This window comes from Pseudomonas salmasensis (assembly GCF_014268375.2).
Lineage (GTDB): Bacteria > Pseudomonadota > Gammaproteobacteria > Pseudomonadales > Pseudomonadaceae > Aquipseudomonas > Aquipseudomonas salmasensis.
In genome coordinates, this window is record NZ_CP077083.1 from 5,447,729 (window position 1) to 5,562,437 (window position 114,709).

At 59.9% G+C, this 114,709-nt stretch carries 101 protein-coding genes and 3 pseudogenes (2 of these 104 cut by a window edge); 55 read left to right on the forward strand and 49 right to left on the reverse strand.

The window, feature by feature from the left end:
- Positions 1-850, reverse strand: the 5' portion of a protein-coding gene (locus HU731_RS24550; protein ID WP_186606174.1) for a LysR family transcriptional regulator. It extends 32 nt beyond the left edge of the window; the window shows 850 of its 882 coding nt (coding positions 1-850); it begins with the start codon at positions 848-850; its stop codon lies off the left edge, out of view.
- Between the two features lie 70 nt (positions 851-920).
- On the opposite strand from HU731_RS24550, the gene HU731_RS28860 reads away from it, so the two are divergent.
- Together HU731_RS28860 and HU731_RS24560 are read left to right on the forward strand one after the other, a co-directional pair.
- The gene (locus HU731_RS28860; RefSeq protein ID WP_044274555.1) at positions 921-1,127 is read left to right on the forward strand and encodes a DUF1127 domain-containing protein; all 207 of its coding nucleotides are present in this window, start codon (positions 921-923) and stop codon (positions 1,125-1,127) included.
- Between the two features lie 44 nt (positions 1,128-1,171).
- Positions 1,172-2,392 (forward strand): winged helix-turn-helix domain-containing protein, encoded by a 1,221-nt coding sequence (locus HU731_RS24560; RefSeq protein WP_186606175.1) that lies wholly within the window; start codon positions 1,172-1,174, stop codon positions 2,390-2,392.
- A 119-nt stretch (positions 2,393-2,511) separates the two neighbouring features.
- On the opposite strand, the gene HU731_RS24565 is transcribed toward HU731_RS24560, so the two are convergent.
- Positions 2,512-3,858 (reverse strand): class II 3-deoxy-7-phosphoheptulonate synthase, encoded by a 1,347-nt coding sequence (locus tag HU731_RS24565; protein ID WP_186606176.1) that lies wholly within the window; start codon positions 3,856-3,858, stop codon positions 2,512-2,514.
- A 123-nt stretch (positions 3,859-3,981) separates the two neighbouring features.
- Between HU731_RS24565 and HU731_RS24570 the strand changes: the two genes are divergently transcribed.
- Complete coding sequence (locus HU731_RS24570; RefSeq protein WP_186606177.1) at positions 3,982-4,737, forward strand: spermidine synthase; 756 nt, start codon at positions 3,982-3,984, stop codon at positions 4,735-4,737.
- Between the two features lie 133 nt (positions 4,738-4,870).
- On the opposite strand, the gene HU731_RS24575 is transcribed toward HU731_RS24570, so the two are convergent.
- Positions 4,871-5,662, reverse strand: coding sequence for a crotonase/enoyl-CoA hydratase family protein (locus HU731_RS24575; RefSeq protein ID WP_186606178.1), 792 nt, complete (start codon positions 5,660-5,662; stop codon positions 4,871-4,873).
- 423 nt (positions 5,663-6,085) lie between these two features.
- Here HU731_RS24575 and HU731_RS24580 point away from each other — a divergent pair, with 423 nt between their 5' ends.
- A complete protein-coding gene (locus HU731_RS24580) occupies positions 6,086-7,759 on the forward strand; it encodes a DEAD/DEAH box helicase (protein WP_003189900.1) in 1,674 nt (557 codons plus the stop codon).
- 542 nt (positions 7,760-8,301) lie between these two features.
- Here the strand turns inward: HU731_RS24580 and HU731_RS24585 are convergent.
- Complete coding sequence (locus tag HU731_RS24585; protein WP_186608101.1) at positions 8,302-9,069, reverse strand: DODA-type extradiol aromatic ring-opening family dioxygenase; 768 nt, start codon at positions 9,067-9,069, stop codon at positions 8,302-8,304.
- Positions 9,070-9,172: 103 nt separating this feature from the next.
- Here HU731_RS24585 and HU731_RS24590 point away from each other — a divergent pair, with 103 nt between their 5' ends.
- The gene (locus HU731_RS24590; protein WP_186608100.1) at positions 9,173-9,829 is read left to right on the forward strand and encodes a thiopurine S-methyltransferase; all 657 of its coding nucleotides are present in this window, start codon (positions 9,173-9,175) and stop codon (positions 9,827-9,829) included.
- Between the two features lie 171 nt (positions 9,830-10,000).
- On the opposite strand, the gene htpX is transcribed toward HU731_RS24590, so the two are convergent.
- On the reverse strand, positions 10,001-10,888 hold the full coding sequence (gene htpX / locus HU731_RS24595; RefSeq protein ID WP_003189904.1) for a protease HtpX: 888 nt from the start codon (positions 10,886-10,888) through the stop codon (positions 10,001-10,003).
- 304 nt (positions 10,889-11,192) lie between these two features.
- Positions 11,193-12,404, reverse strand: coding sequence for a pyridoxal phosphate-dependent aminotransferase (locus tag HU731_RS24600; protein ID WP_003189906.1), 1,212 nt, complete (start codon positions 12,402-12,404; stop codon positions 11,193-11,195).
- A 202-nt stretch (positions 12,405-12,606) separates the two neighbouring features.
- Between HU731_RS24600 and msrB the strand changes: the two genes are divergently transcribed.
- Together msrB and HU731_RS24610 are read left to right on the forward strand one after the other, a co-directional pair.
- Positions 12,607-12,999: a peptide-methionine (R)-S-oxide reductase MsrB gene (gene msrB / locus HU731_RS24605; protein WP_186608099.1), complete on the forward strand. Its 393-nt coding sequence runs from the start codon at positions 12,607-12,609 to the stop codon at positions 12,997-12,999.
- 152 nt (positions 13,000-13,151) lie between these two features.
- Positions 13,152-13,637 (forward strand): glutathione peroxidase, encoded by a 486-nt coding sequence (locus HU731_RS24610; RefSeq protein WP_186608098.1) that lies wholly within the window; start codon positions 13,152-13,154, stop codon positions 13,635-13,637.
- A gap of 21 nt (positions 13,638-13,658) precedes the next feature.
- Here HU731_RS24610 and HU731_RS24615 read toward each other — a convergent pair whose 3' ends face one another.
- Positions 13,659-15,968, reverse strand: coding sequence for a hybrid sensor histidine kinase/response regulator (locus tag HU731_RS24615; RefSeq protein WP_186608103.1), 2,310 nt, complete (start codon positions 15,966-15,968; stop codon positions 13,659-13,661).
- 164 nt (positions 15,969-16,132) lie between these two features.
- Here HU731_RS24615 and HU731_RS24620 point away from each other — a divergent pair, with 164 nt between their 5' ends.
- Together HU731_RS24620 and HU731_RS24625 are read left to right on the forward strand one after the other, a co-directional pair.
- Complete coding sequence (locus tag HU731_RS24620) at positions 16,133-17,023, forward strand: ATP-binding protein (RefSeq protein WP_186608097.1); 891 nt, start codon at positions 16,133-16,135, stop codon at positions 17,021-17,023.
- Complete coding sequence (locus HU731_RS24625; protein ID WP_186608096.1) at positions 17,020-17,502, forward strand: free L-methionine (R)-S-oxide reductase MsrC; 483 nt, start codon at positions 17,020-17,022, stop codon at positions 17,500-17,502. The genes HU731_RS24620 and HU731_RS24625 overlap by 4 nt, the downstream gene beginning before the upstream one ends.
- A gap of 70 nt (positions 17,503-17,572) precedes the next feature.
- Here the strand turns inward: HU731_RS24625 and HU731_RS24630 are convergent, their stop codons facing one another.
- From HU731_RS24630 to HU731_RS24660, 7 genes are all read right to left on the reverse strand, one after another.
- Positions 17,573-21,208 (reverse strand): transporter substrate-binding domain-containing protein, encoded by a 3,636-nt coding sequence (locus HU731_RS24630; RefSeq protein WP_186608095.1) that lies wholly within the window; start codon positions 21,206-21,208, stop codon positions 17,573-17,575.
- 8 nt (positions 21,209-21,216) lie between these two features.
- Positions 21,217-21,843 (reverse strand): response regulator transcription factor, encoded by a 627-nt coding sequence (locus HU731_RS24635; RefSeq protein ID WP_003189917.1) that lies wholly within the window; start codon positions 21,841-21,843, stop codon positions 21,217-21,219.
- A 249-nt stretch (positions 21,844-22,092) separates the two neighbouring features.
- The gene (locus HU731_RS24640) at positions 22,093-22,494 is read right to left on the reverse strand and encodes a response regulator (RefSeq protein WP_186608094.1); all 402 of its coding nucleotides are present in this window, start codon (positions 22,492-22,494) and stop codon (positions 22,093-22,095) included.
- 167 nt (positions 22,495-22,661) lie between these two features.
- Entirely contained in the window at positions 22,662-23,993 is a 1,332-nt protein-coding gene (locus tag HU731_RS24645; protein ID WP_032892699.1) for a deoxyguanosinetriphosphate triphosphohydrolase, read from the reverse strand.
- A gap of 165 nt (positions 23,994-24,158) precedes the next feature.
- Positions 24,159-24,500 carry a hypothetical protein gene (locus tag HU731_RS24650; protein WP_032892697.1) on the reverse strand — a complete coding sequence of 114 codons (342 nt, stop codon included), beginning with the start codon at positions 24,498-24,500 and terminating at the stop codon, positions 24,159-24,161.
- Positions 24,497-24,901: a phage holin family protein gene (locus HU731_RS24655; RefSeq protein ID WP_032892696.1), complete on the reverse strand. Its 405-nt coding sequence runs from the start codon at positions 24,899-24,901 to the stop codon at positions 24,497-24,499. Before HU731_RS24655 ends, HU731_RS24650 begins: the two co-directional genes overlap by 4 nt.
- A 2-nt stretch (positions 24,902-24,903) precedes the next feature.
- Entirely contained in the window at positions 24,904-25,218 is a 315-nt protein-coding gene (locus HU731_RS24660) for an ElaB/YgaM/YqjD family protein (protein ID WP_003189926.1), read from the reverse strand.
- A 345-nt stretch (positions 25,219-25,563) separates the two neighbouring features.
- Here HU731_RS24660 and HU731_RS24665 point away from each other — a divergent pair, with 345 nt between their 5' ends.
- On the forward strand, positions 25,564-26,772 hold the full coding sequence (locus tag HU731_RS24665) for an ammonium transporter (RefSeq protein WP_186608093.1): 1,209 nt from the start codon (positions 25,564-25,566) through the stop codon (positions 26,770-26,772).
- Here HU731_RS24665 and HU731_RS24670 read toward each other — a convergent pair.
- Positions 26,759-28,495 carry a cation:proton antiporter gene (locus HU731_RS24670; RefSeq protein ID WP_186608092.1) on the reverse strand — a complete coding sequence of 579 codons (1,737 nt, stop codon included), beginning with the start codon at positions 28,493-28,495 and terminating at the stop codon, positions 26,759-26,761. The genes HU731_RS24665 and HU731_RS24670 overlap by 14 nt on opposite strands.
- Positions 28,496-28,735: 240 nt before the next feature.
- Here HU731_RS24670 and HU731_RS24675 point away from each other — a divergent pair, with 240 nt between their 5' ends.
- From HU731_RS24675 to HU731_RS24685, 3 genes are all read left to right on the forward strand, one after another.
- Positions 28,736-28,972: a glutaredoxin family protein gene (locus tag HU731_RS24675; RefSeq protein WP_186608091.1), complete on the forward strand. Its 237-nt coding sequence runs from the start codon at positions 28,736-28,738 to the stop codon at positions 28,970-28,972.
- Positions 28,973-29,046: 74 nt separating this feature from the next.
- Positions 29,047-29,382, forward strand: coding sequence for a hypothetical protein (locus tag HU731_RS24680; protein WP_003189932.1), 336 nt, complete (start codon positions 29,047-29,049; stop codon positions 29,380-29,382).
- Between the two features lie 69 nt (positions 29,383-29,451).
- The gene (locus HU731_RS24685) at positions 29,452-30,342 is read left to right on the forward strand and encodes a pseudouridine synthase (RefSeq protein WP_186608090.1); all 891 of its coding nucleotides are present in this window, start codon (positions 29,452-29,454) and stop codon (positions 30,340-30,342) included.
- Between the two features lie 55 nt (positions 30,343-30,397).
- On the opposite strand, the gene HU731_RS24690 is transcribed toward HU731_RS24685, so the two are convergent.
- Positions 30,398-30,619 (reverse strand): YgdI/YgdR family lipoprotein, encoded by a 222-nt coding sequence (locus HU731_RS24690; protein ID WP_003189935.1) that lies wholly within the window; start codon positions 30,617-30,619, stop codon positions 30,398-30,400.
- 79 nt (positions 30,620-30,698) lie between these two features.
- Entirely contained in the window at positions 30,699-31,301 is a 603-nt protein-coding gene (gene mobA, locus HU731_RS24695; RefSeq protein ID WP_186608089.1) for a molybdenum cofactor guanylyltransferase MobA, read from the reverse strand.
- Between the two features lie 76 nt (positions 31,302-31,377).
- Between mobA and moaB the strand changes: the two genes are divergently transcribed.
- Complete coding sequence (gene moaB, locus HU731_RS24700) at positions 31,378-31,917, forward strand: molybdenum cofactor biosynthesis protein B (protein WP_014717696.1); 540 nt, start codon at positions 31,378-31,380, stop codon at positions 31,915-31,917.
- Positions 31,901-33,127 carry a molybdopterin molybdotransferase MoeA gene (locus tag HU731_RS24705; protein WP_186608088.1) on the forward strand — a complete coding sequence of 409 codons (1,227 nt, stop codon included), beginning with the start codon at positions 31,901-31,903 and terminating at the stop codon, positions 33,125-33,127. The genes moaB and HU731_RS24705 overlap by 17 nt, the downstream gene beginning before the upstream one ends.
- A gap of 545 nt (positions 33,128-33,672) precedes the next feature.
- Here the strand turns inward: HU731_RS24705 and HU731_RS24710 are convergent.
- Positions 33,673-34,002 (reverse strand): EscU/YscU/HrcU family type III secretion system export apparatus switch protein, encoded by a 330-nt coding sequence (locus HU731_RS24710; protein ID WP_003189945.1) that lies wholly within the window; start codon positions 34,000-34,002, stop codon positions 33,673-33,675.
- Positions 33,999-35,576, reverse strand: a complete 1,578-nt coding sequence (gene fliK, locus HU731_RS24715) for a flagellar hook-length control protein FliK (RefSeq protein WP_186608087.1) — start codon at positions 35,574-35,576, stop codon at positions 33,999-34,001. The genes HU731_RS24710 and fliK overlap by 4 nt, the downstream gene beginning before the upstream one ends.
- Before the next feature lie 200 nt (positions 35,577-35,776).
- On the opposite strand from fliK, the gene ccmA reads away from it, so the two are divergent.
- The 10 genes from ccmA to HU731_RS24765 all read left to right on the forward strand — a co-directional run bounded on the left by ccmA (position 35,777) and on the right by HU731_RS24765 (position 43,135).
- The gene (gene ccmA / locus HU731_RS24720; protein WP_186608086.1) at positions 35,777-36,412 is read left to right on the forward strand and encodes a cytochrome c biogenesis heme-transporting ATPase CcmA; all 636 of its coding nucleotides are present in this window, start codon (positions 35,777-35,779) and stop codon (positions 36,410-36,412) included.
- Positions 36,409-37,077, forward strand: coding sequence for a heme exporter protein CcmB (gene ccmB, locus HU731_RS24725; RefSeq protein WP_003189951.1), 669 nt, complete (start codon positions 36,409-36,411; stop codon positions 37,075-37,077). The genes ccmA and ccmB overlap by 4 nt, the downstream gene beginning before the upstream one ends.
- Before the next feature lie 87 nt (positions 37,078-37,164).
- The gene (locus tag HU731_RS24730) at positions 37,165-37,920 is read left to right on the forward strand and encodes a heme ABC transporter permease (protein WP_186608085.1); all 756 of its coding nucleotides are present in this window, start codon (positions 37,165-37,167) and stop codon (positions 37,918-37,920) included.
- The gene (gene ccmD, locus HU731_RS24735; RefSeq protein ID WP_003172771.1) at positions 37,917-38,093 is read left to right on the forward strand and encodes a heme exporter protein CcmD; all 177 of its coding nucleotides are present in this window, start codon (positions 37,917-37,919) and stop codon (positions 38,091-38,093) included. The genes HU731_RS24730 and ccmD overlap by 4 nt, the downstream gene beginning before the upstream one ends.
- Positions 38,090-38,548 (forward strand): cytochrome c maturation protein CcmE, encoded by a 459-nt coding sequence (gene ccmE, locus HU731_RS24740; RefSeq protein ID WP_186608084.1) that lies wholly within the window; start codon positions 38,090-38,092, stop codon positions 38,546-38,548. The genes ccmD and ccmE overlap by 4 nt, the downstream gene beginning before the upstream one ends.
- Before the next feature lie 3 nt (positions 38,549-38,551).
- Positions 38,552-40,540 (forward strand): heme lyase CcmF/NrfE family subunit, encoded by a 1,989-nt coding sequence (locus HU731_RS24745; protein WP_186608083.1) that lies wholly within the window; start codon positions 38,552-38,554, stop codon positions 40,538-40,540.
- The gene (locus HU731_RS24750) at positions 40,537-41,073 is read left to right on the forward strand and encodes a DsbE family thiol:disulfide interchange protein (protein ID WP_186608082.1); all 537 of its coding nucleotides are present in this window, start codon (positions 40,537-40,539) and stop codon (positions 41,071-41,073) included. The genes HU731_RS24745 and HU731_RS24750 overlap by 4 nt, the downstream gene beginning before the upstream one ends.
- A complete protein-coding gene (locus tag HU731_RS24755; RefSeq protein WP_069558935.1) occupies positions 41,070-41,543 on the forward strand; it encodes a cytochrome c-type biogenesis protein in 474 nt (157 codons plus the stop codon). The genes HU731_RS24750 and HU731_RS24755 overlap by 4 nt, the downstream gene beginning before the upstream one ends.
- Positions 41,536-42,726, forward strand: a complete 1,191-nt coding sequence (gene ccmI / locus HU731_RS24760; protein ID WP_186608081.1) for a c-type cytochrome biogenesis protein CcmI — start codon at positions 41,536-41,538, stop codon at positions 42,724-42,726. Before HU731_RS24755 ends, ccmI begins: the two co-directional genes overlap by 8 nt.
- Before the next feature lie 16 nt (positions 42,727-42,742).
- Positions 42,743-43,135, forward strand: coding sequence for a hypothetical protein (locus HU731_RS24765; RefSeq protein WP_186608080.1), 393 nt, complete (start codon positions 42,743-42,745; stop codon positions 43,133-43,135).
- Positions 43,136-43,707: 572 nt separating this feature from the next.
- Here the strand turns inward: HU731_RS24765 and HU731_RS24770 are convergent.
- The 7 genes from HU731_RS24770 to HU731_RS24800 form a co-directional block, all read right to left on the reverse strand.
- Positions 43,708-45,159, reverse strand: coding sequence for an MFS transporter (locus HU731_RS24770; RefSeq protein WP_225931524.1), 1,452 nt, complete (start codon positions 45,157-45,159; stop codon positions 43,708-43,710).
- Positions 45,160-45,298: 139 nt separating this feature from the next.
- Complete coding sequence (locus HU731_RS24775; RefSeq protein WP_047710412.1) at positions 45,299-46,171, reverse strand: prephenate dehydrogenase dimerization domain-containing protein; 873 nt, start codon at positions 46,169-46,171, stop codon at positions 45,299-45,301.
- Positions 46,168-48,237: an aminodeoxychorismate synthase component I gene (gene pabB, locus HU731_RS24780; RefSeq protein ID WP_186608078.1), complete on the reverse strand. Its 2,070-nt coding sequence runs from the start codon at positions 48,235-48,237 to the stop codon at positions 46,168-46,170. The genes HU731_RS24775 and pabB overlap by 4 nt, the downstream gene beginning before the upstream one ends.
- Positions 48,234-48,569 carry a chorismate mutase gene (locus tag HU731_RS24785; RefSeq protein ID WP_225931526.1) on the reverse strand — a complete coding sequence of 112 codons (336 nt, stop codon included), beginning with the start codon at positions 48,567-48,569 and terminating at the stop codon, positions 48,234-48,236. Before HU731_RS24785 ends, pabB begins: the two co-directional genes overlap by 4 nt.
- Positions 48,570-48,614: 45 nt before the next feature.
- The gene (locus HU731_RS24790) at positions 48,615-49,886 is read right to left on the reverse strand and encodes an aminotransferase class I/II-fold pyridoxal phosphate-dependent enzyme (RefSeq protein ID WP_047710413.1); all 1,272 of its coding nucleotides are present in this window, start codon (positions 49,884-49,886) and stop codon (positions 48,615-48,617) included.
- Between the two features lie 13 nt (positions 49,887-49,899).
- Positions 49,900-50,760, reverse strand: a complete 861-nt coding sequence (locus HU731_RS24795) for a HemK/PrmC family methyltransferase (RefSeq protein WP_044273103.1) — start codon at positions 50,758-50,760, stop codon at positions 49,900-49,902.
- The gene (locus tag HU731_RS24800) at positions 50,757-52,190 is read right to left on the reverse strand and encodes an NAD(P)/FAD-dependent oxidoreductase (RefSeq protein WP_044273104.1); all 1,434 of its coding nucleotides are present in this window, start codon (positions 52,188-52,190) and stop codon (positions 50,757-50,759) included. The genes HU731_RS24795 and HU731_RS24800 overlap by 4 nt, the downstream gene beginning before the upstream one ends.
- Positions 52,191-52,533: 343 nt before the next feature.
- Between HU731_RS24800 and phnN the strand changes: the two genes are divergently transcribed.
- The 5 genes and pseudogenes from phnN to HU731_RS24820 all read left to right on the forward strand — a co-directional run bounded on the left by phnN (position 52,534) and on the right by HU731_RS24820 (position 59,534).
- A complete protein-coding gene (gene phnN / locus HU731_RS24805) occupies positions 52,534-53,106 on the forward strand; it encodes a phosphonate metabolism protein/1,5-bisphosphokinase (PRPP-forming) PhnN (protein WP_047710414.1) in 573 nt (190 codons plus the stop codon).
- 396 nt (positions 53,107-53,502) lie between these two features.
- Positions 53,503-55,038 carry a M57 family metalloprotease gene (locus HU731_RS24810; protein WP_186608076.1) on the forward strand — a complete coding sequence of 512 codons (1,536 nt, stop codon included), beginning with the start codon at positions 53,503-53,505 and terminating at the stop codon, positions 55,036-55,038.
- A gap of 711 nt (positions 55,039-55,749) precedes the next feature.
- Positions 55,750-56,652: pseudogene (locus tag HU731_RS28760) on the forward strand (M10 family metallopeptidase C-terminal domain-containing protein); the annotation flags it as partial.
- 110 nt (positions 56,653-56,762) lie between these two features.
- Entirely contained in the window at positions 56,763-57,920 is a 1,158-nt protein-coding gene (locus HU731_RS28765; RefSeq protein ID WP_437180739.1) for a M10 family metallopeptidase C-terminal domain-containing protein, read from the forward strand.
- A gap of 213 nt (positions 57,921-58,133) precedes the next feature.
- Positions 58,134-59,534 carry a M10 family metallopeptidase C-terminal domain-containing protein gene (locus HU731_RS24820; RefSeq protein ID WP_186608075.1) on the forward strand — a complete coding sequence of 467 codons (1,401 nt, stop codon included), beginning with the start codon at positions 58,134-58,136 and terminating at the stop codon, positions 59,532-59,534.
- Between the two features lie 126 nt (positions 59,535-59,660).
- Here HU731_RS24820 and HU731_RS24825 read toward each other — a convergent pair whose 3' ends face one another.
- The 9 genes from HU731_RS24825 to gcl all read right to left on the reverse strand — a co-directional run bounded on the left by HU731_RS24825 (position 59,661) and on the right by gcl (position 70,930).
- Positions 59,661-60,866 carry an MFS transporter gene (locus HU731_RS24825; protein ID WP_186608074.1) on the reverse strand — a complete coding sequence of 402 codons (1,206 nt, stop codon included), beginning with the start codon at positions 60,864-60,866 and terminating at the stop codon, positions 59,661-59,663.
- 787 nt (positions 60,867-61,653) lie between these two features.
- Positions 61,654-62,655 carry a sulfate ABC transporter substrate-binding protein gene (locus tag HU731_RS24830; RefSeq protein ID WP_186608073.1) on the reverse strand — a complete coding sequence of 334 codons (1,002 nt, stop codon included), beginning with the start codon at positions 62,653-62,655 and terminating at the stop codon, positions 61,654-61,656.
- A gap of 94 nt (positions 62,656-62,749) precedes the next feature.
- The gene (locus tag HU731_RS24835) at positions 62,750-63,574 is read right to left on the reverse strand and encodes an ion transporter (protein ID WP_003189978.1); all 825 of its coding nucleotides are present in this window, start codon (positions 63,572-63,574) and stop codon (positions 62,750-62,752) included.
- Positions 63,575-63,605: 31 nt separating this feature from the next.
- Positions 63,606-64,481 carry an urea transporter gene (locus HU731_RS24840; RefSeq protein ID WP_186608072.1) on the reverse strand — a complete coding sequence of 292 codons (876 nt, stop codon included), beginning with the start codon at positions 64,479-64,481 and terminating at the stop codon, positions 63,606-63,608.
- 91 nt (positions 64,482-64,572) lie between these two features.
- Positions 64,573-65,988, reverse strand: coding sequence for a pyruvate kinase (gene pyk / locus HU731_RS24845; protein WP_186608071.1), 1,416 nt, complete (start codon positions 65,986-65,988; stop codon positions 64,573-64,575).
- On the reverse strand, positions 65,978-67,258 hold the full coding sequence (locus tag HU731_RS24850) for a glycerate kinase type-2 family protein (RefSeq protein ID WP_186608070.1): 1,281 nt from the start codon (positions 67,256-67,258) through the stop codon (positions 65,978-65,980). Before HU731_RS24850 ends, pyk begins: the two co-directional genes overlap by 11 nt.
- Positions 67,259-67,408: 150 nt before the next feature.
- A complete protein-coding gene (locus HU731_RS24855; protein ID WP_032892651.1) occupies positions 67,409-68,299 on the reverse strand; it encodes a 2-hydroxy-3-oxopropionate reductase in 891 nt (296 codons plus the stop codon).
- Positions 68,300-68,361: 62 nt separating this feature from the next.
- The gene (hyi, locus tag HU731_RS24860; RefSeq protein ID WP_014717718.1) at positions 68,362-69,144 is read right to left on the reverse strand and encodes a hydroxypyruvate isomerase; all 783 of its coding nucleotides are present in this window, start codon (positions 69,142-69,144) and stop codon (positions 68,362-68,364) included.
- Positions 69,145-69,154: 10 nt separating this feature from the next.
- Positions 69,155-70,930 (reverse strand): glyoxylate carboligase, encoded by a 1,776-nt coding sequence (gene gcl / locus HU731_RS24865; protein WP_186608069.1) that lies wholly within the window; start codon positions 70,928-70,930, stop codon positions 69,155-69,157.
- 256 nt (positions 70,931-71,186) lie between these two features.
- Here gcl and HU731_RS24870 point away from each other — a divergent pair, with 256 nt between their 5' ends.
- The gene (locus HU731_RS24870; protein WP_073521695.1) at positions 71,187-71,627 is read left to right on the forward strand and encodes a GlcG/HbpS family heme-binding protein; all 441 of its coding nucleotides are present in this window, start codon (positions 71,187-71,189) and stop codon (positions 71,625-71,627) included.
- 131 nt (positions 71,628-71,758) lie between these two features.
- Here the strand turns inward: HU731_RS24870 and HU731_RS24875 are convergent, their stop codons facing one another.
- A complete protein-coding gene (locus HU731_RS24875; RefSeq protein ID WP_186608068.1) occupies positions 71,759-72,217 on the reverse strand; it encodes an REP-associated tyrosine transposase in 459 nt (152 codons plus the stop codon).
- 203 nt (positions 72,218-72,420) lie between these two features.
- Positions 72,421-73,026 carry a TetR/AcrR family transcriptional regulator gene (locus HU731_RS24880; RefSeq protein ID WP_032881048.1) on the reverse strand — a complete coding sequence of 202 codons (606 nt, stop codon included), beginning with the start codon at positions 73,024-73,026 and terminating at the stop codon, positions 72,421-72,423.
- A 134-nt stretch (positions 73,027-73,160) separates the two neighbouring features.
- On the opposite strand from HU731_RS24880, the gene HU731_RS24885 reads away from it, so the two are divergent.
- Positions 73,161-74,075 (forward strand): DUF808 domain-containing protein, encoded by a 915-nt coding sequence (locus tag HU731_RS24885; RefSeq protein WP_186608067.1) that lies wholly within the window; start codon positions 73,161-73,163, stop codon positions 74,073-74,075.
- A 56-nt stretch (positions 74,076-74,131) separates the two neighbouring features.
- Here HU731_RS24885 and HU731_RS24890 read toward each other — a convergent pair whose 3' ends face one another.
- Both HU731_RS24890 and HU731_RS24895 read right to left on the reverse strand, forming a co-directional pair.
- Positions 74,132-74,920: an MlaA family lipoprotein gene (locus tag HU731_RS24890; RefSeq protein WP_186608066.1), complete on the reverse strand. Its 789-nt coding sequence runs from the start codon at positions 74,918-74,920 to the stop codon at positions 74,132-74,134.
- A complete protein-coding gene (locus HU731_RS24895) occupies positions 74,913-76,211 on the reverse strand; it encodes a lipid asymmetry maintenance lipase MlaY (protein WP_003189995.1) in 1,299 nt (432 codons plus the stop codon). The genes HU731_RS24890 and HU731_RS24895 overlap by 8 nt, the downstream gene beginning before the upstream one ends.
- Before the next feature lie 233 nt (positions 76,212-76,444).
- Between HU731_RS24895 and HU731_RS24900 the strand changes: the two genes are divergently transcribed.
- Positions 76,445-76,816, forward strand: coding sequence for a hypothetical protein (locus HU731_RS24900; RefSeq protein WP_138763474.1), 372 nt, complete (start codon positions 76,445-76,447; stop codon positions 76,814-76,816).
- Between the two features lie 105 nt (positions 76,817-76,921).
- Here HU731_RS24900 and HU731_RS24905 read toward each other — a convergent pair whose 3' ends face one another.
- Positions 76,922-78,475, reverse strand: coding sequence for a glycoside hydrolase family 17 protein (locus HU731_RS24905; protein ID WP_186608065.1), 1,554 nt, complete (start codon positions 78,473-78,475; stop codon positions 76,922-76,924).
- 332 nt (positions 78,476-78,807) lie between these two features.
- Between HU731_RS24905 and HU731_RS24910 the strand changes: the two genes are divergently transcribed.
- From HU731_RS24910 to HU731_RS24920, 3 genes are all read left to right on the forward strand, one after another.
- Complete coding sequence (locus HU731_RS24910; protein WP_186608064.1) at positions 78,808-79,659, forward strand: glycine betaine ABC transporter substrate-binding protein; 852 nt, start codon at positions 78,808-78,810, stop codon at positions 79,657-79,659.
- Positions 79,660-79,948: 289 nt separating this feature from the next.
- Positions 79,949-80,260, forward strand: coding sequence for a DUF485 domain-containing protein (locus HU731_RS24915; RefSeq protein ID WP_003190001.1), 312 nt, complete (start codon positions 79,949-79,951; stop codon positions 80,258-80,260).
- The gene (locus HU731_RS24920; RefSeq protein ID WP_186608063.1) at positions 80,257-81,915 is read left to right on the forward strand and encodes a cation acetate symporter; all 1,659 of its coding nucleotides are present in this window, start codon (positions 80,257-80,259) and stop codon (positions 81,913-81,915) included. Before HU731_RS24915 ends, HU731_RS24920 begins: the two co-directional genes overlap by 4 nt.
- A 758-nt stretch (positions 81,916-82,673) precedes the next feature.
- Here HU731_RS24920 and gltA read toward each other — a convergent pair.
- Complete coding sequence (gene gltA, locus HU731_RS24925) at positions 82,674-83,963, reverse strand: citrate synthase (RefSeq protein WP_014717728.1); 1,290 nt, start codon at positions 83,961-83,963, stop codon at positions 82,674-82,676.
- Positions 83,964-84,328: 365 nt separating this feature from the next.
- On the opposite strand from gltA, the gene sdhC reads away from it, so the two are divergent.
- The 11 genes from sdhC (at position 84,329) to HU731_RS24980 (ending at position 98,442) form a co-directional block, all read left to right on the forward strand.
- Entirely contained in the window at positions 84,329-84,703 is a 375-nt protein-coding gene (gene sdhC, locus HU731_RS24930; protein ID WP_003190005.1) for a succinate dehydrogenase, cytochrome b556 subunit, read from the forward strand.
- Positions 84,697-85,065 (forward strand): succinate dehydrogenase, hydrophobic membrane anchor protein, encoded by a 369-nt coding sequence (gene sdhD, locus HU731_RS24935; RefSeq protein WP_003172805.1) that lies wholly within the window; start codon positions 84,697-84,699, stop codon positions 85,063-85,065. The genes sdhC and sdhD overlap by 7 nt, the downstream gene beginning before the upstream one ends.
- Before the next feature lie 3 nt (positions 85,066-85,068).
- Positions 85,069-86,841, forward strand: a complete 1,773-nt coding sequence (gene sdhA / locus HU731_RS24940; RefSeq protein ID WP_186608062.1) for a succinate dehydrogenase flavoprotein subunit — start codon at positions 85,069-85,071, stop codon at positions 86,839-86,841.
- An 11-nt stretch (positions 86,842-86,852) separates the two neighbouring features.
- Entirely contained in the window at positions 86,853-87,557 is a 705-nt protein-coding gene (locus tag HU731_RS24945) for a succinate dehydrogenase iron-sulfur subunit (protein WP_005786573.1), read from the forward strand.
- A gap of 262 nt (positions 87,558-87,819) precedes the next feature.
- Positions 87,820-90,651 carry a 2-oxoglutarate dehydrogenase E1 component gene (locus tag HU731_RS24950; RefSeq protein ID WP_034127191.1) on the forward strand — a complete coding sequence of 944 codons (2,832 nt, stop codon included), beginning with the start codon at positions 87,820-87,822 and terminating at the stop codon, positions 90,649-90,651.
- A gap of 44 nt (positions 90,652-90,695) precedes the next feature.
- Positions 90,696-91,916, forward strand: a complete 1,221-nt coding sequence (odhB, locus tag HU731_RS24955; RefSeq protein ID WP_003190009.1) for a 2-oxoglutarate dehydrogenase complex dihydrolipoyllysine-residue succinyltransferase — start codon at positions 90,696-90,698, stop codon at positions 91,914-91,916.
- A gap of 99 nt (positions 91,917-92,015) precedes the next feature.
- Positions 92,016-93,452: a dihydrolipoyl dehydrogenase gene (gene lpdA / locus HU731_RS24960; RefSeq protein ID WP_003190010.1), complete on the forward strand. Its 1,437-nt coding sequence runs from the start codon at positions 92,016-92,018 to the stop codon at positions 93,450-93,452.
- A gap of 204 nt (positions 93,453-93,656) precedes the next feature.
- Complete coding sequence (gene sucC / locus HU731_RS24965; RefSeq protein ID WP_003190011.1) at positions 93,657-94,823, forward strand: ADP-forming succinate--CoA ligase subunit beta; 1,167 nt, start codon at positions 93,657-93,659, stop codon at positions 94,821-94,823.
- Positions 94,823-95,704 (forward strand): succinate--CoA ligase subunit alpha, encoded by an 882-nt coding sequence (gene sucD, locus HU731_RS24970; protein WP_003190013.1) that lies wholly within the window; start codon positions 94,823-94,825, stop codon positions 95,702-95,704. Before sucC ends, sucD begins: the two co-directional genes overlap by 1 nt.
- Positions 95,705-96,132: 428 nt before the next feature.
- Positions 96,133-97,446: a branched-chain amino acid transport system II carrier protein gene (gene brnQ, locus HU731_RS24975; RefSeq protein ID WP_186608061.1), complete on the forward strand. Its 1,314-nt coding sequence runs from the start codon at positions 96,133-96,135 to the stop codon at positions 97,444-97,446.
- 255 nt (positions 97,447-97,701) lie between these two features.
- A complete protein-coding gene (locus HU731_RS24980) occupies positions 97,702-98,442 on the forward strand; it encodes a DUF599 domain-containing protein (RefSeq protein WP_032892632.1) in 741 nt (246 codons plus the stop codon).
- A gap of 84 nt (positions 98,443-98,526) precedes the next feature.
- Here HU731_RS24980 and HU731_RS24985 read toward each other — a convergent pair whose 3' ends face one another.
- Positions 98,527-98,784, reverse strand: coding sequence for a hypothetical protein (locus HU731_RS24985; protein ID WP_003190018.1), 258 nt, complete (start codon positions 98,782-98,784; stop codon positions 98,527-98,529).
- 157 nt (positions 98,785-98,941) lie between these two features.
- Here HU731_RS24985 and HU731_RS24990 point away from each other — a divergent pair, with 157 nt between their 5' ends.
- The 4 genes from HU731_RS24990 (at position 98,942) to HU731_RS25005 (ending at position 102,772) form a co-directional block, all read left to right on the forward strand.
- Entirely contained in the window at positions 98,942-99,418 is a 477-nt protein-coding gene (locus HU731_RS24990) for a PaaI family thioesterase (RefSeq protein ID WP_032892630.1), read from the forward strand.
- The gene (locus tag HU731_RS24995; protein ID WP_186608060.1) at positions 99,415-99,867 is read left to right on the forward strand and encodes a PaaI family thioesterase; all 453 of its coding nucleotides are present in this window, start codon (positions 99,415-99,417) and stop codon (positions 99,865-99,867) included. The genes HU731_RS24990 and HU731_RS24995 overlap by 4 nt, the downstream gene beginning before the upstream one ends.
- 89 nt (positions 99,868-99,956) lie before the next feature.
- Positions 99,957-101,861 (forward strand): molecular chaperone HtpG, encoded by a 1,905-nt coding sequence (htpG, locus tag HU731_RS25000; protein ID WP_032897536.1) that lies wholly within the window; start codon positions 99,957-99,959, stop codon positions 101,859-101,861.
- A 182-nt stretch (positions 101,862-102,043) separates the two neighbouring features.
- Positions 102,044-102,772 (forward strand): dienelactone hydrolase family protein, encoded by a 729-nt coding sequence (locus HU731_RS25005; RefSeq protein WP_186608059.1) that lies wholly within the window; start codon positions 102,044-102,046, stop codon positions 102,770-102,772.
- A 98-nt stretch (positions 102,773-102,870) separates the two neighbouring features.
- Here HU731_RS25005 and HU731_RS25010 read toward each other — a convergent pair whose 3' ends face one another.
- Both HU731_RS25010 and HU731_RS25015 read right to left on the reverse strand, forming a co-directional pair.
- Positions 102,871-103,737: a pirin family protein gene (locus HU731_RS25010; protein ID WP_186608058.1), complete on the reverse strand. Its 867-nt coding sequence runs from the start codon at positions 103,735-103,737 to the stop codon at positions 102,871-102,873.
- A 63-nt stretch (positions 103,738-103,800) separates the two neighbouring features.
- Entirely contained in the window at positions 103,801-104,217 is a 417-nt protein-coding gene (locus HU731_RS25015; RefSeq protein ID WP_186608057.1) for an OsmC family protein, read from the reverse strand.
- A 139-nt stretch (positions 104,218-104,356) separates the two neighbouring features.
- On the opposite strand from HU731_RS25015, the gene HU731_RS25020 reads away from it, so the two are divergent.
- The 3 genes and pseudogenes from HU731_RS25020 to HU731_RS29015 all read left to right on the forward strand — a co-directional run.
- Complete coding sequence (locus HU731_RS25020; RefSeq protein WP_186608056.1) at positions 104,357-105,379, forward strand: amidohydrolase family protein; 1,023 nt, start codon at positions 104,357-104,359, stop codon at positions 105,377-105,379.
- A gap of 159 nt (positions 105,380-105,538) precedes the next feature.
- Positions 105,539-106,198, forward strand: a pseudogene (locus HU731_RS29010) (MCP four helix bundle domain-containing protein); the annotation flags it as partial.
- Positions 106,199-106,504: 306 nt separating this feature from the next.
- Positions 106,505-107,101 (forward strand): annotated as a pseudogene (locus tag HU731_RS29015) (methyl-accepting chemotaxis protein); the annotation flags it as partial.
- 186 nt (positions 107,102-107,287) lie between these two features.
- Here HU731_RS29015 and fabB read toward each other — a convergent pair.
- The 5 genes from fabB to HU731_RS25050 form a co-directional block, all read right to left on the reverse strand.
- Entirely contained in the window at positions 107,288-108,508 is a 1,221-nt protein-coding gene (gene fabB, locus HU731_RS25030) for a beta-ketoacyl-ACP synthase I (RefSeq protein WP_003190033.1), read from the reverse strand.
- An 11-nt stretch (positions 108,509-108,519) separates the two neighbouring features.
- Positions 108,520-109,035 (reverse strand): 3-hydroxyacyl-[acyl-carrier-protein] dehydratase FabA, encoded by a 516-nt coding sequence (fabA, locus tag HU731_RS25035; protein ID WP_003190035.1) that lies wholly within the window; start codon positions 109,033-109,035, stop codon positions 108,520-108,522.
- A 249-nt stretch (positions 109,036-109,284) separates the two neighbouring features.
- Positions 109,285-111,186, reverse strand: coding sequence for an ATP-binding protein (locus HU731_RS25040; protein WP_186608054.1), 1,902 nt, complete (start codon positions 111,184-111,186; stop codon positions 109,285-109,287).
- Positions 111,183-112,112: an ABC transporter substrate binding protein gene (locus tag HU731_RS25045; RefSeq protein WP_186608053.1), complete on the reverse strand. Its 930-nt coding sequence runs from the start codon at positions 112,110-112,112 to the stop codon at positions 111,183-111,185. The genes HU731_RS25040 and HU731_RS25045 overlap by 4 nt, the downstream gene beginning before the upstream one ends.
- 1 nt (position 112,113) lies before the next feature.
- Positions 112,114-114,234, reverse strand: coding sequence for a TonB-dependent receptor plug domain-containing protein (locus tag HU731_RS25050; protein ID WP_367616860.1), 2,121 nt, complete (start codon positions 114,232-114,234; stop codon positions 112,114-112,116).
- A 195-nt stretch (positions 114,235-114,429) separates the two neighbouring features.
- Between HU731_RS25050 and HU731_RS25055 the strand changes: the two genes are divergently transcribed.
- Positions 114,430-114,709 carry the beginning of an NAD(P)H-dependent glycerol-3-phosphate dehydrogenase gene (locus HU731_RS25055; protein WP_044273025.1) on the forward strand. Its footprint extends 746 nt past the window's final position, so only the first 280 of its 1,026 coding nucleotides appear in the window; the start codon lies at positions 114,430-114,432; the stop codon falls past the right edge of the window.

Genomic DNA, 114,709 nt, shown 5'->3' on the forward strand with positions numbered 1-114,709 from the left:
CCAGGCATTCGGTGATCGGTGATGTCATCTGTGGGTTACGCAGCAAGCGCAGGTTCATCGACGGCAAAGGCGGGAAGCCTTCGTCGCTGCCGAGCACGCGCAGGTCGTCGGTGACCAGGCTTTCCATGCTGACCATCGCCGCCAGGCCCGCACTGACCACCGCCAGGATCGCTGCTCCGTTAGAGCTGTGATAGGCCAAGCGATAATCTCGCCCAGCCGCGTCCAGTGCGGCCCGTGCCCAATGGGTGTACAGGCACTCGTCGCCGGACACCGCCAGGGGTAGGGCATCGTGCTCGTCCACACAAAAGCACGGCGATGCTGCCCACACCATGCGTTCGGTACGCAATAACTCACCCAGATCGTTTCCAGGTTCGCGGCTGATCACGGTCAGCGCCAGGTCCCGCCGCTGCATCAATACGGTCGATGCTTCGCAGTGCATTTCGATCTGAATCAGTGGGTAGGCTTTGGAAAACTGCTTAAGGATGCCGGGCAGAAAGCGCATCACGTAGTCATCCGGCGTGCCGATGCGCACCAAGCCCACCATGTGGGGCTCGCGCAAGGTATTGAACACCTCGCTGTGCAATTTCAGGATGCGCCGCGCATAACCCAACAGCACCTGGCCTTCGGGCGTGAGCCGTACCTGCCGGCCATCGCGCTCGAACAGTTTGCGCTGCAACACGTCCTCTTCCAGGCGCTTCATCTGCATGCTCACTGCCGACTGCGTGCGGTTGACCTGCTCGCCGGCGCGGGTGAAACCGCCCTGGTCGGCAATGGCGACGAAGGTGCGCAGCACGTCTGTGTCGATGCTGGGATAGGCGGACAATTGATCAATCTCCGAGATGTATTGCATAAGAAACATTCGTTTGATTGATCATAATGCCAGGCACACACTGTCGTCATCCCCACGGGAGGGCGAGAAGATGAAAGGTCAGAAAGGTTTCATATCGACAGGCAAATGGCCGCTTTCCGGGCTGTTTCACACGTTCGCGCGTTGGCAGCTGTTGCATCAGGAGCGCCAGATGCTGGCGACCCTGAGCGATGACGCGCTCAAGGACATCGGGCTCAATCGCGCCGATGTAGAACAGGAAAGCCATCGGCATTTCTGGGAAGACCCGCTGCGCAAATAAACCAGGATGCAGTAGGGTAGGGGCGAGCCTCTATGGAGATTGCCATGCCCGCCGACCTGTGTTTTTCACTCAAGCAAGCTCGACGCATGGCACTGGCAGCCCAGGGATTTTCCGGGCGCCAGGCGCCTGCACAGATAAAGGCTGCGCACCTCAACCGCCTGATCGAACGCCTGGGCGTTTTACAGATCGACTCGGTCAATGCGCTGGTGCGTTCCCATTACCTGCCCGTTTTTTCCCGCCTCGGCCATTATTCCCCGTCAATTCTTGAGCAAGCCGCCTGGAGCCAGGGGCGGCGGCGCTCGTTGTTCGAATACTGGGGGCACGAGGCGTCGCTGCTGCCCATGGCGCTGTACCCGCTGATGGGTTGGCGCATGGATCGCGCCCGGCAAGGGCAGGGGATCTATGCGCAGATGGCGCGTTTTGGCCGTGAACAGCAGGCGACGATCCAGCGCGTGTTGCGCACCGTCGAACAGCAGGGCGCCTTGGGCGCTGGCAGCTTGTCGACCCGCGAGGAGCGTGCCGGGCCCTGGTGGGACTGGAGTGATGAAAAGCACGCGCTGGAATGGCTGTTCGCCGCAGGCTTGGTCACGGTTGCTGGTCGTCGGGGGTTTGAGCGACTTTATGATTTGCCCGAACGCGTTATCCCCGCCGAGGTGCTCAATGTCTCCATGGGTGAGGCTCAAGCGCAGCGCGGCTTGCTATTGCACAGTGCGACGGCATTGGGTGTCGCCACCGAAAAAGACCTGCGCGATTATTTTCGCCTCGAGCCCGCCGACAGCCGCAACCGCTTGGCCGAGCTGGTCGAGGACGGGCAACTGCTGGCGTGCCAGGTGCGGGGTTGGAAGCAACCCGCGTATTGCCTGGCGCAGCCGAAACTGCCGCGCAACGTACCGGCCAGTGCATTGTTGTCACCGTTCGATTCGCTGATATGGGAGCGCAGCCGCACCGAGCGCCTGTTCGACTTTCGCTATCGGCTGGAGATCTACACCCCGCAAGAAAAGCGCGTGTATGGCTATTACGTGTTGCCGTTTCTACACAATGAGCGCATTGCCGCGCGCGTCGACCTGCGGGCCGAGCGTGCCCATGCTCGCCTGGCCGTGCATGCCGTGCACGAGGAAGAACCTGGGCTGGATGAGGAAGGCATGCTGGCGCTGGCATTGAACCTGCGAAAGATGGCCGACTGGCTAGGGCTGGAACAGGTCCAGCTCAATTGCCAGCGGCCCAGTGCTGCCCGGTTAAGGGCAGCGATGCTGAACCAGGAATAATGTAGGAGCGAGCTTGCTCGCGAAAAACGTCAACGATACCGCGTGCTTCCTGAATAAACGCGGTGCCTTTGAGTTTTTCGCGAGCAAGCTCGCTCCTACAAAAAACCTTGGATAAAGCGTCAGCGTTTAACCTGTTTCAAGGTCTCGGCAATCAGAAACGCCAACTCCAGCGACTGATCGGCATTCATCCGTGGGTCGCAATGGGTGTGATAGCGGTCCGACAGGCCATCTTCGGTAATTGGCCGTGCGCCGCCGATGCATTCGGTGACGTTCTGCCCGGTCATCTCGATATGGATCCCGCCGGCATAGCTGCCTTCTGCCTGGTGCACCTGGAAGAAGTCCTTCACTTCGCCAAGGATCTGCGCAAAGTCGCGGGTCTTGTAACCACTGCTGGCCTTGATGGTGTTGCCGTGCATCGGGTCGCTGCTCCACAGCACTTGCTTGCCCTCGCGCTGTACGGCGCGGATCAGGTTGGGCAGATGGTCGCCGACCTTGCCTGCGCCCATACGGGCGATGAGGTTGAGGCGGCCAGGGTCGTTATCCGGGTTGAGGATGTCGATCAGGCGGATCAGGTCGTCGGGGTTCATGCTCGGTCCGACTTTCACGCCGATCGGGTTGTTCACCCCGCGGAGGAACTCGACATGGGCGCCGTCCAACTGACGGGTGCGGTCGCCAATCCACAGCATATGCGCCGAGCAGTCGTAGTAGTCGTTGGTCAGGCTGTCGCGGCGCACGAAGGCTTGTTCATAGTTGAGCAGCAACGCTTCGTGTGCGGTGAAGAAACTGGTTTCGCGCAATTGCGGCGAATCGTCCATGCCACAGGCGCGCATGAAGGCCAGGGTTTCGTCGATGCGGTCGGCCAGTTGGCTGTACTTTTCGGCGAGGGCGGAGTTGGCGATAAAGTCCAGGTTCCACTTGTGCACTTGGTGCAGATCCGCGAAACCGCCCTGGGCAAAGGCGCGTAGCAGGTTGAGGGTGGCGGTGGACTGGTGGTAGCACTGTACCAAGCGGTCCGGGTCTGGCACGCGACTTTTTTCGTCGAAGCCGATGCCGTTGACGATATCGCCACGGTAGGCAGGCAGGGTGATGCCGTCGATGGTTTCATCGTTGGCCGAACGTGGCTTGGCGAACTGTCCGGCCATGCGCCCGACTTTTACCACTGGGCAGCCGGCGGCGAAGGTCATGACAATGGCCATCTGCAGCAGCACCTTGAAGGTGTCTCGGATCTTCGCGGCGGAAAACTCGGCGAAGCTCTCGGCGCAATCACCGCCTTGCAGCAGGAAGGCACGGCCCTGGGTCACTTCGGCAAACTGACGGCGCAATTCGCGTGCTTCCCCGGCAAACACCAGGGGAGGATAGCTCGCCAGGTTCTGCTCCACTTGCAGCAAGTGTGCAGCATCCGGGTATTGGGGTTGTTGTTGGATTGGCAGGGCGCGCCAGCTTTCGGGGCTCCAGGGTTGGCTCATCATGAACTCGTTTGTTGGTGGATGTTCGGGCGTCAATATTAGCAGCAATTAGTGCGTGACCTGTTGCTACCGCTTGGCCGACAATCGCGCCTTTGCCTTGCGGTAGACCCTTTAGGAGTAATGATGAGCGAGGAGCGTGTCGAGCGCCTGCTGGCCGAGGTCCATGATGATTTCGGCATGATCCGCGTGCTTGAAGTGGATGATTACCGCTTTCTCGAATTCGGCGACGCCATCGAGCAAAGCTGTGTGTTCACCGCTGACCCGAGCTGGCTGGAGTACGACTACACCCGCGCGATGCTGATCGGCGCGTTGTGCCATGAGCAGCCGGAGAGTGCGTTGTTCCTCGGCCTGGGCGCGGGCACGCTGACCCAGGCATGCCTCAAGTTCCTGGCGCTGGAAGATGTCGAAGCCATTGAGCTGCGCCCCGATGTGCCGCGCCTGGCGATTGAATATATGGGGCTGGATGACGACCCGCGCTTGTACATCCGCATTGGTGACGCGCTGCAATTGCTCGACAGTGCCGAATCGGCCGATCTGATTTTCGTCGATCTCTACACCGATGTCGGCCCAGGCGTGGGGCATCTGGCCTGGACCTTTCTGGAAAACTGCCAGAAGAAACTCAACCCCGGCGGCTGGCTGGTGATCAACCAATGGGCCACTGATGACGGCAAACCGTTGGGGGCGGCGTTGCTGCGTGGGTTGTACCACCGGCATTACTGGGAGCTGCCGGTGAAGGAGGGCAATGTGATTCTGTTGGTGCCCTCGGAGCTGGATCAGGAGCTGGACCTGGAGGCGCTGTCAGCCCGCGCAGAAGCTTTGGCGCCGCGGTTGGGGTATTCGTTGCAGCCGTTGATCAAGGCGATTCGGCCGGCTACTTAATTGCCCGTTCGGACGCTTTCGCGGGCAAGCCCGCTCCCACAGTTGAATTGCATTCTCTGTTGAAATGCAGTCCCCTGTGGGAGCGGGCTTGCCCGCGAAGAGGCCCTCACTGCCGACCGCTAATTCAGTTCGTTCAAATCCCCTTGAACACCCCCGGCCGCTTCTCGACCATCGCCCGCACCCCCTCCTTGGCATCCTCACTGTTAAGCAATTTATCCACCATGGGTGGCAGCGCAGCGGCTGCGACAGCCTCACCTTCCATACGTGCCAGCCGTGCCGACATCAACGTGGCCTGCACACCCAGCGGCGCCTGGCGCGCAATGCGGTTGGCCAACTCAATGGCACGGGGCAGCAGGTCTTCACTGGCCATCACTTCCTGCACCAACCCCAGGCGCAGGGCTTCATGGGCGTCGAATTCGTCGCCGGTGAGCAGCCAGCGCATCGCATTGCCCCAGCCGGCAATCTGATGAAAGCGCAATGTCGCGCCGCCAAATGGAAAGATCCCGCGTTGCACCTCCATCTGTGCAAAGCGGGTATTGCTGGCGCAGAGGTTGATATCCGCCGCCAGCATCAACTCGATACCAATGGTCAGGCAGTACCCCTGCGCCGCGACGATCACCGGCTTGCTCACGCGCGGGCCGGCAAACACCCCCCACGGGTCGCACCCTCCCAGCGGCGGTTGCCAGCCGCCCGCCATTACGCCGCTGACACTGGCCAGGTCCAGTCCTGCGGTGAAGTGATCGCCATGGGCAAATACCACGGCCACCCGTGCGTCATCGTTTCGATCAAATTCGCCATAGGCCAGGCTCAGTTCATTGAGCAAATCCAGGTCGAAGGCGTTGCGTTTGGCCACACGGTCCAGGCCCAGCAATAGAACATGGCCCTCAAGTGCGCGGCTGACACGGCTACTGCTGGCTTGATTCATCGGGTGTACCCTCGGGGCGCGGGTAAGGTTTCAGACCAAAGGGTCTCAATGGTTGGGTGAACCGTTTAAGCGTGATGACCAACAGGGCCGGGCCTCTGAAAAATAGACCCTGGCGCACGGATCTGCAAAACGCGTGACGCAGTGCGCTTTATCGGTGCTTGGCGATAAAAAAAGCTCCCTTTTTCAGCTATTTCCGGTATAGTGCGCGCCGGCCTTTAACCGGGCCGCGTTTAGGTAGCGCAATTCCCCGAAGTCAGCTTCGGCTGCACGTCCGCACAGCGGACTCTTCCTTGACGAATCTTTTTCATTCATTCGTTTTCGCAAATCCCCGCCGACAAAGCAGCCAGGGCGACTCTTGAGTCTCAACACGGCATGCGCAGCTTTGGAGCATGGGTCTTTGCGGATGCACTTAGAGGCAGACCCATGACCCAGGAAACCGGCGGCTTCGCCGCTTTTAATCTTAACCCGAATATTCTTGCAGCCGTCGCAGCGACTGGCTACGAAGAACCTTCGGCGATTCAGCAGCAATCGATCCCGATCATCATGGCCGGTAAGGACATGATTGGCCAGGCGCAAACCGGTACCGGTAAAACCGCCGCGTTCGCCCTGCCTATTCTGCATTGCATCGATCCTGCCAAGCGCGAGCCGCAAGCCCTGATCCTGGCGCCAACCCGTGAGTTGGCGCTGCAAGTAGCAACCGCCTTTGAAACCTACGCCAAGCAAATGCCGGGTGTAACTGTTGTGGCCGTTTACGGCGGCGCGCCTATGGGCCCACAACTCAAGGCAATCCGTAATGGCGCACAGATCGTTGTCGCCACTCCGGGCCGTCTGTGCGACCACCTGCGTCGTGACGAAAAAGTTCTGTCGACCGTGAACCACCTGGTTCTGGACGAAGCTGACGAAATGTTGAAGCTGGGCTTCATGGATGACCTGGAAGTCATCTTCAAGGCACTGCCAGCGACCCGTCAGACCGTATTGTTCTCGGCTACCCTGCCGCAGTCCATCCGTGCCATTGCCGAACGCCACCTGCGCGATCCGGAGCACGTGAAGATCCAGACCAAGACCCAGACCGTTACCGCGATCGAACAGGCTCACCTGTTGGTTCACGCTGACCAGAAGACCTCGGCTGTATTGAGCCTGCTGGAAGTCGAAGACTTCGACGCCCTGATCATGTTCGTGCGCACCAAGCAAGCGACCCTGGACCTGGCCAGCGCCCTGGAAGCCAAAGGCTACAAAGCCGCTGCGCTGAACGGCGACATTGCCCAGAACCAGCGTGAGCGCGTGATCGACTCCCTCAAGGATGGCCGTCTGGACATCGTTGTAGCGACCGACGTTGCCGCACGTGGCCTCGACGTTCCACGTATCACCCACGTGTTCAACGTTGACATGCCTTACGATCCAGAGTCCTACGTTCACCGTATCGGCCGTACCGGCCGTGCCGGTCGCGAAGGCCGTGCATTGCTGCTGGTGACTCCACGTGAGCGCCGCATGCTGCAAGTGATCGAGCGTGTTACCGGCCAGAAAGTTGCCGAAGTCCGCCTGCCGGATGCCCAGGCCGTTCTCGATGCGCGCATCAAGAAACTGACCAACAGCCTGGCGCCACTGGTGGCTGACGCTGAATCGACCCACGGCGACCTGCTGGACCGCCTGACCGCCGATATCGGTTGCACCCCGCGTGCCCTGGCTGCAGCCCTGCTGCGCAAAGCCACCAACGGTCAGGCCCTGACCCTGGCAGCCATCGAAAAAGAACGTCCACTGGTTCCGAACAGCGCGCCACGCGGTGATCGTCCAGAGCGTTCCGGTGACCGTCCAGACCGTGGTGACCGCGAGCGTCGTGCTCCAGTGCCATTGGCTGAAGGCCGTGCTCGTTGCCGTACCGCGCTGGGTGCGCGTGACGGTATCGCTGCCAAGAACCTGCTGGGCGCTATCCTCAACGAGGGTGGCCTGGCACGTGAAGCCATCGGTCGCATCCAGGTGCGTGACAGCTTCTCCCTGGTGGAGCTGCCGGAAGACGGCCTGGAAAAACTGCTGACCAAGCTCAAAGACACTCGCGTTGCCGGTAAGCAGCTCAAGCTGCGTCGCTACCGCGAAGATTGATCCGCCTCTGGGCTGGTTGATCGCACATAAAAAATCCCCGACTGGTTCGGGGATTTTTTTTGCCTCCTGTTTTAGTCTTCGACGCGATCAACTGGGGGAGCTGGCTTGCCTGCCATAGCCATAGGTATCTACACAACTTTGTAGGCTGTCGCAGCAAACGGTAACCACGATGCGAAGCGAGCCGCTCTTGATCTGCTTTTGATCTTGATCTTAGGCGCCCCGTTAAACCACGCTGGCCGGAATTCGACAGGGATTTGGGGGGTAAACCGGCAGGGATGCCGGTTTAGCCGCCCCGCGCCATGGACGGCGCGTGGCGGCGGCCCCCCAAATCACTGGCGGATTACGGGCACACCGAGCCTAGGCGAGGTGCCGAGTGGTGGGGCAAGAGCGTTTTGCTTACTTTTGCGCTTTTCAAAAGTGAGCCGCTGTCAGAGCGGAACCCTAGGTGGCCGTTACCGCAGGAATGGATATGTACACGGTCCAGCTGTGTTGACTGTCAGGCCGTCTTCGCAGGCAAGCCAGCTTCAAAAGGTATGACGGCGTCAGCCAAAGCGATAGATATCCATGCCCAGGGCGCCCAGCGTGAAGCCTTGGTGCGCCACGCTGAAATCTGCGCCCGCACCCCGCGCAAAATACAGTGGCAGCAAGTGCTCATCGCTGGGATGGCTGCGCACGGCATGGGGCGCCTGGCGGCGATAGTCATGCAAGGCGGCGTCGTCATTGGTCGCCAGTTTGTCGACCACCCAGTCGCGAAACTCCCGCGCCCACGGGGTGATCGTCTCCGGCCCGGCGCGCCAATCCAGTTCGCCCAGGTTATGGGTGATGCTGCCGGAGCCGATCAACAGCACACCCTGTTCACGCAGGCTGGCGAGTGCATGCCCGACACGGGTCTGCAGGGGCGGGCCCATGCGACTGGGCAAGGAGACTTGCACCACCGGAATATCTGCTGCCGGGTACATCAGCGACAGCGGGACCCAGATGCCGTGGTCGAAAGGCCGACGTTCATCAATGCTGGCAGCCAGACCGTCGGCGTGCAGCAGTTCGACAATCTCACTGGCCAGCTGTGGGTCACCCGGCGCGGGGTATTGCACCGCAAACAGCTCACGCGGGAAGCCGCCAAAGTCGTGCCAGGTTTCGGGGGCAGCACTGCCGCTGACCAGCAGTTCCGGGCTTTCCCAATGCGCCGACACCACCACAATGGCTTTGGGCCGTGGCAGTTCGGCGGCCAGGCGCCGCAGCGCAGGGCCGCTGGCGCCGGGTTGTAAGGCCAGCATGGGCGAGCCGTGGGAGATAAACAGGCTGGGGAGCATGAGCAGGGTCCTGAGGGTTAAGATGGAGCCATCTTCAATCAGATCATCGATCTAAATCTAATATAAGTTTTAGCGCCTTTTGATCGAATTTTCGGAGTGATTCATGCAGCCTGAATTTTGGCAGGACCGCTGGGCGAGCAATCAGATCGGTTTCCACCAGCGCGAGGTTAACCCCTATTTGCAGCGGCATTGGCCAGGGCTGGGGTTGGCCGAAGGGGCAAAGGTGCTGGTGCCGTTGTGTGGCAAAAGCCTGGACTTGGTATGGCTCAAGAGCCAGGGGTTCCCGGTAATGGGCGTGGAGCTGTCGGAGCAGGCGGTTCAGGCGTTTTTCAGCGAGCAGGAGCTTGTGCCGCACGTCAGTCAGAAGGGCGGCTTCAAGGTCTACCAGGCGGGCCAGATCGAACTGTGGTGTGGCGATTTCTTCAGTCTGGATGCTGAGGCAGTGGCCGGTTGCAGCGCCGTTTATGACCGCGCGGCATTAATTGCCTTACCGCCGCTGATGCGTGCGCAATACGCCGAGCACCTGAATGCCTTGCTGCCCTCAGGCTGCCAGGGGTTGCTGATTACTCTTGATTACGACCAAACGCAGAAGGCCGGTCCGCCCTTTGCTGTTTCGGACGAGGAGGCGCAGGTGCTGCTGGGATCGTATTGGGCGTTGGAGCGGCTGGAGGAGCGGGATATTCTGGGGGAGAGCGGGAAGTTCCTGCAGGACGGTGTTACCCGCCTTGAAGAGCGTGCTTATCGGCTGACCCGGCGCTGAAAGGGCTTTTGCTTTTTTGTAGGAGCGAGCTTGCTCGCGAAAAACTCACAGGCGCCGCGTTCATTCAGAATGTACGTGTAATCGTTGAGGTTTTTCGCGAGCAAGAGCGGTGAAAATCAGCAGGCACAAAAAAGGGGCGATCAGATCGCCCCTTGTCGAGTCATCAGGCTATCAGCCCCGGCGACGCAGTGCGTCAATCCGCTCTTCCAGCGGCGGGTGGCTCATGAACAGGCGAGCCAGGCCCTGCTTGATGCCGCCGTTGATGCCGAAGGCCGTCAGGCTGTCGGGCATATGCACCGGCAGGCCCTGTTCGGAGCGCAAGCGTTGCAGCGCGCCGATCATTGCGCTGGTGCCCGCCAGGCGTGCGCCGGCTTCGTCGGCGCGGAACTCGCGTTTGCGCGAGAACCACATCACGATGGCGCTGGCCAGGAAGCCCAGGACCAACTCAGCGAAAATGGTCGCCACGAAGTAGGCAATGCCACGGCCTTCTTCGTTCTTGAAGATGACCTTGTCGACGAAGTTGCCGATGATCCGCGCAAAGAACATCACGAAGGTGTTCACCACGCCCTGTACCAGCGCCAGGGTGACCATGTCGCCGTTGGCTACGTGGCCGATCTCGTGGGCCAGCACCGCCTTGACTTCATCGGGCGAAAACCGCTCCAGCAGGCCCTGGCTCACGGCCACCAGCGCGTCGTTCTTGTTCCAGCCGGTCGCAAAGGCGTTGGCCTCATAAGCTGGAAAAATCCCCACTTCGGGCATTTTGATGCCAGCTTCCTGAGACAACTGCTCCACGGTTTGCATCAGCCATTGTTCATGACGAGTGCGGGGTTGAGTGATGATCTGGGTGCTGGTGCTCATCTTCGCCATCCACTTGGAGATGAACAGCGAGAACAGCGAGCCGGCGAAACCAAAGACCGCACAGAAAATCAGCAGCTGATTGAGGTTCAGATCAACCCCATTGGCCGCCATGAACCCGTTGAAGCCAAAAAGGCTCAGGGTGACGCTGGCAATCAGTACGACCGCCAGGTTAGTGGCCAAGAACAGCAGGATGCGCATCATGGTTGTAGAATTCTCCTCATGCTTAATATGTCGCTCACTGCGGGGTATATAAGGTGCGGCATGGGGTGATTCAACCGGGGGACTATTTCAAACTGTGTCCTACACCTCGGGCGTAGGGCGTTGAAGGGATTTTCCGACCTGTATTGTCAGCCTTGATCAACCCGATATGACCTCGCCGCCCCGTGATTATAGGGGGTACGTCATCGGCTGGGGCCAAATGAAGTACAACCGCAAGTAAGTGACACAGAAGTGTTGCTAGATGATCGCTGTACGACCCTTTGTGAGTCGTACAGCGTCAATTGCCTTACTGGCGATAGGACTTCAGGAAGTTGCCGATGCGACCAATGGCCATCTCCAGGTCATCCACGCGTGGCAAGGTCACTACGCGAAAGTGATCCGGCCACGGCCAGTTGAACGCGGTGCCTTGCACGACCAGCAGTTTTTCTGACAGCAGCAAATCGAGCACGAACTTCTCGTCGTTGAGGATCGGGCAGACTTTCGGGTCGATCCGCGGGAACGCGTAGAGCGCACCCATGGGCTTCACACAGCTCACGCCTGGAATGGCATTGAGCAACTCCCAAGTGCGGTTACGCTGCTCCAGCAGGCGACCTTGAGGCAGGATCAGGTCATTGATGCTCTGGTAGCCGCCGAGGGCGGTCTGGATCGCGTGCTGGCTCGGTACGTTGGCGCACAGGCGCATGTTGGCCAGCATGTCGATGCCTTCGATGTAGCTTTGCGCATTGTGCTTGGGCCCGGAGATGGCGATCCAGCCGGAGCGGAACCCCGCCACGCGGTAGGACTTGGACAGGCCATTGAAGGTCAGGCACAGCAGGTCCGGCGCCAGGGAAGCAGTACAGATATGTACGGCGTCATCGTAGAGGATCTTGTCGTAGATCTCGTCGGAGAACACCACCAGGTTGTGCTGGCGCGCCAGCTCCAGCATGCCCAGCAGCACTTCTTTGGAATAAACGGCGCCTGTAGGGTTGTTCGGGTTGATGATCACCAGGGCCTTGGTGTTGGGGGTGATCTTGGCCTTGATGTCGGCCAGGTCCGGGAACCAGTCGGCGCCTTCGTCACACAGGTAATGCACCGGATGGCCGCCCGCCAGGGTCACGGCGGCGGTCCACAACGGGTAATCCGGTGCTGGCACCAGGACTTCATCGCCATTGTTGAGCAATGCCTGCATGGACATCACGATCAGCTCGGACACGCCGTTGCCCAGGTAGATGTCCTCGATGCCGACACCTTCGACCTGTTTCTGCTGGTAGTACTGCATCACCGCCTTGCGCGCGCTGAACAGGCCCTTGGAATCGCTGTAACCCTGGGCGGTCGGCAGGTTGCGGATCACATCCTGGAGGATTTCGTCCGGCGCTTCGAAACCAAACGGCGCCGGGTTGCCAATGTTCAGCTTGAGGATGCGATGGCCTTCCTCTTCCAGGCGTTTGGCGTGCTTGAGCACTGGGCCGCGAATGTCGTAGCAGACGTTGGCGAGCTTGTTCGATTTGCTGACCTGCATGGCGATGTGATCCTGAAAATGAACGATCCCGACGGCGTAGGCACTACCGTAGGGTGAAGCCTGCACGGCCCGCACCCATAAATACGTTTGAATGCCGGTGGCGCGGGTGCCAGACTGGCGTTTTGAAGAGGCGCAATCATACGTGCCGCCTGATCCATGGAAAAGACACAGATCAGGGTTTTTCAGTTGCCGAGGTGTACCGATGGAAAAGTTGCAGAAAACTGTAGATGAATGGAAGGCGATGCTTGATCCGGAGCAGTACAACGTGTGCCGTCTCAAGGGTACCGAGCGACCGTTCAGCGGCAAGTACAACGCGACCAAGACCGACGGCGTCTACCATTGCATCTGCTGCAACGCGCCGCTGTTCGATTCCAAGGCCAAGTTTGATTCCGGCTGCGGCTGGCCCAGCTTCTATGAGCCGATTGCCGATAGTGCGATGGTCGAGATCCGCGACGTCAGTCACGGCATGATTCGCACCGAAGTCACTTGTGCCAAGTGTGACGCACACCTGGGGCATGTGTTCCCGGACGGTCCACCGCCGACGGGCCTGCGCTATTGCATCAACTCGGTATGCCTGGATCTGGTGCCGCGCTAGGCTCGCGTAGCCCCCGTAGGAGCGAGCTTGCTCGCGAAAAACGCCAACGATAACGCGGGGCGCCTGAATGAGCGCGGCGTCTGGGAGTTTTTCGCGAGCAAGCTCGCTCCTACACGAATAAGGCTCTTTTTCCGCTGACTTGAGGCATTGCCATGAGCGACTCCCTGCTGAGCATCCCTTGCACCACCATCAAGGGTGAACAAAAGACCTTGGCCGATTTTGCCGGCAAGGCCATTCTGGTGGTCAACACCGCCAGCAAATGCGGCTTCACCCCGCAGTACAAGGGCCTCGAGCAACTTTGGCAGCAATACAAGGACCAGGGCCTGGTGGTGCTCGGCTTTCCCTGCAACCAGTTCGGCAAGCAGGAGCCGGGCAACGAAGGCGCGATATCCGAGTTTTGCGAGTTGAACTTCGGCGTCAGTTTTCCGCTGTTCAAGAAAGTCGACGTCAATGGCAGCGATGCCCACCCGCTGTTCGTGCAGTTGAAAAAACAGGCTCCGGGGCTGCTGGGTTCCAAGAACATCAAGTGGAACTTCACCAAGTTTCTCATCGGCCGTGATGGCCAGCAGGTCAAGCGTTTTGCGCCAACCACCAAGCCCCAGGACTTGACCCAGGAAATCGAAGCCCTGCTCAAGTGAGCTGGGCACTGCGGGTACCCGTCAGAGGCTGGTGGTCTTCGGTACCCACAGTTCCAGCAGCGCGTTAAGTTCTTCGCGGCGAAACGGCTTGGCCAGGTAATCGTTCATTCCCGCGGCCCGGCAACGCTCGCGTTCTTCGGCCATCGCATTGGCGGTCAAGGCCACGATGGGCAAGTCCGGCCAACGCCCGCTGCGGCGAATCTGTCGGCTGGCCTCATAGCCATCCATCACGGGCATGTTGCAGTCCATCAACACCATATCGAAGCGCTGCTCCTCCAGAAGCTTGAGGGCTTCGCCACCGTGGGCCGCTATGATCACCTCGCACCCGAGCTTGCTGAGCATGCCCTTGGCCACCAGTTGATTGACGGCGTTGTCCTCCACCAACAGGATGCGCGCACGGTGCGCAAGCGGTGCGGTTTCTATCTGAACGGGGTCGAGCACCAGTTGCGCGTCGCTGCGCAGGTTGCGTTGCAGGATCTGGTACAGCGCGTTACGGCTCAACGGGCGGGCTTGTTGCTGCAGCGGCGCCAGGGCCGCGACTTCTTCGCTGGGCAAAAAGTTGCCGTAGGCGGTGACCAGCAGAATCGGCGCGCTGATGCCCGGGCGCAAGCGGAACAAGCATTCAGGGCAGTCGGTGATCAACAGGTCGGGCGCCAGCCCGCTCAGATCATCGTCCTGGGAATAACAGCGCGGCGTCAGCCCCCAAGAGGGCAGCAGGGTGGTGAGCAGCTCGGTCAGCCCGCCGCCGGCGTTGGTGATGGCGATCACCTCGCCCGTGAGCGGTGCATAGCGTGTGGCAGGCAAATGCGCGGGCAGCGGTAGATCGGCGCAGAACTGGCTGCCAAAGCCCACCTCCGAGCTGATACTCAAGCGGCCTTGCATGGCTTCGCACAGGTTATGGGTCAGTGCCAGGCCTAAACCCGTGCCGCCAAACTGACGGGTGATGCCTGCGCCGGCCTGGGTGAACGGCTGGAAAATTTTCACCTGGGCTTCCTGGGCGATGCCGATGCCGGTGTCGCACACTTCGATGCTGACCCGGCCCTCCAAGGCGTGCAGGCGCACATCGACGCGACCGAAGCGGGTGAACTTCAAGGCATTGGAGAGCAGGTTGCTGACGATTTGCCGCACACGGGTCGGGTCACCGATCACCTGGGCGGGAAATTGCGGGTCGATCAGGCAGGTCAGTTCCACACTCGGCGCGGCGTTTTGTGACAGCAGGTTGGCGGTGTCTTCAACCAGGGAGCCCAGGTCGAACGGGATATGCTCCAGTTCCAGTTGGCCGGCGTCGAATTTGGACAGGTCGAGGATATCGTTGAGCAACTCCACCAGCACTTTGCCTGAGTCATGGGCAATGGACAGTTGCTGGCGCTGTTCGGCAGTCAGCGGGCTGTCCAGTGACAGGGCAATCATGCCCAGCAGCCCATTGAGTGGCGTGCGGATTTCATGGCTCATATTGGCCAGGAACGCCGCCCGCGCCTGGGCCATGCCCAGCGCTGTCATTTTCGCAGCCTCCAGCTCATCGTTGGACTGGCTCAAGCGTTGGTTGCTGGCCTTGAGTTCAAGGGTGCGCGCCGAAACGATATTTTCCAGTTGCCCCAGGTACTCCGTGAGGCGGTCCTCGGCGTGGCGCCGCTGCTGGATCTCGGTTTCCATGTTTTCGAACTGTTGATTGGCGACGTTGACCAGCACGCCGATTTCATCGTGTTCGTGCCCCGGCGGGCAATCCAGGCGCGCCTGTTTGCGTGTGCTCAGCTCGCGGATAATGCGCACCAGCGGTTGGGTGAGCATTACGTAGAACAGGCCGAGTAAAATCCCGGTGAGCAGTAGGCTACGGGCGAAGCCGTTGAGCAGGGTGATTTCGGCGCGATGCAAGAAACGGCTGCCAAAGGCATAGGTATCGACGTCCAGGCGCAGCACACCGAGTGAGTCGTTGGGCATATGGCTGAGAAACAGCCGGTCTTCGAACTGGCGATTGGCACCAAACAGAAAATCGCTGACGGGCCGATAGTTGCTTTCTTTGCGCGGGCGGTTGACGTCGGCCAGCACCACGCCATTGTTGTCGATCAACTGCGCGCGGATGATGGCAGGGGAGTGCAGCAGGCCCAGGGTCAGTTCCTGGGCGAGTTCGGCATCGATGTTGTAGGCGATACGTGAAGCCGGGTTATGGCTGATTTCAATCAGTGAGCGTATTTCACGGTTGATGGATGCGTCTTCACTGGCATAATCAATGCCAATTTGGATCAGGCTGAGCAAGGTTCCCAAGACGAAACCGACCAGCACAGTCAATCTGGCTTGTTTATAAGACAAGCGGTGGGCGAACTTGATATCCATCGAGTGTTGAACCACTTAGCGTTTCCCTTCGCCTGGCAAGCATAGCTGAACATCCACAAGCTTTGGCTCGCCCGGCATGAATCGTTTGTTTGATGCAGCCCATGCAGTGTGACGCAGGGTTGCCAATACGCCATCTTTTGCAAGAACTTGCCAGAGGAATAGCTGTGGATTCTCGATTGAATGCCTTTCTGGAGCGCGCCGATGCGGTGCTGGCTCGCCTGGAACCGTTGTTACCCGCCCCGCGCCAAGCGATCGACTGGCACCAATGCCTGGCAGCCCGTTGGCAGCGCGAAGGCCGCAGTGGCTTCCTGTTGCCGCTGGAGGTCAGCCTGGACATGCGCCTGTCGGACCTGATCGGTGTGGATAAACAACGTGAACAACTGGCGCGTAACACCCAACAGTTCCTCGACGGCTTGCCCGCCAACCATGCACTGTTGTGGGGTTCGCGTGGCACCGGCAAGTCTTCCATGGTCCGTGCCTTGCTCGCCCAGCATGCCAAGGCGGGCCTGCGTCTTATCGAGATCGAGCGTGACCACCTGGCGGACCTGCCCCGTGTGGTCGAGCAACTGATCAAGCTACCACAACGCTTTATTTTGTTTTGCGATGACCTGTCGTTTGAAGCGGGAGAGGGCGACTATCGCGTGCTCAAGAGCGTGCTCGATGGCTCCCTGGAACAGGCGCCGGAAAACGTGCTGCTGTATGCCACGTCCAACCGCCGCCACCTGGTGCCGGAAAACCAGAGCGACAATGACAACTGGAAGCGCGTGGATGGCGAATTGCACCCGAGCGAGGCGGTTGAAGACAAGATTGCCTTGTCGGATCGTTTTGGCCTGTGGCTGTCGTTCTACCCGTTTAGCCAGGAGCATTTCCTGGATGTGGTGGAGCACTGGATCGGCGAGTTGGCCAGCAAGGCCGGCTTGCAGTGGCAGCGCGATGAGCAGCTTGATGTCCTCGCGGTGCGTTGGGCCACCGGGCGCGGCAACCGCAATGGTCGGTGTGCCTATCAATTTGCCCGTTACTGGGTGGGTCTTAAATTGCTGGAACGTCAACCATGATCGATTTACAACAGGCCGGCAGCGGCCTTGATGGCTACGCCATGCTGTGCGCGCAACTGGAGTCGCTGTTGGCTGATGAGCGCGATTTTATTGCCAACAGTGCGCAGTTTTCCGCGTTCCTGTTCAACCAGCTGGATGACTTGAACTGGGCGGGCTTTTACCTCAATCGCAATGAAGAACTGGTGCTTGGTCCCTTTCAGGGGCAGATCGCCTGTGTGCGCATTCCGTTTGGTCGTGGCGTGTGTGGTGCGGCTGCGGCTTCACGGCAAACCCAGCGCGTGGAGGATGTGCACGCGTTCCCAGGCCATATTGCCTGTGACAGCGCTTCGAACAGTGAGTTGGTAGTGCCCTTGGTCAAGGAAGGTCGACTGATTGGCGTCCTTGACCTCGACAGCCCGTTGCTGGCCCGGTTCACCCCTCAGGACCAAGTGGGCATTGAGCGCCTGGCGGAGATTTTCCTGCGGTTGACCGACTGCTGAAGCGGCGGGTGCTAAGGCCGGTTGGGGTAGGGGCGCGTTTGCTCACTCCTGCCGCCACCGGCCCTGGCGCTTATTGGCCTTGCAGCTCATCCAGTTGAACCTGCAGCATCCTTTCCAATTCCAGCATGAGTTGTTCCAGGGCCCTGATACCGCTTTCGATCACGGCCCACTCCTCGTTGCGCGAACAGCTTTGCTCCAAGGCTTCGCATTGCCCCGCCAACGAGTGGGCTTGCACGATACGGGCTGCGCCCTTGATCTTGTGGGCTTGCTCGATAATTTCCGAGAGTGGAGCCTGTCGATCCAGCAGATCGATAAGGATCTGGCGGTCTTGATGGCTGCTGCTCAGTAGTTCCTCCAGCAGGCGTCGACTCAAATGGGGGTCACCGCCGGTCAATGCCTCCAGGCATTCAAGGTCCAATCGTTGGTGCACGGCTTTAGGGACAATGTGTGCCAGTTGGCGCTCCAACACGGTTAGGCTGATGGGCTTGAACAGGCAGTCATCCATGCCGGCTTGCACGCACCGCTGCCTCTCTTCTGGCTGGGCGTTGGCGGTAAAGCCCAGTACCACGCAGGGCACCAATTGTTCGCGCTGCTCATACTCACGGATTGAGCGACTCAGTTCATAGCCATTCATGATGGGCATGTTGCAGTCGGCAATCACCAGGTCGAAATGCTCTTTACGCCAGGCCTGGAACCCTGCGGCGCCGTGTTCGGCAGCGGTGAACTTATGCCCCAGGTAGCCCAGTTGCTGGCACATCAGCAGGCGGTTCGCCGGGTGGTCGTCTACCACCAGTACGTTAAGCACCAGCGCCGTGGCCGGCGTTTGCGGCGTGTGGTCACCCTCCGTCTGGATCGCTTGCAGGCGCGGCATGCTGAGGTTGACGTGCACCTGTGTGCCCACCATGGGCACGCTGCTCAGGCTCAATTGGCCGCCCATCATCGCGCACAGGCTGCGGCAGATCACCAGCCCCAGGCCTGCGCCACTGCGGGCCAATTGCCCGGAGTTGTCCGCTTGGGCAAAGGGTTCGAACAGGCGCAATTGGTCTTCCCGGCTGATGCCGATGCCGGTGTCTTCTACCACCAGTTTCAGCTCGATCTGCTCCGGTGCCTGCGTAGGCTGCAGCTCAACCTTGATCTTGACCTGCCCCTGTTCGGTGAACTTGATCGCGTTGCTCACAAGGTTCGATAGCACTTGCTTGAAGCGCAGAGGGTCTATCAACACCTCGATATCGTTCAGGTCGGGCTTGAACTCCAGCAACAGGCTGAGGGTTTTCTGCCGCGCAAGACCGTCGAAGACGCGCACCACTGATTCAATCACCTCCCGCAAGTTGACACGCTCCGGGGCCAGGCTGAGGCGGCCGGACTCGATACGCGCGATGTCGAGGATGTCACCGATCAGCTCCAGCAGGTCTCTGGCCGAGTTGTACGCCACCTCTATTGCCGGTCGGTCAAGGTGCCCTTGGTCGGCGCGCTTGAGCGTCAGCTCGAGCATGCCGATAACAGCGTTCATCGGGGTGCGAATCTCGTGGCTCATGGTGGCCAGGAACGTGCTTTTGGCGCGGTTGGCTTCGTCGGCGCGCTCCTTGGCAGTGCGTAGTTCATCGAATAGCTGGCGTCGGTCGCTGATATCGATCCAGCCACCGATGATGCCTTGAACTTCACCCGTGGAGTCTCGGTAGGGCAAAATCCAGTGATAGATGGTCAGCTTCTTGTCATGGATATGCAGGCTGCGATCAAGGATCAACGGGTTGCCCTCGGCGACCACGCGCAGATAGTCAGCATGGTACTGGGCCGCCTCCGACGCGAGGGCCATGCTCATCTGGGTCACGCTTTTGCCGATCACCTCTTCGCGCTTGACGTCGAACACCTGCAGGTAGCTGTCGTTACAGGTCTGCAGCAGCCCATTGCGGTCGCGCACGTAGATAGGATGCGGCGTTTCATTGACCAATGCGCGCATGAACTCGAACTGATCGTTGAGGGCGCGTTCGGCCATTTTTCGATGCTTGATCTGGCGCCGCATGTAGGCGTTCCAGGCCAGGGAAATCAATAGCAACAGCCCGGTGCCGATGATGATTCGCGCGATCAGTTGATGGTAGTTACGCCAGTAACTATCGGACGCGGCGGTGTAGCCACGCCAGCGGCTGTTGATCACGCCCATTTCATCCGGGGCAATGCTGAGCAGGGCCTTGTCGAGGATCGAGCTCAATTCCGTGGCCTGGCGCGAGGTGGCCAGGGTGAAGGTCGCGGGGGTCGTGCCGATGCTGGCGCTGATTTGCAACTTGTCCTGGAAGACCTGGGAGGACAGGAAGTAGTTGGCGATCACCAGGGTGTTCACTGCCCCATCCACTTGTCCCTGTGCGAGCAGCTCCGATGCTCTGAACGTATCACTGGTTTCCACCAGTTGGACCTGCGGGAAGTCTTTGCTCAAGGTCGCGGCCAGGGGACTGCCTCGGGTGATTGCCAGACGCTTGCCTGCCATTTGCTCCATGTTCGAGGGCGCACCTGGCTCTCTGCGTGTCAACAATACATAGGAGTTTTCCAGGTAGGGGCGACTGAAATTAAGCTGCGAATCTCGTTCGTTGCTGGGCACGATGGCCCCGATCATATCGACTTTCTGGGCCGCGACCTGTTCTATCATCGCGCTGACTTCGCGGCCGCGCTGCACCGAAAAGCGCAGACCGGTGCGCAAGCGAATCAACTCCAGTAAATCGGCGGTAATGCCGCGAAAGTTGCCGTCTGCATCGAAGAACGTCAGTGGCGCGAAGGTTTCGTTGACGATCACCGTGACCACTGGGTGCTCTTTGAGCCAGCGCTCTTCGCGCTGGGTCAGTTGCAGTTTCTTGTCGGTCAGCAGGATGTCGCTGCCGGCGCTCCAACGCTTGGCAATGCTGTCCCTTTCGTTGATGGGCACCGAGGCCAGGGCTGAATCGACAATACTCAATAACATCCGGTTGTCCTGGCGCGTGGCAAAACTGAAACCATAAGCTTCGTGCTTGCCGAAGTTGGCCATGCGAATGTTTTTGAGGTAGCCCTTGTTGATCATGTAATGGGTGGAAATGGTGTCACCGAGAAACACATCCGCCTGGTCGAAGGCCACTGCATTCAAGGCATTTTGATACGACGGGTAGGCGCGGATGATCGCCTTGGGGTACAGCTTTTCCACCTCATTGAGCGGCAGGTAGTGATAGACAAGGCTCAGGCGCAGCCCGTCGAGGCCTTCGCTGAGGCTGCGGGTTTCTCCCTCGCGCGTAACCAGTACCGGCTGGTCCACGGCATAGGGTTCGGAGAGGATAAGATTTAGCTTGGCAGCTTCAAACCCGTTGGAGGAACCCAGCAGGTCAATTTCCCCGGCTTCCAGGGCTCGAATGGCCGCCGCTCGAGAGGGGTAGCGCATCACCGTGATTGGCAGGGAGAGCGCCTTGGCCAGTAAGCCTGCGTAGTCGGCGGTAAGGCCTTCGTAATCATGGCCGCTGGAAGTGAGGTCGAAGGGCGGGTAGTCAGGTGTGGATGTCCCCAGTGTTAGTTCACGTTTGTTCTGCAGCCACTGGCGCTGGGCCTTGGCAAAATGAGTGTCCAGTTGAACAGCTCTCGCGCGACTCAAGAGGGCGAAGCGTTCCGGGCTGGTTTGGTGCTCAGCGAGCACAGTCGTGCTGAAGTACAAACCGGCACTTAATATGATTAGATAGTCCTTTATACGCCTGGGCATCCGCTTTCTCACACTAGCGCGTTTCGTTTTGCCATCTCGATGAGGTCAACCAAGGATTTGGCTTGAAGTTTTTGCATGAGTCTCTTTTTATAAGTGCTGACGGTCTTGTTACTTAAGAACATGCCTTTGGCAATTTCCTTGTTAGTGCGGCCTTGTGCAAATAGTTGCAGGACCATCAGCTCCCGGTCATTGACGGTCTTGAACAGTTCCAGCTCTTGAGCATCCATGCCTTCCGTTCCGGGACCATTCAAGGCCTGGCTGGGGAAGTAGTTGTAGCCGGACAGCACCGCGCGAATGGCACTCAGCAACTCGCTCAGGTCACCCTCCTTGCACACGTAGCCTTCAGCCCCCGAGCGCATGCACCGTGTGGCAAACAGCGTGGGGCATTGGGCCGTGAGCACCAGGGTTTTCATCGAGGTGTTCATGGCATTGAACCGGCAGAGCACCTCCAGGCCATCAAGTTTCGGGATGCTGATGTCCAGAATCACCAGGTCTGGAAGGCATTCACGGACCATCTGTATGGCATCGCACCCGTTATCTGTTTCGCCGACGACTTTATAACCTTCGTGCTCCAGCAACATTCGAATGGCAAGCCGGATAACGGGGTGGTCATCGATAATAAAAACTGTGTTCATAGTCACTTTCCATGCAGGTGCAGATAAAGCGGGCACATTAGCTCAGAAGGTGAGTGCGCAGTATGAAGCTCACAGGGAGTAGATGCAGAACAGGAAAGTTCCTACATTTAAAAAGGTATAGGCCTACAAGTTGTTAGGTAATCGTGACAGGGCATGTGAGCGTTTTGAGGATGACCCTGACCAGAAGGGAGGCTTGGAGATTTACGGCGCACCCCGGATCGTTTTTCGTTGCATGTGATGTTTAAAATCCTACAAGAGCGGGTTAAAAGTTAAGCGGATTAATCGCTCAAGTTCATCTTTGTTCAAAGGTTTTGATAAGTAGCCAAGCAGGGGGAGACTTCGTTGTGCCGCTTGTATCGTCAGGTTAGCCAATTCTGAAGTCGGTAAGCCGCTTAACAGGATAGCACTGGTGATGAAGCGCCGACGGCTGGCGATTTCCACCAGTTCAAGCCCGGGCAGGTCGGGCAGGCATTGGTCGCATAACATCAGGTCGAAGGGGGAGTCGCACTGGCTCATCACGCGTATGGCCTGCTCGGCGTTTTCCACCGGGGTCAGTTGGTCGAAACCGAAGCTTCTGAGCAGGCACTGGGTGGCCATGAGTTGAAAGGGGTGATCCTCCACCAAAAGAATACGAAGAGAATAGCTGGGCATAAAGAGCACACAGTGAGACAAGCGTCGATGGGGGCAGCAGGAATTACTCGGTGGGTCCGTTGGGGCGCGCGTGATTATTCTTCGGGCGCCTGTACGAATTCGATCAGGCCGCTCTGTTCCCGTCGTAGGGCAATTCGCTTCAGGGAACAGGCTGCTGGGTGGCGTCGTTATTGAGGGCTGGAGCGTCCGGTCATTTCCCGCGCCATTTCGGTGGCGTAGCTGTCCGTCATACCGGCGATGAAGTCGATCATACGCAGGAACGAGGCGTGCAGTGGCCAGGCGGGGTCCGGCGCGCTATTGCCCAGCAAGTCGAGAATGCGCCGGTTCTTGAACGACGGCGTGCGCCCGCCATGTTGCTCCAGGGCCGCACCGCAAAAGGCATTCAGCAGGATTTCCAGGGTGGTATAGGCCCCGATCTCATGCAGTGTCTTGCGCTTGTCCTGGAAGATTTTCTTGCGCGCCATGTCCTTGGCATCCAGTACGCAGCGTTTCGCCGGGCCGTGCATGTGTTCCACCAAGTCACCGGGCAGTGTGCCGGCCAACAGGGCGTCCTGCTGTTCGACAAACGCCTGCGCCGCCGCATTGGTCAGGTGCTCGATGGCTTTGCCGCGCAGGATCGCCAGCTTGCGGCGACGTGAGTCCATTGGGCCCAGTTGGCGATAGGTTTGCGGCAGGTCATCGCCGACCAGGTTCAGCAGCAGCGACTCGACTTCGGCGTACTGCAGAAGCTCCATTTCCAGGCCGTCTTCCAGGTCGATCAACGCATAGCAGATGTCGTCGGCGGCTTCCATCAGGTAGACGAGCGGGTGACGCGCCCAGCGTTGTTCCTCCAACTGGGGCAGGCCAAGCTTGTGGGCGATCTGCTCAAGAATCGGCAGCTCGCTCTGGTAACAGCCGAACTTGTGTTTCTTGTAGCCCAGCGAGTCGGCGTGGCGGGCGGTCCAGGGGTATTTGAGGTAAGTGCCCAAGGTGGCGTAGGTCAGCCGCGTGCCGCCGTCGAACTGATGGTATTCAAGTTGGGTGAGCACCCGAAAACCCTGGGCATTGCCTTCGAAGTTCAGGAAGTCATTGCGTTCGGCGCTGCTCATGTCATCCAGCCAGCCGCGCCCGGCGGCCTGTTGGAACCAGTGGCGAATGGCGTCTTCGCCCGAGTGCCCGAACGGCGGGTTGCCGATGTCATGGGCCAGGCAGGCCGATTGCACCACCATGCCCAGGTCGCTCGGGTCGCACCAGTCGGGCAGGGCGCTGCGCAGGGTTTCGCCCACGCGCATACCGAGTGAACGACCCACGCAGCTGACTTCCAGGGAGTGGGTCAAGCGTGTGTGGATATGGTCGTTACTCGAAACCGGATGCACTTGGGTCTTGCGCCCCAGGCGCCGGAACGCGCCGGAGAAAATAATGCGGTCGTGATCTTTGTGGAAGGGGCTGCGGCCCAGTTCTTCGGGGCTGTGCAGGGGTTTTCCAAGACGTTCGCGGGTCAGCAGGGTGGGCCAATCCAAGGCGCAGGTTCTCCGTAAGGTGAATGACAGTTCCAGCTTCCCGCTTGCGCTTTTGTGGTGCAAGCGAATCCAGCGGTAAGCCGAGTCGATATCAATTAACAGCCAGCGCAAAAAACCGCAATGACCAGCACGTGTCTGGTCATTGCGGTCATCGGCTCCCGCGTATCAGCTTTTGCGCGAAGAGCTTTGCATGGCCAACTTGATCAGCGGGATCAACCCGGCACCCAGCCGCACCAGGCGCGTGATGCTGCTGATGCTGCCGCCCTTGGCGCCTTTGCCGGTAAAGAAGCCCATCAGCGTGACCGCCGCCACGCCCCACAACGGCGCGTGCTTGATGCCCAGGCTGTCCTGCCAGTTGTGGCGCATGTTGCGCATTTTGTGCAGGGGCGCCATGAGTTGTTGGGACTCATGCCGGATTTCCTGGCGGTGCATTTCCATGCGCAGGCGGATCAAGGCTTTGCGCATTTCCCGGCGTGACGTGTTTTGCGGGATCTCAGTCATGCTCATGGCAGCAGGCGCTCCCGGTCATTGGCCAGTTCTTCGAGCGTGGCGTGGAAGGGCGTGGATTCATCGAATACCGCAGCCTTCAAGCGCACACCGCAGAACGCAGCGGCCAGGCTGTAGAACACGCAGAGGCAGATGATACCGGTGAGGCGATAGCCCGTGTCCCACACCAGGATCATCACCAGCGTCGACAACCCCACCAGCAACAGCAGGGCAAACACTAACGCCAGGCCGGCAAACAGCAAAAGGCTGACGGTGCGGGCCTTTTGCTCTTGTAACTCGATGCCAAACAACTCGACATGACTGTGCAGCAAGCCCAGCACAGCTGCGCCCAGGCGTCGGGAAGTTGAACCGCTTGCTGAGGAATGTGCGCTCGAAGATGAGCTGGATTCGCCGATAGACATGGTTAGCGCCTTGTAGCCAGCAGACCGATCAAAAAGCCTACGCCGGCAGCAATGCCGACTGACTGCCATGGGTTGGCTTGCACGTAGTCTTCGGTGGCAGTGATTGCCGCCTGGCCGCGCTCGCGCAACGAGTCTTCAGTCAATTGCAGGGTCTCGCGGGCCTTGAGCAGGCTTTCGTGGATCTTGGTTCGTAGCTCGTCAGCCTGGTCACCGGCCAGCACGGCGGTGTCGTCCAGCAACTTTTCGGTATCGCTGACCAGGGTTTGAAAATCCTCCATCAGTATCTCTTGAGCAGTCTTTGCTGTTTTACCGGCCATGGTTGTCTCCGTGGGTAGCTGATCTGTAAGTGTGGTTTCGAGTCGCGGCGTTGGCTGAAGGTTCAGTGCAATTGTGTGGTACAGCTTTTGCTTTGCCTTGGTGCGCAGGCCTTGGAGCCTGCGCTGAATCCGGGCGGTCGAGGTGCAAACCTTGAAAAACCTTACCCTAAATCACTTAACTTCGCGGAAAAACCCTGTCGGCAACGGCCTGTTGTGTTGATCGCTGCGCTAAAGCGGCTCACACCCTCTGAAGAAGGGTGAAGCCGGTGGTGCCAATTTAGTGCGCGAAACCCTGGCTTGAACCGCTTTGGTGCTTTTTGCCTTGATGCAGGCCTGCCAACCTCCATGGAAAACTTGCAAAGCGCGGTGGACACCCTCGTCCACAGTTCCAACACCCTGTTCATCCTGATTGGCGCGGTCATGGTGCTGGCCATGCACGCCGGCTTTGCCTTCCTTGAGGTTGGCACGGTGCGCCAGAAGAACCAGGTCAACGCCTTGTCGAAGATCCTCAGCGATTTCGCGATCTCAACGCTGGCCTATTTCTTTATAGGCTATTGGATCTCCTACGGTGTGAGCTTCCTGCAACCGGCCGCCGTGATCAGCGCCGATCATGGCTACGGCCTGGTGAAGTTTTTCTTCCTGCTGACGTTTGCCGCGGCGATTCCGGCGATCATTTCCGGCGGGATTGCCGAGCGTGCGAAGTTCGCGCCGCAGCTGTGTGCCACCGCGCTGATCGTGGCGTTTATCTACCCGTTCTTCGAAGGCCTGGTGTGGAACGGCAACTTTGGCCTGCAAGCCTGGCTGCTCGCAACCTTTGGCGCCAGCTTCCACGACTTTGCCGGTTCCGTGGTGGTGCACGCCATGGGCGGCTGGCTGGCGCTGGCGGCGGTGTTGCTGCTGGGCCCGCGCAATGGGCGTTACCGTGAAGGGCGCCTGGTGGCGTTTGCGCCGTCGAGCATTCCGTTCCTGGCGCTGGGCTCGTGGATTCTGATCGTGGGCTGGTTCGGCTTCAACGTGATGAGCGCGCAAACCCTCAATGGCGTCAGTGGCCTGGTGGCCGTCAATTCGTTGATGGCCATGGTCGGTGGCACCGTGGCTGCCTTGGTGATTGGTCGTAACGATCCGGGGTTCCTGCACAACGGTCCCTTGGCCGGGTTGGTGGCGATCTGCGCCGGTTCCGACCTGATGCACCCGGTGGGCGCGCTGGTCACGGGTGTGGTCGCAGGCGGCTTGTTCGTGTGGTGCTTTATTGCTGCCCAGTCGCGCTGGAAGATTGATGACGTGCTGGGCGTATGGCCGTTGCATGGCTTGTGCGGTGTGTGGGGCGGCATTGCCTGCGGCATCTTCGGGCAGGCCGCCCTGGGTGGGCTGGGCGGCGTGAGCCTGATCAGCCAGTTGATCGGCACCGGGTTGGGCGTGGCGGTAGCGTTTGGCGGCGGCTTGCTGGTGTACGGCGTGATCAAGCGCGTGCAAGGGCTGCGCTTGAGCCAGGAGCAGGAGTATTACGGCGCGGACCTGTCGATCCACAAGATCGGCGCGGTCAGTCAGGACTGATCGGCGCTTCTTCGTCAGGCGTTGGCGGTGGGTAAAAACCGTGCAGCAGGCGATAGCGGTTGTGCCGTACTTCATCCACCCGCGCCTGCACCTGTTGGTCCGGCAGGCCCAGCAGGATGAGGGCATGGGCGGCGAGCATCAGGCTCGACTCCAGCAACTCGGGCACCACTTCGCTGGCGCCCGCGGCCTTGAGTTCAGCCAACTGGCTGTCATCGCGGGTGCGCACCAGGATCGGCACGTCGGGGTTGATCTGCCGCGCCTCTTTGAGCACCACCAGGGCGACATCACTGTTGTCCACCGCGATCACCACCAACCGCGCCCGTTCCAGGCCGACGGCGCTGAGCAAGGCACCACGGCGGCAGTCGCCGTAATGCACACTGCTGTCCTCGGTGGCGGCTTCCTGCACCCGTTCGGGGTCATCATCCAGGGCGATAAACGCCTGTTGTTCGCGGCGCATAAAGCGCCCGATGGACTGGCCTACCCGTCCATAGCCGCAAATCACCACGTGCCCGTGCAATTGAGCGTTGAGCGCGGTGATGTGTTCCAGTTGCACTTGCTGGTTGGGTTTGCGATGCAGGCGCAGGGCGATGGCCGGTGCCGCACGCAACAGCAGCGGTGTCAGCAGCATCGAGCAGAAGGTAGCCGCCAGTAGCAGGCCGTTGAACTCATCGGGAATCAGCCGGCTCTGCTGCATCTGCGCCATCAGCGCAAAGCAGAACTCGCCGCCCTGGGCCAGCGCCAGGCCGCTGCGCCAGGCCGTTTCGGTGTCGCTGTTACGCCATTTGACCAGCGCCGCGACCACCATGCCCTTGACCAGCATCAGCGTGAGCGTCAGGCCGAGGATCAACAGGCTGTGGCTGACGAACAATTGCAAGTCGATGAGCATGCCGATGCTGACAAAAAACAGCCCCAGCAGGATGTCGCGAAACGGGCGGATATCCGCTTCGATCTGGTGCCGGTAATGACTCTCGCCCAGTAACATGCCGGCCAGGAACGCACCGAGGGCAGGGGACAGGCCCAGCAGGTGGGTGAGCCACGCAGTGAGCAAGACAATCACCAACGCCAGCAGCACAAACAGCTCCGCCGAATGAGACGCGGCGACTTCACGGAACAAGCGCGGCAGCAACCAGCGGCTGGCGAACAACAGGCCCACGAATAGCACCACGGTCTTGCCCAGGGTCAGCGGCAGCGCCCAGTACCAGGCCTGGTCGCTGCTGCCGGCAAATACCGGTACCAATGTCAGCAGCAACACCGCCACGACATCCTGGAACAGCAACACGCCAATCGCATTCTGGCCATGACTGCTGAAGATCTCCCCGAGGCTGGTCAGCTCCTTGCTGACAATCGCCGTGGACGATAACGCCAGCCCTGCGCCCAGCAACAACGCGATGCCAGGCGCGAGACCAAAGCCCATCAACAAAACGCCCAGCAATGCCCCGCACCCCAGCACTTGCAGGCTGCCCAGGCCGAATACCACGCTGCGCAGCGCCAACATTTTCGACAGGGAAAACTCAAGCCCCAGGGAAAACAGCAGGAACACCACGCCCATCTCGGCGAGGTCCGGCAGGTCTTCGTTATCATTGACCCAGTCCAGCGCGGTGGGCCCCACTGCCAGGCCTACGCACAGGTAGCCCAGCACGGGCGGCAGTTGCAGCCGGCGAAACAGCGCAATCACTACCAGGGATGAGGCCAGGATAATCAGCAGGTTGGCGAACACAGGCATCTCCGTTGCAGGATGAGCGGCAAAAAGCCGCGAGCATTGCTGAATCAGTTATAGGCCATGGTGATCTGAGTCAGGCTTTTTGCACCGTAGGAGCGAGCTTGCTCGCAAAAAACGTCAACGATAACGCGCGGTTCCTGAATGAACGCGGCGCACGGGAGTTTTTCGCGAGCAAGCTCGCTCCTACAAGGGGCTTGTTAGGCTTAGAATGGAGGTTCGTTTTGTGACCTGAGTCCTTTCATCATGCTTCCTGAATGCCAGCTGTTCGGCACCCTGGGTTGCCATCTGTGTGAGATCGCCGAAGCCGAGGTCATGCCGCTCGTCGAACATGGGTTGTTGGTGGAGTTGGTGGATATCACCGATCCCGAGGACCTGATAGATGTCTACGGCCTTCGTATTCCGGTGCTTCGCCGCATGGACACCGGGGCGGAACTGGACTGGCCGTTCGACACCGGTCAGGTGGTCGCCTTCCTGCGCTGAGATTTATGCGATGGCGGCTTTCCAAATATTCAGTTACTGTATATTCGTACAGCGATTGAGTAGAGGGAACGCCCGTGGTGAATGTTGAACAACTTAAAAGCAGCGTCAATCGCATGTCCGCCGACGTGGTGCGCGACGCGGTGAACGAGCTGCGCCTCGATGGCCTGGTCACGGAAGGCAAGACGCCGTTTAACAAAGTGCATTTCAACACCTGCTTTGCGGAAATCGAGGCGCTGTTCCAGCGCGCCGGTTATCACAAGCAGCTGGATGTGGTGGGTTATCAGGGCTTGCTCTACGCGCTGTATGACCCGGGCCGTTGGGAAGCAGTGGACGTGCTGCGCTGGCTCAAGGAATTCACCGAGGCGGCGAGCGCCTCGCCGGTGCTGCGGGCTCAACTGGCCAAGGCCTGAGATAGGCCCTAGGCAATCGCGCGCCATGGGCGATAATGCCCGCCTGTTTTCCAGGCTTCGAGCGTCGGCATGTCCACTTCCGGTTTTTCCCCCTCCCAGCACCAAGCCAGCACCCTGTACTTGCCGCCGGGCTCCTGGGTGACGGTGCTCGACTGCCTGTGCGCACACTTCCCGGCTATTGGCCGTGAACAGTGGCAGGACCGCATTGCCCGAGGCCGGGTGCTGGATGTCAATGGCAGCCCGATCAGCCCGGGCCTGGGCTACAAGGAAGGCCTGTGCATCTATTACTTTCGCGAAGTGCCCAACGAGAGGGTGATCCCTGTGCAGGAAAACATCCTGTACGCCGATGAGCACCTGGTGGTAGCGGACAAACCGCATTTTCTGCCAGTGACACCCGCTGGCGAGTACGTCGAGCACACCTTGTTGCGGCGCTTGATCCGGCGTCTGGACAACCCCGCCCTGGTACCTCTGCACCGCATCGACCGGCATACGGCGGGGTTGGTGCTGTTCTCCGCTAACCCGCACAGCCGCTCGGCCTATCAGCAACTGTTTCCCACGCGGCGTATCGACAAATTCTACGAAGCCATCGCCCCGGCCTTGCCGCACCTTACTTTCCCGTTGGTGCACAAAAGCCGCCTGGTGGATGGCGAACCCTTCTTTCGCATGCAGGAGGGGCCGGGTGCCAGCAACACCGAGACGGCGGTAGAGGTACGCGAGAAAAATGGCGATCTATGGCGCTACGGCCTGTCCCCGGTGACCGGCAAGAAGCACCAGCTGCGCGTGCATATGACGGCGCTGGGGGCGAGCATCTGCAATGACCCGTTCTACCCCGAAGTGATCAAGGATGCCGAGGACGATTACGCCAAGCCACTCAAGCTGTTGGCCCAGGGCGTGCGCTTTATCGACCCGGTGAGCGGCCAGGAGCGCAGCTTCCGCAGCCAGATCACCCTGGACTGGTAACCCCCAGGAACAACAAGGCCCGCGCGTGGCGGGCCTTGTGTGCAAGCGCTGAGGCTTACAGGTCTTTAACGGTGCGAACCTGATCTTTGTTGATACGGGTGTGCTTGCCGTCCAGTTGTTCGAATTCGTAGAAGCCCGAATCTTCATCGTACTTCGGGGTGTCGACGGCCTGGATTTCGCGACCGTCATTCAGGGTGATCACTGTTGGCGAAGCGCAACCGGCGAGGGTAGCGAGGCCCAGTGCAAGCATGAGAGCGGCGATGGTCCGTTGAGTCATGAGTTTGTCTCCGAGAGAATACTTTTAAATTGCTGACCTTGTGACGTACGGGACGCCGGCAAAGTTCCTTGTGCAGGCTTCATTCTGACATGCCAGCCCCGGGGTGCAACAGCTCGGGCGTATTAAGATTGGCCAGGCGCGGGTCATTGGCCGGGCATTGCAGGGCCACGGCGCCCAGTTGCAGCCAGAGCTTGCGCGGGCTGCGTTCACCCGCTTGCCACGCCTGTTCCACCTGGTTTTTCAGGCTTGTGGGGATGATGCACAGCAAGGGTTCCCAGTCTTCACTCTGGCGCACCATCACCGGTAGCTGCGGGTTGCGTCGTGAGGTCGCACGCAGGTCGGCCAGCAACCGCGCATCGATCTGCGGCACATCGCAAGGCAAGATCAGCAGATGCGCATGGCGTGCGGCGAAGAGTCCCGCACGGATACCGGCCAGCGGGCCGGGGAAGTCCGGGCTGTCATCGCTCACCTGTTGGTCGGCATAGGGCGCGTAGCGTTCATGGTTGCGGTTGCATGAGATGATCAGGTCATCGGTGAGCGGCCGGGCCAGCTGGTGCAGGTGGGCGATCAAGGGCTGGCCTCGCCATTCCAGCAGGCCTTTGTCCTGGCCGCCCATGCGTTGGCCGCGACCTCCGGCCAGCAACAGGATCGAACACGGCAGGGAGGAAAATTCAAAGCTCATGATGGTTGCGCTGCGGCAGGTAAACAGGGGCCTGTGATATAACATCGGGCTGTTCCTTCGACAACCGGACCGTGCCATGAAAGCCAAGGCCGATGCGCCCTTTGTACCTCTCAATATTGCTGTATTGACCGTCAGCGACACCCGCACCCTGGAGACTGACACCTCCGGCCAAGTCTTCGTCGACCGCCTCACCGCCGCGGGCCACCGCCTGGCCGAGCGCGTGCTGCTCAAGGACGACCTCTACAAGATTCGCGCCCAGGTGGCCCACTGGATCGCCGAAGACGTGGTGCAAGTGGTGCTGATTACCGGCGGCACCGGCTTCACCGGCCGCGACAGTACCCCTGAAGCCGTGAGCTGCCTGCTCGACAAGCAGGTCGATGGTTTTGGCGAGCTGTTCCGCCAGATCTCCGTGGCCGATATCGGCACCTCCACCGTGCAATCGCGCGCCCTGGCGGGGTTGGCCAATGGCACCCTGGTGTGCTGCCTGCCGGGCTCCACCAATGCCGTGCGCACCGGTTGGGACGGCATCCTCGCCGAGCAGTTGGATAACCGTCACCGCCCGTGCAATTTCGTCCCGCACCTGAAGCAGGCCGAGCCTTGTGAATCTCGTGGATAAGCCCGGCAAGACCGGCGCCCTGATGCCGGTGGAAGCAGCCTTGCAGCGTTTGCTCGACATGGCCGCCGCGGCGCCGATCCGCGAACAGCAAGTGCTGCCCCTGGCTGAGTGTGATGGCCGCGTATTGGCCCAGGACCTGATTTCCACACTTGACCTGCCGCCGTGGCCCAACAGTGCCATGGACGGCTACGCCCTGCGCCTGGCGGACTGGACCGGCGAACCCTTGGTGGTGAGCCAGCGTGTTTTCGCCGGCACTGCACCTGAACCGTTGGCGGCTGGCACCTGCGCACGCATCTTTACCGGCGCGCCGCTGCCCCAGGGCGCGGACTGTGTGCAGATGCAGGAAAACGCCGTGGTGCATGCCGACCAGCGCGTGAGTTTTACCGAGCCGTTGCACAAGGGCGACAACATCCGTCCCCAGGGCCAGGAGACCACCGTCGGCGAGACCGTACTCAATGCCGGCACCCGCCTGGGCCCCATCGAGCTGGGTTTGGCCGCGTCCCTTGGGCGTGATCGACTCGAGGTGGTGCGACGCGTGCGCGTGGCCGTGCTGTCGACTGGTGATGAACTGATCGAGCCAGGGCTGCCGCTCGGCCCTGGGCAGATCTACAACAGCAACCGCCGCGTGCTGTGCAGTTGGCTGGAGCGCATGGGCTGTGAAGTCATCGATGCCGGAATTCTGCCGGATGACCTGGAACAGACCCGTACGCGCCTGGCGGGGCTGGGCAGCGTTGACCTGATCCTCTCGACCGGCGGTGTGTCGGTGGGCGAAGCGGATTTCCTCGGCATTGCCTTGCGCGAAGAGGGTGAGTTGGCGCTGTGGAAGCTGGCGATCAAGCCGGGCAAGCCGCTGACCTTCGGGCATTTTCGTGGTGTGCCGGTGATCGGCCTGCCGGGTAACCCGGCCTCGACTCTGGTGACCTTTGCGCTGTTGGCGCGTCCGTATCTGCTGCGCCGTCAAGGTGTGCTCGAGGTACAGCCGCTGCGCTTCGAAGTGCCGGCAGGGTTTGTCTGGCCCAAGCCTGGCAACCGTCGCGAGTACCTGCGCGGGCGGATCGAACAGGGCAGGGCGATCATCTACCGCAACCAAAGCTCCGGGGTGCTGCGCAGTGCGGCATGGGCTGAGGGGTTTGTGGAGGTGATGGAAGGCACCACGTTGGCCGTCGGCGATCGGGTCAATTTTATTCCCTTGAGCGAAGTCCTGAGCTGACCGCGCGCTAAAAATGTGGGAGCTTTGCGATAGCGGCCTGAAAGCCGCCCCCTATTTACCTGACACCCCACGATCCAACTGTGGGAGCGGGCTTGCTCGCGAATGCGGCCTGGCAGTCAACACAGTTGGATTGTGTACATATCCATTGCTGCGGTAACGGCCACTTAGGGTTCCGCCCTGACGGCGGGTCACTTTGGAAAAGCCCCAAAGTAACCAAAGGGCTCTTGCCCCACCACTCGGCACCTCGCTTAGGCTCGGTGTGCCCGTAATCCGCCAGTGATTTGGGGGGCCGCCGCCACGCGCCATCCATGGCGCGGGGCGGCTAAACCGGCATCCCTGCCGGTTTACCCCCCAAATCCCTGTCGAATTCCGGCCAGCGTGGTTTGACGGGGCGCTTAAGATCAAAAGCAGATCAAGATCAAGAGCGACTCGCTTCGCATCGTGGTTACCGTTGGCTGCTACAACCTACAAAATTGTGTAGATACCTATGGCTATCGCAGGCAAGCCAGCTCCCACAGTTGGATGTGTGTGGAGCTCATGAGCAATCAGTAATCGTCACCCTGCTCAGTCACATCCCGCTCCACTGGCCCTGCATCCGGGTCGTAGCCCACCGGGAATTTGCCTTTCAACGTCCAGGCAAATGCAATGATTTCGGCAATGGTCCGGTACAGCTCCTCCGGAATGCTGTCGCCCAGTTCCATGCGCGCCAGCAGTTTCACCAGCTCGGGGTTTTCATAGATGGGTACTTCGTTCTCCCGTGCCAATTTGAGGATGGCTTCGGCCAGGGCGTCGTCGCCTTTGGCCGTCAGGGTGGGGGCCTGTTGGCCGTCGTACTTGAGGGCGATGGCTTGGCGGGGTGGGGCGGCGTTTTTCATGCGGTTTCATCCACCCAGCGTTGTTCCAGTCCGGTTTTTGGCCCGCGTGGCGGGGTGCCCAGATGGCAATCCAGGTCGCCGACGTTGAGCCCGGATGACACCAGGCGCTCGCGCAGGCTGCCCAAATGGCTTTCGATCAGGCTGGCGGTGAACGGGCGGCTGGCCCACAGCTGGCTGGACAGTTTGCCCTGGGACAACTGCGCCTGAACCTGCAAGGGGCCCAGTGGCTCCATGTCGAAGGCCAGTTCGACGCGCCAGAGCATTTGTTTCGGGTCTTTTTTATCCTTGCGTTCGGGCTGGTCCTTGTCTGGCGCGGGTTCCTCGCGCTGGAACTTGACCTGCAACGGCACGATGTCTTGCAGGGTGCGCATGGGGATTTCCAACTGCCAGGTGGTTTGCAGGCGGCCGTCGGCGGTGGTGCCGGTCTGTTCCAGGCTCGACAGTTGGTGGCTCTGCAAGCGCGAGATCGCCCCGGCGGCCAGGCGTAGCAGGTTTTCCAGGTCGCCTTCACCTGCAAGTTTTGCCATCAGTCGCTCGGGCAGCGGGAAGCCGGCGGGTATTTGCCGGGCGCCGACCTGGCCGAGGGTGTTCAACGGGCTGCGCACAAAGTGTGGCAACACCTGGGCCAGGGTATTGGCGGCGAGGATCGCGTTCAGGTTGGTGCTGGCGGGCAGGGCAGGCAGCAGGTCTGCGACCAGGCGTAATAGCGCGCCTTTCATGTCCAGCGGTGGGATTTGCGGGTTCTGGCCGGCGAGCAATTTGGCTTCCAGAAAGGCGCCGCTGTTCTGCACCACCTGGGCCAGTACCTTGGGATTGCTGACCTGCGCCAGATCGGGCAAGGCCGCCAATAATCGCTCGGCGGCGGCCCGCAGCTCAGCCGATGTGCTGTCGCCACGGGGCAGGTTTTGCAAGGCAGTGAACACCGCGTCCAGCGAGCCTTGGCGACTTTGCTGGGTGGCGAGCTGTTGCGCCACCGCCAGTTGGTCTTTCAAGCCGCTCAGCGGTACGAAGTTCAGGGTTTGCGCGTTCTGCACCACGGCACTGAGCAAGCTGCCCACCCTCAGCGGCTGAGGGCTTTCCAGCGTCAGGGTGGCACCGGCCAGGGCGTTATTGAGCACACTCACCAGCGAGCGATAAATCGCCGGTTGCGCCGCGCCCTGGGGCAGCATCTGCGTGGTCAGCACCTTGGCTTGCAGCAGCGTGCCCACCGGCATTTGCGTGGTGTCGAGGCGGGTGAGGGCGGCCACGTTGGCGCTCATGGCTTGCTGCAAGGTGATGGCCAGGTTGCCCGCAGGCGTCTGGCTCACCGCTACATTGCTGCCCAAGGGCAAGGGCTGGGCGCTGCTGGCCTGCACCAGGGTCTGGCGGCCGCCTTCGAGGGTCAACTTGAGCAGCAACTGAAAGGCCTCGCCGCCTTGTTTAAGCGCGATGACCTCGGCGTTCACGGTTTTCCCCGGGCCGATCAACCCGGCCTGCGGTTCCAGCAGCTTGAGCAGCTCGCCGGCAGCCGGCAGCGGTGCGGGCCCGGGGGCTGAGGTGGGCGGCAGTGGAGGAAGGTTGATCTCACCGGTCATCGTGCGCGTGGTCTCTGGGGAAATTGCCCTCTTTAGAGTAGGGCATCGCATGTATAATGCCGCCCGTCTGCAAAGAGAGCGGTAAAAACCTCACAACTATTTGATCCAGCTCTCTAAAATCGGTCGCCAAAGCCGTTATTGTGCATCTCTCTATAACGGCCGCTGCACCGCCGACTTGAACCGTAAAGGCCCGCGATCTTTTGACCAGCCCTCTTCTTGAAGCCGTAGCGCTTGCCTGTGAACGCGACCTGCGCCTGCTGTTCGAGCAACTCGACCTGCGGCTGACGGGGGGCGACATGGTGCAAATCAGTGGCCCCAATGGCAGCGGCAAGACCAGCCTGCTGCGCCTGCTGGCCGGGCTGATGCAGCCGACGGCCGGCCTGGTGCGTCTCAACGGCAAGCCGTTGAACGAACAACGTAGCGAGCTTGCGCGCAACCTGATCTGGATCGGCCACGCCGCTGGCATCAAGGACGTACTCACCGCTGAAGAAAACCTCAGTTGGCTCAGCGCCCTGCATCATCCTGCTTCCCGTGACGCTATCTGGCAGGCCCTGGCTGCGGTGGGCCTCAAGGGCTTTGAAGACGTTCCCTGCCACACCCTGTCTGCCGGCCAGCAGCGCCGCGTAGCCCTGGCCCGCTTGTACTTGCCCGGCCCGCCGCTGTGGATTCTCGATGAACCGTTCACGGCCCTCGACAAACAAGGCGTGGCTCAACTCGAAGCACACCTGGCCCAGCACTGCGAGCAAGGTGGCCTGGTGGTGCTCACCACCCACCACACCTTGGCGCGCATGCCCGCTGGCTACCGTGAGCTGGACCTGGGGCGGTGGTCGCTATGAGTGTGTTCGCCCTGTTGGTCGCCCGTGAAGCCCGGCTGTTGTGCCGTCGCCCCGCCGAACTGGCCAACCCGCTGGTGTTCTTTGCCATCGTGATCGCGCTGTTCCCGCTGGCGGTCGGCCCGGAGACTAAACTGTTGCAAACCTTGTCCCCGGGACTGGTGTGGGTCGCCGCGCTTTTATCGGTTCTGCTCTCGCTGGACGGGCTGTTTCGCAGTGATTTCGAAGACGGTTCCCTGGAACAGTGGGTCCTTTCGTCGCACCCCTTGCCACTTCTGGTACTGGCCAAGGTACTGGCACACTGGGCTTTTTCCGGCTTGGCGCTAGTCTTGCTTTCGCCGCTGCTTGCCATGATGCTCGGGTTGCCCGTTGAATGCCTGCCGGTGCTGCTCTTGTCCTTGTTACTCGGCACGCCGGTGCTCAGCCTGTTGGGAGCGGTGGGCGCAGCGTTGACGGTCGGTTTGAAGCGCGGCGGCCTGTTGCTGGCCCTGTTGATTCTGCCTTTGTATATCCCGGTGTTGATCCTGGGCAGCGGCGCGTTGCAAGCCGCGCTCATGGGCATGCCGGCGACCGGTTACCTCTTGTGGCTTGGCAGCCTGACCGCCCTGGCGGTAACCCTGACACCTTTTGCTATAGCCGCCGGCCTGAAAATCAGCGTCGGTGAATAATGAGGTCTGACCCGGCGTTAACGACGTTGAGTCAGTAAAGACCCTGAGCTTTTCGCCACGACGAAAAGCACCGTGATGGAAACAGCAATGAACTGGACCTGGTTTCACAAGCTCGGCTCGCCCAAATGGTTTTATGGCATCAGTGGCAAGCTGCTGCCGTGGTTGAGTACCGCCGCCATCCTGCTGATCGGCATCGGCCTGGTCTGGGGCCTGGCCTTTGCGCCGCCGGACTATCAGCAAGGCAACAGCTTTCGCATCATCTATATCCACGTGCCTGCCGCGATGCTGGCCCAGTCCTGCTATGTGATGCTGGCGGTGTGCGGCATCGTCGGCCTGGTCTGGAAGATGAAGCTGGCCGATGTGGCCCTGCAATGCGCCGCGCCCATCGGTGCGTGGATGACCGCCGTGGCGCTGGTGACCGGTGCGATCTGGGGCAAACCGACCTGGGGTTCGTGGTGGGTGTGGGATGCGCGCCTGACCTCGATGCTGATCCTGCTGTTCCTGTATTTCGGCCTGATTGCCCTGGGCAACGCCATCAGCAACCGCGACAGCGCCGCCAAGGCCTGCGCGGTGCTGGCGATTGTCGGCGTGATCAATATCCCGATCATCAAGTACTCGGTGGAGTGGTGGAACACCCTGCATCAGGGCGCCACTTTCACCCTCACCGAAAAACCGGCGATGCCCGTGGAAATGTGGGCGCCATTGCTGCTGATGGTGCTGGGTTTCTACTGTTTCTTCGGCGCCGTGCTGCTGCTGCGCATGCGCCTTGAAGTGCTCAAGCGTGAGGCCCGTACCAGTTGGGTCAAAGCCGAAGTGCAAAACTGCCTGGGAGCACGTGGATGAGTTTTGCTTCTTTCAGTGATTTTCTCGCCATGGGCCATCACGGCCTGTATGTCTGGACGGCCTATGGCATCTGCCTGGCGGTGCTGGCCCTCAACGTCGCCGCGCCGATCCTGGCCCGCAAGCGTTACTTGCAACAAGAGGCGCGACGTCTGCGCCGGGAGACCGAAAAGTGAATCCGCTGCGTAGAAAGCGTCTGTTGATCATCCTTGCCATCCTGGCCGGCGTCGGCATTGCCGTGGCCCTGGCCCTGAGCGCCCTGCAGCAGAACATCAACCTGTTCTACACGCCCACCCAGATCGCCAATGGCGAGGCGCCGGTCGATACGCGCATCCGCGCCGGCGGCATGGTGGAGCAGGGTTCGTTGAAGCGTTCTGGCGATTCGTTGGACGTGACCTTCGTGGTCACCGATTTCAACAAGGCCGTGACCATCACCTATCGCGGCATCCTCCCGGACCTGTTCCGCGAAGGCCAGGGCATTGTCGCCCTGGGCAAACTCAACGCCGACGGCGTGGTGGTGGCCGACGAAGTGCTGGCCAAGCACGATGAAAAATACATGCCGCCCGAGGTCACCAAAGCCTTGAAAGACAGCGGCCAAACCGCGCCCGCCGCCCCAGCCAAGGAGGGCTAAGCCATGACGTCCGCACTGTTTATTCCCGAGTTGGGCCAGTTGGCGATGATCCTCGCGCTGTGCTTTGCCGTGGTCCAGGCCGTGGTGCCCTTGCTGGGTGCCTGGCGTGGCGACCGTCTGTGGATGAGCCTGGCGCAGCCGGCCGCCTGGGGCCAGTTTGCCTTCTTGCTGTTCGCCTTTGGGTGCCTGACCTACGCCTTCATGACCGACGATTTTTCCGTCGCTTATGTTGCCAACAACTCCAACAGCGCCTTGCCCTGGTACTACAAGTTCAGCGCCGTGTGGGGCGCCCACGAAGGCTCATTGCTGCTGTGGGCCTTGATCCTCGGCGGCTGGACCTTCGCCGTCTCGGTGTTCTCGCGCCAATTGCCGCAAGTGATGCTGGCGCGGGTGCTGGCGGTGATGGGCATGATCAGCATCGGTTTCCTGCTGTTTTTGATCATGACCTCCAACCCGTTCACCCGCATCCTGCCGCAGATCCCGGTGGACGGTCACGACCTCAACCCGTTGCTGCAGGATATCGGCCTGATCGTGCACCCGCCGATGCTCTATATGGGCTATGTGGGCTTTTCCGTGGCCTTCGCGTTCGCCATCGCCGCCTTGCTCGGCGGGCGTCTCGACGCCGCCTGGGCGCGCTGGTCACGGCCATGGACCATCGTTGCCTGGGCCTTCCTCGGTATCGGTATCACCCTGGGTTCGTGGTGGGCCTACTACGAACTCGGCTGGGGCGGCTGGTGGTTCTGGGACCCGGTGGAAAACGCCTCCTTCATGCCGTGGCTGGTGGGCACCGCGCTGATTCATTCCCTGGCCGTTACCGAAAAACGTGGCGTGTTCAAGAGCTGGACGGTACTGCTCGCCATCGCGGCGTTTTCCCTCAGCCTGCTCGGTACCTTCCTGGTGCGCTCGGGCGTGCTGACCTCGGTGCATGCGTTTGCCTCGGACCCTGAGCGCGGCGTGTTCATCCTGATCTTCCTGCTGTTTGTCGTCGGCGGTTCGCTCACCCTGTTTGCCCTGCGCGCCCCGGTGGTCAAGAGCCAGGTCGGTTTCAACCTGTGGTCGCGAGAAACCCTGTTGCTGGGCAATAACCTGGTGCTGGTGGTGGCCGCGTCGATGATCCTGCTCGGCACCCTCTACCCGCTGGTGTTGGATGCCCTCAGCGGCGCCAAGTTGTCCGTGGGGCCGCCGTACTTCAACGCGTTGTTCATCCCGCTGATGGGCCTGTTGATGGTGGTGATGGCGGTTGGCGTGCTGGTGCGCTGGAAAGACACCCCGGTGAAATGGCTGGCGGGCATGCTGATGCCCGTGCTGCTCGGCAGTGTGGCCCTGGCGGTGATCGCGGGGTTTGCCTACGGCGACTTCAATTGGGCGGTACTCGCCACCTTCCTGCTGGCGGCCTGGGTGTTGCTGGCGGGTGCGCGGGATATCGTCGACAAGACGCGCCACAAGGGTCTGCTCAAGGGCCTGCCGACCCTGACCCGCAGCTACTGGGGCATGCAGATCGCCCACCTTGGTATTGCGGTGTGCGCCCTTGGGGTGGTGCTGTCCAGCCAGAACAGCGCCGAGCGCGACCTGCGCCTGGCGCCGGGCGAGTCCATGGACCTGGCCGGTTATCACTTCATCTTTGAAGGTGCCAAGCACTTTGAAGGGCCGAACTTCACCTCTGACAAAGGCACGGTGCGCGTGGTGCGCAATGGCAAGGAAATCGCCGTGCTGCACCCGGAAAAACGCCTGTACACCGTGCAGAGTTCGATGATGACCGAGGCTGGCATCGACGCCGGCTTCACCCGTGACCTGTATGTGGCCCTCGGTGAACCCCTGGGCGACGGCGCCTGGGCCGTGCGCGTGCATGTCAAACCCTTCGTGCGCTGGATCTGGTTCGGCGGCTTGCTCACCGGGTTCGGCGGGTTGCTCGCGGCGTTGGACCGGCGCTATCGAGTCAAGGTCAAGAGCCGAGTGCGTGAAGCGCTGGGCTTATCGGGAGCTGCGGTATGAAGCGTTGGTTGATGGTTATGCCGCTGGCGTTGTTTTTGCTGGTGGCGGTGTTTTTGTATCGCGGGTTGTACCTGGACCCGGCCGAGCTGCCTTCGGCGATGATCGGCAAACCGTTCCCCGCCTTCAACCTGCCAACGGTGCAGGGTGACAAGACCCTCACCCAGGCCGACTTGCAGGGCAAGCCGGCGCTGGTCAACGTGTGGGCCACCTGGTGCATCTCTTGCCGCGTCGAACACCCGGTGCTGAACAAGCTGGCCGAGAAGGGCGTGGTGATCTACGGCATCAACTACAAGGACGACAACGCGGCGGCCTTGAAGTGGCTGGCGGAATTTCATAACCCGTACCAGCTGGATATCCGCGACGAAGACGGCAACCTGGGGTTGAACCTCGGCGTGTACGGCGCGCCGGAAACCTTCTTCATCGACGCCAAAGGTGTGATCCGCGACAAGTACGTTGGCGTGATCGATGAAACCGTGTGGCGCGAGCAACTGGCCGCCAAGTACCAGGCCCTGGTCGATGAGGCCAAGCCATGAAGCGTTGGTTGACCGCTGCTGTATTAGCCCTGGGCCTTGCCGGTGTGGCCCATGCCGCCATCGACACTTATGAATTTGCCAACGACGCCGAGCGCGAGCGTTTCCGCGACCTGACCAAGGAACTGCGCTGCCCCAAGTGCCAGAACCAGGACATCGCCGACTCCAACGCCCCGATCGCCACCGACCTGCGCCGAGAGATTTTCCGCATGTTGGGGGAGGGCAAGGACGACCAGCAGATCATCGACTTCATGGTCGACCGCTACGGTGACTTCGTGCGCTACAAACCGGCGCTCACCGGCAAGACTGCGCTGCTGTGGTTCGGCCCGGCCGGGCTGTTGCTGGCCGGCGTGGTGGTGATGGCAGTCATCGTGCGCCGCCGCCGCATCGCACCGATTGATGGCGCCGATGCGCTGTCCCCTGAAGAGCGCAAACGCCTCGACCAATTGCTGGACACCAAGACTGATGATTGATTTCTGGCTCGCAGCCGGTTTGCTGCTACTGATTGCCCTGAGTTTCCTGTTGATCCCTGTGTTGCGTGGCCGTCGTGCCCAGCGTGAAGAGGATCGCACCGCGTTGAACGTGGCGCTGTACCAGGAACGCGTCGCCGAGCTGCAAGCGCAGCAGGACGAAGGCGTGTTGAATACCGCGCAACTCGACACCGGCCGCGCCGAAGCGGCCCGTGAGTTGCTGGCCGACACCGAAGGTGTGGAAAAGCCCCGCGAATCGCGGTTAGGCAAACCGCTGCCGTTTTTGGCGGCGTTTCTGGTGCCTGTGCTGGGCGTTGCGCTGTACCTGCATTATGGGGCGAGCGACAAGGTTGAACTGACCCGTGAATTTTCCCAACCGCCCGTCTCCATGGCCGACATGACCCGCCGCCTGGAACGTGCCGCCGCCGCCCAACCGGATTCGGCAGAAGGCTTGTACTTCCTTGGGCGCGCCTATATGGCCCAGGACCGTTCCGCCGATGCCGCCAAAGTCTTTGAACGTACGGTTGCCTTGGCCGGGCGCCAACCGGAACTGCTCGGCCAATGGGCTCAGGCGCAGTACTTTGCCGACAACAAACAATGGTCGCCAAAGGTTCAGGCCTTGACCGACGAAGCCTTGAAACTCGACCCCAAGGAAGTCACCAGCCTTGGCCTGTTGGGTATCGCTGCCTTTGAGGGCCAGCGTTATCAGGAAGCCATCGACTACTGGAACCGCCTGCTCGCGCAATTGCCGCCAGAGGACAATTCCCGCGTCGCCTTGCAAGGTGGAATTGACCGCGCGGCAGAGAAGCTCAAGGAGAGCGGTGGCAGCGTCGCCCAGGCGCCCAAGGCGCTGCTGAAAGTGCGCGTGGATGTATCCGCTGAGGTAAAAGCCAAAGCCCTGCCAGGCGACAGCGTGTTCATCTTCGCCCGCGCCGTTAACGGCCCGCCGGCGCCCTTGGCGGCCAAGCGTGTGACCGTCGACGCTTTGCCCGTTACCGTCGAACTGGGCGATGCTGACGCGATGATGCCGCAGTTGAAACTGTCCAACTTCCCCGAAGTCCAACTGGTTGCGCGCATATCCCGGGCCGGCCAACCGACCACTGGCGAATGGATCGGCCGCAGCCAACCGTTGGCCAGCAGCACCACTGCGTTGCAGCAACTGACCATCGACACTCCGGACCAGTAATTCTGAGGACACACCCATGACCGCATTTGCACGCATCACCTTGCTCAGCCTGGTACTCGGCCTGAGCGCCTGTGCGGTCCACCGCCCACCTCCGGCGCCGACCGGCCCGACTATTCCACCGTCTGGCCCCTCGACCCAGCCGAGCACCAAACCTTCGGGCCCTGTGACGCCGCCAAAGCCCCTGCCAAGCAAGTCGCCGACCTTCGCGCCACCGCCGGGCGCCGCCAGCCATTGGGACGGCAAGATGCAGGTGTACGTGCTGGACGACCAGCCGGACACCTTCTACCGCCAGCGCACCTACTACCGCTGGAGCAACGGCTGGAGCCGCTCCATCAGCCCCAATGGGCCATGGGAAGAAACCAACGTGCAAGGCGTGCCGCCGGGGTTGAGCAAGCAGTACGCGCAATGACAAAAGGCGACCGTGTTCGGGTCGCCTTTTTTATGTTCGATTTGAAAGGCTAACAACGGTGGGAGCGCGCTTGCCTGCGATGGCCGTAGGTATCTACACAACTTTGTAGCGTGTAGCCGCCGTTGGGCGGAACCCTGAGTGGCCGTTACCTGAATAACGGATATGTACTCGGTCTGATCCAACATGTTGGTCGGCTGCCAAGCCGCCTTCGCAGGCAAGCCAGCTCCCACATTTGGATCGCAGCGCTTCAGTTGGACCAGCGTCGGCTGTCAAGCCGTCACGGGAGCAAGCTCCCTCGCCACAGGTCGAGCATCGCCCTAAAGTTGCGTAGATACCTATGCGGCAGATTGCCTGACAGCCGACACCTATCTACCTGACACCCCACTATCCAAACTGTGGGAGCTGGCTTGCCTGCGATGACGGCCTGCCAACCGACACCTATCCACCTGACACCCCACGATCCAACTGTGTGTGGGCTTGCTCGCGAAGGCGGCCTGACAGCCGACACTGACATACCGTGTACATATCCGTCCTGCGGTGCGCTCATATGCGTTCGCCCACCACAACCCGCCTCACACCGACGCTGCCTCCTGTGCCTTCAATGTGCGCCGGGCGATGACAATGGCCAGCACCGCCAAGCTGAAGGTGGCCCAGGCCATCAGTTGAGTCCCTGCGACAAATGCCTGTATAGCGTTGCCCATGACTTCACTGGCCTGGTCGTGAGCCAGGGTGGCCGAAATTGCGTGGGCGCCTGCCAAGGTTTCGCTTGCCAGGTGCATTTGCACCGGGGTCAAGAAGTCCGGTAGGTGCAGCGTGCCGCGGTAGTACGCCGTCACCAGGCCACCGAGCACGGTGGTGCCGAGTACTACCCCGACTTCATAGGCCGTTTCGCTGATGGCTGACGCGGCTCCTGCCTTGTTGGCCGGTGCGGCCGACAGGATCACGTCGTTAGAGACCGTGGCGATGGCACCCACGCCAATGTTCAACAAGGCAAACGCAACCACGATCACCGTCAAACTGCTGCCGAGGCTGGCGACCAGCAAGAACGCGCCGGCCGTGAAGGCCAGCAGGATGGGAATCAGGACATTGACCGATACGCGCTGGGCGACCGGGACTATCAGGATCCCCACCACAATCGCCATAAGCTGGCCCGGTATCAGCGCCAGGCTGGCGTTCAAGGGCGACATGCCCAGGACGATTTGCAGCAATTGCGTGGCAAAGAACACGAAACCGATCAGGAAGGCCAGGCTCATCAGGTTAATGGTCACCGAGCCGCTGAACGTCTTGTTGCGAAACAGGCTCAGGTCCATCAAGGGGGTAGGGAGGCGCAACTGACGGCGTACGAATTGCCAGCCGCTCACGATTGCAACGGCCAGTGTCGCCAGTGCCCAGGCATCCGGTCCTTCGCTGGCGACATGCTTGATGCTGTACACCAGGGCACTGAGGGCGACCATCGAGAGCACAATGCTGATGACATCCATCGGCCCCGAGGCGTCCGGCTCGGACTCAGGCAGCAGCCAGGGGCCGAGGATCAACAGAGGCACCAGCACCGGCACGGCCAGGAGAAAAATCGACCCCCAGTTGAAGAACTCCAGCAGTATGCCGCCGACCAATGGCCCAAGCGCAGAACCGACGGTCAAGGTGGTTGCCCAGATCGCCACGGCCAGGCGACGCTCTTCCCGGTCGTCGAACACTGAGCGAATCAACGCCAACGTTGACGGCATCAACATTGCCCCGAAGATCCCCATGCACGCCCGTCCCGCGACCAGCTGCGTGGCGGTGCTGGAATAAGCGGTCATCACCGACACCAGGGTAAACCCCAGGGAGCCGATCAGCAGGAGTTTGCGATGGCCTTTGCGATCACCCAGGCTACCCATGGAAATGAGCAACCCTGCCAGCACCAGTGAGTAGGCATCGATCATCCACAATTGCTGGCTGGCACTGGGGTGCAGGGCCTCGGCGATTTTGGGCAGCGCAAAACCCAGCACGGTGTTATCCACGGTCACCAGCAAGACTGGCAGCATCAATATCGCGAGCGCCAACCACCGGCGTGAGCGTGGTTGTTGTGTTACTTCATCAGCCGCTAAAGACATCACCGGCTCCTTCTTGGAAAAGTGGCGAGTTGTGAAAAAACACCTCGCCATTCCCTGGCGAGGTCATCGTTCAGTTCAGCAATGAAAACAGATGCTGGCAGTCTACGGCGCCTGCATTCAAGCGTTTGCCCAAGACCTTTGAAACACTCTGTAAATCGCTTCTGAAGCGCTCATAGTCCTGCTCCACGATGTTTTCCTGCAGGCGCTCCAGGCCCTGCACCAGCGCTTCACGCTGAGCGGTCGCCTGGTCGTTTTCCAGTTGTATGTCCCAATACACCTCGGGCGGGTTGACCAGGATGCGCGACAGCAGCGCCATCATGGTACGCATGGGCGGCGGCATGACCTCTGCCACGATGTCCAGGTCGACCGAAGATTGGGCCAGGGCCATGCCGAATCCGAGAATGGCTGCATGGGGCAAGGCCTGACACAGGGCCATCAGCTCATCATGCGCGGCGGGCGTCATTCGACGGACCTTCATCCCGGCCTCCATCAAATGCCGTTCGATGAAGGATTGCGGGGTTTGCACGTCTTCCACGCAGACCGCCACCGTGCGCCCCTGGACGGACAACTTGGGCGAAAACATGGGGTTGACGCCCACAAACCTTTGCTGCGGCGCCGCTGCTTTCAGTGCTTTGAAAAAGGGGCCCTGCACCGAGCAGGTGGGGATCATTACCGCGTCTGAAGGCAAGCACCGGGTCACCCAGGCAATCGCGCTGACCGCGACGCTTTCAGGCAGAGCGAACACCACGGCGATGGCGTCGCGAAAAACAGCCCCTGAATGATTGAACGGTTGAGTCACGTCCATTTCGTGAAACTCACAGTCGAAATCCGGCGGACGGCGATCCACGACGCGCACGATGTATCCGTATTGCTTGAGAATACGGCTGATCAGTGAGCCGATGAGGCCAGCGCCTCCTAATACGACTACTGCTTGGGTATTCATGTGTCGCTCCCTGCGCAAAAGCTGTAGTACGGCACGCTGGCCTTGACCAGCGTCTCTTCAAGTTCTTCTTTCGGGTCGGAGTGGGCGACGATGGCGCCACCAATGCCGAACTCAGCCTGTTGTTTATGCAATACCGCTGTGCGGATGACGATGCTCAGTTCCGCACTGCCATTGAAGGAGATCCAGCCCAGCGCTCCGGAATAAACACCCCGTGCACAGGTCTCCAGCCCATCGATGATTTCCATCGTGCGCTTTTTCGGCGCACCGGTCATTGAGCCTCCCGGAAAGCACGCTCTGATGGCCTCCATTGACGAAATGTCGCTGCGTAGATGTCCACGTACCGTAGAGACGAGCTGGTGTACCGAGGAAAAACTCTCCACGGCGAAAATATTCGGCACATGCACACTCCCTGAACGGCACACGCGGTTCAGATCATGGCGTACCAGATCGACAATCATCAGGTTCTCGGCGCGATCTTTGGTCGAGGCGTGCAAGTCATCTCGCAGGCGCTGATCTTGCTCAGGGTTTTTGCTGCGTGCACGGGTGCCCTTGATGGGGCGGGACTCGATCAGGCCGCCTTCATCGATTCTCAAAAAGGTCTCGGGTGATGCGCTCAGCACGCTGAAGCTGTCGAAGCAAAGGTAAGCCCCATAAGGTACTGGGCTTGCTTCGCGCATTCTCCGATAGGCTGCGAGGGGCGCGCCGTCGTAGCTCATCCGCGCGCGGTTGGTCAGGCATATTTCATAGGATTCACCATCGGTGATGTATTGCAGCGACTGCTTGACCTTACGGATGTAACTGTCGGGGCTGTCTTCGAGTGACAGCTCAAGTTCATTCACTGCACCGGGGACAAAACGCCGTGTGTTCGTGGTGCTCTGAGGTGCTGGCATTGAGGTCAGCAACGTCGGCCACTGCGGGGGCTGGCCCGTGGCGCTTAACAGGCACTCGTAGACCTTTTGGTCATGGTGGTCGAAGACGAAGAAATGCGGCGCCAACATAAAACCGGCATCCGGTTGCCCGGAGCGATAGACCTTGTTCCCGCCGGTCAGGGCCTTGAGTTCATACCCCAGGTACCCGACAAAACCACCCTTGAATTCAAATGGAAGGTATTGCGGGACTGCCACGTTGACCGATTCGATGAGCTGGCCGAGCAGGGTGAAGAAATCACCTGCCACATGCCTGCTGCCTTTGGGGCCTTCAAGTGTGAGGGTTTCGCTGTTGACGTCATAGGTTAGGCGAATAGCCCCTTGGGCCTGGCCGCTGCCCATGATTGAATAGCGCGCGTTGGGCCGTTCGGATTTTTCGCTGTCGAGCCAGAAAGCATGCTGATCATTGGCATAAAGCGTGGTGAACAGCGCCAATGGATCGCACGCAGCCGAATGGACTCGATAGGCCAATTGCAGGTTGAGCAAACCGCCTACCGCGACGTAGTGCTCCTTGGCCGATTGAGCACTGGCCGGGCTCTGTCGCGTCGGCACGCGCTGGCGCCCATTGTGCTCGAGTGCCATGCGGATGAAGTTACTGAGCAGCGCATGCCCATACTCCGAGTCGATGGACTCAGGATGGAACTGGACGCCCCAGATCGGACGGCTTTGGTGCTCGATCGCCATCACCACACCTTCCTCCGTCCACGCCGTGCAGCGCAGCTCCTCAGGCAGATGGGTACACATCAGGGAGTGGTAGCGCACCACTTCAAACTGCTCTGGCAGGTCGCGGAACAAACCACTGCCGGCGTGCTGGATTTTACTGCGGTAGCCGTGCACCGGGTTGGGCGCGTGGCCGACGGTTCCGCCAAGGAATTGGGCGATACCCTGGTGCCCCAGGCAAATGCCGAGCAAGGGTACCGGGGAGCGCAGGATAACCTGCCCGCACACGCCAAAATCCAGGTACTCGCCCGGGTGCCCAGGGCCCGGTGAAAGCACTACGGCATCGTATTGTTCAATGTGCAGGTGTTCGTACGCCACGCTGTTGGTGACGATATCGACGCACACACCTGTGACCTCGTACAGGTATTGGGCGATGTTCTGAGTGAAGGAGTCAAAATTATCAATCAGCAATATTTTCATGAGCGCTGCCCCTGGCCCAGGCGCTGCTGAATCAACCGCTCTTCTTGGTTGCAGGTTTCCTCGATGATCAGCTTGAACACCGACTGAACGTAATCGGGCCTCAAGCCGGCTTTCGAAGCGTGGCTTGCGAGCTGATCCATCACTTGAACGATACGTTTGGGCTGCATCATGGGGATGTCATGGGCCGCCTTGAGTTCGGCGATCTCCATGCACACGCTCATGCGTTCGCCAAGCAGGTCGACCAAGTGGGTGTTGATCCGGTCCAACTGATCCCGCATGGGTTGCAGGATGGTGGACGGAGTTGCACGTGAAATTTGCTGGTGCCGTGTCATATTCATTCCTTTGATGTGTACGACGTAGTGCGGGTGTGTGAAGGGTCAGGCGGTGGCCTCGGGTAGCGCAGTGGCGTTCCATAAGCCTGCACGGGTGAGCTCGTTCAAGGCTTGGGCCAGTTGCCGGATATCGTGATCGCCGTGGCTGGCCGAAAAGGCGAAGCGCAGCATGGCTTTTCCCTTGGCGATGATAGGGTAGAACACCGGGAACATGAGGATGCCGTGGTCGCGCAGGATCCGGCAGGCTTGCAGGCCGTCTTCTTCGGTTTCGAAAAATGCGCCCCTGACCGGGGATTGAACCCCGGCGTTGAGCAGGCGATTGTGGGTCAGCGAATCAAACAGGCGCACGTTGCTCCACAGGCGGTCTTGCAGGCCGTCTATTTCGTCGCTCAGGTGAATCTTCGCGGCCGCCACGTTGGCGGCCAGCATTGGCACCATGATCGAGTGACCGAACACCAGGGGGTTGGCCAGTGTGTGTATCGACGGGATATCCCGCGGGTCACTCACCACCACAAACCCGCCCGCTCCGCCAAAGGCCTTGGACAAAGAACCGGCCAGGATCATGTTGTGCGGCAACTGGTTATCTACCGCCGCCAGGGCGTAGCCAGCACCATGACGCCCTGCGATCGAGATGCCGTGGGCATCATCCACATACAGGTAGCCTGCGGCGTCCGCCAGTTGGCGCGCGAGGTGCGCGATGGGCACCAGGCCGCTCATCGAGCCGATACCGTCGATCAACAGAATCGGCGTTTCCTGGCGATCAGCGCAGTGTTTCAAGGCCACGCTCATCGACTCCGGATCGGTGGCCTCGACACGGGACACTTCACCAAACTGCTGCAGAATGCCGCGCAGCACCTGCATCGAGGCGTGAGCGGTTTTATCGATCAACCAGTGGGCGCGCTTTTTGATCGGATAGCCCTTGAGCGAATTGCTGCCCAACAGTGGCAGTACGCCAAGGTGCACGCTGCTGGTGGAGGTGAACACGCTGACACCGCAGCCTTTATAGACGCGGCTGAGCAGCGACTCCAGTTCTGGCAAATAGACCGGGCGCATGGCACTGCGTGACGAGGACAGGTGCAGGCCAAAGGTGCCCAGTGCCTGGTGCGCCGCGTCGATCAGTGCAGGATGGGTTTCCAGGCCCAGATAAGAACAGGAAACGAACTCGGTGAACGTGCCGCCCTGCGCCAGGGTGATGCGCTTGCCTTCACGGCTCGCGACGGTGAGGCCCGTGAGGCCCTCCGCATAGGCACTCTCCAGGGCGCTGGTGGTGTTGTCGCGGCGAATGGTCATCCAGTCTGGTTTGGTGTGTGCATCCATGGCTTAAAAACTCCTATGCTTGAACAGCGTTCGATAAGCGGCCCACGGTCATGACGGACGTGCCTGTGGTGTCTGATGACTCACGGTCAATCACAGTGCTGACGTCAAGCAAGTGGTGCTGTTGGAACAACTCACGAACGGCGAATGCTTGATCCTCGCCGTGTTCGATCACCAGCCATCCCTCAGGTGTCAGCAAAGTGGTCGCCAAGGCGATGATGTGCCGTGTCAGGTCCAGGCCATCGGCACCTGAATAGACGGCCGCCGAGGGATGATGGCTGCCCCATTCGGGCTGTAACTGCGTTTGCCTAGGAACGTACGGCGGGTTGGCGACAATCAGCCCGACCTGGTGCTTGAAGCCAGCGAATGCAGGGGTTTCACGGATATCCGCCTGCATCGCGTTGACATGCACGTCGTGGGTGGCCAACCGGGCGATATTGCGTTTGAGGTAGTGGACAGCCACGTCTTCAAACTCCACGCAGGTCACCCGCAGGTCTGGCCGGCGCCGGGCGATGGCCAGGCCAATGGCGCCGCTGCCGGCGCATAGGTCCAGCACGCAGGTTCCCGTCGCCAGTCGGGCATCGTCCAGCCACTTATGAATCACCGTGCTGTGCGGGCGCGGAATAAATACGCCGCTGCCCACAACCAGGGGCAGGTCGTCGAACGCGACCGTGCCGACAATATGCCCCAACGGAATCCGATTGCAGCGCTCGCTGACCGCCAGCCTGAACTCATCCAGTGCGCGCTGTTTGTCGGCACGCACGATAAAGCGATCGACCAGGCTATCCAGGTCATTGTCCGGGTCCCACACGCCGGCCGCTTCCAGCTGCACGCGGGCCAGGGCGATCGCCTCCTGCTCCTGTTTACCCAGACTCATGACCACTCCTTGTAGTACTGCGCCAGCTTCACGCGCATGGACTCATAGAGGTAGGAGAATGCGACCAGCTCCGGAGGGGGAGTGAACGAGGGGTGCAGTTCATCGATCAGTTGCTGGTAATTGCTCGACAGTCCTTTATCGAGAATGGGCAGCCAGTAAGGTTTTACGTCCCAGCGATATTCATAACCGGTGGCAAACATCTGCTTGACGGTTTCGCCAACCGTCAGCTCGCGAGCAAGCCCGGTCAGTGGGGCGCGCACAGGGTTGAAGGTGCTCAAGTCCAGGCCGGTGCTCTTGACGCCGGTCAAACAGTCGGCGATGTAGGCTGCCAGCAGCGGCGATTGGTGCAGGCCATCACGGTATGTCCCGGTTGCCAGCCACAGCCCTTGCATGCCGCATTCGCCGATCAGAGGGAAGCCGTCGGCTGGAATGGGACGGTTGCCCACCTGGATCGAAATAATTTCGGCACTGTGCAGGTCAAGGTTCAATTGGTCGACGGCGCAATCGAGCAAAAACTGTACATCCGAAATCAGCGCATGGTGCTTGGGGCGCTCGGACAGGATATTGGTCGCGCCCAGGTACAGCACGCCGTCACCGCGTGGCACGCAATGCAGGCCACAGGCAAACGCGCGATTGGGGGTGCGGATCACCGATTGGGGTAACGCCATGCCCTCAGGCAGCTTGACCAGAATGGACACGCCATATCCGCTGAACAACGGTGGGATTTTGTTGACGAGCGTGTCGAACTCGCTGAGCAGGTCCAGAGACTGAACACCGGCAGCCACTACCACCTTTTTCCCCCACAGCACCTCACCGCTGAGCAACTCCACCCCTGTGGCGACTGCGCCTTCGGCGATCACCCGGCGGGCGTTCTCATTGATCAAGGTGCCATGGTTGGCGAGCAGCGCGGCGTCGAGCTTTTCCAGTAGCAAGTGCGAATCAACGGCGTGTTCATTGGGGATAAACAGCCCGCGCAGCGGACGTACCAGATGATCCGGTGCCAGCCATTCCATGGCTCTTGGATCAATGGTTTCGTACTGTTCCCCATAGGCTTGCAGTGTGTGCTCGATGGCTTCGTAGTTGACCGTATCGACTTCGTCCATGCCGGCACTGTTGAGCAACACATGGGTGCCGCTGGCACTGAACAGCGGGGTGCTGATGCCGGAGTCGGCGGCCAGGCGTTCGGCCCAGGCGGGCCAGAGGTCTTGTGCCTGACGGTCCATATTGAGTTTGAGGCGGCCATGCTCGCTGGCCAACAGGCCGCTGGTGACTTCGCCAAAACAGCCATTCATGGCACCGGCTGCCTTGGATGCAGCGTTGGTGCGGGCGGTCTCACCGACCCGGCAAACCTTCAAGCCCCGTGAACTCAGTTCATACGCGATAGAACCGCCAATGGCGCCTGCGCCTACTACAATTACGTCGAACTCCATGTTCTAGATCCTTGTTTAAACTGTCAGCTGTAGGATGAAAAACATTCCCATGTAGGAACGTGCTGAGCTTTTTATAGATTGTGAGAAGGGGCGACCATCGAGCATTTGTTTCATGTTGTATCGTTGTTACAAATTCACATATTTACTCGAACAAGCCCGGAAAGCCTGGGTACAGGTACCGCGCGTGGTGCGCGGTGGGTCACACTCGGGTAATGTGGCCGGCGCCGGCCTGCAAGGGTCTGTTGGCTGGAAATACTTTCCCGCGCCTACGACGCTCGACGCGCGGGGAACTGACACCGGGGCGCCGTTACAGGTCTGAAGACAAGCGAAGAGGGTGTTTTGAATGGCGGGCAGGTTGATCTATCTCATCGGGCCATCGGGTTCGGGCAAGGACAGCCTGCTGGACGCCGCGCGCCCACGCCTGGTCGAGCGTGGATGCCGCATGGTGCGGCGGGTGATCACCCGGTCGGCGGAGGCGGTGGGTGAAGCGGCGCAAGGGGTGAGCCCCGAGCAGTTCGCGGCGATGGAGGCCGAGGGCGCATTTGCCTTGAGCTGGCAGGCGAATGGCTTGTCCTACGGGATCCCCAAGGACATCGACGATTGGCTGGCCGCTGGCGACGACGTTCTGGTCAACGGCTCCCGTGCCCACCTGGCGCAGACCCGCGAGCGATATCCGACCTTGCTGGTGTTGCTGCTGACGGTGGACCAAGCGGTGTTGCGCCAACGTCTGATTGCGCGTGGGCGCGAGTCGTTGGCGGACATCGAGGAGCGCCTGGCGCGCAATGCGCGGTTTACTGCCCAATTGATCGCAGGTCACGGCGCGGGTTTGTTCGTGCTGGATAATTCCGGCCCGTTGGCGCATACCGTCGAACGTTTGTTGTGCTGTCTGGACCATGGGCATAGCGTATGCGCCTGACCCCAATCCCGGTAGGTTGGGGCAACTCATTGATGTAGTGCGTGGTGATGCCAGCGCTCAGATAAAACCCTGGCGCCAAGCTTATTTTTTTCTGATGTGTTTGAGTGGGTTGCTGGATGTTTGAAAGTTAATTATTGACCCGATTAAATTAATGCTGTGCGAGTTTATGACGCCTGCCACATCAGGGTTTTATGGCGGTTAATAAAGGTGGGTGGGTGGCGCTGAATAAAACTTGTGCAGATTTTTTGCAGCCGTGTTTATAGTGTTTTCTTGCAAGCAATTTACGATGGTGAAGGTGTTTTCTATATGGGAGCTTTATCGGGCCGACAACGGATCAGTCAGCGATAACTTCTATACATGGACGGGTCATTTCACTGTTCAGAGTAGTCAAGCACCATGCATATCCCAGTTAGGCAGTCTTTCCAGTCGCCTGTCCCAGAGACGGCGCACTCCCATTTCTCTGCTGACGAGAACCAAGTTATTCTTTGGGCCAATAATAAAAGATCGTTCACCACCGACCAGGCGGCGAAGCATATTACGCGCAGTGACGCTAAGTTTAGGGACAGTAATAAAGATGGCAAAGTTGTCGTGGGTTTCAAGTTTGACGGGGGGTTCAATGCGGCTCAGAAAGAACGAGCCAGGCAGGCCCTTCAATACTGGGCCGATGTTGCCAATATCCAATTTGTTGAAAATGGCTCAAACACCGATGGCACGATCACTATCAAAGGGACTGGGGGATCGGGAGGCTGGGCAGGCTTGCCTCACGGTCATTATGCGAAAGTCCCGGCCAATATCGGCACCCAGGGCGGGCAGAACCCGACAATGGGCAGCCACTTCCTGGGTTTGTTGATCCATGAACTGGGGCATACCCTGGGGCTGAGCCATCCAGGTAAATACAATGGCCAGGGCTTCAATTACGAGCGCAATGCCGAATATGCCCAGGACACCAAGGCACGCAGTGTCATGAGTTATTGGAACGAGACCCATCAGCCTGGGCACAATTTTGCCGGGCGTACCCCAGGGGCACCGATGATGGACGATATCGCGGCGGCCCAGCGGCTCTACGGCGCCAATACCAAGACGCGCAATACCGATACCACCTACGGCTTCAATTCCAACTCGGGCCGGGAGGTTTATAGCCTCAAGCGCGAAAGTGAAAAACCGATTTTCACCGTCTGGGATGGCGGGGGTAACGACACACTCGATTTTTCCGGGTTCACCCAGAACCAAACCATCAACCTCAAGGCTGAGGCGTTTTCGGATGTGGGTGGTTTGCGTGGGAATGTGTCGATTGCCAAGGGCGTAATGGTAGAAAACGCGATTGGCGGTGCTGGCAACGATACCTTGACGGGAAATGAGGGCAATAATCGCCTCACAGGCGGCAGGGGGGCTGACACGTTGTTCGGTGGCGCTGGGGCAGACACGTTTGTTTACCACCGCGCCAGCGATTCAACCCCTCAAAGACCCGACATCATCCAGGACTTCCAAAGCGGGATCGACAAGATCGACCTGACCGGCGTTCTTCAGGAGGCGGGGCTCAAGGCGTTGAATTTCTCTGAACGATTGAGCGGCAAAGCGGGGGATGCGCTGCTCGGCCAGGACTCGAAAACGGGTCGTTTCACATTGGCGGTGGACACGACGGGCAGTGGTTCGGCAGATCTCTTGATTGTCAGCCAGAGCCCGATCAAACAGACGGACGTAATCTGGAACGGGCAGGCGCCGACCGTGACGCCAACGCCTTCACCCACTGTCGTCCCTGTTTCGGATCCCATCCCGGCGCCCACTTCAGAGCCGACTGAACCTGAGCCTGAGCCTGAGCCTGACCCGGACCCCGAGCCTGAACCGACCCCTAGGCCCGGTGGCGGGGTTATCGAGAAACTTTTTTCGTCGTTCAAAGGGTTCCTCAACAACGTGTGGTCGATATTTCGCTGAGCCCGATTTTCGACCCGTGAACACCTTCCTGCTTTAAAAACCGTTACCCCGGTTGCCTCTATTCAGGTTTGGACGTGCGTGGCGTCGCGTTCAAGCCTGTCCTTCCCGTTTCGTCGATGCCTGCGGCAACCGCTTCGCGCGTTTGTGCACAGCCATTCACTGGCCGTATTGTCGGTGTGTTTTCATGATTGCGTTTCGGCGAGGTCAGCCTGATCGACTGTTGCAGTGCCTTGAATTACCGTCGTGAGCCAGACATAAAACTCATATATGCATTCGAAGTTTTTTCCTTCAATGTATATTCTGCTATTCGTCCTTTAATGAAGCTGTTGTGTAGGGCGCGCTAAAAGTTTCAAGTTGGGTAGGTGTTTTTGTTCGCTTGGGGTCTTGTCTGATTGTAAATAATGCTTTGCAATAAAAATTATAACAAGTGTATTTGTGGTGGTTTATTTTCATATAAAACAAGCGGTTATCGTTTTTGTTGGGGGGGGTGTTCTGCTGCTGAAATTTCAGAGTTTTTCGCTTGTCAGGTCAAAGTGTTTTTAAATTTTAGAGTGTGTCGGTTTGAATTAATTCGTCTCTGGCTGGTGGGCAAGTAGTGTGCGAATTTAAAGCGGTGCCGATAACTATTGCTGCTCTTGTTGGGCGGGAATCGGTATCTCGAATATTTAAATTTTTATCATTCGAGTCTGATTTTTATGAGGACTTTGGTTTATGAGAGTGCCAGGACCATCCACTACTAATGTTGGTGTGCCCAATGAACTGGATCCCAGGAGCAGTATCCGCTCTGAGGGCCCTGTTGAGGGAGTTACGCTAAACAGCAAAAAGCCGGTGTTCACTTCTGAACAGGCTGGGAAACAGCTCACCCGCAGTGGTTTCAGGTTTCATGACAATAACGGTGACGGCAAAACAACGTTGTCCTATCGCGTCTCCAAGGGCTTCACTCCCGCGCAGGCGGAGCAAGCCAGGCAGGCACTGCAATCCTGGCAGGATGTCGCTAACGTGACATTTACTGACAAACCGCTGCATCGTGACGGCCATATTGATATCAATGACATGCGCGGCACCTCGGGGGGGGTGACTGCACTTCCCCATCGGTATATGCCCCGAACCTTCGCAAACATTGGAACGGCGAATGCAGGTGCGAACCCGCCACCGGGGCATTTTTTTCGTATGGTTTTAGTTCACGAAATAGGCCACGCCCTAGGGCTGGAACATCCGGGAAATTATGACGGTTCGGGCAACTATGGACGTCATGCAGAGTACGCGGGGGATACGCGAGCGCGTTCTGTCATGAGTTACTTTTCCGAGAAAAATCAGCCAGGGCACGACTTCAAGTCGTTGAATCCCTCTGCGCCGATGATGGATGACATAGCGGCTGTCCAGAAACTCTATGGGGCGAATACTAAAACGCGTAATACCGACACGACCTATGGGTTCAACTCCAATACGAACCGTGAAGCACTTAGTTTGAAGTCGGCGAATGACAATCCTATGTTCTGTGTGTGGGATGGCGGTGGCAACGACACTCTGGATTTCTCCGGGTATTCACAACATCAGAAAATCAACCTCAACGCCGAGTCCTTTTCGGATGTGGGAGCGTTGAAGGGTAATGTCTCGATTGCCAAGGGCGTCGTGCTGGAAAACGCAGTAGGCGGTAAGGGGAGCGATGCCCTTACAGGTAACGCTGTCGCCAATCGTCTTAAGGGGGGCGGTGGAGCAGACCGATTGTCAGGGGGGGCGGTGCAGATACCTTCGTTTATGATCACGCCAGTGATTCCACTCCGGATAACCCCGACGTCATCCTGGATTTTGAGAGTGGCGCAGACAAGATTGATATCTGCGCCGTCTTGAAAAGGGCGAATCTCAATGCGCTTAAATTCGTCGAACGCTTGACGGGCCAACCCGGCCAGGCGGTGATGAGTTACAACGCGGGTAGCAACGAGGGGAGCCTGGCTCTGGATCTGACGGGTAACGGTAAGGCTGACCTATTAATCAAAAGCCTCGGCCAGATAAAAGCAGGTGATGTCTTGGCACAGGGCGACACTCCAACGCCCACTCCTGAACCGAAAGACCCCAAGCCTGCGCCGCGTCCTCAACCTGAGGAGCCAAAACCCAAGCCTGAACTCGAACCAAAGAACCCAAAACCGGAGGAGCCAAAACCAAAACCGCGCCCGGATCCCTGTGAGCCGAAGCCATGTCCAGAGCCGCGTGAGCCGAAGCCATGTCCGGAGCCCTGTGAACCGAAGCCATGTCCGGAGCCCTGTGAACCGAAGCCATGTCCAGAGCCGCGTGAGCCGAAGCCATGTCCGGAGCCCTGTGAACCGAAGCCATGTCCGGAGCCGCGTGAGCCACAGCCACGCCCGGAGCCGCGTGAGCCACAGCCACGTCCGGAGCCGCGTGAGCCACAGCCACGTCCGGAGCCGCGCGAGCCACAGCCACGCCCGGAGCCGCGTGAGCCGCAGCCCCGTCCGGAGCCGCGCGAGCCGAGACCACGACCCGTGCCACGTGAGCCGCAGCCACGCCCAGATCCGCGTGAGCCGAGACCACGACCCGTGCCACGTGAGCCGCAGCCACGCCCAGATCCGCGTGAGCCGAGACCACGACCCGTGCCATGTGAGCCGCAGCCATGTCCAGATCCACGTGAGCCGAGACCACGACCCGAGCCATGCGATCCACAGCCACGTCCAGGTCCGTGTGAGCCGAAACCCATCCCTCGCACTGACCCTTGCGAGCCAAAAGCTTTCACCCGAAATATGAGACCGGCCTATGGCTTCAATGCCTATTCACGCGAGTCACGGGCGATGCACGCATCGGCCTTTGATCAGTCGGCGTTTTCGGCGAGGGGTTGGAGGGGAAACCATTCAATGTCAGACGCGCGTTAAATCTATTCATGTCGTTCGCGGGTATGGATGCAACTTCTGGCCAAGGCTAAGTGCTAACACCAAGTAATAACTTATTGTTCGTCAAAGGACTGCTTTATGACGCCCGCTGAAAAGTTTGAGTGGGCATGTTTAAGTCTGGCTATTTAAAAATTCATGGGTGCCTTACTTGTGAAGTGTTGTGTTGTTGTTTTTAACTAACTGAGAAACGTGATTATGATTAATGTAAATACTTTTGCTGCAAACAACTATATGCCCGCGCCGAGCGTGAACCCTCAACCGTCGCCGCTGGCCCATCCTGGCAACCAAGGTGAGAGTGAAGCCGCGAAGTTCTCTCATAGCGATGCGAATTCAGCGGCAAACAACCAGGCCTCTGCAAGATCCAAATTGCTGAGTCTTTCCGCTCCGATGCTAGGTGAGCGCACTGGCTTGCAGCGAATGTACGGTTTGAGCCTGAGCTCCGGGCTGCTGCAACAAGGCGATATTAATCCTGGCAAAATGGTTATAGCTCAATGCTATCCGAAGCCAGAGGAAGAGACCCAACCCCCTGCTGAGACCAAATCAACCGATAAGACCAAACCGGCAGCGCAGGAGTCCAAGCCAAACAGCGATACCAAGCCAGCAGCGGATAAGCCAAAGCCGAGCGGCTACTCCGCTCCATTGACGCCTAGGCCAAAGCCAGGTCACAGCAGCAAGCCAATAGGTGACCAGCCCAAGGCAGGCGGCGATACCAAACCAGTCGGTGACCAGCCCAAGGCAGGCGGCGATACCAAACCAGTCGGTGACCAGCCCAAGGCAGGCGGCGATACCAAACCAGCAGGTGACCAGCCCAAGGCAGGCGGCGATACCAAACCATTAGGTGACCAGCCCAAGGCAGGTGGTGATACCAAGCCAGTGATTGATAAGCCTAAGCCAGGTGACGACCCCAAGCCTACAGCGGGTCCTACCAGGCCAAACCGCGACGCCAGGACTGACGACACCATCTACGGATTCAACTCGAATACCGGTAGGCCGGAAACCACCCTTACATCCGCGTCCGATAAACCAGAATTCAATATCTGGGATCAGCGTGGGAACGATACTTTCGATTTCTCTGGCTTCATACAGGATCAAATCATCGACTTGCGCGGTGGTGCGCTGTCCAGCGTAGGTGGCATGAGGGAAAACGTCAGGATCGGCGAGAAGACCGTGATCGAAAATGCCGTGGGAGGCCGGGGTAACGACCGCATCATTGGTAACAGTGCCGATAACGTACTGACCGGTGGCGCTGGGGCCGATACGCTGGTGGGCGGCGGCGGTTGGAACACCTTCAAGTTCAATGCCTTCAGCGATTCAACCCGTGCCAATGCCGACCTGCTGCTGGACTTCAAAACCGGGCAAGACAAGATCGATCTGTCGCAAATGGCGCTCGACGGCAAGGTCACGTTGAACTTCGTCGACAGCTATACGGGGGCGGCGGGTGACACCATCATCAAGTTCAATCCGCTGTCGGGACGTTACCTGTTGGCGATCGACCTGGATGGCGATGGCAAGACCGATTTCCTGATCAAGAGCACCCAAATGATCAGCCCGGAAGATGTCATTGGGCTCAACATCAAAGATGGCGGTTATCTCTAACGACGTGATCGCGCACCTTTGACGGTCGCCATTGCTTGAAGCAAGGCGGGGCGAGACTTAATCAATGGTTGATCAAGTCCCGCCCCTTTGTGCGTTGTGAAAAATTTTGTGGGGCCCAATGACCCGTCAGGACGCTTGTGCGGTGACCAGCGCGGCTTTACGTGCCGCACTCAGGAAGCGCAACAAGGCGACCAGCGCAAATGCACTGCCCACCAGCATTACAGCCAACCAGCCGCCGTGTTCATACACGCTGCTGGCAATCGCCGAGCCGAATGCACCGCCAATGAAGATGCTGGTCATGTACAGCGCGTTCAGGCGGCTGCGGCTGTTGGCATCGAGTGCGTAGATGGCGCGCTGGCCGAGGACCATGTTCATCTGCACGCAAAAGTCCAGGACCACCCCGGTGACTGCCAGGCCTATCACGCTGTACAGCGGGTGCACCAACGCCGGCAGGAAACTCAGTGCACCAAACAGCAGCGCCAGCAACGAGGCGCGGTGGGTATGGCCTGCATCGGCCAGGCGACCGGCCATGGGCGCGGCGATGGCGCCGAGGGCACCGACCAGGGCAAACAGTGCGATTTCGCTTTGGCTCAGGCCGTGGTTACGCGCCAGTTCCAATGGTGCGGCGGTCCAGAACAGGCTGAAGGCGGCGAACATGCAACCCTGGTAGAACGCCCGCTGGCGCAACAGCGGTTGCTCACGCAGCAGAGTGCCCAGCGAATGCAGCAACTGGCCGTAGCTGGCACTGTGATCGGGTTGGCGCTTGGGGATGGTCAGCATCAGCACCACGCTGATAAACGCCATCAGCGCGGCGGCCGCCATGAACATCGCACGCCAGCCGAAGTGATCGGCCACCACGCTCGACACCGGCCGTGCCAGCAGGATGCCCAGCAGCAGGCCGCCCATGATACTGCCGACCACCCGGCCACGAGACTCGGCCGGCGCCAGGTGTGCGGCCAGCGGAATCAGGATCTGCACCGAGACGGAACTGAAGCCGATCAGCAGCGATACCAGCAAGAACAGGTTTGGCTGTTCGATAAACGCTGCGCCCAACAGGCTGGCGATCGCCACGACGGTGGTGGCAATCATCAGCTTGCGGTTTTCCAGCAGGTCGCCCAGGGGCACCAGGAAGAACAGGCCGAGGGCATAGCCGATTTGCGTGAGGGACACGATCAGGCTGGCCATTGCTGGCGTCAGGCCAATGTCCGGGGCAATCAGCTCGATGATCGGTTGCGCATAGTAGATGTTGGCGACGATGGCGCCGCAGCAAAACGCGAACAGCATGACCATGCCCCGGGTCATGGTGCCTGCAGCGTGTGAGGTTGCGTTCATGGTGTACTCATAAAGGCGAAGGACGATGGGGTGGGAGAGTAAAGACAAGGCTTGCAAGTGAGTAGGTTGCTTGTGGTGATATCACTTATGTCGGCTGATGATACATTCAGATACATCTGCTTCGCGCAAAAAAGTGGGCGCTGGCTTGCTTGGGATGGCCATAGGTATCTACACAATTTTAGTGCGATGATGCCCCGCGATCCAAATGTGGGAACTGGCTTGCCTGCGAAGACGGCCTGCCAGTCGACGCCTATCTACCTGACGCTCCGCAATCCAACTGTGGGAGCGGGCTTGCTCGCGAAGGCGGCCTGACAGGCGACACAGTTGGATTGGGTACATATCCATTGCTGCGGTAACGGCCACTTAGGGTTCCGCCCTGACGGCGGCTCACTTTTGAACAGCGCAAAAGTAAGCAAAACGCTCTTGCCCCACCACTCGGCACCTCGCTTGGGCTCGGTGTGCCCGAACACAGTCTTGAATCCGTGGGCCGCCGCCACGCGCCATCCATGGCGCGGGGCGGCTAACCCGGCGTCCTGCCGGGTTACCCACGAATTCAAGCCTGCGTTCGGCCAGCGTGGTTTAACGGGGCGCCTGAGATCAAAAGCAGATCAAGATCAAGAGCGGCTCGCTTCGCATCGTGGTTACCGTTGGCTGCTACAACCTACACAGTTGTGTAGATACCTATGCTGCGATGGCGGTGTATCAGCCGCTCATGTGCAAGCTGACTCGCCGTCATCGCAGGCAAGCCAGCTCCCACAGTTTGACCGAGTTGATTCAGTCAGGTGGGTTATTGGCCAGAGTAGATCTGGTCAAACACGCCGCCATCATTGAAGTGGGTCTTTTGCACCGTGCGCCAGTCACCAAAGGTTTTCTCCACCGACAGGAAATCTACCTTGGGGAACCGGTCGGTGTACTTGGCCAGCACCTTCGGGTCCCGTGGGCGCAGGTAGTTGTTGGCCGCAATTTCCTGGCCTTCGGGCGACCACAGGTACTTGAGGTAGTCCTCGGCCACGGCACGGGTGCCTTTTTTCTCGACCACTTTATCCACCACCGACACCGGCGGTTCGGCTTCGGCGGAGACGCTTGGGTAGACCACTTCGAACTGATCACGGCCAAATTCACGGGCGATCATTTCGGCTTCGTTTTCAAAGGTCACCAGCACGTCGCCAATCTGGTTGGTCATGAAGGTGGTAGTGGCGGCGCGGCCACCGGTGTCCAGCACTGGCGCTTGCTTGAACAACTTGCCAACGAAGGTCTTGGCTTTTTCTTCATCGCCGCCGTTCTTCAACACGTAACCCCAGGCCGACAGGTAGGTGTAGCGGCCGTTACCCGAGGTTTTCGGGTTGGGCACGATCACCTGCACGCCGTCCTTGAGCAGGTCGGGCCAGTCTTTCAAGGCTTTGGGGTTGCCTTTGCGCACGATAAACACCGTGGCGGAGGTGAACGGCGCGCTGTTGTTCGGCAAGCGCGTTACCCAGTTGTCCGGCACCAGTTTGCCGTTGTCGACCAGGGCATTGATGTCGGTGGCCATGTTCATGGTGATCACGTCGGCGGGCAGGCCGTCGATCACTGAGCGTGCCTGTTTGCTGGAGCCGCCGAAGGACATCTGCAACGTCAGCTTGTCGTCCGGGTGTTCGGCTGCCCAGTGCTTCTGGAAGGCGGCGTTGTAGTCCTTGTAGAAGTCGCGCATCACGTCGTAGGAGACGTTGAGCAGGGTGGTCGCGGCCTGGGCGGAGCCCGCCAGGGCCAGGCCGGCGGCCAGTAGGGAGGCGCTGAGGATTTTTTTCACTGCTCATTCCTTGTTGTTCGAGAAGAGGGGAGGCAATTTGCCAGCGACTATAGCCGGGCCCGCATAGACCTTTAAAGATTAAAACGAACTTTGCTTATTCCAGTTTGCGAAACAGATTGCTGCCACAGCGCGCGCAAAACGCGGCGTTGGGTTCATGGCTGTCTTTCTTGCACGCTGGGCATTCGGTGTGCAGCTGTTCACCGCGCATGGCGCTGGCCAGCTCGGCGGTGAAAATACCCGTCGGCACGGCGATGATCGAGTAACCGGTGATCATCACCAGCGATGAAATCACCTGGCCCAGGGGCGTTTTGGGCACGATATCGCCGAAGCCCACGGTGGTCAGGGTGACGATGGCCCAGTAGATGCCCTTGGGAATACTGGTGAAGCCATGTTCCGGGCCTTCGATCACGTACATCAAGGTGCCGAACACCGTCACCAGGGTGCACACGCTGACCAGGAACACCACGATCTTCTGTTTGCTGCCGCGCAGCGCGGCCATCAGGTAGTTGGCCTGCTTGAGGTACGGGCTGAGCTTGAGCACGCGGAAGATGCGCAGCATTCGGATGATGCGGATGATCAGCAGATACTGGGCGTCGCTGTAGTACAGTGCGAGGATGCCGGGGACGATGGCCAGCAGGTCCACCAAGCCATAAAAGCTGAAGGCATAGCGCAGCGGCTTGGGCGAGCAATACAGGCGCAGGCCGTACTCGATAGCAAAAATCAGCGTGAAGCCCCATTCGATATAGGCCAGCACGTCGGCGTAGTTCTGGTGAATTGTGTCGATGCTGTCGAGCATCACGATCACCAGGCTGGCGAGGATGATCAGCAGCAGGATGCCGTCAAAGCGCCGCCCGGCGACGGTGTCGCTTTGGAACACCATGATGTAGAGGCGCTGGCGCCAGTCGTTGTTGCTGTCCATAAACCCTGCCCGAAACGAATATCGAGCAAGCCTAGGGCGATTCGAACGGGCTGTCCATGTGAGGCTTGTGCAGCATTCGCTGACCGGCGCGCACCAGCCAGCAGGCGAGGATAAACGGCGCGGTCAGCGCGGGCAGGTGCAGGCCGGCAAAGCCCGGGGTGAGCAAGATGGCCAGGCCAATGCCCAGCAGCGGTAACCAGGGCTGGCGACGCGACGAGCACAGGGCCAGGGCGGCCAGCGCGGGGTTATAGCTGTGCAGGCCGAGCAGGGCGCCAGTGGGGTCGTTCAGCCACCAGCCGGCCAGCATGCCGAGCGCGGCGCCGACCAAGGCCCACGCGGCGGCGCGACGGCTGGCCAGCAGCAAGCCCAGGGCTATCAGTACGCCCGCCAGGGGCTGGTCCAGTAGCATAATTTGCCCAAGGCCGGTGAAGGGCGCGGCCACTACAGCGACAGTGTCGGGCTCGATCAGCGCAAGGGTGTTCTGTGGGGCCTGGCCGAGCAACAACCAGCCCAGGCCAACAAAGGGCGCGGTGTAGGCGGGCAAATCCTGGGGCCCGGTTGCGTGTTTCAACCAGTGCCGAGTGAGGATCGTACTCAAGCCGCCGCACGCCAGGATCAGCGGTGGCACCAGCGCCGACCAGGCAAAGTGCTGGCTGATCAACAGGCCCAGCAACACGCCGTTGTAGCTATACAGCCCGGCCTGGCGTTCGGCCTTGGGATACCCCCGGCGCTGGGCCGTGAGCAACCCCGCGACGCCACCCAGCAAGGCCCCGCCGAGCAAGGCCGGGGCGCCGATCAGGATCGCCAGCAGGCACAGCAGGCCGCACAGCGGATGGCGCTGCAGGAAGATTTGGCTGAAGCCGTTGAGCAGGGCTTCGGCCCAGTCGGGGCAGGTTGGGTTGTGCATGTCAGCTCCCTGCTCGCGAAAAACCTGAGGGCGCCGCGTGCATTCAGGGTACCCGCGTCATCGTTGACGTTCTTCGCGAGCAAGCTCGCTCCTACAGTAGGGTTTCGATACGCAGCGAATTGGTCGACCCCGGCTGCCCAAACGGCACCCCCGCGGTAATCACCAAGGTATCGCCACGCTGCGCCATGCCCTGGGCCTGGGCAATTTCCAGCGCGGTGGAACACACCTCATCCACTTGGCGCAGCCGATCATTGACCACCGAGTGCACGCCCCACGCCACGCTCAGGCGTCGCGCCGTGGACAGGTTGGGTGTGAGGTTGAGAATCGGCGCCACCGGCCGTTCCCGCGCCGCGCGCAAGCTGGAGCTGCCGGACTCGCTGTAATTCACCAGCACCGCCACCGGCAGGATGCTGCTGATACGGCGGATCGCACAACTGATGGCGTCCGACACCGTGGCATCCGCGTTGGGCCGGCTGACGTCCAACTGGGCCTGGTAGTCCGGGCCGTTTTCCACCTGGCGGATGATCTTGCTCATCATCTGCACCGCTTCCAGTGGGTACTCGCCCGAAGCGGTTTCCGCCGACAGCATCACCGCGTCCGCACCTTCAGCCACTGCATTGGCCACATCGGTGACTTCGGCGCGGGTAGGTGCCGGCGAGAAGCGCATGGATTCGAGCATCTGCGTGGCCACCACCACCGGCTTACCCAGTTGGCGGCAGGTGCTGATAATGTCTTTCTGAATCTGCGGCACGCTCTCGGCCGGCACTTCCACGCCCAAATCACCTCGGGCCACCATGATCGCGTCGCTCAATTCGGCGATTTCGCGCAGCCGTTGCACCGCCGAAGGCTTTTCGATCTTGGCCATCAAAAACGCTTTATCGCCGATCAGCTCGCGGGCTTCGCGGATGTCTTCCGGGCGTTGCACAAACGACAGCGCCACCCAGTCCACACCCAGCTCCAGGCCAAAGCTCAGGTCGCGGCGGTCCTTGGCGGTGAGTGGGCTCAGTTCCAACAGCGCTTGTGGGACGTTCACACCTTTGCGGTCAGACAGTTCGCCGCCATTGAGCACGGTGGTGTCGATGGCATCGGCATGCTTGGTGATCACGCGCAGGCGCAGCTTGCCGTCGTCGAGCAGCAGGTCCATGCCCGGCTCCAGGGCTGCGATGATTTCCGGGTGGGGCAGGTTGACCCGGCGTTGGTCGCCCAGGGTTTCATCCAGGTCCAGGCGCAGGGCCTGGCCGCGTACGAGCTGCACCTTGCCTTCGGCAAAGCGTCCCACCCGCAGCTTCGGCCCTTGCAGGTCCATGAGGATGCCGAGCGGGTAGTTGAGCTGGCGCTCGACCTGGCGAATCCACTGGTAGCGCTGGGCATGGTCGGCGTGGTCGCCGTGGCTGAAGTTGAGGCGGAAGATATTCACCCCGGCCTCCACCAGCTCAAGGATGTCGTCGATACCGTCGGTGGCCGGGCCCAGGGTGGCGAGGATTTTGACCTTCTTGTCAGGCGTCATGGTTGGCAGTCTCAAGGATCAGGATGGCGCGAAAGTCGTTGACGTTGGTGCGCGTCGGCTCGGTGATGATCAAGTCGCCCAGGGCGGCGAAATAGCCGTAGCCGTTGTTGTTGTCCAGCTCATCGCTGGCCGACAGGCCCAGGGCTTCGGCACGGCGGTAGCTGCAGGGGGTCATGATCGCGCCGGCGTTGTCTTCTGAGCCGTCGATGCCATCGGTATCGCCGGCCAGGGCGTACACGCCGGGCAGGCCCTTGAGGCTGTCGGTGAGGCTCAGGAGGAATTCCGCATTGCGCCCGCCACGGCCGTCGCCGCGTACGGTGACGGTGGTTTCGCCGCCCGAAAGAATCACGCACGGCGCCGCCAGTGGCTGGCCGTGCTGCACGATTTGCCGGGCGATGCCGGCGTGTACCTTGGCCACATCGCGGGCTTCGCCTTCCAGATCACCCAGGATCAGCGGGCTGAAACCGGCCTGGCGCACTTTGACTGCCACTGCTTCAAGCGATTGCTGCGGGCGGGCGATCAATTGGAAGTGGCTGCGGGCAAGCACCGGGTCGCCGGGCTTGACGGTTTCCGAGGCCGGGTTCTGCAACCAACTGCGCACCGAAGCAGGGGCGTCGATGTGGTAACGCTTGAGGATCGCCAGGGCCTGTTGCGAGGTGCTCGGGTCGCCGACCGTCGGGCCCGAGGCAATCACCGTGGCCTGGTCGCCCGGTACATCGGAGATCGCGTAGGTGTACACCGTGGCCGGCCACGCGGCCTTGGCCAAGCGCCCGCCCTTGATGGCCGAGAGGTGCTTGCGCACGCAATTCATCTCGCCAATGGTGGCGCCGGATTTAAGCAGGGCTTTGTTGATGGCTTGCTTGTCGGCCAGGGTGATGCCTTCGGCGGGCAGGGCGAGTAGTGCCGAACCACCGCCGGAGAGCAGGAAGATCACGCGGTCGTCTTCACCCAGATGGCTGATCAGTTCCAGCACACGCTGGGCCACGGCCAGGCCGGCCGCATCCGGAACCGGGTGGGCGGCTTCGACCACTTCGATTTTTTTGCACGGCGCGCCGTGGCCGTAACGGGTGACTACCAGGCCCGTAACTTCGCCCTGCCAACAGTCTTCGACAACCAGCGCCATGGCGGCCGCGGCTTTGCCGGCGCCAATCACGATCACCCGGCCACTGCGGTCGGCAGGCAGGTAGGGTTCAAGGACTTGCCGGGGGTGGGCGGCGTCGATGGCTGTGGCAAACAGCTCGCGAAGCAGGTGTTGCGGATCGACCGACATAAGCGGGCTCCCGGGGGATTCTTATTATTTGTAGGAGCGAGCTTGCTCGCGAAATTCGTCAACGATAACGCGGGTAACCAGGGAGCCAGTGGTGCTCTCAGGTTTTTCGCGAGCAAGCTCGCTCCTACCGGGGGGTATTGCGTATTTTCGTTACTTATCGCGAATCGAGAAGTTCGCCATATGCTCCAGGCCCTTGATCAGCGCCGAGTGGTCCCAATTGCCGCCGCCAATCGCGGTGCAGGTGCTGAACACTTGCTGGGTGCCGGCGGTGTTCGGGAGGTTGATCCCCAGTTCCTTGGCGCCGGCCAGGGCCAGGTTTAGGTCCTTCTGGTGCAGGTTGATGCGAAAACCTGGGTCGAAGGTGCCCTTGATCATGCGCTCGCCGTGCACTTCCAAAATCTTGGACGATGCAAAGCCACCCATCAGCGCTTCACGCACTTTGGCCGGGTCGGCGCCGTTTTTGGCGGCGAACAACAACGCTTCGGCCACCGCCTGGATGTTCAGGGCGACGATGATCTGGTTGGCGACCTTGGCGGTCTGGCCATCGCCATTACCGCCCACCAGGGTGATGTTCTTGCCCATGCTCTGGAACAGCGGTAGCGCACGTTCAAAAGTCTGCGGTTCGCCGCCGACCATGATGCTCAAGGTGCCGGCCTTGGCGCCGACTTCACCACCGGACACCGGGGCATCCAGGTACTGCGCGCCGGCCTGGTTGACCTTGGCGGCGAACGCCTTGGTGGCAGTCGGGGAGATCGAACTCATGTCGATCACCACCTTGTTCGGTGACAGGCCCGCAGCCACGCCGTCGGCGCGGAACAGCACATCATCGACTTGTGGGGTGTCGGGCACCATGACGATGATGAACTCGGCTTCCTGGGCCACTTGTTGCGGGTTGGCCAGGGCCACGGCGCCGGCGCTGATCAGTTCAGCCGGTGCCTTGCCGTGATGTTCGGAGAGAAACAGTTGATGACCTGCTTTCTGCAGGTTGGCGGCCATGGGTTGGCCCATGATGCCGGTGCCGATAAATCCGATTTTAGCCATGATCAAAATCCTCTTTTAATGTGGCAAGCCAGCTCCCACATTGTTTTGTGTGGTGTCAGTTGTCAGATGGCGTTATGGGTCTTGAGCCAGCCCAAACCCGCCTCGGTAGTGGTCAACGGCTTGTACTCACAGCCAACCCACCCCGCGTAACCAATGCGGTCCAGGTGCTCGAACAGGAAGCGATAGTTGATCTCACCGGTGCCTGGCTCGTTGCGCCCTGGGTTGTCCGCCAGCTGAATGTGGTTGATCTCGCCCAGGTGCGCGGCCATGGTCCGCGCCAGGTCACCTTCCATGATTTGCATGTGGTAGATGTCGTATTGCAGGAACAGGTTGGCGCTGCCCACTTGTTCGCGAATCGACAGGGCCTGCGCCGTGTTGTTGAGGTAGAAGCCGGGAATGTCGCGGGTGTTGATCATCTCCATCACCAGCTTGATACCCGCCGCCTGCAGCTTCTCGGCGGCGTACTTGAGGTTGGCGACGAAGGTTTTTTCTACGGTCTCGTCATCGACACCTTGTGGCCGGATACCCGCCAGGCAGTTGACCTGGGTATTGCCCAATACCTGGGCATAGGCGATGGCCAGCTTGACCCCGGCACGGAACTCCTCGACCCGGTCCGGGTGGCATGCCAGGCCGCGCTCGCCCTTGGCCCAGTCACCGGCTGGCAGGTTGAACAACACCTGGGTCAGGCCGTTGGCGTCCAGCTGCGCCTTGATGTCGGCGGAGCTGAATTCATACGGGAACAGGTACTCCACGCCCTGGAAACCGGCATCGGCAGCCGCTTTGAAGCGGGCAAGGAAATCCTGTTCGGTAAACAGCATGGACAGGTTGGCAGCAAAGCGCGGCATAGGGTTCTCCTTAATCGAGCAGGGAAATGGCAGTCGGCGCATCGTTGCCGACCAGGGCCAGATCTTCGAATTCATTGACGGCGTTGATCTCGGTGCCCATGGAAATATTGGTCACCCGTTCCAGAATAATCTCAACGATCACCGGCACCTTGAATTCTTCGATCATCTCTTGGGCTCGGCGCAAGGCCGGTTGGATCTGGCCCGGCTCGAACACCCGCAGAGCCTTGCAGCCCAGGCCTTCGGCAACCGCCACATGGTCGACGCCGTAGCCGTTGAGTTCCGGGGCGTTGAGGTTGTCGAAGGACAGTTGCACGCAGTAGTCCATCTCGAACCCACGCTGGGCCTGGCGGATCAAGCCCAGATAAGAGTTGTTCACCACCACATGGATGTACGGCAGCTTGAACTGCGCGCCCACCGCCAGTTCTTCGATCATGAACTGGAAGTCATAGTCGCCCGACAACGCCACCACTTTGCGGCTCGGGTCGGCCTTGACCACGCCCAGCGCCGCTGGAATGGTCCAGCCCAATGGGCCGGCCTGGCCGCAGTTGATCCAGTGACGAGGCTTGTAGACGTGCAAGAATTGCGCGCCGGCAATCTGCGACAAACCGATGGTGCTGACGTAGCAGGTGTCTTTGCCGAACACCTGGTTCATCTCTTCGTACACGCGTTGCGGCTTGACCGGCACGTTGTCGAAGTGAGTCTTGCGGTGCAGGGTGGCCTTGCGCTGTTGGCAGTCATGCAACCAGGCACTGCGGTCCTTGAGCTTGCCGGCGGCTTTCCACTCCCGGGCCACTTCTATGAACATCGTCAGCGCGGAGCCAGCGTCGGAAACGATGCCCAGGTCCGGCGTGAATACGCGGCCGATCTGGGTTGGCTCGATGTCGACGTGAATGAATTTACGGCCTTCGGTGTACACCTCGACCGAACCGGTGTGACGGTTGGCCCAGCGGTTGCCGATGCCCAGCACCACGTCCGACTTGAGCATCGTCGCGTTGCCGTAGCGGTGCGAGGTTTGCAGACCGACCATGCCCACCATCAGCGGGTGATCGTCCGGAATCGTGCCCCAGCCCATCAGGGTCGGGATCACCGGGATGCCAGTCAACTCAGCGAACTCCACCAGCAGCTCGCTGGCGTCGGCGTTGATCACGCCGCCACCGCTCACCAGCAATGGGCGTTCGGCTGCATCGAGCAGGGCCAGGGCTTTTTCTACCTGCACGCGGGTCGCCAGCGGCTTGGCCAGGGGCAGTGGCTGGTAGGCGTCGATGTCGAATTCGATCTCGGCCATCTGTACGTCGAAGGGCAGATCGATCAATACCGGGCCGGGGCGGCCAGAGCGCATTTCATAGAAGGCTTTCTGGAACGCGTAAGGCACTTGGCCGGGTTCCAGCACCGTGGTTGCCCACTTGGTGACTGGCTTGACGATGCTGGTGATGTCCACGGCCTGGAAGTCTTCCTTGTGCATCCGGGCGCGAGGGGCTTGGCCGGTGATGCACAGGATCGGGATCGAGTCGGCCGAGGCGCTGTACAGGCCGGTGACCATGTCGGTACCCGCCGGGCCCGACGTGCCGATGCACACGCCGATATTGCCGGCCTTGGTGCGGGTGTAGCCCTCGGCCATGTGCGAGGCGCCTTCAACGTGGCGAGCAAGGACGTGATCGATGGCACCCACCTTCTGCAAGGCCGAATACAGCGGGTTGATCGCGGCGCCTGGGATACCGAAGGCGGTATCCACACCTTCACGGCGCATCACCAGGACGGCGGCTTCGATTGCTCTCATTTTGCTCATGGTTTTGGTGCCTCTTGCGTTTTGTAATTGTATACAAGTGGTGTCTGTACAAAGTGTATTCACGCCGAGCTGCGTTGGTCAATGCCTTTCGTAAACTGACCTTGGCGTTCGTCGGAAGCGCTTTTTTCGACGTATGGAGCCTTTGTTGGAAAATATTGTATACAAAAACAAATATCATTGTGTTCTATTTGTGTGATCGAGCATCTGATCAAACAGACCTCACCGCTTTACCCATAACAAGATAAGGACGGCACCTATGAGCGCTTTAACCTTGAAACTCGCCACCCAACTGGCCACCCAGGCCCTTACCGCAGGCCGCACTATTTCGGCTGCGCCCCTGACCATCGCCGTGCTCGACAGCGGCGGCCACCTGGTCACCCTGCAACGCGAAGACGGTGCCAGCCTGCTACGCCCGCAAATCGCCATCGGCAAGGCCTGGGGCGCCATCGCCCTGGGCAAGGGCTCACGTTTGCTGGCACTGGACGCCCAACAGCGCCCGGCGTTTATCGCCGCGTTGAACAGCCTGGGGCAGGGCAGCGTCGTGCCAGCACCGGGTGGGGTGCTGATTCGGGATCAGAGCGGCGTGGTGCTGGGCGCGATCGGGATCAGCGGGGACACGTCCGATATTGACGAACAGTGTGCGATCACGGCGATAGAGGGGGTGGGGTTGATGGCGGATGCGGGGGTGTCGGCTTGAATCGTTCTGACTGTGAGTAAGCTATCGCAGGCAAGCCAGCTCCCACATTGGCGGTGTTCACAAATCCAACTGTGTGAATCCAATCAGTGTGGGAGCTGGCTTGCCTGCGATGCAGTCGACTCGGTCTACAGTCAAACCCAAATAGCATCCCACAGCGGATAGTCGCCAAACTTCTTTACCAGCCCGGCCCTGAGTGGATTAGCTACGATGTAGCGTGCAATCCCCTCAAGGCTTTCCTCTCGACGCACGGCATGATCATGAAAGCCCGGCTGCCAGAGGCGACCTTGGCGGCCAGCCACCGCATTCACCACGCGGGTGCTCTTGGATTTAACTTGGCGCATCAAGTCGGCAAGCGAGCCTTTCTCCAAAGAGACAAGCCAATGGAAATGATCAGGCATTACTACCCAGGCCAATGATGTTGCGAGCCCTTTATATTGAGCGATCCTGAATTGTTGTACGACCAGACGGCCGAGTCTGAAGTCGCTGAAGATGGGCTCACGTTCAAGGGTGTTGGTGGTGAGCAGGTAAATGCGGTTGGATTCGTTATAGCGACCGATGCGCAGGCGTTTCGAAGCAGGTAAATCAGGCATTCCTTGGCCTCTCTTCAGATGGGGTTCTGAGAGGCTAGACTGAGGGGCGAAGGCTGATCGGCAGGCTTTTAGCAGGATGTGTCTGGATGGGCGCTATCGCGGGCAAGCCCGCTCCCACAGGGGATTGTGACCATTTTACATTTTGTGTCCCGCGCAAATCCGTGTGGGAGCTGGCTTGCCTGCGATAGCCTCTGCGCGGTCTATCAATCCGGCTCACACCCCTTGAGCACCAACCGAATAATCGTCTGCGCCGCCGCCTCATAATCGGCCTCATCCAGCTTGGCCTTGCCGGTCACTGCCGAGATCTGCCAGTCGAAATCGGCATAGGTCTGGGTGGCTGCCCAGATGCTGAACATCAGGTGGTTGGGGTCAATCGCTGCGATCAGGCCACGGTCAACCCAGTTCTGGATGCAGTCGATATTGTGCTTGGCCTGGGCATTGAGCTGTTCAACCTGCTCGGCGCTCAGGTGTGGGGCGCCGTGCATGATTTCGCTGGCGAACACCTTGGAGGCGAACGGCAGGTCGCGGGAGATGCGGATTTTGGAGCGGATGTAATTGCTCAATACTTCCTTGGGCTCGCCTTCGGGGTTGAACGGCGTGGAGGCGGCCAGGATCGGCTCGATAATGCTTTCGAGCACCTCGCGGTAGAGGTTGTCCTTGGACTTGAAGTAGTAGTAGACGTTGGGCTTGGGCAGCCCGGCCTTGGCGGCGATGTCGCTGGTTTTGGTCGCGGCGAAGCCCTTGTCGGCAAACTCCTCGCTCGCCGCCCGCAGGATTTTTTCTTTGTTGCGCTCGCGAATGCTGCTCATAAACCAGACGTTTCCTTGCCATGACAGGCGGTTGCGCATGGTAGCACCGGCCATCCGCAGGCCTCAACAATCTGCCCACAAGGCCTTGCGCCGCGCTATGCTCGCGCCATCTCTCTCTAACGGAAGTCCGGTTCATGGCAGGAAGCAGCTTATTGGTGTTGATCGACGATATCGCCGCGGTACTCGATGACGTCGCGCTGATGACAAAAATGGCCGCCAAGAAGACATCGGGCGTGCTGGGCGATGACCTTGCACTGAACGCCCAGCAGGTCTCAGGTGTGCGCGCCGAGCGGGAAATTCCCGTGGTGTGGGCGGTGGCCAAGGGCTCGTTTATCAACAAGCTGATCCTGGTGCCGACGGCCCTGTTGATCAGCGCCTTCGCTCCGTGGGCGGTGATACCGCTGTTGATGCTCGGCGGCGCCTACCTGTGTTTCGAGGGTTTCGAAAAACTCGCTCACAAGTTCCTGCACAGCAAGGCTGAAGACCAGGCCGAACACGCGCAGTTGGCTGAAGCGGTGGCCGACCCGGCAACCGACCTGGTGGCGTTCGAGAAAGACAAGATCAAGGGCGCGATCCGCACCGACTTCATTCTCTCCGCCGAGATCATCGCCATCACCCTCGGCATCGTCGCCGACGCGCAGCTCACGCAGCAGGTGATCGTGCTGTCGGGTATCGCCATTGTCATGACCATCGGCGTATATGGATTGGTGGCAGGTATCGTCAAGCTCGACGATCTGGGGCTGTGGCTGACGCAGAAACCGGGCCAGGTGGCGCGCAGTATTGGCGGCGCGATCCTGAGCGCGGCACCCTACATGATGAAGAGCCTGTCAGTGATCGGCACGGCGGCGATGTTCATGGTCGGTGGCGGCATCCTCACCCATGGCGTGCCCGTGGTGCATCACTGGATCGAAACCGTGAGCCAGAGCACCGGCGCATTCGCGTGGCTGATGCCTACGCTGCTCAATGCGGTGGCGGGCATCATTGCCGGCGCCGTCGTCCTCGCAGTGGTCAGCGTGGTAGGCAAGGGCTGGAAAGCGCTGCGGGGGTAAAACAGCAGGCATAAAAAAGGCCATTCAATCGAATGGCCTTTTTTTGTCGCTGCGGTTTACTCGGCGATCTGCAACTTGCGCGACTCGGTGTAGATATACCGCACCTTCTCATACTCGAACGGCGAGTTCATCTGGCCGTAGCGGAAGCTGGTCTGGTAGCGCTTGTCGACGGCGCGCAGGGCCCAGACTTCCGGATGGTTGGAACTGACTTCGGACACGTTGAGGAAGTTGATCTGCGATTCGGCGCTGTAGTCCACCAGCAGGCCGCCAGTGTCGCGCAGGTTCGACGGACCTAAGATCGGCAGCATCACATAGGCACCACCCGGTACACCGTAGAAGCCCAGGGTCTGGCCGAAGTCTTCGCTCTGGCGCGGCAGGCCCATGGCGGTGGCCGGGTCCCACAGGCCGGCGATGCCAATGGTGGTGTTGACCAGCAGGCGCCCGGTGGTTTCCAGCGAGCGGTGGCCCTTGAGCTGCAACAAGCTGTTCATCAGGTTAGGCACATCGCCCAGGTTGTTGAAGAAGTTGCTCACGCCGGTGCGCAGGAAGCTCGGCGTGACGTAGCGGTAACCGTTCACCACCGGCAGGAACACCCACTGGTCGAAGCGATAGTTGAAGTGGTACACGCGGCGGTTCCATGACTCCAGTGGGTCGTAGACGTTGAGCGCGGTGAGCGTGGAGCGTTCGAACTCACGCTGGTCCAAGCCTGGGTTGAACTTGAGCTTGGTCAGCGGCTCCTTGAAGCCGTCGGCATCGACCTTGACGGGTTCTTGGGCCTTGCTGTTGTCGGCATTGGCCACGCCTGCGCACATCAGTGCGGCGAGCAGCAGAAGATATTTAGCCACGGAAGAACTCCAGCATGGCGTCGGCGTTGACGCGGTAATTGAGGTTGCCGCAATGGCCGCCCAGCGGGTAGACGGTCAAGCGATCGCCGAAGGTTTTACGCAGGAAGCCCAGGTCGCCAGGGCCGAGGATCACATCGTCGGCGTTATGCATCACGGCGATTTTCGGGCTGTCGCGCAGATAGTCCTTGAGGGCGTACAGGCTGACCTGGTCGATCAGTTGCAGCAGGCTGCCGCCATCGGAACGCGCGCGCCACATCGGGATCACTTGCTCGGTGAGGTAGCAGTCGAAGTCACACTGTAGGGCACGCTTGAGGAACGGCGTGAGGCTGGTGCCCTCGGTGATCGGGTACTTGGGCGGAATAATCAGGCCGCGGCGGTTGATCAAGTCCGAAGTGAAGGCGATGTCGGCAGCCGAGAAGCGGAACGAGGTGCCGATCAGCATGGCCATCTGTTCGTTGCTCAGGTGCTGTTTGGACTGCTGGAAGTCATAGAGCAGGGCATCGTTGAGGTCGATGTAGCCTTTTTGCTGGAAGTAACGTGTCAGTTTGCTCAGCACCAACTCATAGAAAGTGGTGCTGTTGTTGATGCCCTTGACCTCGGTCTGTACCAGCTTGTCGAGGTTGGTGATCGAGGTGTAGAGGTTGACCGGCGGGTTGAGCAGCAGCACTTTCTTGAAGTTGAAGCTGCGGCGGGTCTCGTCCAGCTTGCTGACAAACGCCGCATCCAGGGCGCCCAGGCTGTAGCCGGTGAGGTAGAAGTCGGTCACGGGCAACGAGGCGTTCTGCGCGCGTACGGCTTGCATCACGCGGTACATGTCTTCGGCGTCTTCCTGGGTGATGCCCGGGGTGGCGAAGCGCGAAGCGGCGCTGATGAAGTCGAAGCTGGTCGGCGAGGACAGCTGCACCACATGGTAGCCGGCCTGGTAATACAGTTTTTTCAGGTATTCATTGATGCTGCTGTCAAAGCGTGCACCGGTGCCGGCGATCAGGAAGATCAAAGGCGCGGCGCGGTCCTGCTTGGCAATGCGGTAGGTGAGTTTCTTCACTGCCCAGAAATTGTCCGGCAGGCTGAACTCGCGCTCGGGGCGCATCGTCAGGGTGTAGTCGGACTGGTTGATCTCGTCATCCGTCGGCAGGGTTGGCCGCAGATCGGGAGGCGTGGTGGCGATGGTCGCTTCGAACGGGTTGGTCAAAGGGTAGCCATAGCTGGCTTGGTCGATATCGACGGCCAGTGCTGACGCACTCAAAAATAGGCTGCCCAGCAAGGCAGCACAGCGCAAGGAACGGAGCATGACTTAATCCCTAAGAGGAACGGGCTGAATGAAGTTCGCAGGCTATGACCACCGCCTTGTCACCGAAGTGCCAGCACTCGGCACGAAAGTCGGAAAAAAACGTCGGAATCGGGGTAATAGTAGCCAGACGATACACTTTGCCACGCATTGTTGAACAGATATCTGCGCGAACACCTTGCTAACGGCCGCCGTGGGATTAAGCTGAGCGCCGTTTTTGCCTATCGGAGTGCCCCATGTCCCGTCGTTTGCCGTTGATCCTGCTGCTTATTGCCCTGCCGTTATGGCTGGCCGCCAGTTATGCCGCACGCTATGGCTTCATGGAGGATGGGCAATGGGTCGGCATCTGCGCGGATGAGGCCAGCCGCTGGGAATGCCAGGTGCGTTCGAATTTGGGTTTGATGATTCATTTCAAGCTGCTGGGGTGGGCGGCGCTGATCACCTCGGTACTGGGCTTTTTTGTTCCGGGGCGTGCGGGGTGGGCGTTGGCAGTCGTGGGGTTGGTGTTCGGGTTGCCGGCGTTGGCGTTGTACAACACGACGTTTGCGGTGTTTGCGGTGGTGGTTGCGGGGTTGCGGTTGGTCAGGAAGCCTCGCGGCGCCTTGTAGGAGCGAGCTTGCTCGCGAGGGTCGTTAACGATGACGCGGGGTACCTGATGCCCCGCGTTATCTTGGTGTTTTTCGCGAGCAAGCTCGCTCCTACAGGCGATTGTGTTAAACCTTGCGCACCCGCAAGCAACGCCACAAAGCCGCAACCATCAGCACGCTGACCACTGCCCAACCCCAGGCCTGCTGGTTCAACAGCCCTTCACGGTACAACTGCGGCGCAATGCCGGCGCCGATGATAAAGGCCAGCAACGCAATCTCTCGGCGCGGCCCGGTCACCGGGCGTACCAGGTACACCAGGGCCGGCAGCACCAGCGCCGCGCTCGGGAAGCTGCGATAACGCGGGTCAAACACCAGCGCCAGCATCATCACCGCACCGGCAAACCCGGCGATTGCCACCAGCCAGCCGGCGCGCTGCTCCAGCCAGTTGAACCCGCGCTCACGCCAGCCTTCGCGGGCGCTGAGGGCCAATGCGGCATGGGCCAGCACCAGCAGATTCAACACCACCAGCACCCCTGCCCACACCCATTCATCGCTGAAGCGAGCGGTAACGCGGGTCAATTCGGCCCAACTGCCGATGGAGCTCGCTGCCACGGCACCGAGCAACGGCAGTATTAACGCAGAGCGGGTGCTGCGAACGCGGCCGCCGAGCACCAGGGTGCCAAGCAGGGTGAGCCCGCCGACGCCCAGCCACAGCGGCCAGTACGGCACATTGGTTACCGGCCCGGCGAGGATACCTTTGTCTTGGCGGTCTGCATCGAACAGCCCCCAGTAACCGCCCACAGCCCCTTCACTGGCGCGCTTCCATGGCTGGTCAAAGGCTTCGATCAGGTTGTAGCGCCAGCCATTGGCTTCGGCCATGGCCACGAAACCACGCATGAACCTGGCCTCATTGACCCGGCTGGGCACGGCGGTCTCGCGCTGGCGGCCTTCGCTGGGCCAGCCGGTTTCACCGATCACGATGTCCTTGGGCGCGAATTTATGGCCGAAAGTCTGGCGCACATCGCCCACGTGCTTGAGCGCCTGGTCGATGCCGGAGGGTTCATCTTCCCAATACGGCAGCAGGTGAATGGTCAGGAAGTCCACCGCTGGCTCGATTTCCGGGTGTTGCAGCCAGAATTCCCAGACATCGGCATAGGTGACGGGCTGCTTGATCTGGCTTTTAACCTGATGGATCAGCGCCACCAGTTGCTTGGCAGTGACTTCCTTGCGCAGCAGGGCTTCGTTGCCGACGATCACCGAGGTCACCACGTCCGGGCTGGCGTTGGCCGCCGCGATCAACTCGTTGATTTCTTTTTGAGTCGCCACGGGGTCACTGCTGACCCAGGCCCCGGCCATCACCTTCAACCCATGCTTGCGCGCCATGTCCGGCAGGGCTTCCAGGCCGGTCATGGAATAGGTGCGAATGCATTCAAAACGCGTAGCCAGCAGCGCCAGGTCGGCGTCCATGCGCTCGGGGCGTAACCTGAACGGCTGGTCGAACGGGGATTGGTCCTTGTCGAACGGCGTGTAGGACGCACATTGCAGCTTATGGCTGGCACTGGCGACGTCCGGTAATACCACGGGCCGGCCGAGGCCGTACCAATAGCCGACAAGGGCAAGCACGCCGAGGATCAAGGCGAAGAAATAGGGCAGGGCAGGGAAGCGGGCAGTCGCGGGCATGGTCGGCTTATCTGGGGGAGCAAAGGCGCGCATCTTACCCGGATTTGCCGCAGCCCAGTGCGGCTGCATAATTTTGACATGCAAACTTCGGGCGGGATTCTGGCGATAACGCCTACAAAGCGTCCTACTGGCGATGTGATGTCGTTTCTTGCTCAACCAAGGTCGCTGACAGAGCAGGGCAAATGCCTACGCAGGTTGAAGATAAAACTGTCAGTACTCCACTGATGCCTCAGCAACCGGATCGATGCGCGTGAAGGGGGCGCGGTGCACCCTATAACAACAGTTTGACGTCGCTCGGCATCCGTCGGGCGCAGCACTTTCGGGGAAGTACTATGAAGATGCGACGACTCTTGGGCGCAGCTGCCACTCTGGTAGTTGCGATGGGCTCCACACTGGCCAGTGCCGACAGCAAGACCCTGAGCATCGGCTACGTGGACGGCTGGTCCGACAGCGTGGCCACCACTCATGTGGCGGCAGAGGTGATCAAGCAAAAGCTCGGCTACGACGTAAAACTGCAAGCGGTTGCCACCGGCATCATGTGGCAGGGTGTCGCCACCGGCAAACTCGATGCCATGCTCTCCGCCTGGCTACCGGTGACCCACGGTGAATACTGGACCAAGAACAAGGACAAGGTGGTCGACTACGGCCCCAACTTCAAAGACGCCAAGATCGGCCTGATCGTGCCGGAGTACGTCAAGGCCAAGTCCATTGAAGACCTCAAGGCCGATACCACCTTCAAGAACAAGATCGTCGGCATCGACGCCGGTTCAGGCGTAATGCTCAAGACCGACGAAGCCATCAAGCAATATGGCCTGGACTACAAGCTGCAAGCCAGCTCGGGTGCGGCGATGATCGCAGAACTGACCCGCGCCGAAGACAAGCAGGAGTCGATTGCGGTCACCGGTTGGGTGCCGCACTGGATGTTCGCCAAGTGGAAACTGCGTTTCCTGGACGACCCAAAAGGGATTTATGGTGCTGCTGAAACCGTCAACAGCATCGGCAGCAAGGGCCTGGAGAAGAAAGCGCCGGAAGTCGCAGCCTTCCTGAAGAAATTCCAGTGGGCCTCCAAGGATGAAATCGGTGAAGTCATGCTGGCGATTCAAGAAGGCGCCAAGCCGGATGCCGCGGCCAAGGACTGGGTAGCCAAGCACCCCGAGCGCGTCGCCGAATGGACGGCTAAATAACCGCGCCCCAACTGTAGGAGCGAGCTTGCTCGCGAAGAACGCACCGGCACCGCGATCATCCAAGATGAACGCGTTACCGTTGACGTTTTTCGCGAGCAAGCTCGCTCCTACACTGGCATTGGGGTTTGCCCCTCCCACATTTGTTTCGTTCCCCGCCAAAATGTCGTAGCACACCCAAAATCCTCGCTAAGCTCGATCTACTACTAAGGTCGTCTGGAACCCATTGCGCAGCCGCATACAGTGGATACGTTCCAAAATAATAAAAAGCTGTGCTGCGAGGATAAAAACAATGAACGACAGCATTTACCTCTCGATTCAAAACAGCCCGCGTTTCAAGGAGCTGGTCAGGAAAAGGGAAAGGTTCGCCTGGATTCTCTCGGCGATCATGCTAGGGCTTTACTCCGCTTTCATCCTGTTGATTGCCTACGGGCCACAAGTACTGGGGGCCAAGATCAGCCCCGGTTCCTCAATTACCTGGGGCATTCCCCTGGGCGTCGGGCTGATTGTGTCGGCCTTCATTCTCACCGGCATCTACGTGCGTCGGGCCAACGGCGAATTTGACGACCTGAACAATGCGATTCTCAAGGAGGCTGCGCAATGATCCGGCGTCTATTGGCTCTATTCGGCGCTTCGCTGTTGGCTCCGGCCGTTTGGGCGGCGGACGCATTGACCGGTGAAGTGCACAAGCAACCGCTGAACGTCTCGGCCATTGTGATGTTCGTCGCGTTTGTCGGCGCCACCCTGTGCATCACCTACTGGGCGTCCAAGCGCAACAAATCGGCGGCGGACTACTATGCGGCCGGCGGCAAGATCACCGGTTTCCAGAACGGCCTGGCAATTGCCGGTGACTACATGTCGGCGGCGTCCTTCCTGGGGATTTCCGCGCTGGTGTTCACCTCCGGCTACGACGGCTTGATCTACTCGATCGGCTTCCTCGTGGGCTGGCCGATCATTCTGTTCCTGATCGCCGAGCGCCTGCGTAACCTGGGCAAATACACCTTTGCCGACGTGGCGTCCTATCGCCTGGGGCAAACCCAGATCCGCAGCCTGTCGGCCTGTGGCTCGCTGGTGGTGGTGGCGTTCTACCTGATCGCGCAGATGGTCGGCGCGGGCAAGCTGATCCAGCTGCTGTTTGGCCTTGATTACCATGTGGCGGTGATCCTGGTGGGTATCCTGATGTGCATGTACGTGCTGTTCGGCGGCATGCTGGCGACCACCTGGGTGCAGATCATCAAGGCGGTGCTGTTGCTGTCCGGTGCCTCGTTCATGGCGCTGATGGTGATGAAGCACGTCAACTTCGACTTCAACATGCTGTTCTCCGAGGCGATCAAGGTTCACCCCAAAGGTGAAGCGATCATGAGCCCTGGCGGCCTGGTGAAAGACCCGATCTCGGCATTCTCCCTGGGCCTGGCACTGATGTTCGGTACTGCTGGCCTGCCGCACATCCTGATGCGCTTCTTCACGGTGAGCGACGCCAAGGAAGCGCGTAAGAGCGTGCTGTACGCAACCGGCTTCATCGGCTACTTCTATATCCTGACCTTCATCATTGGCTTCGGCGCGATCCTGTTGGTCAGCACCAACCCGGCGTTCAAGGACGCAGCGGGCGCCTTGCTCGGTGGCAACAACATGGCGGCGGTGCACCTGGCCAACGCGGTGGGTGGCAGTATCTTCCTGGGCTTCATCTCGGCCGTGGCGTTTGCCACCATCCTGGCGGTGGTTGCCGGCTTGACCCTGGCGGGTGCTTCGGCGGTGTCCCATGACCTGTATGCCAGCGTGATCAAGAAAGGCAAGGCCAACGAGAAAGATGAGATTCGCGTATCGAAGATCACCACCGTAGCCTTGGGGGTATTGGCCATCGGCCTGGGTATCCTGTTCGAAAGCCAGAACATTGCGTTCATGGTCGGCCTGGCGTTCTCCATCGCTGCCAGCTGTAACTTCCCGGTGCTGCTGCTTTCCATGTACTGGAAAAACCTCACCACCCGTGGCGCCATGATTGGCGGCTGGCTGGGCTTGATCAGCGCCGTGGGCCTGATGATCCTCGGCCCGACCATCTGGGTCTCGATCCTGCACAATGAGAAAGCGATCTTCCCGTACGAGTACCCTGCGCTGTTCTCGATGATCATTGCGTTCGTCGGCATCTGGTTCTTCTCCATCACCGACAAGTCGGCGGCGGCAGAGAAAGAGCGTGCGCTGTACTTCCCACAGTTTGTGCGTTCGCAGACTGGCCTGGGGGCGAGCGGGGCGGTTAATCACTAAGTTGTCAGCTGCATAAGAGATACCCCGGTCGTAAGGCTGGGGTATTTTTTTTGCCTGGGTTTTTTGTTGCCAAGGCTAGCCTCATCGCGGCATAGGTATCTACACAACTGTGTAGTTCGCAGCAGCCTCCGGTAACCACGATGCGAAGCGAGTCGCTCTTGATCTTGCTCTTGATCTGCTTTTGATCTTAGGCGCCCCGTCAAACCACGCTGGCCGGAATTCGACAGGGATTTGGGGGGTAAACCGGCAGGGATGCCGGTTTAGCCGCCCCGCGCCATGGATGGCGCGTGGCGGCGGCCCCCCAAATCACTGGCGGATTACGGGCACACCGAGCCCAAGCGAGGTGCCGAGTGGTGGGGCAAGAGCGTTTTGCTTACTTTTGCGCTTTTCAAAAGTGAGCCGCCGTCAGGGCGGAACCCTAAGTGGCCGTTACCGCAGCAATGGATATGCACACAATCCAACCGTGTTGACTGCCATGCCGCCTTCGCGAGCAAGCCCGCTCCCACAGTTGGGTCGTGGGGCGTCAGGTAAATAGGTGTCGGCTGTCAGGCCGTCGCGGGAGCAAGCTCCCTCGCCACAGGGTCAGCGTCGCACCAACGTTGTGTAGATAACTATGCTCATCGCGGGCAAGCCCGACTGTGTAAACCCGGTCAACTGTGGGAGCTGGCTTGCCTGCGATGGCGGTAGATCAGGCCACACAAACAAAAACGGCCTCCACTAAGGGAGGCCGTTCTCAGTACAAACAAGCAATCAGGTGCTTACTTGCGATCTTCCAGCTTGGTGATGTCACGCGACTCGTAGCCGGTGTACAGCTGGCGCGGGCGGCCAATCTTGTACGGGCTGGAGAGCATTTCTTTCCAGTGGGAGATCCAGCCCACGGTCCGCGCCAGGGCGAAGATCACGGTGAACATGCTGGTTGGAATGCCGATCGCCTTGAGGATGATCCCCGAGTAGAAGTCGACGTTCGGGTACAGCGAGCGTTCGATGAAGTACGGGTCGGTCAGGGCGATCTCTTCCAGGCGCATGGCCAGTTCGAGTTGCGGATCGTTCTTGATGCCCAGTTCCTTCAACACTTCGTCGCAGGTCTGCTTCATGACGGTAGCGCGCGGGTCGCGGTTCTTGTAGACCCGGTGACCGAAGCCCATCAACTTGAACGGATCGTTCTTGTCCTTGGCCTTGGCGATGAAGGTGTCGATGTTGGACACATCGCCGATTTCATCGAGCATGGTCAATACGGCTTCGTTCGCACCGCCGTGGGCAGGGCCCCACAGTGCAGCGATACCGGCGGCAATACAGGCGAACGGGTTGGCACCCGAAGAACCCGCCAGGCGCACGGTAGAGGTGGAAGCGTTCTGCTCGTGGTCGGCATGGAGGATGAAGATCCGGTCCATGGCCTTGGCGAGCACCGGGCTGATCGGTTTGATCTCGCACGGGGTGTTGAACATCATGTGCAGGAAGTTTTCCGCGTACGTGAGGTCGTTGCGCGGGTACATCATGGGTTGGCCCATGGAGTACTTGTAAACCATTGCGGCCAGGGTCGGCATCTTGGCAACCAGGCGGATCGCGGAAATTTCGCGATGCTGCGGGTTATTGATGTCCAGGGAGTCGTGATAGAAGGCCGACAGGGCGCCTACTACACCGCACATGACGGCCATCGGGTGGGCGTCGCGACGGAAGCCGTTGAAGAAGGTCTTCAACTGCTCGTGAACCATGGTGTGGTTCTTCACGGTGCTGACGAACTGGGCTTTCTGCTCGGCTGTTGGCAATTCGCCATTTAGCAGCAGGTAGCAGGTTTCCAGGTAGTCCGACTTTTCAGCCAGTTGCTCGATCGGGTAGCCGCGATGAAGCAGAATGCCATTATCACCATCGATATAGGTGATCTTCGACTCGCAGGAAGCGGTCGACATGAAGCCTGGGTCGAAAGTAAAACGGCCCGTGGCCGTCAGGCCCCGTACGTCGATAACATCGGGACCAACGGTGCCGGTTAAAATGGGCAGCTCGACGGGGGCTGCGCCCTCGATGATCAACTGCGCTTTTTTGTCAGCCATGTGGCCTCCTATTTATGCTTCAAATCATCAGACAGACCCCCCACGCAGGGCCCGCACCACTATATTGATATAAATCCAGATGTCAATTTGCCTAAAGTCTTGCGCCAGAAGGCTTTAACCGTACTTTTTCGTCGAAATTGCCTGCCATTTACGCCTTTTATCCCGCCAGCGCAATCAGCTATTAGGGTGAGGTGTGCGCGTTGTCATTAGTAACCTAACTGTCTATACTCGGCCACCGACCGCCAAGGGCTTTTGGGCTTGCTTTCATTGGGGGTCGCACTCCCTGGGTGGTGCTTACCTGACCAGTCGCACTCCCCAACAACTTTGCCCTGATTGTTAGGGGCTCTTCAGTGTGAAAAAAAGCCGTGAATAGCCAACGACCTGTAAACCTAGACCTAAGGACCATCAAACTCCCCATCACCGGCGTTACGTCGTTCCTGCACCGTGTTTCCGGCATCATCCTGTTCCTGGGCTTGGGCATCATGCTTTATGCATTGAGCAAATCCCTGGGTTCCGAGGAAGGATACGCCGAGGTGAAGGCATGCTTGACCAGCCCGCTGGCCAAGTTCGTAGCATGGGGCCTCCTGTCCTCTCTTCTGTATCACCTGGTAGCCGGTGTGCGCCACTTGATCATGGACATGGGCATCGGTGAGACGCTGGAAGGCGGCCGCCTGGGCTCGAAAATCATCATCGCCATTTCCGTGGTGCTGATCGTTCTGGCAGGAGTTTGGATATGGTAACCAGCGTAACGAATCTGTCGCGTTCGGGCCTCTATGACTGGATGGCACAGCGTGTGTCTGCGGTCGTTCTCGCGGCTTATTTCATTTTCCTGATCGGATACCTCGTCGCAAACCCGGGCATCGGCTATGAGCAATGGCACGGCCTGTTTTCCCACAATGCGATGCGAATCTTCAGTCTGCTGGCCCTTGTAGCCCTGGGCGCTCACGCCTGGGTTGGCATGTGGACCATCGCGACTGACTACCTGACGCCGATGGCGCTGGGCAAGTCCGCGACTGCAGTACGTTTCCTCTTCCAGGCAGTATGCGGCGTCGCGATGTTCGCTTACTTCGTCTGGGGTGTGCAGATTCTTTGGGGTATCTGATTCATGGCTAACATTCCAACTATTTCATTCGACGCCATCATTATTGGTGGCGGCGGTGCTGGCATGCGCGCTGCGCTGCAGCTGGCCCAGGGCGGTCACAAGACTGCCGTGATCACCAAGGTGTTCCCGACGCGATCTCACACCGTATCGGCCCAGGGTGGCATCACCTGCGCCATCGCCTCCGCCGACCCGAACGATGACTGGCGCTGGCACATGTACGATACCGTCAAGGGTTCCGACTATATCGGTGACCAGGACGCTATCGAATACATGTGTCAGGAAGGCCCGGCCGCGGTGTTCGAGCTGGACCACATGGGCCTGCCGTTCTCCCGTACCGAACAAGGCCGTATCTACCAGCGTCCATTCGGCGGCCAGTCCAAGGATTACGGTAAAGGCGGGCAGGCTGCCCGTACCTGCGCTGCGTCCGACCGTACCGGTCACGCGCTGCTGCACACCCTTTACCAAGGCAACCTGAAAGCCGGTACCACGTTCCTGAACGAGTACTACGCAGTTGACCTGGTCAAGAACGCCCAGGGCGAGTTCGTCGGTGTGATCGCCATCTGCATCGAAACCGGTGAAACCACCTACATCCGCGCCAAGGCCACTGTGCTGGCGACCGGTGGTGCAGGTCGTATCTACGCGTCGACCACCAACGCCCTGATCAACACCGGTGACGGCGTCGGCATGGCCCTGCGTGCTGGCGTACCGGTACAAGACATCGAAATGTGGCAGTTCCACCCGACCGGCATCGCCGGCGCCGGTGTACTGGTGACCGAAGGTTGCCGTGGTGAAGGTGGTTACCTGATCAACAAGCACGGCGAGCGTTTCATGGAGCGTTATGCTCCGAACGCCAAAGACTTGGCTGGCCGTGACGTTGTGGCTCGTTCGATGGTTAAAGAGATCATCGCCGGTAACGGCTGTGGCCCGAATGGCGACCACGTACTGCTCAAGCTCGATCACCTGGGCGAAGAAGTGCTGCACAGCCGCCTGCCTGGTATCTGCGAGCTGTCCAAGACCTTTGCTCACGTGGACCCGGTAGTTGCTCCGGTTCCGGTGGTTCCAACTTGCCACTATATGATGGGCGGCGTGCCGACCAACATTCATGGCCAGGCAATCACCCAGAACGCCGACGGCCAGGACGAGATCATCCATGGTCTGTTCGCGGTAGGTGAAGTGGCTTGCGTATCGGTTCACGGTGCCAACCGCCTGGGCGGCAACTCGCTGCTCGACCTGGTGGTATTCGGTCGCGCGGCCGGCCTGCACCTGGAAAAGGCGCTGACCGACGGCATCGAATACGATGACGCCACCGACGCCAACATCGAAGCTGCCCTGGCGCGCCTGAACGCTCTGAACGAGCGCACGGATGGCGAAGACGTAGCAACCCTGCGTCGCGAGCTGCAAAGCTGCATGCAGAACTACTTCGGTGTGTTCCGTACCGGCGAATACATGCAGAAGGGTATTGCCCAGCTGGCTGACCTGCGCAAGCGTATCGCCAACGTCAAGATCAACGATAAGAGCCAGGCGTTCAACACCGCTCGTATCGAAGCCCTTGAGCTGCAAAACCTGCTGGAAGTGGCTGAAGCGACTGCGATCGCCGCCGAGGTTCGTAAAGAATCCCGTGGTGCTCACGCTCGTGAAGACTTTGAAGATCGCGACGACGAAAACTGGTTGTGCCACACCCTGTACTTCCCGGGTGACAAGCGCGTAACCAAGCGTGCCGTGAACTTCTCGCCGAAGACGGTGCCGACGTTTGAACCGAAGATTCGGACTTACTAAGGGTGGCTGCCATGTTGAAAGTCAGTGTTTATCGCTACAACCCTGATCAGGACGCTGCGCCGTTCATGCAGGAATTCCAGGTCGATACCGGCGGTAAAGACCTGATGGTGCTGGATGTATTGGCACTGATCAAAGAGCAGGACGAAGGTTTCTCCTATCGTCGCTCTTGCCGTGAAGGTGTGTGCGGTTCCGACGGCATGAACATCAACGGCAAAAACGGCCTGGCGTGCATCACGCCGCTGTCCGCCGTGGTTAAAGGCAACAAGCTGATCGTTCGTCCATTGCCAGGTTTGCCGGTTATCCGTGACCTGGTCGTCGATATGAGCATCTTCTACAAGCAATACGAGAAAGTTAAGCCGTTCCTGCAGAACGACACGCCGGCTCCGGCCATCGAGCGTCTGCAGTCCCCGGAAGAACGTGAAAAGCTCGATGGCCTGTACGAGTGCATCCTGTGCGCTTGCTGCTCGACATCCTGCCCTTCCTTCTGGTGGAACCCGGACAAGTTCCTGGGTCCAGCTGCCCTGCTGCAAGCCTACCGCTTCCTGGCAGACAGCCGTGATACCAAGACGTCCGAGCGTCTGGCTTCGCTGGATGACCCGTTCAGCGTATTCCGCTGCCGCGGGATCATGAACTGCGTCAACGTATGTCCTAAAGGCCTGAACCCGACTAAGGCCATTGGTCACATCCGTAACATGCTGCTGCACAGCGGCGTGTAACTGACGTTGTAGTAAAAGCAGGACCGTTGTGCCCGTAAATGCTGCGGCGCAGGCTTCAACCGGCGCCGTAGTTTTAACTTGAGCAGCGACTTACAAAGCCGCGGCTCTTATTTTGAAGAAATGAGACAAGCAGGGGCATTCGGGTTGGTACCCGAACTATCAGCGTGATCCTAAGTGGCTTGTTTTGGTCGCTGCACTTGGCCTTTTGCAAGCAAACTCGGTGTTTTCGCCGGTGGTGTCCCCAAATCGAGGGTGACCAAGCATGCAAGAAAGCGTGATGCAGCGCATGTGGAACAGCGGCTATCTTTCAGGTGGTAACGCTGCCTATGTGGAAGAGCTTTATGAGCTCTACCTGCACGACCCTAACGCTGTGCCAGAAGAATGGCGCACCAAATTTCAGACGTTGTCTTCAGACGGCAACGCTGCCACCGATGTATCGCACGCAACAATTCGCGATCAGTTCGTGCTGCTGGCAAAGAACCAGCGCCGCGCCCAACCGGTTTCCGCCGGCAGCGTGAGCAGTGAGCATGAGAAGAAGCAAGTTGAAGTACTGCGACTGATCCAGGCCTACCGTATGCGTGGCCACCAGGCAGCCCAGCTTGACCCGCTGGGGCTGTGGCAGCGTCCTGCACCTGCAGACCTGTCGATCAATCATTACGGCTTGACCAATGCCGATCTTGATACGACCTTCCGTGCCGGCGACCTGTTCATCGGCAAAGAGGAAGCGAGCCTACGCGAAATTCACGAAGCGTTGCAGCAGACATATTGCCGCACCATCGGCGCTGAATTCACGCACATCACCGATTCCGAGCAGCGCCAGTGGTTCCAGCACCGCCTGGAAGGCGTGCGTGGCCGTCCGGTATTGTCCGCCGATGTACGCGGCCACTTGCTGGAGCGCGTGACCGCGGCCGAAGGTCTCGAGAAATACCTGGGCACCAAATACCCAGGCACCAAGCGTTTCGGCCTGGAAGGCGGCGAAAGCCTGATTCCGATGCTCGACGAGTTGATCCAGCGTTCCGGTTCCTATGGCACCAAGGAAATCGTGATCGGCATGGCTCACCGTGGTCGCCTGAACGTGTTGGTCAACACCTTCGGCAAGAACCCGCGCGAGCTGTTCGACGAGTTCGAAGGCAAGAAGAAGGTCGAGCTGGGTTCCGGTGACGTTAAATACCACCAGGGCTTCTCGTCCAACGTGATGACCACCGGCGGTGAAGTTCACCTGGCCATGGCATTCAACCCCTCCCACCTGGAAATCGTTTCGCCAGTGGTCGAGGGTTCGGTACGTGCTCGCCAGGATCGTCGTAACGACGCCACCGGTGAGAAAGTGCTGCCGATTTCCATCCACGGTGACGCGGCATTCGCCGGTCAAGGCGTGGTCCTGGAAACGTTCCAGATGTCGCAGACTCGCGGCTTCAAGACCGGCGGTACCGTTCACATCGTCATCAACAACCAGGTGGGTTTCACCATCAGCAACCCGTTGGATGCGCGCTCCACCGAGTACGCCACCGACGTTGCCAAGATGATCCAGGCGCCGATCCTCCATGTGAATGGCGATGATCCGGAAGCCGTGCTGTTCGTGACCCAACTGGCTGTCGATTACCGCATGCAGTTCAAGCGTGACGTGGTTATCGACCTGGTTTGCTACCGCCGTCGCGGTCACAACGAAGCGGACGAGCCAAGCGGCACCCAGCCGTTGATGTACCAGCAGATCACCAAGCAGCGCACCACCCGTGAGCTGTACGCCGAAAGCCTGACCAAGGCCGGCGTGGTTGACGATGCGCGTGTTCAGGCAAAAGTCGATGAATACCGCAACGCGCTGGACAACGGCCTGCATGTAGTGAAAAGCCTGGTCAAGGAACCGAACAAAGAGCTGTTCGTTGACTGGCGCCCCTACCTGGGTCACACCTGGACTGCACGTCACGATACCTCGTTCGATTTGAAGACGTTGCAGGAACTGTCCGCCAAGCTGCTGGAAATTCCCGAAGGCTTCGTCGTACAGCGCCAGGTTGCGAAGATCTACGAAGATCGTCAGAAGATGCAAGCCGGCGGCCTGCCGATCAACTGGGGTTACGCCGAAACCATGGCGTACGCGACCCTGGCGTTCGAAGGTCACCCGATCCGCATGACCGGCCAGGACATCGGCCGCGGTACGTTCTCGCACCGTCATGCTGTATTGCACAACCAGAAAGACGCGGGCACCTACATCCCGTTGCAGAACCTGTACGAAGGCCAGCCACGTTTCGACCTGTACGATTCGTTCCTGTCCGAAGAAGCCGTACTGGCGTTCGAATACGGTTACTCGACCACCACGCCAAACGCGCTGGTGATCTGGGAAGCCCAGTTCGGCGACTTCGCCAACGGTGCCCAGGTGGTGATCGACCAGTTCATCACCAGCGGCGAGCACAAGTGGGGCCGTCTGTGCGGTCTGACCATGCTGCTGCCACACGGTTATGAAGGTCAGGGCCCGGAGCACTCCTCGGCCCGTCTGGAGCGTTACCTGCAACTGTGCGCCGAGCACAACATCCAGGTGTGCGTGCCGACGACCCCGGCCCAGATCTACCACTTGCTGCGTCGCCAGGTGATCCGTCCGCTGCGCAAGCCGCTGGTGGTGCTCACGCCGAAGTCGCTGTTGCGTCACAAGCTGGCCGTTTCGACCCTGGAAGATCTGGCCCAAGGTTCGTTCCAGACCGTGATTCCAGAGATCGACACGCTGGACGCCGCCAAGGTCACTCGCCTGATCCTGTGCAGCGGCAAGGTCTACTACGATCTGCTGGAAAAGCGCCGTGCCGAAGGCCGCGAAGACATCGCCATCGTGCGTATCGAGCAGCTTTATCCGTTCCCGGAAGATGACCTCATGGAGATCATCGCGCCTTACACCAACCTCACGAACGTGGTGTGGTGTCAGGAAGAACCGATGAACCAGGGCGCCTGGTACAGCAGCCAGCATCATCTGCGTCGCAGCATCGGCAACCACAACAAGGCCTTGGTCCTTGAGTACGCCGGTCGTGATGCATCTGCTGCACCTGCCTGTGGTTATGCGTCGATGCACGCCGAGCAGCAGGAAAAACTGCTGCAAGATGCTTTCACTGTTTAACGCCTTCGCGCTGACTGAAACCGAATTTTAAGGACCTACAGATAATGGCTATCGAAATCAAAGCCCCGTCATTCCCGGAATCGGTTGCCGATGGCACCGTTGCCACCTGGCACAAGAAACCAGGCGAGGCCGTCAAGCGTGACGACCTGATCGTCGACATCGAGACCGACAAAGTCGTTCTGGAAGTATTGGCCGAAGCTGACGGCGTGCTGGGCGCGATCGTTGCTGAAGAGGGCGCTACCGTTCTGTCGAACCAGGTACTGGGTTCGATCGAAGAGGGCAGCGCTGCTGCAGCGCCTGCTCCTGCCGCCGCTGCACCGGCTGCTTCTGCCCCTGCTGCACCGGCTGCGGGTGGCGAAGACCCAATCGCTGCACCGGCTGCGCGTCAACTGGCTGAAGAAAACGGCATCAACCTGGCTTCCATCAAGGGCACTGGCAAAGATGGCCGCGTGACCAAGGAAGACGTGGTTGCCGCCGTTGAAGCCAAGAAGAACGCTCCGGCTGCCGCACCTGCCAAGGCTGCAGCGCCTGCTGCCGCTGCGCCTGTGTTTGCTGCTGGCGACCGTACCGAGAAGCGCGTACCGATGACTCGCGTACGTGCCACCGTGGCCAAGCGCCTGGTTGAAGCACAGTCGAACATGGCGATGCTGACCACGTTCAACGAAGTCGACATGACCGAAGTCATGGCCCTGCGTTCGAAGTACAAGGACCTGTTCGAGAAGTCCCACAACGGCGTGCGCCTGGGCTTCATGTCGTTCTTCGTGAAAGCGGCCACCGAAGCGCTGAAGCGCTTCCCGGCCGTCAACGCTTCCATCGACGGCGGCGACATCGTTTACCACGGCTACTCGGATATCGGCGTTGCCGTCTCCAGCGACCGTGGCCTGGTGGTTCCAGTGCTGCGTAACGCCGAGTTGATGAGCCTGGCCGAAATCGAAGGCGGCATCGCTGGCTTCGGCAAGAAAGCCCGTGACGGCAAGCTGACCATCGACGAGATGACCGGTGGTACCTTCACCATCACCAACGGTGGTACCTTCGGTTCGATGATGTCGACGCCGATCGTCAACCCACCGCAAGCCGCGATCCTGGGCATGCACAACATCATCCAGCGTCCGATGGCCATCAACGGCCAGGTCGTGATCCGCCCAATGATGTACCTGGCACTGTCTTACGATCACCGCCTGATCGACGGTAAAGAAGCCGTGACGTTCCTGGTGACCATCAAGAACCTGCTGGAAGACCCGGCTCGCCTGCTCCTGGACATCTGATAGAAGCAGTTGCACGTTGCGAGCTACAAGCTGTAGGAAAAAGCAGCTTGGCTTGCAACGTGTGGCTAGAAGCTTGTCGCAAATAGAGGATCTATTTTCATGACACAGAAATTTGACGTTGTAGTGATTGGTGCAGGCCCTGGCGGCTATGTTGCCGCCATCAAGGCTGCGCAACTGGGCCTCTCCACTGCTTGCATCGAAAAATACACCGACAAGGAAGGCAAACTGGCGCTGGGCGGTACTTGCCTGAACGTAGGTTGCATTCCGTCCAAGGCGCTGCTGGACAGCTCCTGGAAATTCCACGAAGCCCAAGACGGCTTCGCGATCCACGGCATCAACCATGCTGGCGTGACCATGGACGTGCCAGCAATGGTCGGCCGTAAAGCCAACATCGTCAAAGGCCTGACTTCCGGCGTTGCCACCTTGTTCAAGGCCAACGGCGTGACTTCGATTCAAGGCCACGGCAAGCTGCTGGCCGGCAAGAAAGTTGAAGTCACCAAGCCAGACGGTTCGGTTGAAGTCATCGAAGCCGAAAACGTGATCCTGGCCCCAGGTTCGCGTCCAATCGACATTCCGCCTGCACCTGTTGATAACAACGTGATCGTTGATTCGACCGGCGCCCTGGAATTCCAAGCCGTACCTAAGCGCCTGGGCGTGATCGGCGCTGGCGTGATCGGTCTGGAGCTGGGTTCGGTATGGTCGCGTCTGGGCGCTGAAGTCACCGTGCTGGAAGCCCTGGACACGTTCCTGCTGGCTGCCGACACCGCGGTGTCCAAGGAAGCGCTGAAAACCCTGACCAAACAAGGTCTGGACATCAAGCTCGGCGCCCGTGTTACCGGTTCCAAGGTCAACGGCGAAGAAGTCGTAGTGACCTACACCGATAAAGACGGCGAGCAGACCATCACCTTCGACAAGCTGATCGTCGCCGTGGGCCGCCGCCCAGTGACCAACGACCTGCTGGCTTCCGACAGCGGCGTGAACATCGACGAGCGTGGTTTCATCCACGTTGACGATCATTGCGCCACCACCGTGCCTGGCGTCTATGCCATTGGCGACGTGGTTCGTGGCATGATGCTGGCCCACAAGGCTTCCGAAGAGGGCATCATGGTTGTTGAGCGCATCAAGGGTCACAAGACCCAGATGAACTACGACCTGATCCCATCGGTTATCTACACCCACCCGGAAATTGCATGGGTCGGCAAGAACGAACAGCAGTTGAAAGCTGAAGGCGTTGAAGTTAACGTCGGCACCTTCCCGTTTGCCGCTTCTGGCCGTGCCATGGCAGCTAACGACACCGGTGGTTTTGTCAAAGTCATCGCTGATGCCAAGACTGACCGCGTATTGGGCGTCCACGTGATTGGCCCAAGCGCTGCAGAACTGGTTCAGCAAGGCGCAATCGGCATGGAATTCGGCACCAGTGCCGAGGACCTGGGCATGATGGTCTTCTCCCATCCGACCCTGTCCGAAGCGTTGCACGAAGCCGCGTTGGCAGTGAATGGCGGCGCCATCCACATCGCCAACCGCAAGAAGCGCTAAGCGAGATAATAAGAAACCACGGCGGAGTTGCCCGTCGTGAGCCTTGCGCGCAAGACTCACCGCGGAATATCCGCTGGACGCAGCCTTGCGCAGCTTTACGGGCCATAAGCCCCGCAAGTTGCGCAAGCAGCAGTCACAGGTGGCGCGGCACTCATAATGAGCGCAGCGCCGAATGCGCAGTACCTAACGAAGACGGTAAAAAGCATGAATCTTCACGAGTATCAGGGTAAGCAGCTGTTCGCTGAATACGGCCTGCCAGTTTCCAAGGGCTACGCAGTAGACACCCCGGAAGCAGCAGCAGAAGCTTGCGACAAAATCGGCGGCAGCGAGTGGGTTGTCAAAGCCCAGGTCCACGCCGGTGGTCGCGGTAAAGCGGGCGGCGTCAAGCTGGTTCGCAGCAAAGAAGACGCCAAGGCCTTCGCACAGCAGTGGCTGGGCAAGCGTCTGGTGACTTACCAGACTGATGCCAATGGCCAACCAGTCACCAAGATCCTGGTTGAATCGTGCACTGATATCGCTAAAGAGCTGTACCTGGGCGCTGTCGTTGACCGTTCGAGCCGTCGCATCGTGTTCATGGCTTCCACCGAAGGTGGCGTGGACATCGAGAAGATCGCTCACGAAACCCCAGAAAAAATTCTGAAGGCCACTATCGATCCACTGGTTGGCGCTCAGCCATTCCAGGGTCGCGAGCTGGCTTTCCAGCTGGGTCTGGAAGGCAAGCAAGTTGCCCAGTTCGCCAAGATCTTCGTTGGTCTGGCCAAACTGTTCCAGGATCACGATCTGGCCCTGCTGGAAGTGAACCCGCTGGTGATCAAGGCTGACGGCGATCTGCACTGCCTCGACGCCAAGATCAACATCGACGCCAACGCCATGTACCGTCAGCCTAAGCTGAAGACTTTCCACGATCCGTCGCAAGACGATCCGCGCGAAGCGCACGCTGCCAAGTTCGAACTGAACTACGTAGCCCTGGAAGGTAACATCGGCTGCATGGTCAACGGTGCTGGCCTGGCCATGGGTACCATGGACATCGTCAACCTGCATGGCGGCAAGCCAGCCAACTTCCTCGACGTAGGTGGTGGCGCTACCAAGGAACGCGTTACCGAAGCGTTCAAGATCATCCTGTCCGACTCCAACGTCGCTGCAGTACTGGTCAACATCTTCGGCGGCATCGTTCGTTGCGACATGATTGCCGAAGGCATCATCGGTGCAGTGAAAGAAGTCGGCGTTAAAATCCCGGTTGTTGTTCGCCTTGAAGGTAACAACGCTGAACTGGGCGCTAAAGTACTGGCAGAAAGCGGTTTGAACATCATCGCGGCTACCAGCCTGACCGACGCTGCTCAACAAGTTGTCAAAGCTGCGGAGGGCAAGTAATGAGCGTCCTGATCAATAAAGACACCAAAGTTATCTGCCAGGGTATTACCGGTTCGCAAGGTAGTTTCCACACCCAGCAAGCCATCGAATACGGCACCCAGATGGTGGGTGGCGTAACGCCAGGCAAAGGCGGCACCGAGCACCTGGGCCTGCCCGTGTTCAACACCGTGAAAGAAGCCGTAGAAGCCACTGGCGCCACCGCCAGCGTGATCTACGTTCCAGCTCCTTTCTGCAAGGACTCGATCCTGGAAGCAGCTTTCGGCGGCATCAAGCTGATCGTCTGCATCACCGAAGGCATTCCTACCCTGGACATGCTGGACGCTAAAGTTAAGTGCGACGAGCTGGGCGTAGTCCTGATCGGCCCTAACTGCCCAGGCGTGATCACCCCAGGCGAATGCAAGATCGGCATCATGCCAGGTCACATTCACTTGCCAGGTAAAGTCGGTATCGTTTCCCGTTCCGGCACCCTGACCTACGAAGCTGTGAAGCAGACCACTGACGCCGGTTTCGGTCAGTCGACTTGCGTCGGCATCGGCGGTGACCCGATCCCGGGCTCTAACTTCATCGACATCCTGAAGCTGTTCCAGGAAGACCCGAAGACCGAAGCGATCGTAATGATCGGTGAGATCGGCGGTTCGGCTGAAGAAGAAGCGGCTGCCTACATCAAGGCACACGTGACCAAGCCGGTTGTTTCCTACATCGCTGGTGTGACTGCCCCTGCGGGCAAGCGCATGGGCCATGCTGGCGCAATCATCTCTGGCGGCAAAGGCACTGCAGACGAGAAATTCGCTGCACTGCAAGACGCAGGCGTTAAAACCGTGCGTTCGCTGGCAGACATCGGCAAGGCCCTGGCCGAGCTGACTGGTTGGGCTGTCAAGTAAGCCTCGCGCTTAGCTGACGCTTCACCACACAAAGGCCACCTTCGGGTGGCCTTTGTGCATTCTGGGCTTGCCAACATTGCCCTCTGTAGGAGCGAGCTTGCTCGCGAAAAACGTCAACGATAACGCGTGCTTGCTGAACGAATGCGGCGCCTGTGAGTTTTTCGCGAGCAAGCTCGCTCCTACAAAAAACCTGTATGGGCAAATTAAGTATGAAAACGCGACATTCAAATGTCGCTTATCGGACAGTCCGCCCCGCAACAGTGCGTTTGTCAGCCTAATTCTGTACTCTAGCCGCCTCTTTATGCGTCCGCGTCCCAAAAGGAAGCTGCGCGCTAGACCGGTCGGTCCCCACAAGGGCCGGCAGCATTTCCCTCATCCATAGGGAAGCCCTCTCTAAATTCCGATTCAGTAGTGTGGTATTTCCTCAAATGAAAGTGTTGAAAAGCCAGGATATCCTGGCGCTGGGCTTTATGACCTTTGCCCTGTTCGTGGGCGCCGGCAACATCATCTTCCCGCCTATCGTTGGTTTGCAGTCCGGGCCGCATGTGTGGATGGCGGCGCTGGGCTTTCTGATCACCGCAGTCGGTTTGCCGGTGGTCACCGTGATCGCCCTGGCCAAGGTCGGTGGTGGCATGGATGCGCTGAGCAGCCCGATTGGCAAGATCGCCGGTGGCCTGCTGGCGGCAGCGGCCTACCTGGCCGTGGGCCCGCTGTTTGCGACCCCGCGTACCGCAACCGTGTCGTTTGAAGTAGGCCTGGCGCCCTTGACCGGTGAAAGCCCGTTGGCGCTGTTCCTCTACAGCTCGGTGTATTTCCTGGTGGTGTTCTTTGTCTCCCTGTACCCGGGTCGACTGCTGGACACCGTGGGCCGTTTCCTGGCACCGCTGAAAATCATCGCCCTGGCCATTCTCGGCATCGCTGCGTTTGCCTTGCCCGCAGGTGAGGTGGGGGTTGCCACGCCGGAATACGTGGCCGCGCCGTTCTCCCAAGGCTTTATCAATGGTTACCTGACCATGGATACCCTGGGCGCCCTGGTGTTCGGCATCGTGATCGTCAACGCGATCCGCTCCCGTGGCGTTGAGTCGCCCAAGCTGATCACCCGCTACGCGATCATTGCCGGGCTGATTGCCGGCGTGGGCCTGGCGCTGGTGTACGTCAGCCTGTTCCGCCTGGGTTCGGGCAGCCATGCGGTGGCTGCGGGTGCCAGCAATGGTGCGGCGGTGTTGCACGCCTACGTGCAATACACGTTCGGCTCCCTGGGCAGTGGTTTCCTCGCCGTGCTGATTTCCCTGGCATGCCTGGTGACTGCCGTGGGCCTGACCTGCGCCTGCGCCGAGTACTTCAGCAAGGTCCTGCCGCTGTCCTACAAGACCCTGGTGGTGATCCTGGCGCTGTTCTCGCTGTTTGTGTCCAACCTGGGCCTGACCAAGCTGATTGCCTTCTCGATCCCGGTGCTGACCGCGATCTACCCGCCGTGCATCGTGTTGGTGGCCCTGAGTTTCTGTAAAGGGTTCTGGCAGGAACAGGGCCGTATCGTCGGCCCGGTGATGCTGGTGTCGTTCATCTTTGGCTGCATCGACGCACTCAAGGGTGCGGGCCTGGCGGGTTGGATGCCTACGCAGTTGGTAAACCTGCCGTTGAGCGAACAAGGCTTGGCGTGGCTGGTGCCGTCGGTGATGACGCTGGTGGTGGCGGTGGTGATTGACCGTATGCTGGGCAAGCGCAGCGAAGCCATCGCGTAACACGCGGTTTGTGCTGCACTGAAATGCCCCGTATCAAACGATACGGGGCATTTTTTTGAGTCGCAGGCAGTGTCTTTTTTTTGGGAATGGCGTCAAAAATCTCAAGTTGAAAACACCGGTCGGTGTGGGAGCTGGCTTGCCTGCGATGGCGGTACATCGGTTGGCGCGGTGGTGACTGCAAAGACGCTATCGCAGGCAAGCCAGCTCCCACATTTGGACTGTGTCGGCCCTATCATCCTGTGTACAAGGACCCGCATGTCGTTCGTTGAAGCCAATTGGATCCACCTGATCGCCGCCCTCTGGTTTGTCATCTGCTGGGGCGGCTACACCCGTTACGCAACCTGGAAAGCCCGGGACACCGCGTGCCTGGCCAGTGTGTTGCACCTGTACCGTGAAGACTGGATGCGCCGCATGCTGCTGCGCGACAACCGCATCGCCGACGCCAGTGTGATCGGTAACCTGGAGCGCAATGCCTCGTTCTTCGCCTCCAGCACCTTGATCATCCTCGCCGGTATCCTCACGGTGCTGGGGGCTTCGGAACGCGCAGTGTCACTGCTGGCGGACATTCCCATGGTGCAGCAGGCATCCCAGGGCATGTCGGAGATCAAATTGCTGTGCCTGGCACTGGTGTTCGTCTACGCTTTTTTTACCTTCAGTTGGTGCATGCGCCAGTACAACTTCGCGGCGGTGCTGGTGGGCTCGGCGCCCATGATTGGTGAGCGGCATGTGTCGGAGCAGGAGCGCAAGGCATTTGCTTTGCGGGCGGCGCGAGTGATTTCGATGGCGGCCAACCAGTTCAACTTCGGCCTGCGTGCGTATTACTTCGGCATGACCATGCTGGCCTGGTTTGTCAGCCCCTGGTTGTTCATGTTGATGAGCAGCGGGGTGGTGTTGGTGCTGTACCGCCGCGAGTTCCATTCGGATGTATTGCAGGTGATGGTGTATACGCCAACCGATATGCCGGCAGTCGAGGCCGTAAAAGACGGCGCATCGTAACGCTGGCAGCAAATCCCAGACAAAGAAAAGCCCGCTTAGTCAGCGGGCTTTCTTTTTGCTGCAATACAGCTTTAAACCCTGCGATTACTGCTTGGCAGGTTCTGCTGGTGCGGCAGGTGCAGCTTCTTTTGCAGCCGCTTCGTTCGATTCGGCCTGAGCTTTGGCAGCTTCGGCGTTTTCTTTCGCAGCGTCGTTCACTTTATCCTGTGCTTTAGCCATATCTTGCTGAGCTTGCTCAGAATGTGCAGCAGCGTCTTGGGCTTTGTCTTCGGATTTCTTGTCGCAGGCAGCCAGACCGAGAGCAGCGGCCAGCATCATGGAAATAGCTAATGTCTTACGCATGGGGTGTTTCTCCTTATTGAAGATATCTACTGGCCTTTCGAACCCAAGGGGCCAGCATTAGTTCCTTATGTCCCACAGATATATAGCATGTTTCGTACAGGAACTTTACCCGGTCATTCCCGTCCGCTGAATTCACACTAATAAGAGTCTAAAAACAATGACCGAAAACCCTTTGTTAGAGCGTGCCGTGCGCTTCGTTTCGGCCCTGCGCCATTGCCAGGTGCTGGGTGTGAGTGTTCATCAAGCCAGCGAGGAGGGCATGACCCTCGTACTGCCGTATGGGCCGCATATCGTCGGTGACCCCCTGAGCGGTGTGATCCATGGCGGCGCGCTCACCTCCTTGATGGACACCGCCTGCGGCATGGCGACCTTGTGCGTACTGCCCGAGTTCGAAGTGTGCCCCACCCTGGACCTGCGCATCGACTACATGCATCCCGCCGAACCCCATAAGCCGGTGTATGGCTTCGCGCAATGCTACCGGGTGACCACCGACGTGATCTTCACCCGTGGCGTTGCCTATCAGGATGACCCGCAACAACCTATCGCCCATGTGGTGGGCACGTTCATGCGCATGGGCAAGCGCCTCAAAGGCACGCAAGGGCTGGGCACTGTCATCAAGGGAGAGCAGGCATGACGCATCGGTTCAAGACCCGCCTGGAGCAAGCCCTCGATCGTGGCAACTACGATGCGCTGCTCGACCTGGTGCCCTATGCCAGGCTGATCGGCATTGAATGCACCCGCCTGGGGGATGAGTTGCTGTTTCGCCTGCCGGCCAGCAAGGACAATATTGGTAACCCCATATTGCCGGCGTTGCATGGCGGGGTGATCGCCGGCTTCATGGAGTTGGCCGCCGCCCTGCATCTGATGGTGTTTACGGGCGCTCCGGGCCTGCCGAAAATCATCGACTTCTCCCTGGATTACCTGCGCGCCGGCCAGTTTCGTGACACCTATGCCAAGTGCCAGGTATGGCGCCAAGGCCGGCGCGTGGCCAACGTGGCGATTACCGCCTGGCAGAGCACCCCGGCCGAGCCGATTGCCACCGCCCGGGCACATTTCAAAATTGAGGAATTGGCCCGCCCTTGAAATCCTGGCCTGAGCCCCCAACTTTGATGACAACCCGCCGCCAACCCTTTCGGGCGCGGCCACTGCCATCCAATTGGAGTTTGATGACCATGAGTGTGGAAACTCAAAAGGAAACCCTGGGCTTCCAGACCGAGGTGAAGCAACTGCTGCACCTCATGATCCATTCGCTGTATTCCAACAAGGAAATTTTCCTTCGCGAATTGATCTCGAACGCCTCTGACGCTGTCGACAAATTACGTTTCGAAGCCCTGTCCAAGCCTGAATTGCTGGAAGGCGGCGCGGAACTCAAGATCCGTGTGAGCTACGACAAAGACGCCAAGACCGTCACCCTCGAAGACAACGGTATCGGCATGAGCCGTGACGATGCGATCACCCACCTGGGGACCATCGCCAAATCCGGCACCGCAGATTTCATGAAGAACCTGTCGGGCGACCAGAAAAAAGATTCTCACCTGATCGGCCAGTTCGGCGTGGGCTTCTATTCGGCCTTCATCGTCGCCGACAAGGTGGAAGTTTTCAGCCGCCGCGCCGGCCTCGACGCCAGCGAAGGCGTGCACTGGGCTTCCAAGGGCGAGGGCGAATTTGAAATCGCCACGATCGACAAGGCTGACCGTGGCACCCGCATCGTGCTGCACTTGAAGGCCGGTGAAGACGAATTCGCCGATGGCTGGCGCCTGCGCAACATCATCAAGAAGTACTCCGACCACATCGCGTTGCCGATCGAGTTGCCCAAGGAACAGACCGTTGCCGAAGGCGAAGAAGCCCCGGCGGTGGAATGGGAGACCGTCAACCGCGCCAGCGCCCTGTGGACCCGTCCGCGTACCGAGATCAAGGACGAGGAATACCAGGAGTTCTACAAGCACATCGGCCACGACTACGAGAACCCGCTGAGCTGGAGCCACAACAAGGTTGAAGGCAAGCTCGAATACAGCTCGCTGCTCTACGTACCGGCCCGTGCTCCGTTCGACCTGTACCAGCGCGAAGCGCCAAAAGGCCTGAAGCTCTACGTGCAGCGTGTGTTCGTGATGGACCAGGCGGAATCCTTCCTGCCGCTGTACCTGCGCTTTATCAAAGGTGTGGTCGACTCCAACGACCTGTCGCTGAACGTGTCGCGGGAAATCCTGCAGAAAGACCCGATCATCGACTCCATGAAGTCGGCGCTGACCAAGCGCGTACTCGACATGCTGGAAAAGCTGGCGAAGAACGAGCCTGAGCAATACAAGAGCTTCTGGAAAAACTTCGGCCAGGTGATGAAAGAAGGCCCGGCGGAAGATTTTGCCAACAAGGAAAAAATCGCCGGCTTGCTGCGTTTTGCTTCGACTCAGGGCGAAGATGGCGAGCAGGTTGTATCCCTGGCTGACTACCTGGCGCGCGCCAAGGAAGGTCAGGACAAGATCTACTACCTGACCGGCGAAACCTATGCCCAGGTCAAGAACAGCCCGCACCTGGAAGTCTTCCGCAAGAAAGGCATCGAAGTGCTGCTGCTGACCGACCGTATCGATGAGTGGCTGATGAGCTACCTCACCGAGTTCGACGGCAAAACCTTCGTCGACGTGGCCCGTGGTGACCTGGACCTGGGTAACCTGGATTCCGAAGAAGACAAGAAGGAGGCCGAAGAGGTCGCCAAGTCCAAAGAGGGCCTTGTGGAACGCATCAAGGCTTCCCTGGGCGAAGCAGTCAGCGAAGTGCGGGTTTCCCACCGCCTGACTGAATCCCCGGCGATCCTGGCCATCGGCGAGCAGGACCTGGGCATGCAGATGCGCCAGATCCTGGAAGCCAGCGGCCAGAAAGTGCCGGACTCCAAGCCGATCTTCGAATTCAACCCGTCTCACCCGCTGATCGAGAAACTCGATGGCGAGCAGAGCGAAGAGCGGTTTGGCGACCTGTCGCACATCCTCTTCGACCAGGCCGCCCTGGCAGCCGGCGACAGCTTGAAGGACCCGGCCGCGTATGTGCGCCGACTGAACAAGCTGTTGGTTGAATTGTCGGTTTAACACCGTTGTAGAAAAACCCGCTTCGGCGGGTTTTTTCATTTGTAGGAGCGAGCTTGCTCGCGAAAAACGTCAGCGATAACGCGTACATCCTGAATCAACGCGGTGCCCTGAAGTTTTTCGCGAGCAAGCTCGCTCCTACCGTTGCATTAGCGTTTCTGCGTGTACCTCAACTGGAGTGAATCATGAGCCAAGTCACTGTACGTTCCGTGGTCTATCAGATTGATGGCCAGTCTTATGAAAGCCGTCTGGCGTTCGATGCAAGCCACAAAGGCCCGCTTCCGGGTTTGCTGATGGCGCCGAACTGGATGGGCGTGGGGGCGGGGGCCGAAGAGATCGCCAAGGCCGTTGCTGGCAAAGGCTACGTGGTGTTGATTGCCGACCTCTACGGGCAAAACGTACGGCCTTCAAATGGCGATGAGGCCGGAGCGGCGATGATGCCGTTGAAGAATGATCGCCCGCTGCTGAACAAACGCATGCAAGCCGCCTTCGAGCAACTGCAAGGCCAGACTGAAGCAGCAGTGGACACGTCGAAACTGGCGACCTTCGGCTTCTGTTTTGGCGGTTGCTGCTCTTTGGAGCTGGCCCGTACCGGTGCGCCGTTGAAGGCCGCTGTGTCGTTCCACGGCACCCTCGACACGCCAAATCCGGCGGATGCGAAGAACATCAAGGGTTCAGTGCTGGTGCTGCATGGCGCCTCGGACCCGCTGGTACCCAAAGAGCAACTGCCGGCGTTCGAAGATGAAATGAACGCGGCGGGTGTGGATTGGCAGTTGCTCAGCTACGGCGGCGCGGTGCATTCCTTCACCGACCCCCACGCCAATGTGCCAGGCAAGATGATGTACGACGCGAAGACCGCTGCACGGGCTTTCCAGTCGATGCATAACTTGTTGGATGAAGTGTTCAAGGGGTGATTCGTCGGCGCCTGTTGCGACCTTTTCGCGAGCAAGCCCGCTCCCACATTTGACTGCGTTCACAGGTCGAAATGTGGGAGCGGGTTTGCTCGCGAATGCTATTTAACAGGCAACTCGATTCTTTCTGACTCCCCCGGTACAGTGGGCCAATCCCCAGCCGCCCAGCGCTGCCTCGCCTGCTCGATGACCGCTGGATCACTCGCCACAAAATTCCAGTTGATCCGCCGTGGCCCATCCAGCGGCGCCCCGCCAAACACCATCAGGTGGCAATCACTCTCGGCATACAGGGTCATCTCCTGCCCAGTCGGCAATACCACCAGACTGTTCACCTCCAGCGCTTCACCGTCCAACTGCACCTCACCCTCCAGCACATACACCGCACGTTCCTCATGCTCATCGGCAATCAGCAGGGTCGTGGCGGTTTGCATCTGTATCTCGGCATACAGCGTCGGCGACAGCACCGGCACGGGTGATTTGAGGCAAAAACCATTACCGGCGATCAAGCGGATTTGCACACCGAGGTTATCGCTTATCGGCAAGCTCGCAGCGGGGTGATGGCTGTAGTGTCCCGGCCCCGTCTCGTGGTCCTTGGGCGAGGCCAGCCACACCTGCAGGCCATGCAGGTTGAAACCCCTGGCCTTGAACGCTTGCGGTGTGCGTTCGACGTGGGCAATCGCGCTGCCGGCGGTCATCCAGCTGACATCGCCGGCTTGCACCACCTGGTCCGAGCCAAGGCTGTCCTTATGCTGCAAGGCGCCTTCAAACAGGTAGGTGAGAGTGGACAGGCCAATGTGGGGGTGCTGGCGGATATTCATGCCGGTACCGGGCGCGTAGCGGGTCGGCAGCATATGGTCGAAAAACACAAAGGGCCCGACGCTACGGCATTCACGCGAGGGCAGGGGGCGCAGGATGGGCTGGCCTTCTACATCTTCGGGGCGAGGGCGAATTACGGTGAGGGTGGTCATGGGCATCCCAGTCTGAGCGGGTTGGATGCGATGAAGCATAACCCGCTCGGTGGGAAGTTGGGGCTATTGGCTGAAGGCGCCTTCCGACAATTTCGTCTCGATAGTGACTTCGGCGGTGGTCATCAGCTTATGTACCGGGCACTTATCAGCGACGCGGTGCAGTTCATCGCGCTGGGCATCGGTGAGCACGCCCTTGAGGGTCAGTTTGACGTTGAGCTTGTATTTACCCTTTTGCTCTTCGCTGCTGTCGTGGGTGACCTCCACGGTCACGCCGGTCAGCGGGATATCTTTTTTCTGCGCGTAGAGCCTCACGGTCAAGGCTTTGCACGAGGCCAGCGCAGCATCGAAATAATCGTGGGGAGAGGGCGCCGAATCGTCACCGCCCAGGCTCTTGGGCAGGTCGGTAAACAGCTCGTGATTATTGATGTTCACACTGTGACGGAAGTTTTCAGCGTTCAGCGTATTGACGGTAACAGGCATGGCAAACCTCGTGAGGGCGCAGGATGAAGGTCATGCAGTTATAGAGCATGCTGGCACTCCAGTGTTCCGGTTTTTTCCATGCTGAACCCTGAAGGCTGGCGCAAGGTCTACCCGTATCCGCCCTTATTGAGGTTTTACCGTGTCTGGAACCCGCCTGAGTCTCGCCTTGTTGCTCGCCGCCAGCAGCCTTGTCGCGCAGGCCCGTGACTATGCCTACAGCGACGCGCACCTGCATTACGTGGATTTTTTCCAGGAAACTGCCGGCATGGACAAGCTGCTCAAGGCCATGGCGGACAACCGCATTGAGCACGTCATGATTTCCGGGATTCCCGTGGCCAAGAAATGGCACGAAGACGAACCCAAGCGCCCGCGCTACTACGCCGGTGACGACGCCGATGCCTATTGGTACAGCGCAACGGATGTGATCGTCGCGGCGGCGGTCAATAAACTTTCCCCCGCGCAACGCCAGCACTTTCATCCCTTCCTTGCCGGCTTCAATCCCAACGACAAGAACTCTGCGGCCCATATCCAGCGCATGCTCGACCTCAACCCAGGGCTGTGGCAAGGCATTGGGGAAGTGTTCACCCGCCATGATGACCTTACCGCCCTTACCTCGGGTGATACGCCGCGCGCCAATAACGAAGCCATGACGCGCATCTACCACCTGGCGGCCGAAAACGACCTGCCGGTGATGCTGCACTCCAACATCACCTCCAAGCGTGAGCGCAACCCGCTGTACCTGGCGGAAGTCGAGCAGCCGCTACGCAACCACCCGCACACGCGTTTTATCTGGGCCCATGCGGGTACCAGCAAGGAAATCCACCGTCATCAGGTGCAGATGGACTTTTTGCTGCCTACCCTGACGCGCCTGCTGGAGGCGTACCCCAACCTGTATATCGACCTGTCCTGGAGCATGCTCACGCCCTATCTGCTGGATGACGCCGGCACGCCACGGCCGCAATGGGTAGCGCTGGTAGAGCGCTTCCCGGACCGGTTCATGCTCGGCTCCGACGTCGTGGGGCGCTTCAATAAATTGGGCAAGGAAATGCGCCGTTTCGACCCTTTCCTCGATGCGTTGCCCGAAGACGTTGCCCGCAAGGTAGCGCGCGACAACTTCCTCGCCATCCTGCCCAAGCCGCATCGCGATGGCGACGCGCGTTGATATCGCGTTTTGGTCTTATGCCAATGACCTGAGGTGCCGATAACGTCCAAGAGACCTGCTGCAGGTAGATGCAGTACTTTTGGAAGGAACCCTGGCATGAATATCCGCAGTTTGAATATCGCCCCTCGCGCCGGCCTGGGCTTTGGTGTGCTGGCGTTGATGGTGTTCGTCTTGGGCGGCTTTGCCCTGTTGCAGATGGCCAATATGCGCCAGCAGTCGGACCAGGTGGAAACCAACTGGCTGCCCAGCGTGATGGCGGTGGGGGAGATGAACCAGGATGTGTTGCGCATTCGGGCGCTGACGTTGCGCTTGCTGGTCAACCGCGACCCCCAGGCGGTGGCTCAGAACGAGCAGAAAATCACTGAGATCAAAGCTGATTTGCACAACGCTGAAGGCGTGTACGAGGCGTTGATTGTGTTGCCGCAAGAGCGCGTCCTGTTTGATCGCTTCAAGGTCGAAGAGCAGCAGTACCTGCAACGCCAGGAGCAGGTGGTGGGCCTATCCAAGGCCAATCGCCTGGAGGAGGCCATTGTGGTGGTCAATGGCGAAATGAATCAGATGGCCGACCAGATGGCCGTGACGCTGCGTGAACTGGTCAATCTGAACAAGTCCAGCGCCAATGAGGCCGCTCGGCTGGCACAGCAGGTGTTCAGCCAGTCGCGGGTCTGGGTGATGGTCATGATTGGCGTCACAGCGTTGATCACGATCGGCCTGGCGGTGTGGCTGACGCGCAGCATCGTGCTGCCCCTGGCGCAGTCATTGAAAGTGGCCCAGGGCGTTGCCAGTGGCGATTTGACGGGCGAGATCAGGCTCAGTGGCAGCGACGAGCCGGCGCGCTTGCAGCAGGCGCTCAAAAGTATGCAGGAGAGCTTGCGCGACACTATCCGGCGCATATCAGAGTCGTCGAACCAATTGGCGTCGGCTTCCGAAGAGCTCAGTTGCGTCACCGAGGATTCGACCCGCGGTTTGCACCAGCAGAACCAGGAAATCGAACAGGCGGCCACGGCGGTCAATCAGATGACGGTGGCGGTGGAGGAGGTGGCGAGCAATGCCGTGGCCACGTCCCAAGCCTCTCGCGAATCCGACCGTATTGCCCAGCAGGGGCGTGAGCAAGTCCAGCAAACCGTGGTGTCGATTGAAGCCCTGGCGACCGATGTGACCGCCAATGTGACCCAGGTCGAGGCGCTGGCGCAAAAGGTCTATGGCATCAGCACAGTGCTGGACGTGATTCGCTCGATTGCCGAGCAAACCAACTTGCTGGCCCTGAACGCGGCAATTGAAGCGGCGCGAGCCGGGGATGCCGGGCGCGGGTTTGCGGTGGTGGCCGATGAGGTACGAGCCTTGGCCCATCGCACGCAACAGTCGACCCAGGAAATCGAGCAGATGATCAGTGGGATTCAGCAGGGCACCGACCTGGCCGTCAGCTCGATGCAGCAGAGCAACACGCGGGCGCGGTCCACGTTGGACATCGCCAAATCGGCGGGCATGGCCCTGGAAGAGATTACCTCGGCGTTTACCTTGATCAACGAACGCAACCTGGTGATCGCCAGTGCCTCGGAGCAGCAGGCGGCGGTGGCGCGGGAGGTGGATCGCAACCTGATGAATATCCGCGACCTGGCGCACCAGACATCGACCGGGGCCAACCAGACCAGTGCGGCGAGCCAGGAGCTGTCGCGGTTGGCGGTGGATCTGAATTCGATGGTGGCGCGGTTTTCGGTGTAGGGCGGGAAACCGGGTTGGCCCATTCGCAGGCAAGCCAGCTCCCACACTGGACCGCGTTTCTTCAAGGTGAGCTCGGTCGAATGTGGGAGCTGGCTTGCCTGCGATGAAGGCGACGCGGTTTCAAATCAAAGCACAAAAAAAGCCCCGAACCAGTCGGGGCTTTTTCATGTGATCAACCTGCGGGGCTTACTTGCCCTGCCAGCGCTTCAGTACCAGGGTGGCATTGGTGCCACCAAAACCAAAGCTGTTGCTCATCACGGTGTCGATCTTGGCGTTTTCAACGGTCTTGGTCAGGATCGGCATATCGGCCACAACCGGATCAATCTCGTCGATGTTGGCCGAGCCGGCCATGAAGTTGCCTTCCATCATCAGCAGGCAGTAGATCGCTTCGTGAACGCCAGCGGCGCCCAGGGAGTGACCCGACAGGCTCTTGGTGGAGCTGATCTTCGGAGCCTTGTCGCCGAATACCGCACGTACACCTTCCATTTCCTTGGCATCGCCGACCGGGGTCGAGGTGCCGTGGGTGTTCAGGTAGTCGATTGGGGTGTCGACGGTGGACATTGCCATCTGCATGCAGCGGATGGCGCCTTCACCGCTTGGCGCAACCATGTCGTAGCCGTCGGACGTCGCGCCGTAGCCAACGATTTCCGCGTAGATTTTGGCGCCACGGGCCAGGGCGTGTTCCAGCTCTTCGACCACGACCATGCCGCCACCGCCGGCGATGACGAAACCGTCACGCTTGGCGTCGTAGGCGCGGGAGGCTTTTTCCGGGGTTTCGTTGTACTGGGTGGACAATGCGCCCATGGCGTCGAACAGGAACGACTGGCTCCAATGCTCTTCTTCACCGCCGCCGGCGAACACGATGTCCTGCTTGCCCAGTTGGATCTGCTCAACGGCAGTCCCGATGCAGTGGGCGCTGGTGGCGCACGCGGAGGAGATCGAGTAGTTCACGCCCTTGATCTGGAATGGCGTGGCCAGGCAGGCTGAAACGGTGCTGCCCATGGTCCGCGTGACACGGTACGGGCCGACGCGCTTCACGCCTTTTTCGCGCAGGATGTCCAGCGCTTCCATCTGGTTGAGGGTCGATGCGCCGCCGGAGCCGGCGATCAGGCCGGTGCGTACGTTCGAAACCTGGTCTTCGCTCAGGCCGGAGTCGGCGATTGCGTCTTTCATGGCCAGGTAGGCGTAGGCGGCAGCGTGGCCGACGAAGCGATAGATCTTGCGATCGATCAGTTCTTCGAGGGGCAGGTCAATGGAGCCGGAAACCTGGCTACGCAGACCCATTTCGGCATATTCCGGGTTGAAGCGGATGCCAGGGCGACTTGCACGCAGGTTAGCGGTGACGGTCTCTTTGTCATTGCCCAGGCAAGAAACGATGCCCAGACCAGTGATAACGACGCGGCGCATGCGGATAACCCTTAAAAGTTGTCAGTGGAAGTGAATACGCCGACCCGAAGGCCTTCGGCAGTATAGATCTCGCGACCGTCGACAGTCACCGAACCGTCGGCAATGGCCAGGTTCAGCTTGCCCTTGAGGACGCGCTTGATTTGAATGTTATAGGTGACTTTCTTGGCGCTCGGCAGTACCTGGCCAAAGAACTTCACTTCCCCCGAACCCAGGGCGCGACCGCGGCCCGGCAGGCCTTGCCAGCCCAGGTAGAAACCGACCAGCTGCCACATGGCGTCAAGGCCCAGGCAGCCTGGCATCACAGGGTCACCTTCGAAGTGGCAAGCGAAGAACCACAGGTCAGGGGTGATATCCAGCTCGGCGACCAATTCACCTTTGCCGTACTTGCCACCCTCTTCGCTGATATGGGTGATGCGATCCACCATCAGCATGTTCGGGGCGGGCAGTTGCGCGTTACCTGGGCCGAACAGCTCACCGCGACTGCAGCGCAGCAGGTCTTCCCGAGTAAAGGCGTTTTGTTTGGTCATGCGAGCTCCTCAATAATCCCATGCGGCAGGGTAGGGCAAATCTTCCCGAACCGAATGAAGCGTTCATGCCTCATAGCGGCAGCCTACACATAGACTATTGCGTTGTAGTGAAAGTCACAGCGGCAAGGCACTGAATGTACACTTGTTCACTGAAATTTTAAACCGGGCCTGTTTATCGGCCCGTTCGGGTGCCTAAGACTGCCGCACTTTCGTCTTTCACGCCAGTCGCAGTTGGCTGATGGCGCGGCGCTACTGCACCCAACGCTGTAGGATTTTCTGCAAATCCGTGCGTTTGAACGGCTTGGCCAGGTAATCGTTCATTCCGGCTGCCAGGCAGGCTTCGCGGTCGCCCTGCAAGGCGTTGGCGGTCAGGGCGATGATCGGCAGGTCGGCGCAACCGGGCAGTTGGCGAATTTGCCGCGTGGCTTCGTAGCCGTCGATCAAGGGCAGGCGGCAATCCATCAGGATGGCGGTGAAGATCAGGCTCTCGGCGCTGCGGATCGCCTCGGCGCCGTCCGTGGCCAGGCTGACTTCAAAGCCCAGGCTGCGCAGCATCGCTTCGACCACGGTGCGGTTGACCGGGTTGTCTTCCACCAGCAGCACATGGCGGCCATCCCCGGCGCTGGCTTTGCCAGGCGCGTCGGGAGCAGCGGCTGCCAGCTGTTGCTGGTCGATGGCCAGCGGAATTTCCAAGGTGAACACTGAGCCTCGACCTTCTTCGCTCTGGGCGCGCAAGGTGCCCCCCATGCGCTCGGCCAGGGTGCGCGCAATGGGCAGGCCCAGGCCCGTGCCACCGTAACGCCTGGAAATGGAGCTGTCGGCCTGCTGGAAGGCATCGAACATCAAATCCAGGCGTTCGGCAGAAATACCGATGCCGCTGTCGCGTACGGTGCAGGTGAACCACACCAACTCATGGTCCAGGGTCTGCCAGTGGGGCTCGACGGTCACGCTGCCATGTTCGGTAAATTTCAATGCATTGCCGATCAGGTTCACCAGAATCTGGCGGATCCGCGTCGGGTCGCCGCGCACTCGCAGGGCCTCCAGGCCCATGGGGATGGGCAACTCCAGGCTCAGCCCGCGCTGCTGGGCACTGTGCTGGAACGCCTGGGCGCAGCTATTGATCAGGTCCGCCAGGTTGAACGCAATATGTTCCAGTTCCAGCGCGGCGCGTTCAATGCGTGAGAAGTCGAGGATGTCATTGATCACCTTGAGCAAATGCTCGGTGGACTCCGAAGCCAGCGCCGCATACTCGGTCTGCTCCTCGGTCATCTCGGTGGTTTCCAACAGTTGCAGCATGCCCAGCACACCATTCATGGGCGTGCGCAGTTCGTGGCTCATCATCGCCAGGAAATCCGACTTGGCGTTGTTCGCCCGCTCGGCTTCTTCGCGGGTCTGGATCAACTGGGCCATGGCTTGCTGCTGTTCGCGACTGGCCTGTTGAAGGCCCTCGGCCAGGTTGTTGATATGCCGCGAGAGGTCGCCCAATTCCGAGTCATCGACGATCGGCAGTGGCGTTTTGTAGTCGCCTTGCTGGATGGCCTTGACCGCATGCCCCATGGCGCTGATCGGCTTTGACAGGCTTGCCGACAAGCGCCGCGCCAGCAGGAAGGTAAACAGCAGGGCGAACAGCGCCAGGATCCCGGCCTTGAACAGGATCTCCTGCTGGCGCTGGCTGAACGCATCATTGGACATGCCCACGATCACCCGCCCCAGGTAGTCCGCGCGGGGGGCCTTGGGTTCGTTGAGGTTGTCCTGAAAGAAGTCATTGTTGAGCTGGATGTGTTGCAGGCGGATCGGTGCCTGGAACACCTTCACCGACAGCGAGCGATCATGTCGCTCGGACGGCTGCTCCACGTACACCAGGATGTTCTCGGCGCTGTCCTGGATCTCCAGGAAGCGTACATGGGGCGTGGCCAGGGTTGCACGCAGCAGGGATTCAAGCACGTCGTTGTTGCCGGAAATCACGCCGTACTCAGTGGCGGGCGCCAGCTGGTTGGCGATCAATTGACCGGTGTGGTCCAGTTCCTGGCGCAAGTCCTGGATCCGCACGAAGGTAAAGAAGGTGATGAGCAGCAGGGTCAACAGCAGCGCGGGGCCCAGAGTAATGAGCTGGGTGCGGGTGTTGATATCCCAGCGACGACGCAAGGTCATGGGCGTTTTTCTCCTTCGGCCAAGCGGGCAGCAACGGCGACTTCATCGACCTGTTCGATGCCCAGTGAGCGTGCGACTTGCGGGTTGCCCACGACTTTGAAGTGGTGCGGGTAGAGCGTGTTCGGCCAATTGGTCGGCGGCTGGTCCAGCAGGTGATTCAGCACGGCGAGCCAGTCGGCCTGATCGCTGTAGGTGCTGGCCAGGCTGCCGGCCCGCACAAACCCGGCATTGGGCCCTACCAACGGCAGTTGTTGGGCATAACTGCTCAGCAACAGGTTTTTCACGGTTTTGGGGTTGTACAGGTTCGGGTCGTCCAGGCCCAGTAGCACGTCGCTGTTCTTGAACAGGTTTTGCAGCGGGCGGCTGTCACTGGTGTTCTCCCAGAGCTGGGGCATGATTTCCAGGCCCATGGGCTTGGCAGATTGAGTCAGTTCGCGCAGCAGGAACTCACTGCCTGCATCGTAAAGCACGCCAACGCGCTGGGCCTGGGGCAGGATATGGGCGATCAGGCGCAACTGACGGTCCAGGGGCGGGTCGCTCCAGAGCAGGCTGATTTTCGCCGGGTGCGTGTTGCCCAGGCGTTGCCGGGCCTGCAGGCGGCTGATGCGCAAAACCAGGGTGGGCGGCCCCTGGGCATCCTGCAGGCGCCAGTCGAGGCCGGGCAGGTCGAGGAGGATCAAGCGGGTACTGGCGGGCAAGTCCCTGGGCGCCGGCAACTCGTTGAGGGGGGTAAAGCTGACTTGGTCGTCGGGGCGCTGTTGGGCAAGGGCCTGGGTAAAGGCGCGCACACCGGCGCCGTCCTCGGCGGCCGTGAGCAGGATGCTGGCACTCCAGGCCGGCGCTGCCAGCAGCAGGCACGCAAGCAGCAGGCCTCGGCGCCACAACCGTGAGATTAAGAAGAGGGTCATCCGTGACTGATCGGCCATGTCAGAAGTCCAGCTCGGCGCTGAAGTAGAGTACGTGGCGATGGTCGTAGTTGTTGTCGGCCCAGGTGGTGGGCTGGTTATCCAGGCGTTGTTGCAACATGCCCGCCAGCTCCACATTGGTTTTGCCTACGGCAATGCGCTTGGCCACCCGCAGGTCGACCCGCTGGAAGCGATACTGGTTGAGCGCGTCGTCGCCATAGTAGAACAAGGCGCTGGACCAACCCTGGCCCCATTCACGCAGCCAACCGGCCGAGCCGCTGTTACGCGCGGTTTGCGCCTTGTCCTGCGGGTTGCTGGAGGTGGCGTCTACATAAGCATAGGTCAGGCGCAGGCGGTCGGCGTTACTCACACGCCAGTCGAACTGCGACTCGGCACCGCTAAAGCGCGCGCTGTTGGCGTTGCTGGCGATGTATTGGTTGTTGCGTAGCGGGGAGCTGATCATGTCGGTGATTTCGTCATAGAACAGCTTCACGTCGACATTCAGCCCCAGCTCGGCAAAGAAGCCGTTGTAGCCCAGCTCGCGTGAACGCATCAACTCTTTGTCGAGGTTGCCGGGGCCGCGCGTCACGACAAAATATTGCCTGGCGTTTTGCCCGTAGGTCGGGGAGCTGAGATTGGTGACGCGGTAGCTCCAATTGACGTTGTTCTCGAACATGTCCGGCGAGCGGATCGCCTCGGAGTACACCGCGCGCAAGCCGTGGCGGGGGTTGATCAGGTAATTGACCGCCACCCGTGGCGTCAGCGAGTTGCCGCTCAGGTGCGTGTCTTCGTACATGGCGCCACCTTGCAGCAGCCAGTGTTCGCTGGCACGCCATTCCAGATGCCCGAACAGGCGCCAGGTGGTGTCGTCCAGGGTGCCATTGAAGTAGGTCTCGGAGTCGGCGCGGTCATAGCGGTAATTCATCCCGCTGACCAGACGCAGGCTGTCGGAGAGGCTGAGCGTGTCCTGAATTTCTATGTCGTAGCGGCTTTCGCGGGTGCTTTGGTCGATATCGCCGCACACGCTCTGGTTGGCGCCGTTGCGCCACTGGTCCAGCACCTGGTTGGCCAAGGCCTGTTCGGCGGCGTTACCCGGTGGGGCGGAGCCTTGGCTGTAGGTGTCCATGTGTCGCGCGAGCAATTCGGCATAGTTGGGGTTGAGCTGCCACAGTTGGGTCAGCTCCGGGCTGAACGAGACCTTGGCGTCACAGGCTTTCCAGACTTGCTTGCGGTCCCATTGCTGTGCCGAGCCCTGGATATACAGGCTGTGGTTGGGGTTGAAGTCGAAGTTCCAGCGCAGGGAGCCCGCGTAGTCTTTGGCGGTGACGTCGGAATTGGTGCCGCCTTCGGTAATCCCGGCAAACACTGGGGCGTAAGTGTAAGGGCGCTGGTTGGTGCCTTCCTTGACGTTCAGTTGCCAGTCGAGGCTTTGCTGCGCGTTCAAGGCCTGGCTCACCGCCAGGCTGAAACGGTTGAGACGCCGACCATCACGGCGGTCGGCGCCGGCCGCGTCGCTGTCAAAACCATCGTCCTGCTGCCCGGACAGGGACAAGCGCAAATCGCCGGTCTCCCAGCCCACACCCTGGCTGGCATAGAAGTCATTGATGCCACGCTCGCCACGGATGACCTTCACCCGCGAGCCGTGGCTGTTGCCCGGCGAGCGAGTGAGGATATTCACCACCGCCATCAGTGCATTGGCACCGTAACTGACGGTGTTGGGGCCTCGAAACACCTCGATGCGCTCGATATCCTCCATGGCCACCGGGATATCGCTCCAATCCACCGTGGCCAGGCCGGCGCGGTAGACCGAGCGCCCGTCGATCAGCACCTGCATGCGCCGTGCATCACTGGCGCTGGTGCCGTGGTAATTCACCGAGGCCTGGTTGCCGCTGGTGTAGCCGACCATCATCCCCGGGACCAGCCGCAGCAGTTCCGAGATGTCTCGGGCGCCGCTGGCCTTGATCAGCTCGCTGTCGATCACCGTCATGCTGCCGGGCACGGCGGCGGCCGATTGCTTGAGGCGCGTGGCGGTCAAGACCTGCGGCAGCGGCTGGCTGTCGAGGAACAGGTCGTCGGCCTGCGCGCAGGTAGCGCACACCAGCATCAATAACAGTGATGAGCGAGGAGGGGGGCCCAGGTACACGGCACGGCCTTGTTAATTGCGGATAGCCGTCCATGTTAACCGAGGCGCGGCTATTTGCCAGTCGTCGGACTTGCATTTACTTCGCACACCCCTGGCTTTTTCTGACAAACCCGCGAATTGCTACGGGGGCTGGCCGCAAGCCGGGCGCCCCGTATAATGCCGCCATCGCCACTGGTATGGATTAACGGATTGCATATGACTGAACAGCGCCCTATTGCGGTCCTGGGAGGCGGAAGTTTTGGTACCGCCGTGGCTAACCTGCTGGCCGAGAACGGCCACGCGGTGCGCCAGTGGATGCGCGACCCCGAGCAGGCCGAAGCCATTCGCGTGCATCGCGAAAACCCCCGTTACCTTAAAGGTATCAAGATTCATCCCGCCGTCGAGCCGGTGACCGACCTGCTGGAAACCCTCACGGCGTGCGACCTGTGCTTCGTCGCGCTGCCTTCCAGCGCCTTGCGCTCGGTATTGGCGCCCC

Bases quoted from the DNA above. Each gene is read 5' to 3' on its own strand.
- HU731_RS24675 (WP_186608091.1), top strand. From the start codon at position 28,736: ATGCTTCCTGAATGCCAGCTGTTCGGCACCCTGGGTTGCCATCTGTGT.
- HU731_RS24710 (WP_003189945.1), bottom strand. From the start codon at position 34,002: ATGAAAAACGCCGCCCCACCCCGCCAAGCCATCGCCCTCAAGTACGAC.
- pabB (WP_186608078.1), bottom strand. From the start codon at position 48,237: ATGAAAATATTGCTGATTGATAATTTTGACTCCTTCACTCAGAACATC.
- HU731_RS24610 (WP_186608098.1), top strand. From the start codon at position 13,152: ATGAGCGACTCCCTGCTGAGCATCCCTTGCACCACCATCAAGGGTGAA.
- HU731_RS25040 (WP_186608054.1), bottom strand. From the start codon at position 111,186: ATGACCTTGCGTCGTCGCTGGGATATCAACACCCGCACCCAGCTCATT.
- HU731_RS24670 (WP_186608092.1), bottom strand. From the start codon at position 28,495: ATGCCTGTGTTCGCCAACCTGCTGATTATCCTGGCCTCATCCCTGGTA.
- HU731_RS24615 (WP_186608103.1), bottom strand. From the start codon at position 15,968: ATGGATATCAAGTTCGCCCACCGCTTGTCTTATAAACAAGCCAGATTG.
- ccmB (WP_003189951.1), top strand. From the start codon at position 36,409: ATGAGTGTGTTCGCCCTGTTGGTCGCCCGTGAAGCCCGGCTGTTGTGC.
- gcl (WP_186608069.1), bottom strand. From the start codon at position 70,930: ATGAGCAAAATGAGAGCAATCGAAGCCGCCGTCCTGGTGATGCGCCGT.
- HU731_RS24785 (WP_225931526.1), bottom strand. From the start codon at position 48,569: ATGACACGGCACCAGCAAATTTCACGTGCAACTCCGTCCACCATCCTG.
- htpG (WP_032897536.1), top strand. From the start codon at position 99,957: ATGAGTGTGGAAACTCAAAAGGAAACCCTGGGCTTCCAGACCGAGGTG.
- HU731_RS24985 (WP_003190018.1), bottom strand. From the start codon at position 98,784: ATGCGTAAGACATTAGCTATTTCCATGATGCTGGCCGCTGCTCTCGGT.
- pyk (WP_186608071.1), bottom strand. From the start codon at position 65,988: ATGACGCCTGACAAGAAGGTCAAAATCCTCGCCACCCTGGGCCCGGCC.
- fabB (WP_003190033.1), bottom strand. From the start codon at position 108,508: ATGCGCCGCGTCGTTATCACTGGTCTGGGCATCGTTTCTTGCCTGGGC.
- sucD (WP_003190013.1), top strand. From the start codon at position 94,823: ATGAGCGTCCTGATCAATAAAGACACCAAAGTTATCTGCCAGGGTATT.
- HU731_RS24560 (WP_186606175.1), top strand. From the start codon at position 1,172: ATGCCCGCCGACCTGTGTTTTTCACTCAAGCAAGCTCGACGCATGGCA.
- HU731_RS24850 (WP_186608070.1), bottom strand. From the start codon at position 67,258: ATGTCGGTCGATCCGCAACACCTGCTTCGCGAGCTGTTTGCCACAGCC.
- HU731_RS24590 (WP_186608100.1), top strand. From the start codon at position 9,173: ATGCAGCCTGAATTTTGGCAGGACCGCTGGGCGAGCAATCAGATCGGT.
- HU731_RS24565 (WP_186606176.1), bottom strand. From the start codon at position 3,858: ATGAGCCAACCCTGGAGCCCCGAAAGCTGGCGCGCCCTGCCAATCCAA.
- HU731_RS24905 (WP_186608065.1), bottom strand. From the start codon at position 78,475: ATGCCCGCGACTGCCCGCTTCCCTGCCCTGCCCTATTTCTTCGCCTTG.
- mobA (WP_186608089.1), bottom strand. From the start codon at position 31,301: ATGAGCTTTGAATTTTCCTCCCTGCCGTGTTCGATCCTGTTGCTGGCC.
- sucC (WP_003190011.1), top strand. From the start codon at position 93,657: ATGAATCTTCACGAGTATCAGGGTAAGCAGCTGTTCGCTGAATACGGC.
- HU731_RS24800 (WP_044273104.1), bottom strand. From the start codon at position 52,190: ATGGAGTTCGACGTAATTGTAGTAGGCGCAGGCGCCATTGGCGGTTCT.
- hyi (WP_014717718.1), bottom strand. From the start codon at position 69,144: ATGCCGCGCTTTGCTGCCAACCTGTCCATGCTGTTTACCGAACAGGAT.
- HU731_RS28860 (WP_044274555.1), top strand. From the start codon at position 921: ATGAAAGGTCAGAAAGGTTTCATATCGACAGGCAAATGGCCGCTTTCC.
- HU731_RS24640 (WP_186608094.1), bottom strand. From the start codon at position 22,494: ATGCCCAGCTATTCTCTTCGTATTCTTTTGGTGGAGGATCACCCCTTT.
- HU731_RS24840 (WP_186608072.1), bottom strand. From the start codon at position 64,481: ATGCACAACCCAACCTGCCCCGACTGGGCCGAAGCCCTGCTCAACGGC.
- HU731_RS24945 (WP_005786573.1), top strand. From the start codon at position 86,853: ATGTTGAAAGTCAGTGTTTATCGCTACAACCCTGATCAGGACGCTGCG.
- HU731_RS24990 (WP_032892630.1), top strand. From the start codon at position 98,942: ATGACCGAAAACCCTTTGTTAGAGCGTGCCGTGCGCTTCGTTTCGGCC.
- HU731_RS24820 (WP_186608075.1), top strand. From the start codon at position 58,134: ATGATTAATGTAAATACTTTTGCTGCAAACAACTATATGCCCGCGCCG.
- HU731_RS24730 (WP_186608085.1), top strand. From the start codon at position 37,165: ATGAACTGGACCTGGTTTCACAAGCTCGGCTCGCCCAAATGGTTTTAT.
- ccmD (WP_003172771.1), top strand. From the start codon at position 37,917: ATGAGTTTTGCTTCTTTCAGTGATTTTCTCGCCATGGGCCATCACGGC.
- HU731_RS24600 (WP_003189906.1), bottom strand. From the start codon at position 12,404: ATGCAGGTCAGCAAATCGAACAAGCTCGCCAACGTCTGCTACGACATT.
- HU731_RS24570 (WP_186606177.1), top strand. From the start codon at position 3,982: ATGAGCGAGGAGCGTGTCGAGCGCCTGCTGGCCGAGGTCCATGATGAT.
- HU731_RS24915 (WP_003190001.1), top strand. From the start codon at position 79,949: ATGAACGACAGCATTTACCTCTCGATTCAAAACAGCCCGCGTTTCAAG.
- HU731_RS24795 (WP_044273103.1), bottom strand. From the start codon at position 50,760: ATGAGTCTGGGTAAACAGGAGCAGGAGGCGATCGCCCTGGCCCGCGTG.
- sdhA (WP_186608062.1), top strand. From the start codon at position 85,069: ATGGCTAACATTCCAACTATTTCATTCGACGCCATCATTATTGGTGGC.
- HU731_RS24875 (WP_186608068.1), bottom strand. From the start codon at position 72,217: ATGCCTGATTTACCTGCTTCGAAACGCCTGCGCATCGGTCGCTATAAC.
- HU731_RS24825 (WP_186608074.1), bottom strand. From the start codon at position 60,866: ATGAACGCAACCTCACACGCTGCAGGCACCATGACCCGGGGCATGGTC.
- HU731_RS24995 (WP_186608060.1), top strand. From the start codon at position 99,415: ATGACGCATCGGTTCAAGACCCGCCTGGAGCAAGCCCTCGATCGTGGC.
- HU731_RS24655 (WP_032892696.1), bottom strand. From the start codon at position 24,901: ATGTCTATCGGCGAATCCAGCTCATCTTCGAGCGCACATTCCTCAGCA.
- HU731_RS24685 (WP_186608090.1), top strand. From the start codon at position 29,452: ATGTCCACTTCCGGTTTTTCCCCCTCCCAGCACCAAGCCAGCACCCTG.
- HU731_RS24855 (WP_032892651.1), bottom strand. From the start codon at position 68,299: ATGGCTAAAATCGGATTTATCGGCACCGGCATCATGGGCCAACCCATG.
- HU731_RS24625 (WP_186608096.1), top strand. From the start codon at position 17,020: ATGATCGATTTACAACAGGCCGGCAGCGGCCTTGATGGCTACGCCATG.
- HU731_RS24775 (WP_047710412.1), bottom strand. From the start codon at position 46,171: ATGAATACCCAAGCAGTAGTCGTATTAGGAGGCGCTGGCCTCATCGGC.
- HU731_RS24835 (WP_003189978.1), bottom strand. From the start codon at position 63,574: ATGGACAGCAACAACGACTGGCGCCAGCGCCTCTACATCATGGTGTTC.
- HU731_RS25015 (WP_186608057.1), bottom strand. From the start codon at position 104,217: ATGCCTGTTACCGTCAATACGCTGAACGCTGAAAACTTCCGTCACAGT.
- odhB (WP_003190009.1), top strand. From the start codon at position 90,696: ATGGCTATCGAAATCAAAGCCCCGTCATTCCCGGAATCGGTTGCCGAT.
- fabA (WP_003190035.1), bottom strand. From the start codon at position 109,035: ATGACCAAACAAAACGCCTTTACTCGGGAAGACCTGCTGCGCTGCAGT.
- HU731_RS25010 (WP_186608058.1), bottom strand. From the start codon at position 103,737: ATGACCACCCTCACCGTAATTCGCCCTCGCCCCGAAGATGTAGAAGGC.
- HU731_RS24765 (WP_186608080.1), top strand. From the start codon at position 42,743: ATGACCGCATTTGCACGCATCACCTTGCTCAGCCTGGTACTCGGCCTG.
- HU731_RS24880 (WP_032881048.1), bottom strand. From the start codon at position 73,026: ATGAGCAGCATTCGCGAGCGCAACAAAGAAAAAATCCTGCGGGCGGCG.
- HU731_RS24895 (WP_003189995.1), bottom strand. From the start codon at position 76,211: ATGCTCCGTTCCTTGCGCTGTGCTGCCTTGCTGGGCAGCCTATTTTTG.
- ccmI (WP_186608081.1), top strand. From the start codon at position 41,536: ATGATTGATTTCTGGCTCGCAGCCGGTTTGCTGCTACTGATTGCCCTG.
- HU731_RS25005 (WP_186608059.1), top strand. From the start codon at position 102,044: ATGAGCCAAGTCACTGTACGTTCCGTGGTCTATCAGATTGATGGCCAG.
- HU731_RS24810 (WP_186608076.1), top strand. From the start codon at position 53,503: ATGCATATCCCAGTTAGGCAGTCTTTCCAGTCGCCTGTCCCAGAGACG.
- fliK (WP_186608087.1), bottom strand. From the start codon at position 35,576: ATGACCGGTGAGATCAACCTTCCTCCACTGCCGCCCACCTCAGCCCCC.
- HU731_RS24900 (WP_138763474.1), top strand. From the start codon at position 76,445: ATGTCCCGTCGTTTGCCGTTGATCCTGCTGCTTATTGCCCTGCCGTTA.
- phnN (WP_047710414.1), top strand. From the start codon at position 52,534: ATGGCGGGCAGGTTGATCTATCTCATCGGGCCATCGGGTTCGGGCAAG.
- HU731_RS24665 (WP_186608093.1), top strand. From the start codon at position 25,564: ATGGAAAACTTGCAAAGCGCGGTGGACACCCTCGTCCACAGTTCCAAC.
- HU731_RS24790 (WP_047710413.1), bottom strand. From the start codon at position 49,886: ATGGATGCACACACCAAACCAGACTGGATGACCATTCGCCGCGACAAC.
- HU731_RS24870 (WP_073521695.1), top strand. From the start codon at position 71,187: ATGAGCGCTTTAACCTTGAAACTCGCCACCCAACTGGCCACCCAGGCC.
- HU731_RS24745 (WP_186608083.1), top strand. From the start codon at position 38,552: ATGACGTCCGCACTGTTTATTCCCGAGTTGGGCCAGTTGGCGATGATC.
- HU731_RS24575 (WP_186606178.1), bottom strand. From the start codon at position 5,662: ATGAATCAAGCCAGCAGTAGCCGTGTCAGCCGCGCACTTGAGGGCCAT.
- HU731_RS24980 (WP_032892632.1), top strand. From the start codon at position 97,702: ATGTCGTTCGTTGAAGCCAATTGGATCCACCTGATCGCCGCCCTCTGG.
- HU731_RS24690 (WP_003189935.1), bottom strand. From the start codon at position 30,619: ATGACTCAACGGACCATCGCCGCTCTCATGCTTGCACTGGGCCTCGCT.
- sdhD (WP_003172805.1), top strand. From the start codon at position 84,697: ATGGTAACCAGCGTAACGAATCTGTCGCGTTCGGGCCTCTATGACTGG.
- HU731_RS24630 (WP_186608095.1), bottom strand. From the start codon at position 21,208: ATGCCCAGGCGTATAAAGGACTATCTAATCATATTAAGTGCCGGTTTG.
- gltA (WP_014717728.1), bottom strand. From the start codon at position 83,963: ATGGCTGACAAAAAAGCGCAGTTGATCATCGAGGGCGCAGCCCCCGTC.
- HU731_RS24885 (WP_186608067.1), top strand. From the start codon at position 73,161: ATGGCAGGAAGCAGCTTATTGGTGTTGATCGACGATATCGCCGCGGTA.
- HU731_RS25045 (WP_186608053.1), bottom strand. From the start codon at position 112,112: ATGGCCGATCAGTCACGGATGACCCTCTTCTTAATCTCACGGTTGTGG.
- HU731_RS24650 (WP_032892697.1), bottom strand. From the start codon at position 24,500: ATGAGCATGACTGAGATCCCGCAAAACACGTCACGCCGGGAAATGCGC.
- HU731_RS24950 (WP_034127191.1), top strand. From the start codon at position 87,820: ATGCAAGAAAGCGTGATGCAGCGCATGTGGAACAGCGGCTATCTTTCA.
- HU731_RS24750 (WP_186608082.1), top strand. From the start codon at position 40,537: ATGAAGCGTTGGTTGATGGTTATGCCGCTGGCGTTGTTTTTGCTGGTG.
- HU731_RS24580 (WP_003189900.1), top strand. From the start codon at position 6,086: ATGACCCAGGAAACCGGCGGCTTCGCCGCTTTTAATCTTAACCCGAAT.
- HU731_RS24920 (WP_186608063.1), top strand. From the start codon at position 80,257: ATGATCCGGCGTCTATTGGCTCTATTCGGCGCTTCGCTGTTGGCTCCG.
- HU731_RS24660 (WP_003189926.1), bottom strand. From the start codon at position 25,218: ATGGCCGGTAAAACAGCAAAGACTGCTCAAGAGATACTGATGGAGGAT.
- HU731_RS24585 (WP_186608101.1), bottom strand. From the start codon at position 9,069: ATGCTCCCCAGCCTGTTTATCTCCCACGGCTCGCCCATGCTGGCCTTA.
- HU731_RS24770 (WP_225931524.1), bottom strand. From the start codon at position 45,159: ATGCTGCCAGTCTTGCTGGTGACCGTGGATAACACCGTGCTGGGTTTT.
- HU731_RS24910 (WP_186608064.1), top strand. From the start codon at position 78,808: ATGAAGATGCGACGACTCTTGGGCGCAGCTGCCACTCTGGTAGTTGCG.
- brnQ (WP_186608061.1), top strand. From the start codon at position 96,133: ATGAAAGTGTTGAAAAGCCAGGATATCCTGGCGCTGGGCTTTATGACC.
- HU731_RS24755 (WP_069558935.1), top strand. From the start codon at position 41,070: ATGAAGCGTTGGTTGACCGCTGCTGTATTAGCCCTGGGCCTTGCCGGT.
- lpdA (WP_003190010.1), top strand. From the start codon at position 92,016: ATGACACAGAAATTTGACGTTGTAGTGATTGGTGCAGGCCCTGGCGGC.
- moaB (WP_014717696.1), top strand. From the start codon at position 31,378: ATGAAAGCCAAGGCCGATGCGCCCTTTGTACCTCTCAATATTGCTGTA.
- msrB (WP_186608099.1), top strand. From the start codon at position 12,607: ATGGAAAAGTTGCAGAAAACTGTAGATGAATGGAAGGCGATGCTTGAT.
- htpX (WP_003189904.1), bottom strand. From the start codon at position 10,888: ATGATGCGCATCCTGCTGTTCTTGGCCACTAACCTGGCGGTCGTACTG.
- HU731_RS24635 (WP_003189917.1), bottom strand. From the start codon at position 21,843: ATGAACACAGTTTTTATTATCGATGACCACCCCGTTATCCGGCTTGCC.